Annotated in this window: 112 protein-coding genes and 2 tRNA genes (1 of these 114 only partly in view); 54 read left to right on the top strand and 60 right to left on the bottom strand. The window is 64.4% G+C overall.

What is annotated here, in order from left to right; genetic code table 11:
• Positions 1 to 58 precede the first annotated feature (58 nt).
• The 4 genes from K3152_RS10665 (at position 59) to K3152_RS10650 (ending at position 2494) form a co-directional block, all read left to right on the top strand.
• Positions 59 to 463, top strand: coding sequence for a MerC domain-containing protein (locus K3152_RS10665; RefSeq protein ID WP_221574091.1), 405 nt, complete (start codon positions 59 to 61; stop codon positions 461 to 463).
• Between the two features lie 10 nt (positions 464 to 473).
• Entirely contained in the window at positions 474 to 1445 is a 972-nt protein-coding gene (gene thiS, locus K3152_RS10660) for a sulfur carrier protein ThiS (RefSeq protein ID WP_221574090.1), read from the top strand.
• Positions 1446 to 1458: 13 nt separating this feature from the next.
• On the top strand, positions 1459 to 1752 hold the full coding sequence (locus tag K3152_RS10655; protein ID WP_345719799.1) for a GNAT family N-acetyltransferase: 294 nt from the start codon (positions 1459 to 1461) through the stop codon (positions 1750 to 1752).
• Positions 1753 to 1966: 214 nt separating this feature from the next.
• Positions 1967 to 2494 (top strand): hypothetical protein, encoded by a 528-nt coding sequence (locus tag K3152_RS10650; protein ID WP_221574088.1) that lies wholly within the window; start codon positions 1967 to 1969, stop codon positions 2492 to 2494.
• On the opposite strand, the gene K3152_RS10645 is transcribed toward K3152_RS10650, so the two are convergent.
• From K3152_RS10645 to K3152_RS10625, 5 genes are all read right to left on the bottom strand, one after another.
• Positions 2472 to 2984 (bottom strand): hypothetical protein, encoded by a 513-nt coding sequence (locus tag K3152_RS10645; protein ID WP_221574087.1) that lies wholly within the window; start codon positions 2982 to 2984, stop codon positions 2472 to 2474. The two genes, K3152_RS10650 and K3152_RS10645, sit on opposite strands and share 23 nt — an antisense overlap.
• 37 nt (positions 2985 to 3021) lie before the next feature.
• A complete protein-coding gene (locus K3152_RS10640) occupies positions 3022 to 3402 on the bottom strand; it encodes a cupin domain-containing protein (protein WP_221574086.1) in 381 nt (126 codons plus the stop codon).
• A gap of 2 nt (positions 3403 to 3404) precedes the next feature.
• Positions 3405 to 5207 (bottom strand): AMP-dependent synthetase/ligase, encoded by a 1803-nt coding sequence (locus K3152_RS10635; protein WP_425594677.1) that lies wholly within the window; start codon positions 5205 to 5207, stop codon positions 3405 to 3407.
• Between the two features lie 100 nt (positions 5208 to 5307).
• Positions 5308 to 7032 (bottom strand): gamma-glutamyltransferase, encoded by a 1725-nt coding sequence (gene ggt, locus K3152_RS10630; RefSeq protein WP_221574085.1) that lies wholly within the window; start codon positions 7030 to 7032, stop codon positions 5308 to 5310.
• Positions 7033 to 7043: 11 nt separating this feature from the next.
• The gene (locus K3152_RS10625; protein WP_221574084.1) at positions 7044 to 8072 is read right to left on the bottom strand and encodes a quinone-dependent dihydroorotate dehydrogenase; all 1029 of its coding nucleotides are present in this window, start codon (positions 8070 to 8072) and stop codon (positions 7044 to 7046) included.
• A gap of 339 nt (positions 8073 to 8411) precedes the next feature.
• Between K3152_RS10625 and K3152_RS10620 the strand changes: the two genes are divergently transcribed.
• From K3152_RS10620 to K3152_RS10575, 10 genes are all read left to right on the top strand, one after another.
• On the top strand, positions 8412 to 9326 hold the full coding sequence (locus K3152_RS10620; protein WP_221574083.1) for an AraC family transcriptional regulator: 915 nt from the start codon (positions 8412 to 8414) through the stop codon (positions 9324 to 9326).
• A 101-nt stretch (positions 9327 to 9427) separates the two neighbouring features.
• Complete coding sequence (locus tag K3152_RS10615) at positions 9428 to 9838, top strand: SUF system Fe-S cluster assembly regulator (RefSeq protein WP_221574082.1); 411 nt, start codon at positions 9428 to 9430, stop codon at positions 9836 to 9838.
• On the top strand, positions 9835 to 11316 hold the full coding sequence (sufB, locus tag K3152_RS10610; RefSeq protein WP_221574081.1) for a Fe-S cluster assembly protein SufB: 1482 nt from the start codon (positions 9835 to 9837) through the stop codon (positions 11314 to 11316). The genes K3152_RS10615 and sufB overlap by 4 nt, the downstream gene beginning before the upstream one ends.
• Positions 11316 to 11900 carry a hypothetical protein gene (locus tag K3152_RS10605; RefSeq protein WP_221574080.1) on the top strand — a complete coding sequence of 195 codons (585 nt, stop codon included), beginning with the start codon at positions 11316 to 11318 and terminating at the stop codon, positions 11898 to 11900. The genes sufB and K3152_RS10605 overlap by 1 nt, the downstream gene beginning before the upstream one ends.
• Positions 11897 to 12421 carry an endonuclease domain-containing protein gene (locus tag K3152_RS10600; protein ID WP_221574079.1) on the top strand — a complete coding sequence of 175 codons (525 nt, stop codon included), beginning with the start codon at positions 11897 to 11899 and terminating at the stop codon, positions 12419 to 12421. The genes K3152_RS10605 and K3152_RS10600 overlap by 4 nt, the downstream gene beginning before the upstream one ends.
• Entirely contained in the window at positions 12408 to 13160 is a 753-nt protein-coding gene (sufC, locus tag K3152_RS10595) for a Fe-S cluster assembly ATPase SufC (protein WP_221574078.1), read from the top strand. Before K3152_RS10600 ends, sufC begins: the two co-directional genes overlap by 14 nt.
• The gene (locus K3152_RS10590) at positions 13157 to 13909 is read left to right on the top strand and encodes a SufD family Fe-S cluster assembly protein (protein WP_221574077.1); all 753 of its coding nucleotides are present in this window, start codon (positions 13157 to 13159) and stop codon (positions 13907 to 13909) included. The genes sufC and K3152_RS10590 overlap by 4 nt, the downstream gene beginning before the upstream one ends.
• The gene (locus K3152_RS10585; protein ID WP_221574076.1) at positions 13906 to 15123 is read left to right on the top strand and encodes an aminotransferase class V-fold PLP-dependent enzyme; all 1218 of its coding nucleotides are present in this window, start codon (positions 13906 to 13908) and stop codon (positions 15121 to 15123) included. Before K3152_RS10590 ends, K3152_RS10585 begins: the two co-directional genes overlap by 4 nt.
• Positions 15120 to 15623, top strand: a complete 504-nt coding sequence (locus tag K3152_RS10580; RefSeq protein ID WP_247713346.1) for an SUF system Fe-S cluster assembly protein — start codon at positions 15120 to 15122, stop codon at positions 15621 to 15623. Before K3152_RS10585 ends, K3152_RS10580 begins: the two co-directional genes overlap by 4 nt.
• A 90-nt stretch (positions 15624 to 15713) precedes the next feature.
• Complete coding sequence (locus K3152_RS10575) at positions 15714 to 16073, top strand: HesB/IscA family protein (protein WP_221574075.1); 360 nt, start codon at positions 15714 to 15716, stop codon at positions 16071 to 16073.
• Positions 16074 to 16188: 115 nt separating this feature from the next.
• On the opposite strand, the gene K3152_RS10570 is transcribed toward K3152_RS10575, so the two are convergent.
• Positions 16189 to 16617: a hypothetical protein gene (locus tag K3152_RS10570; protein WP_040964504.1), complete on the bottom strand. Its 429-nt coding sequence runs from the start codon at positions 16615 to 16617 to the stop codon at positions 16189 to 16191.
• Positions 16610 to 17296: an EI24 domain-containing protein gene (locus K3152_RS10565; protein ID WP_221574074.1), complete on the bottom strand. Its 687-nt coding sequence runs from the start codon at positions 17294 to 17296 to the stop codon at positions 16610 to 16612. Before K3152_RS10565 ends, K3152_RS10570 begins: the two co-directional genes overlap by 8 nt.
• Positions 17297 to 17414: 118 nt before the next feature.
• On the opposite strand from K3152_RS10565, the gene K3152_RS10560 reads away from it, so the two are divergent.
• The 3 genes from K3152_RS10560 (at position 17415) to K3152_RS10550 (ending at position 21037) form a co-directional block, all read left to right on the top strand.
• Complete coding sequence (locus K3152_RS10560) at positions 17415 to 18410, top strand: adenosine kinase (protein ID WP_221574073.1); 996 nt, start codon at positions 17415 to 17417, stop codon at positions 18408 to 18410.
• Positions 18411 to 18676: 266 nt separating this feature from the next.
• A complete protein-coding gene (locus K3152_RS10555) occupies positions 18677 to 19876 on the top strand; it encodes an acyl-CoA dehydrogenase family protein (RefSeq protein ID WP_221574072.1) in 1200 nt (399 codons plus the stop codon).
• Positions 19877 to 19906: 30 nt separating this feature from the next.
• On the top strand, positions 19907 to 21037 hold the full coding sequence (locus K3152_RS10550; protein ID WP_221574071.1) for an acyl-CoA dehydrogenase family protein: 1131 nt from the start codon (positions 19907 to 19909) through the stop codon (positions 21035 to 21037).
• Positions 21038 to 21049: 12 nt separating this feature from the next.
• Here the strand turns inward: K3152_RS10550 and K3152_RS10545 are convergent, their stop codons facing one another.
• On the bottom strand, positions 21050 to 21970 hold the full coding sequence (locus tag K3152_RS10545; protein ID WP_221574070.1) for a M23 family metallopeptidase: 921 nt from the start codon (positions 21968 to 21970) through the stop codon (positions 21050 to 21052).
• A gap of 9 nt (positions 21971 to 21979) precedes the next feature.
• Positions 21980 to 23257, bottom strand: a complete 1278-nt coding sequence (purD, locus tag K3152_RS10540; RefSeq protein ID WP_221574069.1) for a phosphoribosylamine--glycine ligase — start codon at positions 23255 to 23257, stop codon at positions 21980 to 21982.
• Here purD and xseA point away from each other — a divergent pair.
• Genes xseA through K3152_RS10520 form a run of 4 tightly spaced genes read left to right on the top strand, consistent with a single transcriptional unit; the run spans position 23256 to position 26884 of the window.
• Positions 23256 to 24662, top strand: a complete 1407-nt coding sequence (gene xseA, locus K3152_RS10535; protein ID WP_221574068.1) for an exodeoxyribonuclease VII large subunit — start codon at positions 23256 to 23258, stop codon at positions 24660 to 24662. The two genes, purD and xseA, sit on opposite strands and share 2 nt — an antisense overlap.
• A gap of 24 nt (positions 24663 to 24686) precedes the next feature.
• Positions 24687 to 24896 (top strand): DUF2093 domain-containing protein, encoded by a 210-nt coding sequence (locus K3152_RS10530; protein WP_221574067.1) that lies wholly within the window; start codon positions 24687 to 24689, stop codon positions 24894 to 24896.
• Positions 24893 to 25846 (top strand): M23 family metallopeptidase, encoded by a 954-nt coding sequence (locus K3152_RS10525; RefSeq protein ID WP_345719798.1) that lies wholly within the window; start codon positions 24893 to 24895, stop codon positions 25844 to 25846. Before K3152_RS10530 ends, K3152_RS10525 begins: the two co-directional genes overlap by 4 nt.
• A 48-nt stretch (positions 25847 to 25894) precedes the next feature.
• The gene (locus K3152_RS10520; protein ID WP_221574066.1) at positions 25895 to 26884 is read left to right on the top strand and encodes an esterase-like activity of phytase family protein; all 990 of its coding nucleotides are present in this window, start codon (positions 25895 to 25897) and stop codon (positions 26882 to 26884) included.
• Positions 26885 to 26942: 58 nt separating this feature from the next.
• Here K3152_RS10520 and rpmB read toward each other — a convergent pair whose 3' ends face one another.
• Positions 26943 to 27230: a 50S ribosomal protein L28 gene (rpmB, locus tag K3152_RS10515; protein WP_221574065.1), complete on the bottom strand. Its 288-nt coding sequence runs from the start codon at positions 27228 to 27230 to the stop codon at positions 26943 to 26945.
• Positions 27231 to 27386: 156 nt separating this feature from the next.
• Here rpmB and K3152_RS10510 point away from each other — a divergent pair, with 156 nt between their 5' ends.
• Together K3152_RS10510 and K3152_RS10505 are read left to right on the top strand one after the other, a co-directional pair.
• On the top strand, positions 27387 to 27842 hold the full coding sequence (locus tag K3152_RS10510; RefSeq protein ID WP_221574064.1) for a nucleoside deaminase: 456 nt from the start codon (positions 27387 to 27389) through the stop codon (positions 27840 to 27842).
• Between the two features lie 89 nt (positions 27843 to 27931).
• Complete coding sequence (locus K3152_RS10505; RefSeq protein ID WP_221574063.1) at positions 27932 to 28861, top strand: hypothetical protein; 930 nt, start codon at positions 27932 to 27934, stop codon at positions 28859 to 28861.
• A 3-nt stretch (positions 28862 to 28864) separates the two neighbouring features.
• Here K3152_RS10505 and K3152_RS10500 read toward each other — a convergent pair whose 3' ends face one another.
• The 6 genes from K3152_RS10500 to K3152_RS10475 form a co-directional block, all read right to left on the bottom strand.
• Complete coding sequence (locus tag K3152_RS10500; RefSeq protein ID WP_221574062.1) at positions 28865 to 29584, bottom strand: ribonuclease T2 family protein; 720 nt, start codon at positions 29582 to 29584, stop codon at positions 28865 to 28867.
• Positions 29559 to 29981, bottom strand: coding sequence for a hypothetical protein (locus tag K3152_RS10495; RefSeq protein ID WP_221574061.1), 423 nt, complete (start codon positions 29979 to 29981; stop codon positions 29559 to 29561). The genes K3152_RS10500 and K3152_RS10495 overlap by 26 nt, the downstream gene beginning before the upstream one ends.
• Before the next feature lie 17 nt (positions 29982 to 29998).
• A complete protein-coding gene (locus K3152_RS10490; RefSeq protein WP_221574060.1) occupies positions 29999 to 30433 on the bottom strand; it encodes a hypothetical protein in 435 nt (144 codons plus the stop codon).
• A 49-nt stretch (positions 30434 to 30482) separates the two neighbouring features.
• The gene (gene nadC / locus K3152_RS10485; RefSeq protein ID WP_221574059.1) at positions 30483 to 31343 is read right to left on the bottom strand and encodes a carboxylating nicotinate-nucleotide diphosphorylase; all 861 of its coding nucleotides are present in this window, start codon (positions 31341 to 31343) and stop codon (positions 30483 to 30485) included.
• Between the two features lie 97 nt (positions 31344 to 31440).
• On the bottom strand, positions 31441 to 32238 hold the full coding sequence (locus K3152_RS10480; RefSeq protein WP_221574058.1) for a LytR/AlgR family response regulator transcription factor: 798 nt from the start codon (positions 32236 to 32238) through the stop codon (positions 31441 to 31443).
• The gene (locus K3152_RS10475; protein WP_221574057.1) at positions 32235 to 33452 is read right to left on the bottom strand and encodes a sensor histidine kinase; all 1218 of its coding nucleotides are present in this window, start codon (positions 33450 to 33452) and stop codon (positions 32235 to 32237) included. Before K3152_RS10475 ends, K3152_RS10480 begins: the two co-directional genes overlap by 4 nt.
• A 74-nt stretch (positions 33453 to 33526) precedes the next feature.
• Here K3152_RS10475 and K3152_RS10470 point away from each other — a divergent pair, with 74 nt between their 5' ends.
• Complete coding sequence (locus tag K3152_RS10470; protein ID WP_221574056.1) at positions 33527 to 34135, top strand: HD domain-containing protein; 609 nt, start codon at positions 33527 to 33529, stop codon at positions 34133 to 34135.
• Positions 34136 to 34138: 3 nt separating this feature from the next.
• Here K3152_RS10470 and K3152_RS10465 read toward each other — a convergent pair whose 3' ends face one another.
• From K3152_RS10465 to K3152_RS10420, 10 genes are all read right to left on the bottom strand, one after another.
• Positions 34139 to 35095, bottom strand: a complete 957-nt coding sequence (locus K3152_RS10465; RefSeq protein WP_221574055.1) for a M48 family metalloprotease — start codon at positions 35093 to 35095, stop codon at positions 34139 to 34141.
• 3 nt (positions 35096 to 35098) lie between these two features.
• Complete coding sequence (locus K3152_RS10460; protein WP_247713345.1) at positions 35099 to 35788, bottom strand: DsbA family protein; 690 nt, start codon at positions 35786 to 35788, stop codon at positions 35099 to 35101.
• 19 nt (positions 35789 to 35807) lie between these two features.
• Positions 35808 to 37193, bottom strand: a complete 1386-nt coding sequence (locus K3152_RS10455) for a M48 family metalloprotease (RefSeq protein WP_221574054.1) — start codon at positions 37191 to 37193, stop codon at positions 35808 to 35810.
• A gap of 11 nt (positions 37194 to 37204) precedes the next feature.
• Entirely contained in the window at positions 37205 to 38125 is a 921-nt protein-coding gene (locus tag K3152_RS10450) for an alpha/beta hydrolase (RefSeq protein ID WP_221574053.1), read from the bottom strand.
• On the bottom strand, positions 38122 to 39228 hold the full coding sequence (locus K3152_RS10445) for a phosphatase domain-containing protein (RefSeq protein ID WP_221574052.1): 1107 nt from the start codon (positions 39226 to 39228) through the stop codon (positions 38122 to 38124). Before K3152_RS10445 ends, K3152_RS10450 begins: the two co-directional genes overlap by 4 nt.
• Before the next feature lie 60 nt (positions 39229 to 39288).
• Positions 39289 to 41679 carry a hypothetical protein gene (locus K3152_RS10440; protein ID WP_221574051.1) on the bottom strand — a complete coding sequence of 797 codons (2391 nt, stop codon included), beginning with the start codon at positions 41677 to 41679 and terminating at the stop codon, positions 39289 to 39291.
• Between the two features lie 110 nt (positions 41680 to 41789).
• Entirely contained in the window at positions 41790 to 42236 is a 447-nt protein-coding gene (locus K3152_RS10435; protein WP_221574050.1) for a DUF2141 domain-containing protein, read from the bottom strand.
• Entirely contained in the window at positions 42233 to 42949 is a 717-nt protein-coding gene (locus tag K3152_RS10430) for a sterol desaturase family protein (RefSeq protein WP_221574049.1), read from the bottom strand. Before K3152_RS10430 ends, K3152_RS10435 begins: the two co-directional genes overlap by 4 nt.
• Positions 42950 to 43013: 64 nt before the next feature.
• A complete protein-coding gene (locus K3152_RS10425) occupies positions 43014 to 43499 on the bottom strand; it encodes an MmcB family DNA repair protein (RefSeq protein ID WP_221574048.1) in 486 nt (161 codons plus the stop codon).
• Positions 43500 to 43550: 51 nt separating this feature from the next.
• Entirely contained in the window at positions 43551 to 43949 is a 399-nt protein-coding gene (locus K3152_RS10420; protein WP_221574047.1) for a hypothetical protein, read from the bottom strand.
• Between the two features lie 109 nt (positions 43950 to 44058).
• Here K3152_RS10420 and K3152_RS10415 point away from each other — a divergent pair.
• The 3 genes from K3152_RS10415 to K3152_RS10405 all read left to right on the top strand — a co-directional run bounded on the left by K3152_RS10415 (position 44059) and on the right by K3152_RS10405 (position 46435).
• Positions 44059 to 44135 (top strand) — tRNA-Arg (locus K3152_RS10415).
• 369 nt (positions 44136 to 44504) lie between these two features.
• Complete coding sequence (locus K3152_RS10410; protein ID WP_221574046.1) at positions 44505 to 45542, top strand: diacylglycerol/lipid kinase family protein; 1038 nt, start codon at positions 44505 to 44507, stop codon at positions 45540 to 45542.
• On the top strand, positions 45539 to 46435 hold the full coding sequence (locus K3152_RS10405; RefSeq protein ID WP_221574045.1) for a hypothetical protein: 897 nt from the start codon (positions 45539 to 45541) through the stop codon (positions 46433 to 46435). Before K3152_RS10410 ends, K3152_RS10405 begins: the two co-directional genes overlap by 4 nt.
• 3 nt (positions 46436 to 46438) lie before the next feature.
• Here the strand turns inward: K3152_RS10405 and K3152_RS10400 are convergent, their stop codons facing one another.
• The 5 genes from K3152_RS10400 to K3152_RS10380 all read right to left on the bottom strand — a co-directional run bounded on the left by K3152_RS10400 (position 46439) and on the right by K3152_RS10380 (position 51106).
• Positions 46439 to 46936, bottom strand: coding sequence for a DUF2141 domain-containing protein (locus K3152_RS10400; RefSeq protein ID WP_221574044.1), 498 nt, complete (start codon positions 46934 to 46936; stop codon positions 46439 to 46441).
• Between the two features lie 122 nt (positions 46937 to 47058).
• Complete coding sequence (locus K3152_RS10395) at positions 47059 to 48720, bottom strand: ABC transporter ATP-binding protein (protein ID WP_221574043.1); 1662 nt, start codon at positions 48718 to 48720, stop codon at positions 47059 to 47061.
• 38 nt (positions 48721 to 48758) lie between these two features.
• Positions 48759 to 50648, bottom strand: a complete 1890-nt coding sequence (locus K3152_RS10390; protein ID WP_221574042.1) for an asparagine synthetase B family protein — start codon at positions 50646 to 50648, stop codon at positions 48759 to 48761.
• A 22-nt stretch (positions 50649 to 50670) separates the two neighbouring features.
• A complete protein-coding gene (locus K3152_RS10385) occupies positions 50671 to 50808 on the bottom strand; it encodes a hypothetical protein (protein WP_221574041.1) in 138 nt (45 codons plus the stop codon).
• 22 nt (positions 50809 to 50830) lie between these two features.
• A complete protein-coding gene (locus tag K3152_RS10380) occupies positions 50831 to 51106 on the bottom strand; it encodes a PqqD family protein (protein WP_221574040.1) in 276 nt (91 codons plus the stop codon).
• Between the two features lie 146 nt (positions 51107 to 51252).
• Between K3152_RS10380 and rpe the strand changes: the two genes are divergently transcribed.
• The 9 genes from rpe to K3152_RS10340 all read left to right on the top strand — a co-directional run bounded on the left by rpe (position 51253) and on the right by K3152_RS10340 (position 60277).
• On the top strand, positions 51253 to 51915 hold the full coding sequence (rpe, locus tag K3152_RS10375; RefSeq protein WP_221574039.1) for a ribulose-phosphate 3-epimerase: 663 nt from the start codon (positions 51253 to 51255) through the stop codon (positions 51913 to 51915).
• Positions 51912 to 53912 (top strand): heparinase II/III family protein, encoded by a 2001-nt coding sequence (locus K3152_RS10370; RefSeq protein ID WP_221574038.1) that lies wholly within the window; start codon positions 51912 to 51914, stop codon positions 53910 to 53912. The genes rpe and K3152_RS10370 overlap by 4 nt, the downstream gene beginning before the upstream one ends.
• A 6-nt stretch (positions 53913 to 53918) precedes the next feature.
• A complete protein-coding gene (gene purH, locus K3152_RS10365; protein WP_221574037.1) occupies positions 53919 to 55505 on the top strand; it encodes a bifunctional phosphoribosylaminoimidazolecarboxamide formyltransferase/IMP cyclohydrolase in 1587 nt (528 codons plus the stop codon).
• A 127-nt stretch (positions 55506 to 55632) separates the two neighbouring features.
• Positions 55633 to 55755, top strand: coding sequence for a hypothetical protein (locus K3152_RS14305; RefSeq protein ID WP_282098362.1), 123 nt, complete (start codon positions 55633 to 55635; stop codon positions 55753 to 55755).
• Positions 55752 to 56432 carry a peptide-methionine (S)-S-oxide reductase MsrA gene (gene msrA, locus K3152_RS10360; protein ID WP_221574036.1) on the top strand — a complete coding sequence of 227 codons (681 nt, stop codon included), beginning with the start codon at positions 55752 to 55754 and terminating at the stop codon, positions 56430 to 56432. Before K3152_RS14305 ends, msrA begins: the two co-directional genes overlap by 4 nt.
• 37 nt (positions 56433 to 56469) lie before the next feature.
• A complete protein-coding gene (locus K3152_RS10355; RefSeq protein WP_221574035.1) occupies positions 56470 to 56937 on the top strand; it encodes a Fur family transcriptional regulator in 468 nt (155 codons plus the stop codon).
• Between the two features lie 74 nt (positions 56938 to 57011).
• Complete coding sequence (gene dxs / locus K3152_RS10350; protein WP_221574034.1) at positions 57012 to 58934, top strand: 1-deoxy-D-xylulose-5-phosphate synthase; 1923 nt, start codon at positions 57012 to 57014, stop codon at positions 58932 to 58934.
• Between the two features lie 41 nt (positions 58935 to 58975).
• Entirely contained in the window at positions 58976 to 59362 is a 387-nt protein-coding gene (locus K3152_RS10345) for a hypothetical protein (protein WP_221574033.1), read from the top strand.
• Positions 59363 to 59479: 117 nt separating this feature from the next.
• The gene (locus K3152_RS10340; protein WP_221574032.1) at positions 59480 to 60277 is read left to right on the top strand and encodes a crotonase/enoyl-CoA hydratase family protein; all 798 of its coding nucleotides are present in this window, start codon (positions 59480 to 59482) and stop codon (positions 60275 to 60277) included.
• A gap of 49 nt (positions 60278 to 60326) precedes the next feature.
• On the opposite strand, the gene K3152_RS10335 is transcribed toward K3152_RS10340, so the two are convergent.
• The 3 genes from K3152_RS10335 to K3152_RS10325 all read right to left on the bottom strand — a co-directional run bounded on the left by K3152_RS10335 (position 60327) and on the right by K3152_RS10325 (position 63304).
• Positions 60327 to 60998, bottom strand: coding sequence for an NnrU family protein (locus K3152_RS10335; protein WP_221574031.1), 672 nt, complete (start codon positions 60996 to 60998; stop codon positions 60327 to 60329).
• A gap of 47 nt (positions 60999 to 61045) precedes the next feature.
• Positions 61046 to 61543: an FKBP-type peptidyl-prolyl cis-trans isomerase gene (locus tag K3152_RS10330; RefSeq protein ID WP_247713344.1), complete on the bottom strand. Its 498-nt coding sequence runs from the start codon at positions 61541 to 61543 to the stop codon at positions 61046 to 61048.
• A gap of 96 nt (positions 61544 to 61639) precedes the next feature.
• On the bottom strand, positions 61640 to 63304 hold the full coding sequence (locus K3152_RS10325; RefSeq protein WP_221574030.1) for a peptide MFS transporter: 1665 nt from the start codon (positions 63302 to 63304) through the stop codon (positions 61640 to 61642).
• Positions 63305 to 63491: 187 nt separating this feature from the next.
• Between K3152_RS10325 and K3152_RS10320 the strand changes: the two genes are divergently transcribed.
• The 8 genes from K3152_RS10320 (at position 63492) to K3152_RS10285 (ending at position 70555) form a co-directional block, all read left to right on the top strand.
• A complete protein-coding gene (locus tag K3152_RS10320) occupies positions 63492 to 63833 on the top strand; it encodes a GntR family transcriptional regulator (protein WP_221574029.1) in 342 nt (113 codons plus the stop codon).
• A 162-nt stretch (positions 63834 to 63995) separates the two neighbouring features.
• Positions 63996 to 64277 (top strand): integration host factor subunit beta, encoded by a 282-nt coding sequence (locus K3152_RS10315; protein WP_221574028.1) that lies wholly within the window; start codon positions 63996 to 63998, stop codon positions 64275 to 64277.
• Positions 64278 to 64352: 75 nt separating this feature from the next.
• Positions 64353 to 64434 (top strand) — tRNA-Leu (locus K3152_RS10310).
• Positions 64435 to 64604: 170 nt separating this feature from the next.
• Positions 64605 to 65252, top strand: coding sequence for a PilZ domain-containing protein (locus K3152_RS10305; protein ID WP_247713342.1), 648 nt, complete (start codon positions 64605 to 64607; stop codon positions 65250 to 65252).
• Between the two features lie 94 nt (positions 65253 to 65346).
• Complete coding sequence (locus K3152_RS10300) at positions 65347 to 66918, top strand: NAD(P)/FAD-dependent oxidoreductase (protein WP_221574027.1); 1572 nt, start codon at positions 65347 to 65349, stop codon at positions 66916 to 66918.
• A complete protein-coding gene (locus tag K3152_RS10295; protein ID WP_221574026.1) occupies positions 66918 to 68366 on the top strand; it encodes a sulfatase-like hydrolase/transferase in 1449 nt (482 codons plus the stop codon). Before K3152_RS10300 ends, K3152_RS10295 begins: the two co-directional genes overlap by 1 nt.
• Positions 68350 to 68793, top strand: a complete 444-nt coding sequence (locus K3152_RS10290) for a GtrA family protein (RefSeq protein WP_345719797.1) — start codon at positions 68350 to 68352, stop codon at positions 68791 to 68793. Before K3152_RS10295 ends, K3152_RS10290 begins: the two co-directional genes overlap by 17 nt.
• A gap of 1 nt (position 68794) precedes the next feature.
• The gene (locus K3152_RS10285) at positions 68795 to 70555 is read left to right on the top strand and encodes a hypothetical protein (RefSeq protein ID WP_221574025.1); all 1761 of its coding nucleotides are present in this window, start codon (positions 68795 to 68797) and stop codon (positions 70553 to 70555) included.
• Here K3152_RS10285 and msrB read toward each other — a convergent pair.
• The 4 genes from msrB to K3152_RS10265 form a co-directional block, all read right to left on the bottom strand.
• Positions 70552 to 71046 carry a peptide-methionine (R)-S-oxide reductase MsrB gene (gene msrB / locus K3152_RS10280; protein WP_221574024.1) on the bottom strand — a complete coding sequence of 165 codons (495 nt, stop codon included), beginning with the start codon at positions 71044 to 71046 and terminating at the stop codon, positions 70552 to 70554. The two genes, K3152_RS10285 and msrB, sit on opposite strands and share 4 nt — an antisense overlap.
• Before the next feature lie 56 nt (positions 71047 to 71102).
• Positions 71103 to 72443 carry a cytochrome P450 gene (locus K3152_RS10275; RefSeq protein ID WP_221574023.1) on the bottom strand — a complete coding sequence of 447 codons (1341 nt, stop codon included), beginning with the start codon at positions 72441 to 72443 and terminating at the stop codon, positions 71103 to 71105.
• A 116-nt stretch (positions 72444 to 72559) separates the two neighbouring features.
• Positions 72560 to 73795, bottom strand: coding sequence for an ABC transporter permease (locus K3152_RS10270; protein ID WP_221574022.1), 1236 nt, complete (start codon positions 73793 to 73795; stop codon positions 72560 to 72562).
• The gene (locus tag K3152_RS10265; protein WP_221574021.1) at positions 73792 to 74760 is read right to left on the bottom strand and encodes an ABC transporter ATP-binding protein; all 969 of its coding nucleotides are present in this window, start codon (positions 74758 to 74760) and stop codon (positions 73792 to 73794) included. Before K3152_RS10265 ends, K3152_RS10270 begins: the two co-directional genes overlap by 4 nt.
• Positions 74761 to 74829: 69 nt before the next feature.
• On the opposite strand from K3152_RS10265, the gene queG reads away from it, so the two are divergent.
• Complete coding sequence (queG, locus tag K3152_RS10260) at positions 74830 to 75891, top strand: tRNA epoxyqueuosine(34) reductase QueG (RefSeq protein ID WP_221574020.1); 1062 nt, start codon at positions 74830 to 74832, stop codon at positions 75889 to 75891.
• Here the strand turns inward: queG and K3152_RS10255 are convergent.
• From K3152_RS10255 to K3152_RS10210, 10 genes are all read right to left on the bottom strand, one after another.
• Entirely contained in the window at positions 75875 to 77101 is a 1227-nt protein-coding gene (locus K3152_RS10255) for an NAD(P)/FAD-dependent oxidoreductase (RefSeq protein ID WP_221574383.1), read from the bottom strand. The genes queG and K3152_RS10255 overlap by 17 nt on opposite strands.
• Positions 77102 to 77153: 52 nt before the next feature.
• Positions 77154 to 81848 (bottom strand): NAD-glutamate dehydrogenase, encoded by a 4695-nt coding sequence (locus K3152_RS10250; protein ID WP_221574019.1) that lies wholly within the window; start codon positions 81846 to 81848, stop codon positions 77154 to 77156.
• Positions 81849 to 82021: 173 nt separating this feature from the next.
• Complete coding sequence (locus K3152_RS10245; protein ID WP_221574018.1) at positions 82022 to 82996, bottom strand: LLM class flavin-dependent oxidoreductase; 975 nt, start codon at positions 82994 to 82996, stop codon at positions 82022 to 82024.
• Entirely contained in the window at positions 82993 to 83835 is an 843-nt protein-coding gene (locus tag K3152_RS10240; RefSeq protein WP_221574017.1) for a tetratricopeptide repeat protein, read from the bottom strand. The genes K3152_RS10245 and K3152_RS10240 overlap by 4 nt, the downstream gene beginning before the upstream one ends.
• Entirely contained in the window at positions 83832 to 84581 is a 750-nt protein-coding gene (locus tag K3152_RS10235; RefSeq protein WP_221574016.1) for an alpha/beta fold hydrolase, read from the bottom strand. Before K3152_RS10235 ends, K3152_RS10240 begins: the two co-directional genes overlap by 4 nt.
• A 39-nt stretch (positions 84582 to 84620) precedes the next feature.
• Entirely contained in the window at positions 84621 to 85691 is a 1071-nt protein-coding gene (locus tag K3152_RS10230; RefSeq protein WP_221574015.1) for a M48 family metallopeptidase, read from the bottom strand.
• A gap of 4 nt (positions 85692 to 85695) precedes the next feature.
• Entirely contained in the window at positions 85696 to 86757 is a 1062-nt protein-coding gene (locus tag K3152_RS10225; RefSeq protein ID WP_221574014.1) for a YjgN family protein, read from the bottom strand.
• Between the two features lie 98 nt (positions 86758 to 86855).
• Positions 86856 to 87047 (bottom strand): helix-turn-helix transcriptional regulator, encoded by a 192-nt coding sequence (locus K3152_RS10220; protein ID WP_221574013.1) that lies wholly within the window; start codon positions 87045 to 87047, stop codon positions 86856 to 86858.
• The gene (locus tag K3152_RS10215) at positions 87044 to 87649 is read right to left on the bottom strand and encodes a hypothetical protein (protein WP_221574012.1); all 606 of its coding nucleotides are present in this window, start codon (positions 87647 to 87649) and stop codon (positions 87044 to 87046) included. Before K3152_RS10215 ends, K3152_RS10220 begins: the two co-directional genes overlap by 4 nt.
• Positions 87646 to 87831 (bottom strand): hypothetical protein, encoded by a 186-nt coding sequence (locus tag K3152_RS10210; protein WP_221574011.1) that lies wholly within the window; start codon positions 87829 to 87831, stop codon positions 87646 to 87648. The genes K3152_RS10215 and K3152_RS10210 overlap by 4 nt, the downstream gene beginning before the upstream one ends.
• A 164-nt stretch (positions 87832 to 87995) precedes the next feature.
• On the opposite strand from K3152_RS10210, the gene K3152_RS10205 reads away from it, so the two are divergent.
• The 5 genes from K3152_RS10205 (at position 87996) to K3152_RS10185 (ending at position 94233) form a co-directional block, all read left to right on the top strand.
• The gene (locus tag K3152_RS10205; protein WP_221574010.1) at positions 87996 to 89663 is read left to right on the top strand and encodes an alkaline phosphatase D family protein; all 1668 of its coding nucleotides are present in this window, start codon (positions 87996 to 87998) and stop codon (positions 89661 to 89663) included.
• Positions 89664 to 89893: 230 nt separating this feature from the next.
• Entirely contained in the window at positions 89894 to 91909 is a 2016-nt protein-coding gene (gene thrS / locus K3152_RS10200) for a threonine--tRNA ligase (protein WP_221574382.1), read from the top strand.
• Positions 91910 to 91915: 6 nt separating this feature from the next.
• Positions 91916 to 92752 (top strand): metallophosphoesterase, encoded by an 837-nt coding sequence (locus tag K3152_RS10195; protein WP_345719796.1) that lies wholly within the window; start codon positions 91916 to 91918, stop codon positions 92750 to 92752.
• On the top strand, positions 92749 to 93492 hold the full coding sequence (locus tag K3152_RS10190) for a sulfite exporter TauE/SafE family protein (RefSeq protein ID WP_221574009.1): 744 nt from the start codon (positions 92749 to 92751) through the stop codon (positions 93490 to 93492). The genes K3152_RS10195 and K3152_RS10190 overlap by 4 nt, the downstream gene beginning before the upstream one ends.
• Positions 93493 to 94233, top strand: coding sequence for a sulfite exporter TauE/SafE family protein (locus K3152_RS10185; protein ID WP_221574008.1), 741 nt, complete (start codon positions 93493 to 93495; stop codon positions 94231 to 94233).
• Here the strand turns inward: K3152_RS10185 and K3152_RS14300 are convergent.
• The 10 genes from K3152_RS14300 to K3152_RS10140 all read right to left on the bottom strand — a co-directional run bounded on the left by K3152_RS14300 (position 94222) and on the right by K3152_RS10140 (position 105813).
• Positions 94222 to 94350 carry a hypothetical protein gene (locus K3152_RS14300; RefSeq protein ID WP_282098361.1) on the bottom strand — a complete coding sequence of 43 codons (129 nt, stop codon included), beginning with the start codon at positions 94348 to 94350 and terminating at the stop codon, positions 94222 to 94224. The two genes, K3152_RS10185 and K3152_RS14300, sit on opposite strands and share 12 nt — an antisense overlap.
• Positions 94351 to 94385: 35 nt before the next feature.
• Positions 94386 to 95390, bottom strand: coding sequence for an agmatine deiminase family protein (locus K3152_RS10180; RefSeq protein WP_221574007.1), 1005 nt, complete (start codon positions 95388 to 95390; stop codon positions 94386 to 94388).
• An 87-nt stretch (positions 95391 to 95477) separates the two neighbouring features.
• The gene (locus tag K3152_RS10175; RefSeq protein WP_221574006.1) at positions 95478 to 97217 is read right to left on the bottom strand and encodes a flotillin family protein; all 1740 of its coding nucleotides are present in this window, start codon (positions 97215 to 97217) and stop codon (positions 95478 to 95480) included.
• Between the two features lie 9 nt (positions 97218 to 97226).
• Positions 97227 to 97874: a YqiJ family protein gene (locus K3152_RS10170; protein ID WP_221574005.1), complete on the bottom strand. Its 648-nt coding sequence runs from the start codon at positions 97872 to 97874 to the stop codon at positions 97227 to 97229.
• A gap of 188 nt (positions 97875 to 98062) precedes the next feature.
• Positions 98063 to 99361: a cytochrome P450 gene (locus K3152_RS10165; RefSeq protein WP_221574004.1), complete on the bottom strand. Its 1299-nt coding sequence runs from the start codon at positions 99359 to 99361 to the stop codon at positions 98063 to 98065.
• On the bottom strand, positions 99361 to 100908 hold the full coding sequence (locus tag K3152_RS10160; protein WP_221574003.1) for an acyl-CoA synthetase: 1548 nt from the start codon (positions 100906 to 100908) through the stop codon (positions 99361 to 99363). Before K3152_RS10160 ends, K3152_RS10165 begins: the two co-directional genes overlap by 1 nt.
• A gap of 163 nt (positions 100909 to 101071) precedes the next feature.
• Positions 101072 to 101746, bottom strand: a complete 675-nt coding sequence (locus K3152_RS10155) for a M23 family metallopeptidase (protein ID WP_221574002.1) — start codon at positions 101744 to 101746, stop codon at positions 101072 to 101074.
• Positions 101747 to 101888: 142 nt separating this feature from the next.
• Positions 101889 to 102677: a ferritin-like domain-containing protein gene (locus K3152_RS10150; protein ID WP_221574001.1), complete on the bottom strand. Its 789-nt coding sequence runs from the start codon at positions 102675 to 102677 to the stop codon at positions 101889 to 101891.
• Positions 102674 to 103144 carry a peroxiredoxin gene (locus K3152_RS10145; protein WP_221574000.1) on the bottom strand — a complete coding sequence of 157 codons (471 nt, stop codon included), beginning with the start codon at positions 103142 to 103144 and terminating at the stop codon, positions 102674 to 102676. The genes K3152_RS10150 and K3152_RS10145 overlap by 4 nt, the downstream gene beginning before the upstream one ends.
• Complete coding sequence (locus K3152_RS10140) at positions 103144 to 105813, bottom strand: bifunctional [glutamine synthetase] adenylyltransferase/[glutamine synthetase]-adenylyl-L-tyrosine phosphorylase (protein ID WP_221573999.1); 2670 nt, start codon at positions 105811 to 105813, stop codon at positions 103144 to 103146. Before K3152_RS10140 ends, K3152_RS10145 begins: the two co-directional genes overlap by 1 nt.
• Before the next feature lie 106 nt (positions 105814 to 105919).
• On the opposite strand from K3152_RS10140, the gene K3152_RS10135 reads away from it, so the two are divergent.
• Entirely contained in the window at positions 105920 to 107623 is a 1704-nt protein-coding gene (locus K3152_RS10135) for a M28 family metallopeptidase (RefSeq protein WP_221573998.1), read from the top strand.
• A gap of 87 nt (positions 107624 to 107710) precedes the next feature.
• Here the strand turns inward: K3152_RS10135 and galU are convergent, their stop codons facing one another.
• Positions 107711 to 108598 (bottom strand): UTP--glucose-1-phosphate uridylyltransferase GalU, encoded by an 888-nt coding sequence (gene galU / locus K3152_RS10130; RefSeq protein ID WP_221573997.1) that lies wholly within the window; start codon positions 108596 to 108598, stop codon positions 107711 to 107713.
• 128 nt (positions 108599 to 108726) lie between these two features.
• Here galU and murA point away from each other — a divergent pair, with 128 nt between their 5' ends.
• Positions 108727 to 110010 (top strand): UDP-N-acetylglucosamine 1-carboxyvinyltransferase, encoded by a 1284-nt coding sequence (murA, locus tag K3152_RS10125; RefSeq protein ID WP_221573996.1) that lies wholly within the window; start codon positions 108727 to 108729, stop codon positions 110008 to 110010.
• Between the two features lie 72 nt (positions 110011 to 110082).
• Complete coding sequence (locus K3152_RS10120; protein WP_221573995.1) at positions 110083 to 110307, top strand: hypothetical protein; 225 nt, start codon at positions 110083 to 110085, stop codon at positions 110305 to 110307.
• A 12-nt stretch (positions 110308 to 110319) separates the two neighbouring features.
• Here K3152_RS10120 and K3152_RS10115 read toward each other — a convergent pair whose 3' ends face one another.
• Positions 110320 to 110604, bottom strand: coding sequence for a ribbon-helix-helix domain-containing protein (locus K3152_RS10115; protein ID WP_221573994.1), 285 nt, complete (start codon positions 110602 to 110604; stop codon positions 110320 to 110322).
• Positions 110605 to 110692: 88 nt separating this feature from the next.
• Between K3152_RS10115 and K3152_RS10110 the strand changes: the two genes are divergently transcribed.
• Positions 110693 to 111059 carry the 5' portion of a hypothetical protein gene (locus K3152_RS10110; RefSeq protein WP_221573993.1) on the top strand. 353 nt of this gene lie beyond the right edge of the window, so only the first 367 of its 720 coding nucleotides appear in the window; the start codon lies at positions 110693 to 110695; its stop codon lies beyond the right edge, outside the window.

Here is a 111059-nt window from a genome sequence, read left to right as displayed (position 1 = left end):
CGTCCTTTTTCGCAACCTGCCCTTGTAACAGGTGATACTATCACATATCTGTCATGACATGTTGCAACGCGCCATCAATCCGATTCGGCAGCGGCTCGACCGTATAGGTATCGGGCTCTCGGGCCTGTGCGCGCTGCATTGCCTGGCCAGCATCGTGCTGGTGTCGGGCCTCGGCATCGGGGGTGAGTTGTTCTTCTCGCCCGACATCCACCGCTGGGGTCTGGCGATTGCTACGCTGATCGCTGCCGTCGCCATCGGCTGGGGCGCGCTGCGTCACCGTATGGCCGCGCCCTTCGTGATTGCGATGACCGGCCTCACCTTCATGGGCGGCGCTCTGGCGGTCGAACATGGCTACAAGGAAGCCATCCTGACCATCATCGGCGTGGCGCTGGTATCGCTCGGGCACATCCTCAACCTCCGTCATTGTCATTCCGCCGCTTGCAAGGAGCGCTGCGGAGACTAAGTCGGGCCGCATGATCAGCCTGACCGTCAATGGCGAAACCCGCCGCACCGCCGCTTCCACCATCGCAGACCTCGTACGCGAGCTCGAACTCGACCCTGCCAAGGTCGCGGTCGAGCACAACGGCGTGATCGCGCCGCGCAGCGAGCTGGGCGAACAAAAAGTGGCCGAGGGCGACAGCCTCGAAATCGTGCATTTCGTCGGCGGTGGGCAGGACGACGACACTTGGACCGTCGCCGGACGCACCTTCAAGTCGCGCCTCATCGTTGGCACGGGCAAGTACAAGGATTTCGAGCAGAACGCTGCTGCGCTCGAAGCGAGCGGAGCCGAAATCGTCACCGTGGCGGTGCGCCGGGTCAATGTCAGCGACCCCAAGGCACCGATGCTGACCGACTATATCGACCCCAAGAAGACCACCTACCTCCCCAACACCGCCGGTTGCTTCACCGCCGACGATGCCATCCGCACCCTGCGCCTTGCGCGCGAGGCGGGCGGCTGGGACCTCGTGAAGCTCGAAGTGCTTGGCGAGGCCAAGACGCTCTACCCCGACATGCGCGAGACGCTGAAGGCGACCGAGGTGCTGGCGAAGGAGGGCTTCCTCCCCATGGTATATTGCGTCGACGACCCGATTGCCGCCAAGCAGCTCGAAGAGGCGGGCGCCGTGGCGGTGATGCCGCTTGGCGCGCCGATCGGTTCGGGTCTCGGCATCCAGAACCAGGTGACCATTCGCCTCATCGTCGAGGGCGCGAATGTGCCGGTGCTGGTCGATGCAGGCGTGGGAACGGCCTCCGATGCGGCAGTGGCGATGGAGCTGGGCTGCGACGGCGTGCTGATGAACACCGCCATCGCAGAGGCCAAGGACCCTATCCGTATGGCCCGCGCGATGAAGCTGAGCGTAGAAGCGGGCCGCGAAGCCTATCTCGCCGGACGCATGGGACGGCGCAAATATGCCGACCCGAGCAGCCCGCTGGCGGGGCTCATCTGAGGAAGGAATGACAGTGGCGGATTTGCAGGTCGAACTCGAGGAGACGGACAGCAAGGGCCGCTATGTCTATCGCGCCCCTGGGGGCGAGGAGGCTGAAATCACCTTCTCGCGAGTGAGCCCGACGCGGATCATCGTCGACCACACGGGCGTGCCCGAGAGCATGCGCGGACAGGGCATCGGCGAGGCGCTGGCGGCACAGGTAGTGGAAGATGCGAGGGGCAAGGGCATCGCCATCATTCCGCTCTGCCCCTTCTTCAAGGCGATGGCCCAGCGCCATGATGACTGGCAGGACGTCGTCGAACTCTAATCTCAGGACTAAACGGGCCGCAGGCCCGCAAGGCCGGAAGCGTAGTCGAAGACGCAGCTGACCGAAGGTCACCTGCATGGCCGCCGCGGCTCATGCCGCGAAGCCAAGTGACGCGGATGCGTCGCGCCCGGCGTCTGAGGGCGCCCATGAAAGTCCCACCACCAAAAATTAACCATATTGGCCGACATTCCGATTCGACGAAGGAGTCGAATCAATGGCTGTTACCAATGCTGCATCGCTGACCATCGCCGAAATGCGCGAGTTCGCCAGCTTCACCGCCGCCGAGCAGCGCTATATCCGCCGCAGCCTCGATATCGGGCTGGGCCGCTGCGATGCCTTCCGCATCTGGGGCCGCACGCAGGGTGAGACTGCCGCGATCCGCAGCCAGTATGTCGCCTACCAGGAACTGAAGGCCCTGCGCGGCGCGATTCCGCAAGAATCGGGCTTCGACGCCATCGAGAGCTTCATCGGCAAGATTACCCGCGTGGCCGCCTTCGACCTCGCGCAGGAGCGCATCGAGTGCTTCTCGGCCTTCCGTTTCCTCTACGAACGCCTGCTCGGAGCCGATGCGCGCCCGTGGCTGCCGAGCGCCTTCTGCGCCGCCGCCGCGCTCCCGCAAATCCGCCCCGAACGCCGCAAGATGCTCCTCCAGAGCCTGAGCGAAGCCGCCGCCACAGCCCCCGGCTGGAGCGACCGCGCACCGAGCTTCTATCCGGAGTTCATCGAGGAAATCGCTGCCTGAACCGTTTTCTCAGGGTCGCAATTGCCAAGATCAGTCCTCCGATTCCCCCGATTAAGTAACTCGCCGTGTGTGCCCATGCCGCGAAAGCGAAACGACTGTGGCGAGTGGCTAAGATTTCATTCTCCCAACTCCCAATTACGTTGAGTCCCGACGACTGAAGCAGCGCGCCCAGCAAACCGGCGGCCAAAGCCATCGTTGCGCTGATAAGCATCAAGAGGACGATTTTCGGTCGCAACGAACAGAACGCGATTTTCGAAGCAGCTCCGCATCGAGCGGAAAGGGTCAAGATAAGCCCCAATATCGCCCCGACCCACCAAGTCGCAATGATGCCCCAACCCACCGCAAGCCAAAATGGGGAGTTGGTCGCAAAGACGGGCGGATGAGCGACTGTAAAATACTCGACGCAGACATGCGCCGTGACCTGATCGTGCAATATGCCGTACACTACTGCGGCAAGCACCGAGAACACGATGATCTTCAGGGCTTCCATCGACAGCCTCCCAAGCCAGATGTTCGCCGCGACCGGCTTATAGCTCTTCCACAATCAGGTAGGTCACCGTGGTCTCGCCCACATTGACCACTTCGTGCCACTCCACCCCGTCGCTCGCATAGTCCGAACCCGTCGCCAGCGTCGCCGTGCGCGTGCCGCTTTCGCTGGTGAGTTGCATCGTGCCGCCGCTCAGTGCGTAGCCGTAATGCGGCGGGTGGTAATGCCGCTCATGGCCCACGCCGGGCGGGAAGGTGCAGCGCAGCACCCGGTGCGTGTCGGTCTGGTGCTGAAGCGTGCAGACTCGCTCGCCCTGCCAGCCCGCTTCTAGCGCTGAGGGCAGCGCATTGCTGACATGCTGGCGCGTGGTGCACCCGCCGAGCACCAGCGTGCCGGCAAGGATTATCGCTATATTCCGCATGTTTAGCTGCGATACAGGCCGTCGAGGCGATCGCCATAGCGGTCGCGGATCTTGTGGCGACGGATTTTCATCGAGGGGGTCATTTCCTCGTTCTCGATGGTGAAGCCTTCGTCCGCGAAGGTGAATTGGCGGACCTTCTCGATGACCGAGAGGTCCTTGTTCACGCGGTCGACGGCTTTCCGCACAGCGCTGCGGAATTCGGGATCGTCCTGCAGCGCCTTCATGTCGAATTTCTTGCCGTTCTCCTTGGCCCAGTCGACCGCCCATTCGGCGTCGGGAACCAGCAGGCCGACGATATAGGGCCGCTTGTCGCCCGCGACCATCGCTTGACCGATTTCGGGCTGCAGCGTGAGCATGCCCTCGACCTTTTGCGGGGCGATGTTGTCGCCCTTGTCGTTGACGATCATGTCCTTCTTGCGGTCGGTGATGACGATCCGGTTCTTTTCGTCGAGATGGCCGATATCGCCCGTATGCAGCCAGCCGTCCTTGATCGTGCGCTCGGTCTCGGCCTCGTTCTGCCAGTAACCGTGCATCACCAGTTCGCCGCGGCAGAGGATTTCGCCGTCCTCGGCAATCTTCACCTCGACCCCGCGCATGGCCGGGCCGACCGAATGCATGGCGATGCCTGCTGCCGGGCGGTTGCAGGCGACCACGGGGCCGGCCTCGGTCTGGCCATAGCCCTGCAGCATGGTCAGCCCCATGCTCTCGAAGAAGATGCCGACTTCCGGATTGAGCGGCGCGCCGCCCGAAACCATTGCCTTGATGCGCCCGCCGAAACGCTGGCGGATTTTCGGCTTGAGCAACCGGCCGACCACGAAATCCTTGGCTCCGTCGCCGAACTTGGGCTTGCCCTCGGCGCGGCGCTCGCCGACCTCGAGTGCGGTGTCCATCAGCTTTTCCGCAAGGCCGCCCTGCTTCTGGACCTGCTTCATGATGCGCGTGCGCAGCACTTCGAAGAGGCGCGGCACGACGACCATGATGGTAGGGCGGGTTTCCTCGATGTTGCTTGCCAGCTTCTCGAGGCCTTCGGAGTAGAAGATCTGCGCGCCCACGCTGATGGGAAGATACTGGCCGCCGGTGTGTTCGTAGGCGTGGCTGGCGGGCAGGAAGGAGAGGAAACGTTCCTCATCGTCAATGCCGAAGTCCTCGATGAGGATTTCCGCCGCGCCTGCGATATTGCACAGGATGGCGCCATGGTGCTGCATCACGCCGCGCGGTGCGCCGCCCGTGCCGCTGGTGTAGATGATGCAGGCGGTGTCGCCGCGCCCGATGCCCGCAATACGCTCTTCCACGGCCTTGCGCGCTGCAGCGGCATCACCGTCCACCAGCGTGTCCCACTGGTGGTAGGCGAAACTGCCCGATTGCTGGCGATGAAGGTCCTCGATGCCGATCACATGGTCGGCAATGCCGGTCGATGTGAGCGCGCCATGGAGCGGGCCGAGCAGCTTCTCGGTCGAGACGATGACCGCCTTGGCCCCCGAATTGTCGAGGATATGGACGTGGTCACGCTCGGTGTTGGTGACATAGGCTGGAACGGTGATGCAGCCCGCAGCCATGATGGCGAGGTCGGCGATGCACCACTCGGGGCGATTTTCGGATACCAGGCAGACACGGTCGCCCGGCTTCAGGCCCAGCTTGCGCAGGTTTTCGGCGAGCAGGCACATTTGCTCTGCCGCTTCGCTCCAGCTGATGGTCTGCCATTCGCCATCGCGCTTTGCGCCCAGGAAGGCGCGGTCGGGCCGTTCGTCGGCGCGCTTCAGGAACAGTTCGACAAGATTGTTGGCGGAATCGATATCCGACAGCACAGGCAGGCTCCTCGAAAATACTTATCTTTGTTGTGCGACCAACGAAGGGCAGGGGCTTAGGCTCCCGCTCCAGTTACGGCAAGGGGGCGGCGGCGCCACCTCAGGGCATGTCCAGATAGCCTTCGAGGCGCGGGTCGCGCGCGGTCTCCCACTGGTCGCCGACCCGCCGCAAGGCACCGCCCTTGATGGGGGCCTGGCGGATGATGAGCTCCTCATGGCCGAGTGCGCGGAATTGCTCTGCTTGCGCTTCCAGCCAGGTATTTTCCTCAAGCAGGACGCGGTTCCCGAAAGCCATCAGGAAGGGCAGTCGGAGCGATTCCTCGGCAGAGAGGCCGAAATCGATGGCGCCGATGATGGCGCGCGCGGTTGTGACGGGAATGGTGCTGCCGCCCGCCGCGCCGACGACGAAGAAGGGACGCCCTTGCGGATCGTAGACCACGGTTGGCGACATGGAGGAGCGCGGCCGCTTGCCGCCCTCCACCCGGTTGGCGACCATCCGGCCGTCGACTTCCGGCGAGCGGCTGAAATCGGTGAGCTCGTTGTTGAGGTAATAGCCGCCGACCATGAGGCCCGAACCGAAAGCGCTCTCGATGGTCGAGGTGTAGCTGACCATGGTGCCTAAGCTGTCGACCACGGCGAGGTGCGAGGTTCCGTGCTCGACCGGTTCGTCGCCATCGGCGAGTGCCATGGGCGCACCGCGCGGGCGACCAGCCGTGATCTCGGTCATGGACCTATCTTCGGAAATCAGCGCGCTACGCTCGGCAAGGTAGCTCTTTTCGAGCAGCCCTGCGACCGGGACGGTCACGTAATCGCTGTCGGCCACATAGAGCTCGCGGTCGGCATAGGCGAGGCGCTGGGCCTCGAGAAACAGGTGCCAGGTGACCGCATTCTCCGCACCCAGCGCGGTGAGGTCGAAGCGTTCGAGCTGGCCGAGGATCTGCTGCACTGCAATCCCGCCCGAAGTCGGCGGGCCCATCGAACAGATGCGGTATTCGCGATAGCTGCTGCACACCGCGCTGCGTTCCTTGGCCTCGTAACCGGCGATGTCGTCATAGGTCATCGCGCCCGGCTTGGGCGTGTCGGCAGCAACCGTGGTGGCGACAGCCAGTGCGTTCTCGCCGGTATAGAAGGCTTCAGCACCGCCCGCGGCGAAAGCCTCGAATGAGTTCGCCAGTTCCTCGTTGCGCACCAGCGTGCCGACCGGCAGCGGTTCGCCGTCCGCGCCGTAAAACAGCGCCTTGGCCATCTCGCTATGCCCGCCGGTCAGCCGCGAACGACCCAGCGCGTCATGCATGCGCGGATTGATCTGGAAGCCCTCGCGCGCAAGCTTGATGGCGGGGGCGAAGATATCCGCCCATGCCAGCCTGCCGTGCTCCCCATGCGCCTTGGCGGCGAGCGCGATATTGCCCGGCACGCCCACGCTCAGCCCGCTGCGGACCGACTCGCGGAACGGCGGCGTTTCGCCCTTTTCGTCGAGGAACCACGTCGGCGTGGCGCCCGAGGGTGCCGTCTCGCGTCCATCGTAAGTCGTGACATCGCCATCCGCCTCGCCGCGCACGAGGAAGCCGCCGCCGCCAATGCCCGAACTCTGCGGCTCGACTACGGTCAGTGCCAGCATGACAGCAATCGCAGCGTCGGTCGCACTGCCGCCCTTTCGCAAGATCTCTTCGCCCGCCGCCTGCGCGCGCGGGTCTGCGGCTGACACCGCACCTAGCGGAGGTAACGGAATGCCCGGCGTCATTCCGAAGTCCGGGGTGTTGCCGGTGGAAGTGGAGCAAGCCGAAAGGGCAAGCGCGGCGAGCGGGAGGACCGAGAAGCGTATCATCACGCGCGAGGCTATTCGCTTCCGACGGCGTCCGCAATCGAGGAAAACCCGTCGCGCTTCATCAGTCGCTCCAGTCCGCTGGTGATGCGGCGCGGCAGGCCGGGGCCTTCATAGACCATCGCGCTATAGAGCTGGACGAGGCTCGCGCCGGCCCGGATACGCGTCCACGCGTCCTCGGCGCTCGCTATGCCGCCAACGCCAACGAGCGGGATGGCTCCGCCGGTCGCCTTGCGAAAATCGCGCAGGCGTTCGAGTGCAAGCTCGCGCAAGGGTGCGCCCGACAAACCACCCGCCTCGCCCGCATGGTGCGAGCGCAGGTCCGGACGAGTGATGGTGGTGTTGGAGACGATCAGCGCGCCCAGTCCCTTGTCCGCCGCAATGCGCGCAATCGCGTCGACATCGGCGGGTTCGAGATCGGGTGCGACCTTGAGGAAAACCGGCGGTCCGGTCTCTCCGCGCGCCTCGAATACTGCGTCGAGCAAAGCCACCAGCGCGCCTTCGTCCTGCAGCGCGCGCAGGCCCGGCGTGTTGGGGCTGGAGATATTGACGGCAAGATAGGTTGCCAGCGGCGCCATGATGCGGGTCATTTCCGCATAATCGGCGATGCGGTCCTCGCTGTCCTTGTTCGCGCCGATGTTGATGCCGAGCACGCCCGGCCGTCCCTTGCGCGCTGCGAGTCGCCGTGCAGCCGCCTCGGCGCCGCCATTGTTGAACCCCATCCGGTTGATGACCGCGCGGTCTTCGACCAGCCGGAACAGCCTGGGCTTGGGATTTCCCGCCTGCGGGCGCGGGGTGATCGAGCCGACCTCGGCAAAGCCGAAGCCAAGCCCGAGCAGCTTGTCGGGCACTTCGCCATCCTTGTCGAAGCCTGCCGCCATCCCGAGCGGATTGGGAAAGTCGATCCCCGCCACATTCGTGGCCAAAACGCCTGTTTTCGGAGGGGAACCGGCAGGGGCGGCCTTCAGCGCGGCAACGGTAAGGCGGTGTGCACGTTCGGGATCGAGGGCAAAAAGTGCCGGGCGGGCAAGGTCGAAAAGCATGCCGGGCCTATGGCCGATGCACCCCATGCTGTCGAGCAGGCGAGCGTCCCAAGAAGGGGCAAATTGTAAATTATCGGCAAAATGATGCGGGCCAAGATCTTGTGTCGCGTGCATACAATCAAAGAATCGAAAGACTCGCTAATACCTTCCCTGCGACCCGAAGGGCTCGAGGCAGCAATGCAACGAGTTCTCACCTACACAGGGCGGCTCCCAGTGGGCCGCCTTTTTTTTGTTTCATTTGAATATTTTGTAAGAAACCGACAAAGTCGAATGGACTTTCATGTGATGCGGGCGCAGGATGTCACCCGTTCAAGGGGCGAAAACAGGGGCGCACACGGAATGGCCGAGACGGCGCACGCCGATAGCAGCTACAGGTTCGAGTGGGTTGCTGCGCCCAAGGCGCTGACGCCCTACCTCAATTCGCTGTATATCCTGCGGACGGGCGAGACAGGCGTGGCTGATATGATGCCGGCCTATTCGGGGCAATTGGTAGTGACGCTGAAGGGCGGCGGCACGATGCATTTCGCCAAGGGCGGGGCATCGCGTACCACGCCGGCCTTCCTCCAGTGCCCGCTGTTGCAGGCGCAGGAATTCGCCATCGATCCGCATACGGTCATGCTGGGCGTATCGCTCAACTTTCGCGGCTGGGCGGCGCTGACGGGCCTGCCGGTCGACGAATACAGCGACCGCTCCGTGCCTGTGGCCGATGTCTTCCCGGAAGAGATCGCCTCCCCCATGCTGGCGCTGGTCCGGCAGGCCGAAAGCGGCGAACTGGGTGAGCGCGAGGCGCTCGATCGACTGGCCCAGATTGTCGCGAGCGGGATCTCGCCCTTGTCCGAACGCCACCTGCAGGTGATCGACCGCACGCTCGAATGGCTGTCGTCCTCGCTCAAACCGGACATTGCCGATTTGCAAGACCGGCTGCCCTATTCCGAACGGCAGGTGCAACGGCTGGTGACGCGGTTCTTCGGCCAGCCGCCGGTGCGCCTGATCCGCCGTTACCGGGCGATCCGGGCCGCCACCATGCTGGCCATGCCCGACCTCACCCCCAAGCTGGAGGCCGAACTCCGCGAGGCGTTCTATGACCAGGCGCACATGATCAAGGAAATTCGCCACTTCACCGGCCGTACGCCGCGCCGCCTGCAGCCGAAGGTGGATTCGGTGGTCAAGGAAACGCTGGGCGAACCCGGCTACGGCTCGGTCGATCTGTTCGGCGGCAACCAGGACGAGGAATTGGCAAAGAGGGGCGACTGACCCCTAGTTGCTAACGACTCGCAATTGGCGGTTTTCCGTTGAAAATCGCGTCTTCCGCTCATAGCTGGCTAATCGGAACGATATTGTCCGATTAAGAAGCCATGCGCCTTTCGAACCTTGCAGACTACGCTGTCGTCACGATGAGCCAGGCAGCCCGCCATTGCGGCGGGGGCAGGGTGAGTGCGTCCGAACTGGCGTCGGAAACCGGCCTTCCTGCGCCCACGGTGCAGAAGCTGGTGAGCAAGCTGGTCGGCGCGGGCCTCCTGCGCTCGGTGCGCGGGGCAGGCGGCGGCTTGCAGCTGGCGCGGCCGGCTGCGGCGATCACGCTGGCGGACATTGTCGAGGCGGTCGAAGGGCCGATTGCGCTGACGGCCTGCGTGGAAGGCACGGATTGCTCGGTCGACCATGATTGCCGCGTGCGGCCGCACTGGCCGCTGGTGAATGAAACGCTGCGCAGCGCGCTGGCTGGTGTCAGCCTCGTGCAACTGGCGCAGGAAAAGGAACTCGCGTGAACGAGCAAGTGGACATCCAGGACCGTGAGGCCAAGGAAGCTGCCGCCAAGGTGGCCGAATACGAGCACGGCTGGTCTTCGGACATCGAAACCGAATTCGCCGAGAAGGGCCTGACCGAAGACACGGTCCGCTTCATCTCGGCCAAGAAGAACGAGCCCGAATGGATGCTCGACTGGCGCCTCAAGGCCTTCCGCATGTGGCAGGAAATGGAAGAGCCGGACTGGGCGAAGCTTGGCTATCCGGCGATCGACTACCAGGACGCCTATTACTACGCCGCGCCGAAGAAGAAGCCGGAGCTGGAATCGCTCGACGAGCTCGATCCGGCGATCCGCGAGACCTACGAGAAGCTGGGCATCCCCATCGCAGAGCAGGAAGTGCTCGCCGGGGTGAAGGGCGCGCGCAAGGTCGCGGTGGACGCGGTGTTCGACAGCGTCAGCGTCGCCACCACCTTCCGCGAGGAGCTGAAGAAGGCGGGCGTCATTTTCCTCTCGATCAGCGAGGCGATCCGCGAATATCCCGAGCTGGTGAAGAAATGGCTCGGCAAGGTGGTGCCGCAGAAGGACAATTTCTTCGCGACATTGAATTGTGCGGTCTTTTCGGACGGCACCTTCGTCTATGTGCCCGAAGGCGTGCGCTGCCCGATGGAGCTCAGCACTTATTTCCGCATCAACGCCGAGAATACCGGCCAGTTCGAACGCACGCTGATCGTCGCCGAAAAGGGCTCTTACGTCAGCTATCTCGAAGGCTGCACCGCGCCGATGCGCGACGAGAACCAGCTCCACGCCGCCGTGGTCGAACTGGTCGCGCTGGAAGATGCCGAGATCAAATATTCGACCGTCCAGAACTGGTATCCGGGCGACGAGAACGGCAAGGGCGGGATCTACAATTTCGTCACCAAGCGCGCTCTGTGCCAGGGCGCGCGCAGCAAGGTCAGCTGGACGCAGGTCGAAACCGGCAGCGCGGTGACGTGGAAATACCCCAGCTGCGTGCTCAACGGCGAAGACAGCGTGGGCGAGTTCTACTCGGTTGCGGTTACAAATAACTACCAGCAGGCCGATACGGGAACCAAAATGGTTCATAACGGCAAGGGCAGCCGCTCGACCATCATCTCCAAGGGCATTTCGGCGGGCAAGTCGAACAACACCTATCGCGGCCTCGTGCGCGTTGCGGCCAACGCCGACGGAGTGCGCAACCGCACCGAATGCGACAGCCTACTGATCGGCGACGAGTGCGGCGCGCACACCGTGCCCTATATCGAGGTGAAGAATCCGAGCGCCCAGATCGAGCACGAGGCGACCACCAGCAAGATTAGCGACGACCAACTCTTCTACGCCATGCAGCGCGGCTTGGATGACGAGGAAGCCATCGCGCTGATCGTCAACGGCTTTGCCAAAGAAGTGCTGAAAGAATTGCCGATGGAGTTCGCCGTCGAAGCGCAGAAGCTGCTGGCGATTTCGCTAGAGGGGAGTGTGGGGTGATGGAATTTCTCGACTATCTATTTCCGCTGCTAGTGGTCGGCATAGTTGGCTATGTCTTGTACAAGGCGAACCGGAACACGCGGGTCAATCGGCGATCGAAATCAGACCTCGCCAATGAGCTGTTTGCCAATACTAGAATTTCAAACACCGGATCATCCGGCGGTCATGTCGAAACCAAGCCGACAGCTCGGTTCACGCCAGCGCCCCATCATTTCCCAGTGTCCTCCTATGGCGGCAGTGAACTTCGCGCTCCGCACGGCTTTGACATCGCAGAGCCCGAGAGGCGTACGATCCCTGATAGGTTCCAAGGTGATTGGCTCTGGGAAGGTGCAACGGAGGATGCGGCTGAGCATCGCATTGCTCTTCGCGCCCAAAGTGTAACCTATATCCATGCACTTGGGGCCGAACCTGTCGTCGGGGCCTACACCCTGACGCCGGGCGATCCTGATGAAATCGCTGTGGTCACACAGCAGATGGACAATGGGGAATGGGCGTTCGCCACATATCTCTTCAAACTTCTCGAAGGCGATACCAAGTTGACGAATATTGAGAGCATGGACATGCGATGGGATCGTTTGTCGTGACTGACCGCAAAACCCTCCAGCTTCGCGATCCATCGGAAACCGCCGACGCCGCACCCGCGCTCAAGAAGAAGGGCCGCGGGTGGGAGATTTCGGAGAAGCGCCTCGACGCTCTGCACGAGCAGGCGCGCGATATGCGGCGTCACTCGACCGAAGCGCACAAGGCGCTCGCCGAGAAGTTTGCCAAGGCCGACATGGGCCCATTCACCTTCAAGCGCCACGCCGTGGTCGGCAGCGCGATCGTCGATTTTAACTGCCACAAGCTCGGCATGGCGATAATGATCGACGAGGAAGGGCAAGACGATGCCCTCGCCAAGCGCCGCGACAAGAGCCTCGAGGCGGTCGGCATCCGCGTAATGCGCATTGCCGCCAAGGACATTCTCGAAGACATGGACGCCGTCCTCCAACGTATCACTCTCGGCATGCGCAGCCGCATTGCCGACAAGAAGCAGGCGCGCCACGACCACCAGCGCAACTCCGCGCCGCGCCCCCGCTATTCCAGGGAAGACAATGCTGAAGATTGACAACCTCACCGCCGAAATCGGCGGCAAGCAGATCTTGAACGGCCTCACGCTCGAAGTGCCGGCGGGCGAGGTCCATGCGATCATGGGCCCCAATGGCGCGGGCAAATCGACGCTGTCCTATGTCCTCGGCGGCCGGCCGGGTTACGAAGTGACCGGCGGATCGGTGACGTTCAATGGCGAGGACCTGCTCGATATGGAGCCGCACGAGCGCGCGGCGGCAGGCCTGTTCCTCGGCTTCCAGTACCCGGTCGAAATTCCCGGCGTGTCGAACGTCCAGTTCCTTCGCGAGGCTTTGAATTCGCAGCGAAAACAGCGCGGGGAAGAACCGCTCTCGGGCGGCGAATTCCTCAAGCTCGCCAAGGAAAAGGCCGGGCTGCTCAAGCTCGACATGGACATGCTCAAGCGCAATGTGAACGTCGGTTTCTCCGGCGGCGAGAAGAAGCGCGCCGAAATGGTCCAGATGGGCATCCTCGATCCCTCCTTCGCCGTGCTCGACGAGACCGACAGCGGCCTCGACATCGATGCGCTGCGCGTTGTGGGCGAGGGCATCAACGCCATCATGCGCAAGGCGGACAAGGCCGTGCTGCTGATCACGCACTACCAGCGCCTGCTCGAAGTGGTGAAGCCCGACAAGGTCTCCATCCTCAGCAAGGGTACAATCGTGAAGACCGGCGGCCCCGAGCTTGCGGAGCGCCTCGAAAACGAAGGCTATGACGCGGTGATGGCGGAGCCGGCATGAGCGAAGCGGCAACCCTCCCCACCCGGCGCGACGAGGCGTGGCGCTATGCCGCGGTCGACCGGCTGCGCGACAGCGACCTTGCATGGCGCCAGATAGACGTGGTGGCGGGCGAGAGCGCGCGTGAAGTCCTGCTCATAACCGACGAAAATTCCGGCGAAACCGAAGTGACTCGCCTGCGCGTCACGGTCGGTGAAGGCGCGCGGTTCGAACTGTTTGGCGTCATTGCCTCGGCCGACTACGCCCGTATCGAAGTCGAGGTCACTCTCGGCAAGGGCGCGCATTTCGAGATGGGCGGCATCACCGTCGGCGGCCGCGACACGGTGCGCGAATTCGTCACCCGCACCACCCATGCCGAGCCCGACGGCACCAGCAACCAGACTGTCCGCGCGGTCCATTGGGGCAAGGGTACAGGCAATTTCCTCGGATCGATCGACGTTGTCCGCCACGCGCAGAAGACCGACGCGGCGCAGGACTTCAAGGGCCTGCTCCTCGAAAAGGGCGCGAGCGTGAACGCCGTGCCGCAGCTCGAAATCTTTGCCGACGATGTCAAATGCGCCCACGGCGCCACCGTCGGCCAATTGGACGAGAGCGCGCGTTTCTACATGGCGGCACGCGGCCTGGCGCCCGAGCTCTCGCGCCGCCTTCTGGTGCAGGCCTTTATCGGCGATGCGCTGGTATCGCTCGACGACGAGGACGCGCAGGAGCGCCTGCTCCAGGCCGCGCTCGACAAGCTGGACAAGCACCTGTGAGCGAGGCCGCAACCCTCACCCGAAAGGCGGACTTCCCCGGCCTCGTGACGCCGGAAGGCGAGGTCTGGCACTATCTCGACACCGCCGCCTCGGCGCAGAAGCCGCAGGCCGTGATCGATGCGATGAGCCGCGCGCTGGGCAAGGACTACGCCACCGTCCACCGCGGGGTCTATGGCCGCTCGGCGCAGATGACGCTGGGCTACGAAGCCGCCCGCCGCCGCGCGGCAGACTTCATCGGCGCAAAGTCCGAGAACGAGGTGGTCTTCGTGCGCGGGGCGACCGAGGCCATCAACCTCGTTGCCGCCACATGGGGCATGACCCGCATTGGCGAGGGCGACCGAATCATCCTCTCCACGCTCGAACATCACTCGAATATCGTGCCCTGGCAAATGCTTGCCGAGCGAACCGGAGCTGAAATCGAGGTTTGCCCCTTGACGCCAGACGGTCAGATTGACCTCGGCGCGCTCGAGGCAATGCTCACCCCGCGAACCAAACTGGTTTCTCTGGCGCATGTTTCGAATGTTCTTGGTTCGATACTCGATGCCCGGAAGGCGGCCGACCTCGCCCATTCGGTCGGCGCGAAGATTTTGCTCGACGGCTGCCAGGCCGCACCGCGCATGACGCTCGACATGGAAGCGCTCGATTGCGATTTCTATGCCTTCTCAGGCCACAAGCTTTACGGCCCCACGGGCATCGGCGTGCTGTGGGCGCGCAGCGAACTGCTCGAGCATATGCCTCCCTATCAGGGCGGCGGTGCAATGATCGACAAGGTCGCCTTCGACGGCACAACCTATGCCCCGCCCCCGCAGCGCTTCGAGGCGGGCACGCCGATGATTACCGAGGCAATCGCGCTGCACGCCGCCATCGACTATGTCGACGCGCTCGGCCCCGACCGCCTGTTCGAACACGAAAACAGGCTTGCCGCCACCTTGCGCACGGAACTGCGCAAGCTGAACGCCGTCACGCTGTTTGGCCCCGAAGAAAGCGCCGGAATCGTCTCTTTCGCGCTGGAAGGGGTGCATCCGCACGACCTCGGCACCATACTGGACGAAGAAAACGTCGCCATTCGCGCCGGACACCACTGCGCGCAGCCGCTGATGGAGCACCTTGGCGTACCCGCCACTGCGCGCGCCAGCTTCGGCCTCTACAGCGACGAAAGCGATATCGACGCGCTCATGCGCGGAATTGAAAGGACCCGGAGGATTTTCGGATGAACAAGCCTTCCGACGAACAGGATTTCATCGCCGCTCCCTCGCCGGCTGACACCGTGGTCGGCAAGCCGCCCCGCGCTCGTGTGGAAGATGCGGTCGACCCCGAAGAAACCGCGGGCGAAAAGCTCGAACGCAAGCGCGACTATCTCGAAGGCTTCCTTGCGAAAAAGCCCGAGGCGGACAGCGCCACCGGTGCGGGCGGCAAGCTGCAACAGGCGGTCATCGATGCGCTGAAGGAAATCTACGATCCGGAAATCCCGGTCAACATCTACGACCTCGGCCTGATTTACGGTGTCGAGGTCGATGACGAGTGCGACGTCACCGTCATTATGACGCTGACCACTCCGCATTGCCCGGTCGCCGAAAGCATGCCGGGCGAAGTCGAGCTGCGCGCCGCCAGCGTGCCCGGTGTCCGCGATGCCGAGGTCAATCTCGTCTGGGACCCGCCTTGGGGCCCGGAAAAGATGACCGACGAGGCGCGCCTCGAACTGGGGATGCTGTGAGAGATATTGGCCGTTCGTGTCGAGCGAAGTCGAGACACGTTCGCGCGACGGTTCTCGACTTCGCTCGAACCGAACGGATAGGTTGCGAATATGACTGAAACCACCACCCGTCCCGCCCCCAAGGCCGCAGTCATCCTCACCCCGCGTGCGGAAGAGCGCATTGCCGAACTCATGTCGAAGGCTCCCGAGGATGCCATCGGCGTAAAGCTCTCGACCCCGCGCCGCGGTTGCTCAGGCCTCGCCTATTCGGTCGATTACGTAAGCGAGGAAGCCAAGTTCGACGAGAAAATCGAAACCCCGGGGGGTGTCTTCTACATCGACGGCGCATCGGTGCTCTATCTCGTCGGCAGCACGATGGACTGGGTCGAGGACGATTTCTCTGCCGGTTTCGTGTTCGAAAACCCGAATGCCAAAGGCGCCTGCGGCTGCGGCGAAAGCTTCATGGTCTAGATTGCGCGAGGGAGGGCTGCGAACGGCCCCCCCTGCGCTTCCGGTGCTCACGGACTTCAAGTCCGCTGCGCGCCGGTTCTCGTGGAGCACCATTCTCGCTCCACCCTCACACAATCTACCGTCTGAGTGCCCTCACACAGGCAGCGCGGTCGACATCCTCGCCGTCGCTGGCGCGTCTCGCCTCCACATGCGTCGCGCTGGGCCTCGCGCCCGGCTGCAGCGGGTAGAGATAGATGTCGAGCACACAGGGGCTGCCGCTGAACTGCAGCTTCATCGCATCGCCCTCTTTGACCTCCAGTCGGGGCGCGCCGAAGATATTCGCAAGCGCGGTCGCATCGCGGCCGATGATGCCCTCTAGGCCCGGCAGGTTCATCACCTTCGGCGCGATAAAGGTCGCGGTGGACGGTGCCGCCTGTACCGGGCGCTGCGGCGGCGGACGGGTCGAGGTGACCGGTCGCTGCTCGGCAGGCGTGTAGCTCTTCGGCGTGCTCATACAGGCGGACAGGCTGCCCGCGAGCATCAGCAATGTGGCAATCTTACGCATGGGGCGACCTCGAGCGATGGACCATATGGGTGGCACTGGCCGCTCCGAGCACGGGGGCCAGCAAGTTGAGGAACGGCACAAGCAGCAGGCCTGCCACTGCCCCGCCGAGCATGAACCGCTTTCCCTGCCCGAGCGGGGCAAGCTCGCTCTCGTCCACACGGTGCCTCAGCCACACCATGTCCTGCAACTCGCGGCCCAAGAGGAAACCATTGACCGCCCAGAACAGGAGCGCGGTGCCGATACCGGTGACCAGCAGCATCACGGCGAAGGGCAGGGCAAGGAGGTTGGCCAATAAAGCGCGCAGCGTGGCGCGAATGCCGTTCTTCAGCTCCTCGCCGAAGGAAAGCGACCGCGCGGCGCTGGCCGCATCGGGATAGTGCTTCGCCTCGACCGCACGCACCACGTCCTCGGCAAAGAACTGCAGGACGAACAGCGCGACGAAGCGGAACAGCAGCCATGCACCGATAATCGTTGCGAGGACGGCCAACAGCGTACTCGCGCCACCGCCGTCCTCAAGCCCGGCCCATTCGAGCGCCGCCTCGAAGCCGAAGCTCAGCCCCCAGCCGACAACCAGGAATATTCCCAGCGTTATCAGCAGGCTCTTGAAAATGATCTGCAGGATGGCCGGGTCGCCCAATTGGCTGAAGGACAGGGCGAGGGCGCGGGGAAGCGAGTTCATTATGCCACTGGAATCGCGTGAGAGAGCGCCCAAGTCAACGCCGCCCTTGGCCTCGCTGCGATGAACGGCTAACCGCGCCCGACGAGTTACCCCAATTACCCAATTTCCCGGAGTTACCATGACCGACCCCCGCTACGACGTCGTCGCCATCGGCAATGCCATCGTCGATGTGATGGCCCCCTGCGAGGACGAGCTCATCGAAGAGCTTGAGCTTGCCAAGGGCGGGATGACGCTGGTCGATACCGAGCGCGCCAAGGAACTTTACGACGCCATGGGCCGCGCGACCGAAATTTCGGGCGGTTCGGCGGCCAACACGCTCGCCGGCATGGCCGCGCTGGGTGCGCAGTGCGCTTTCGTCGGGCAGGTCGCCAAGGACCAGCTCGGCGACATCTTCGCGCACGACATCCGCGCGGTGGGCATCGATTTCGATACCGCGCCCCGCGAAGGCGACCCGCCGACCGCTCGCTGCCTCATCTTCGTCACCCCCGATGGCGAGCGCACGATGAACACCTTCCTCGGCGCCTCGCAGTTCCTGCCGCCCGCCGCGCTCGACGAAGAGCTGATTGCGAGCGCCGGCGTGCTTTACCTCGAAGGCTACCTCTGGGATCCGGAAGAACCCCGCAGCGCCATGCGCCGGGCCATCGAAGTGGCTCGCAATGCAGGCCGCAAGGTGGCCTTCACCGCCTCGGAAAGCTTCGTCATCGACCGCCACGGCGACGATTTCCGCGCGCTGATCGAAGAGGGCAAGATCGACATCCTCTTCGTCAACGAGCACGAGCTCGCCACGCTGACCGGCGAACAGGACTTCGACGCGGGACTCGACATGCTGAAGGACAAGGTCCCCACGCTCGTCGCCACCCGAAGCGCAAAGGGCGCCGTAGCCATCCAGGGCGGGACGCGTGCCGAAGTCGCCGCCGAGCCGATCGACAAGGTCGTCGACACCACCGGCGCGGGCGACCTTTTCGCCGCCGGCTTCCTCACCGGCCACACGCGCGGCGAAGGCCTCGAGACCTGCCTCCGCATTGGCGCCATCTGTGCCGGCGAAATCATCAGCCACATCGGCGCACGCAGCGAGAAAGACCTGAAGGCGCTCGTCGCGGAAAAGCTCGGCTGAACCCGATTCGTCGATAAACTACCGGAAATCAGGAAAGCCCCGCTCCAGCAGCGGGGCTTTTTTGTGGGTGCCACATCCTTGATCCCGGAAGGCTGACTCGGGGCGATACCGTAGCGGCAGCGCTGGATGCAGGCTTCTCGCACCGTGTTGGCGCCCGAGACAATTTCACATTGCAACCTTGCGCCGCCGCTTCCGTTGGTGAAGTAAATCCGGAAATGCAGCCCGCAAATCCGGGCGCGAGAGGATGACCAGCGGAGCGTGACCCCATGAATCTCGAATTCACCCCCGAAGAACAGGCTTTCCGCGACGAGGTTCGCGCCTTCATCGAAGCGAACTATCCCAAGCACCTCGGCGATGTCGGCCTGCGCGAAGACCTCTCGCGCGAAGATTTCCTCGCCTGGCACAAGATCCTCGGCGAAAAGGGCTGGTCGGTCCCCGCATGGCCCGAACAATATGGCGGCACCGGCTGGACCCCGACGCAGCGCTATATCTGGTCGGAAGAGAACGCCCGGGTGAACGCGGTCATGCCGCTGCCCTTCGGCGTCTCGATGGTCGGCCCCGTCATCTACACTTTCGGCAGCGAGGAACAGAAGGCCAAGCACCTCCCCGGCATCCGCAGCGGCGACGTGTGGTGGTGCCAGGGTTACTCCGAGCCGGGCGCCGGCTCGGACCTCGCCTCGCTCAAGACGACCGCGGTTCGCGACGGCGACCACTACGTCATCAATGGCCAGAAGACCTGGACCACGCTGGCGCAATATGCCGACTGGGGCTTCTTCCTCTGCCGCACCGACACCGATGCCGCCAAGCCGCAGGAAGGCATCAGCTTCATCCTGGTCGACATGAAAACGCCCGGCGTGGAGGTGAAGCCAATCAAGCTTCTCGACGGCGGTTACGAGGTCAACGAAACATGGCTCACCGATGTCCGCGTTCCGGTCGAAAACCTCGTCGGCGAAGAGAACAAGGGCTGGACCTACGCCAAGTTCCTGCTCGCCCATGAACGCAGCGGCATCGCCGGTGTCGCCCGCTCCAAGCGCGGCGTCGAAAAGCTGCGCGAAATTGCTGCCAACGAGATGGTCGATGGCGAACCGCTGATCGAGGACTTCGAATTCGCGCGCAAGGTGAGCCAGCTCGAGATCGACCTCGCCGCGCTCGAAATCACCGAACTGCGCACGCTGGCAGGCGAGCAGGCGGGCAAGGGCCCGGGCCCGGAAAGCTCGATCCTCAAGATCAAGGGGACCGAAATCCAGCAGCGCCTCACCGAACTCACGCTGGAGGCCGTCGGAAGCTATGCTGCGCCCTATTATCACAGCATCGCGAACGACGATGGCAGCAATGAATATCCGGTCGGACCCGATTATTCGGCGCATGCGGCGGAAACCTATTTCAACATGCGCAAGACTTCGATCTACGGCGGATCGAACGAGATCCAGCGCAACATCATCACGAAAATGATCCTCGGCCTCTAAGGCCTGAGAGAACGAGCGGAGAGAGACCCCGTGGATTTCAACTTCACCGAAGAACAGGACATGGTTCGCGACGGCTTGTCGCGCCTCGTCCGCGAGCAATATGACTGGGAAACCCGCCGCGCGGCCATCGAGAGCGATGCCGGATGGCGGCCCGAAATCTGGGCGCAGCTGGCCGAACTCGGCATCCTCGGCATGCCGTTTAGCGAAGAAGTCGGCGGTTTCGGCGGCGGCGCGGTCGATGCGATGATCGTGATGGAGGAATTCGGCAAGGGCCTCGTAGTCGAGCCTTTCGTCCCCACCGTGGTCTGCGCAGGCGGCTTCCTCAAGCATGCGGGCAGCGAGGCGCAGCGCGAGGAGCACCTCTCGGCCATCATCGACGGCAGCCGCGTCTTCTCCTTCGCCTACGCCGAACCGCGCGGGCGCTACAATTATGCCGACCTCGAAACCACGGCGAAAAAGGACGGCGACGGCTATGTCCTCAATGGCCACAAGGCCGTCGTCATCGGCGCGCCCTGGGCGAGCCACCTCGTCGTCACCGCGCGCACCGGCGGCGACCGGCGTGACAGCGAAGGCGTGAGCGTCTTCATCGTCGACAAGTCGGCTGATGGCATCACCACGCGCGACTACGAGACGGTCGATGGCCGCCGCGCCTCGGAAGTCTATTTCGAGAATGTCTCGGTCCCCGCCGATGCGCTCATCGGCGAGGAAGGCGCTGCCCTGCCGCTGATAGAGCAAGTCACCGACGAAGCGATCGCCGCCCAGTGCGCCGAAGCCTGCGGAGCGATGAAGGTCGCCCACGCCATGACGCTCGAATATTCCAAGCAGCGCAAGCAGTTCGGCGTGCCGATCGGCAAGTTCCAGGTGCTGCAGCACCGCATGGTCGACATGTACACCGCTTACGAGACCGCCGTCTCGCTGACCTATCTCGCCACGCTCAAGCTCGACGCAGGCGAAAAGGAGCGCAAACGCGCCGCCTCGTCAGCCAAGGTCGGCGTCGGCCAGTCGGCCCGCTTCATCGGGCAGGAAGCGGTGCAGATCCACGGCGGCAACGGCGTGACCGACGAATACGCTATTGGTCACTACTTCAAGCGGTTGACGATCTTCGAAAGCGAATTCGGCAGCGTGGACCATCATTTGAAGCGACATGTGTCGCTCGCTTAGCGGCACCCTCGCTTAGAGGCAGTCGCCTCTCGCCAGATAGCGACCATCGAACCGCATGGGGACGGCGGTCAACGTGCCGTCTCCCTCCTGCCTCTGTGCGTTGATGTGGAGGTGCGGCTCCTCGGTGTTTCCGGAATTGCCCGCGAGACCGAGTGGCTGACCCCGTGTCACTTCGCCGCCCACATCAACGGCGAGCGTGCCGGGCTGGAAATGTGCCAGCAGGACATCGGCGGCCTTGCATTGCAGCAAGACATAATTCGAGCCGTCCAGCGACCGGTTGGCATGACCCGGGGCGACATCGGGTTTGCCGTCAACGGCCTCGCTGACCACGCCGTCGCATGGTGCCACGACCTTGCTGCCATAGACGGCGTAATCGCCGAGCGCGGCAGGTTTGGGCGATAGCGAGCGGTCCGCCAGGGTGCGAAATCCGAAGCGGTTAAGGCGGATGAAGTCTACCGAATGCTTTTCGTAACTGGCGGCGGTCTTGTCGCTCTCGACATAATGCAGGTTGAGTGCGAGCGATGAGCCACCCGATAGGACACAGTGACCGGCAACCTCTGCAAAGGGCGACGACAGTTCGATTGCTTCCTCTGCCGGGGCGATGCGACCCGCAACGCCCTGCCATATGAGGATTAGGCCGGGTATCGCGGTGAGAGCGGCGAGTATTATCTGGAGGCTTCGCAACCTCGCCGGGTTCTTGACGGGCATTCGCCACCAACGCAGGCAGGCGAGCAGGAACAGGACCAGATAGACCGCCGCGCCCCATATCGGCGGATAGACCCAAACGCCGCTCAGCACGATGCCGAACACGAGCGCTCCTGCGCTGGCGGTGTAGAGCAGGCGCCAAAGCCGTGTCGGGCGACCCGCAAGGAACAAGCTCGCGACGAGCGCAAGCAGGACCATGTTCTGGAAGATCAATCCTGTAAGCAGCATGTGCTTGGGCTAGCCATGCCGCTCCCGGCGCACTTCCCTTTGCCCGATGTCGCGGCGGCAGAAGCCGTCCGTGAAGTCTATCGCATCAACCGCAGCATAGGCGTTGCGTTGCGCTTCGGTGGCGCTTGAGCCCTTGGCGGTGACGTTGAGTACGCGGCCGCCGCTCGAGACGAGCTGGTCGCCCTCGCGGCTGGTTCCGGCGTGGAAGACCTTGGCGCCGTTTGCCTCGGCATTACCCAGATCGATGCTGCCGCCCTTCTTCGGCGTGCCGGGATAACCCTCTGCCGCCATCACCACGGTCAGAGCGAAGTCGTCGCTCATCTTCGGCGCTTCGATTTCGCCCAGACGCTGCTCGGCACACGCCACCATGAGTTCGACGAGATCGCTTTCCAGCCGCATCATCAGCACCTGGCATTCGGGGTCGCCGAAGCGGACATTGTATTCGATCAGCTGCGGGCCGGTCTTGGTCAGCATCAGTCCGGCGTAGAGCACGCCGACATAGGGCATGCCTTCCTCGCGCATGGTGCGCACGGTCGGCTCGATGATTTCCTTCATCGCCTGCTCGCGCAGCGCGTCGGTCAGCACCGGTGCAGGCGAATAGGCGCCCATGCCGCCGGTGTTGGGGCCCTCGTCGCCATCGCCCACGCGCTTGTGGTCCTGCGCGCTGGCGAGCGGGACGATGGTCTCGCCGTCGGTCAGCGCGAAGAAGCTGGCTTCCTCGCCGGTCAGGAATTCCTCGATGACGACTTCGGCCCCGGCGCTGCCGAACTTGCCGTCGAACATTTCGGAGAGCGCGTGCTGCGCGTCCTCGCGGGTTTCGGCGATGACCACGCCCTTGCCCGCCGCGAGGCCATCGGCCTTGAGGACGAAAGGCGCATCGAAGCGCTTCAACTTGCCCCATGCCTCTTCGAGCGAAGCGGTGCGGTAGTATTTGGCCGTGGGAATGCTCGCGCGCTCGCACAAATCCTTGGTGAAGCCCTTGCTGCCTTCCAATTGCGCGGCGGCTTTCGAGGGGCCGAAGGCGAGGACGCCTGCATCCTTCAATGTGTCGGCCAGTCCTTCGACCAGCGGGCCTTCGGGGCCGATGACCACGAGGCCGATGCTGTTTTCTTCGCAGAACTTGACCACGGCGACGTGGTCGCTGCTATCGAGCGCCACGCATTGCGCGCATTCTTCCATGCCGGGGTTGCCGGGGCTCGCCCACAGCTTGTCGCATTGGGGCGATTGCGCCAGTTTCCACGCCAGCGCATGTTCGCGCCCGCCGCTGCCCAGCAAAAGGATATTCATGGCTGCCGATTTTCCCACCGATGATGACACTGACGGCTTGGTAGCGAGGTCCCGCCCCGGCGACAACGCCGAGCCGCTGTCGGTGAGCGAAATCTCGAATATATTGAAGCGCACGGTGGAGGACCGTTTCGGCTTCGTGCGGCTGCGCGGCGAATTGTCGGGGGTGAAGCGCGCGGCTTCGGGGCATCTCTACGCTGCGCTCAAGGACGAGAAGGCGGTCATCGATGCGGTCATGTGGCGGGGCAATACGCAGCGCCTGCCCTTCAATCCGGAGGACGGGCTGGAGGTGGTCGCCTCCGGCAAGCTGACGACTTATCCGGGCCGCTCAAAATACCAGATCGTCGTCGAGCGGATGGAGCTGGCAGGTGAAGGCGCGCTGCTGGCGCTGCTCGAGAAGACCCGCGCAAGGCTGGCCGCAGAGGGGCTGTTCGACGAGCGCCGCAAACGCGCGCTCCCCTTCCTGCCGCGCACCATCGGCGTGGTGACCTCGCCCACCGGCGCGGTGATTCGTGACATCCTCCACCGCCTCGCCGACCGTTTCCCGAGCCGGGTGGTGGTGTGGCCGGTGCTGGTTCAGGGGCAGGGCGCGGCGGGCCAGGTCGCCAATGCCGTGCGCGGTTTCTCGAAACTGCCTGTGGGCCATCCCGACCGCCCCGACCTCGTCATCGTCGCGCGCGGGGGCGGGTCCATCGAGGATTTGTGGAGCTTCAACGAGGAAGAGGTGGTGCGCGCCATCGCCGAATGCTCGATCCCCACCATCAGCGCGGTGGGGCACGAGACCGACACCACGCTTGCCGATTTCGCCGCCGATCGCCGTGCGCCCACACCCACTGCGGCCGCGGAGATTGCCGTGCCGGTGCGCGCCGAACTCGCCGCGACGCTGGCCGATTTCGGCGCGCGCAAGAAGCGGGCGATTCTGCGGCCCGTGCAATTGGGACGCGAGCGGCTGGAGCACCGCGCCGACCGCCTGCCAACGCCCGAAGCGCTGCTGCAACCGCAGGCGCAGCGGCTGGATGACCTCTCGACTCGCCTCGGGCACGGCCTGCGCGAACGGGCGGCGCGGGCGCGCGAACGGCTCCAGTCCGACCGCGCGCGCCTGAATGCCCCGCTGTTGAAGAGCCGCGTGGCGCAGGCGCAGGAGCGGCTGTCGGCAGTGGCGAGGCTGATGGTCTCGCTCGACCCCGACAATGTGCTGAAGCGCGGCTATGTGCGCGTAGTCGGGCCGCAGGGGACCGTCACCGACAAGGCTGAGGCCGCAAAGCACGCCGCGCTGACTCTCAAATTCCGCGATGGAGAGCTCGCTGTTTCGACCGGCGATGCGCCGCCTTCCGCTCCCAAGCCTTCGCCCAAGCGCAAAGCGGCGCCCAAGGGAACGCCGCCCGCGCAGGATGATTTGTTCGGATAGGCGCACCCTGCTAGGGAAGACCCCATGCTGATGAACAAGAATTCCGGCCCCGCTTCGGGCGAGGCCAAGCTGCAATATGGCCCCAACGGTTTCCGCGTGCTGCGCACCGGCAACCACGTTTTCTGCGCCGCCAGCGGCGTGCCGATTGCGCTGGAAGAACTGCGCTACTGGTCGGTCGAGTACCAGGAGGCCTATGCCACGCCGCAGCTTGCCACCGAGCGGCTGAAACCGTGACATTGCGAAGGGCCGCGCCGCTCTTCCTCCTGCTCCTGGCCAGCGCCTGCACGGTCGCCACGCCCAATTCCGACATAGTCACCAATTCCGAAGCCGTTGCGGCGGAGCAGGCTGCTGCGCCTAAGCCCGTCCCAACGGCGGAACCCGAAGTGGTGGAGGCTGCTCCTGCGCCGCCGCCCATCCAGCGGCTCGACCTTGGTATCGCCATCAAGGAAGCGGAACTGACGCAAGGCGGCTGGGTCCGCGGCAAGCTCCCCCAAGGCACGCAGGAGGCCATGCTCGGCGACGAGGTGGTCGATTTCGACGAGGATGGCAATTTCTTCGCCGCCTTCGACCGCGATGCGCCCGAATCGCTGCTTCTCACCGCCTACCACCGCATTGGCCGGAGCATTTCGCTCCCGCTCGCCATTTCCCCGCGCGAATGGGATATCGAGCGGGTCAATGTGCCCTTGCGCCCCAGCGGCACCAGCGAGGAGTGGTGGGAACGGCGCGAACCCGAATGGCTCGCCATCAAGGAAGCGCGCGACAAGGAAACCGGCGCGCAAGGCTGGCGGCAGCAGTTCGTCTGGCCGGTAACCGGGCGCATCTCGGGCCGGTTCGGCCGCCAGCGCATCTACCAGGGCGAGCCGGGCAGCTATCACTCAGGGCTGGACATCGCGCCGGGCAATGGCGTGCCCTTCGTCTCGCCCGCCGACGGCGTGGTGGTGCTCGCGCGGACCGGTTTCAGTCTCGAGGGAGGCATCGTCATCGTCGACCATGGCGCAGGCCTCAACAGCGCATTCATCCACCTCTCGCGCCTGTCGGTGGCCGAGGGTGACGTGGTGAAGCAGGGCCAGCAGCTCGGCAATGTCGGCTCCTCGGGCCGCGCGACGGGGCCGCACCTCCACTGGAGCCTCGTGTGGAAGGACAGCCGCCTCGACCCGCTGCTGTTTCTCCCGCCCATGCCCTGACGCCGCCGCTAAGCTAAGCGAAAGACTGGCTGGTCCATGGGCGCGCCAATGAAGCGGAAAATCCTCGCCTGCCTGATCGCACTTGGCCTTGCGCCGGGGACATTCGTGCGCAGCGAACCCGCGCCGCCCGATTACACCTCGCCCGTTACCGTGACCGAGCTGGAGGTCGAAGAAGCGTCCTCCGGTCCGCTGACGCTCGAAGGCGCGTGGTTGCTCGAGAGCGAGAACGACCATTTCGGCGGCTATTCCGCGCTCATCGCCTGGCACGAGGACGAGTTCCTTGCCGCAAACGATGCCGGGCGGCTGATGCATTTGCCGAGGCCCGACTGGCGCGATGCGCCACCCGCACTGGGCGCCTTCCTCAACTTTGCGCGAGTGGACAAGATGAATGTCGACATCGAGTCGCTCACTTTCGATCCCGAAACGGGCGAGGTCTGGGCAGGGCTCGAATGGGCGCAGCAAATCATCCGTTTTTCCCCACGCCTGCAGAAGCGCGCTTCAATAAACCCGCCCGAAATGAAGGATTGGGGAGGCAATTCGGGCCCCGAAGCCCTCGCCCGGCTGCAGGATGGCAGTTTCATTGTCATCGAGGAGCGCGCGCTGGCCGATGGCTTGCACGAGGCGCTGCTTTTCGATGGCGATCCGACTGACGGGATGGAGCCCTTGCGCTTCACCTTCGAAGGTCGTGAGGGCTATCGTCCCTCGGATGCGACTGTACTTCCCGACGGGCGGCTGCTGGTCCTGCTGCGCGGCCTGCGGCTTGGCCTGCCGCCGCGTTTCACCACCATGCTGGTGATGGCCGAGCCCGAGAAGATCGAGGAAAACACCGTCCTGCCAAGCCGTGTCCTCGCCCGTATCGACCCGGCCTTCCCTTCCGAAAACTACGAAGGCCTCGCAGTGACCGATGATGGCGGCGGCCGCCTAAGCCTGTGGCTCATTTCGGACGACAATTTCGCCAGCTACCAGCGCACCATCCTGCTCAAACTCGGCTGGGATGTATCGGGCCGCAGGCAGGCACGACAAAAGGCGCGCAGGTAGGCCCTGCGCGCCTTTTGAAAATTCTCGTAAAGGAACAGCGCCAAAGCGCCGCAATCGCTTAGGAAGCGGCTGCGGCCTTCTTCAGCTCGCGCTTCACCTTCAGCGCGTTGGCCGAAAGCTTCTCGTCCTTGGTCTTCATCAGCCAGTTGTCGAGGCCGCCATTGTGCTCGACCGAACGCAGGCCCTGCGTCGAGACGCGGAACTTGAAGCTGCGGTCCAGCTTCTCGCTCATCAGCGTGACGTTCTGCAGGTTGGGCAGGAAGACGCGCTTGGTCTTGTTGTTGGCGTGGCTCACATTGTTGCCGACCTGGCGGCCCTTGCCGGTGAGTTCGCAAATACGCGACATGATAAGTCTCTTCGTTCGAATGGGCGGGCGAGTTCCCTTGGCCGCGTCAAGCGGTGCGGGTCTCATTATTCCCGGAAAGCGGCGCGCATAGCGGTGAGGGTGCGAATCGTCAAGCGCGTTGCGCGCTGGCCCGCCGGGGGCTAGCGAGGCGCTGCTATGACAGGCTGGACCCTCCCGCAACCCATGAAACGCGCGCTCGAGCTGGCCGAGGCGAGCGCAGCCGCGGGCGAGGTGCCGGTGGGCGCGGTCATCACCCGCGGCGGCGAAGTGATTGCCGAGGCGCACAACACCCCGCGCGATACCTGCGACCCCACCGCCCATGCCGAAATCCTCGCGATTCGCCGCGCGGCCGAGGCGCTGGGGCAGGAACGCCTCACCGACTGCGAACTTTGGGTCACGCTGGAGCCCTGCGCCATGTGCGCCGGCGCCATCGTCCACGCGCGGCTGGCAAAGGTCTATTACGGCGCGAGCGACCCCAAGGGCGGCGCGGTGGAACACGGCGCACGGGTGTTCGAGCAGGAGCAATGCCTGCACAAGCCGGAGGTCTATGCAGGGCTGGGCGAGGCGCGCGCGGCCGAGATGCTGCGGGAGTTCTTCAGGGAGCGGCGCTAGGAGCAGCCTGCCAGACTCCGGCAGATTTGCGTGAGTCCGAGAGACATGCTCTTGTGGCGCACCTGACCGGGTTGCTGGAGGGGACTGACATGAAGCTTTTCGCTATCGCTGCCGTACTCGCAGTTTCACTGGCCGGGTGCTCGCCCGAAGAGGCCCGGACTGAAACGCCCGGCACCAATATCCTCGAACTCGAGGTGCAGGGCCTGGCCTTTGTCGGGCCGGACACGGTCAAGTCGGGCTGGACGACCATTCGTGTCGTGAACAAAGGCGGGATGACCCACCATGCGCTCGTCTATCGGCTGCCTGACGGCATCACCGCGCAAATGGTGGATGAGCAAGTCGTGGTTCCGATCCAGAAGAGCCTGACCGCCGCCATTGCCGGAGACACGCAAAAGGCTGCCGAGATTGCAGCGACCATGCCGGCGTGGGTTGGCGATCTCACTTGGCTCGGCGGACCCGGGATGATGTCCGACGGGGTGACCGGTGAGGCGACGATGTATCTGGAACCGGGAAACTACATCGTCGAGTGTTATGTGAAGACCAACGGTGTCCAGCACAATTACAACCCCGAGCCGGGCGAACTGGGTATGGTTTTCCCGCTGACGGTCCTTGCCGAGGATGGCGGCATGGCCGAACCCGATGCCAATGTAACGCTCACGCTTTCCAACAATGGCTACGAGATTACCGACGGGGCTTTCGTGGCGGGCGAGAATTCGGTGCGAGCCGTGTTTGCCGAGCAGAGACTCTATAATGATTTCGTCGGGCACGACGCGCATGTGTTCCGCATCGCGGAGGATACCGATATCGATGCAGCTGCGAGCTGGCCGGATTTCTTCCCCGTCGATGGCCAGCAGACTCCCGCACCCGCCAGTTTCGTGGGCGGCATCCACGATATGCCGCAGGGCGCCACGGGATATTTCAAACTGACTCTGGAGCCGGGTGATTACGGCATCACGGCTGAAATTCCCGATGCCAGGCAGAGCGGATTCTTCAAGCGGTTCGGTGTCGGCGCGAATTGACGGCTACAACCCCCGCCAAATCTTCGCTGCCTCATCATCGCTCACCCCGAACCGCGCCTTCTCGCAAGTCTTGGGCATGAAGCGCTTGTCGTAGCAGAGGCGCAGTTCTTCAAGCCATCCCTTGCGGTCGAGGTGGACGCCGATGGCTTCGGGAAACCAGCCTGGGTTCGCGTCGGCGAGGCGGGTGCGGATGGTGCCGGCGGTGAGGCCATCCTCGCGGCTGATGCGGACGAAGTCGGGCCAGCGCAGTCCATTATAGAGGATACGCGTGACCTTGAGGTAGGTTGCGGGCGCATTTGCCATGCAGGTGCCGTGTTTTTCCCATTGGCGAGTAACCAGACGCGCATCGGGGCTGATGCAGAGGTTCTTGCGTAGCTCGGCAGCGCGCATGTCGCTGCCGCCGCACCATTGCGGCCAGCTGCGCCCGCTTTCGGGCCACAGGCCGTGGACGGTGAAGCCGAAGCGCCCTTCGCGGCCCGAGCACTGGCGGGCGTGGCGCTTGTCGTCTTCGCGGAAACGGCAGAATTCGGGCGCCCAGCTCAGCGCCAGCGTGTAGCCGGTGACGGGGAGGCGGCGCAGGCGCTCGGTGTCGACCTCGGGCACGCTGACCTCGCGCGGAAGCGAGCACTGGAAGGCCTGCGCACGGGCGAGGGCGGGCGCAGCAAGCGCGGCCCCGGCCAGCAGGCAGGCGAATGTCCTAACTATTGTCCGTCGTCGCCACATCGGTGCCCGCGAACCAGCGGTTCGAAGCGGGCAGGAAGGTGAAAACCACCGCCACCGCCTGCAGGGCTACCGATGCAACGCCGACAATGACGCTGCTTCCCTGCTCCTCAGCCAGGACCTGTGACAGCTCCCACCCCTGCCACAGCACTGCGGCCGCAAGGAGGTAGCGCACGAAGCCGATGCGCAGCCTTGCGACCATGAACATGAGCAACAGCATCATGCCCACGACGAACAGGATGGTGGTCACGAGCAGCGTGTCGGGGTCTAGTCCGCGGCGCGTCAGGTCTCCGCCTGCTGCCAGCTTCAGCGCCTCGTAATCGCGCACCGAATTGGCGAGGTAGAGGCCGATGGCCCCGAAATAGAGCAATTCGAACGTGCGAATGGCCTTGGGGCGCATCCTCAGTCTCCCGCGCCCTATTCAGCGCCCTTCTTGGCGGCGAACCACTCCTGCGAATCGGGCTTGAACAGCATCCAGACAGACAGCAGTGACAGGATGGTGGCAATGACGCCCGGAATATGCGCCATTCCGAAGCCGCCGACCTCTTCATAGCCCGTGACCATGGTCACGAGCCCGTATGCGATCAGGGCGATGTAGATCCATTTGACGAATTCGATGCGCATGAGCGAAATCAGCGCCCAGATGGCCACGTTGATGCCGATCCCGATGATGAAGCTGATGACGATGATGCCCGCCATGGTGCCTTCGCCCATCATGCCGTCGAGCTCGGCCATTTCGGCAGCCATCACTTCCTGCATGTCCGCCCAGCCGAGCACCAGGCCGACCACGCTCAGCGCAATCGATGCCCAGAAGAGCATGTCGAACTTCTTCATTGAATCAGGTTTTTGCATGTGACCCCTACTCCCGTTTAAATCCCTCGGGAGGATGTCTGCGCGAAAATCAGAGCGGGGTAAAGTCCAGACCGACGTCTGCGGCAGGCGCGCTCTGGGTAAGTCTTCCGACCGACACGAAATCGACACCGGTCGCCGCCTTGGCTTGGATAGTTTCGAGGTTGATGCCGCCGCTGGCTTCGGTCGGAACGCGGCCTGCCACCAGCGCGACGGCTTCACGCAAGGTGTCTGGCTCCATGTTGTCGAGCAGCAGGCGGGTGGCACCTGCCTCCAGTGCGGGCTCGATCTGGTCGATGCGGTCGACTTCGCAGATGATGTCCTTCACCCCCGCCTCGACCGCGCGGCGCACGGCCTCGCCCACGCTGCCTGCAACGAGGACGTGGTTGTCCTTGATCATCGCGGCATCCCACAGGCCCATGCGATGGTTCGCCCCGCCGCCCATGCGCACGGCGTATTTCTCGAGATGGCGCAGGCCGGGGATGGTCTTGCGCGTGTCGAGCAACGTGCAATCGGGATTGTCCATCGCAGCGACGTATTCGGCGACCATGGTGGCGATGCCCGAGAGGTGCTGCACAGTGTTGAGCGCCGCGCGTTCGGCGGTGAGCATGGCACGCGCATTGCCTTCGAGCCGCATCAGGTCGGTACCTGCGGGCACCTTGGCGCCTTCATCGACGAGGATGTTGATCGTCATGTTCGGGTCGAGTGCGCGAAAGAACGCCTCGGCCACGGGAAGCCCCGCGACGTGGATCGCGTCACGCGTGTCCATCACACCCGAAAAGCGAGCGTCCGCCGGAATGACGCTCTCGCTGGTCACATCGCGCCCGCCCCCTGGGAGGCCCTCACCAAGGTCCTCCGCCAGCGTCTCGCGGACGAATTGGTCGAGGTCGAAGCCGGTCAATTGGAAACTCATGGAACTCCGTTCGTGTCGAGCGAAGTCGAGACACACCAGATCGCGCTATCTCGACTACGCGCTTCGCGCTCCGCTCGATACGAACGGAGGATGGGGCTTAGTGTACGAACCTTGCGACCACGTCCCTGTAGCTGCGTGACACCTTCACCTCGGCACCGCTGTCGAGCACGAGGAAGCATTCGCCATTGGTATGCGGTTTCACCTGCCGCACCTGGTCGAGGTTGACGATGGTCGAGCGATGCACGCGCTGGAAGGTACGCGGGTCGAGACGGCGCTCGAGGTCCTTCATCGTCTCGCGCAAGATGAGCGAATTGTCGCCCGTGTAGATGCACATGTAATCGCCCGCGGCCTCGATATGCTCGATCGTGTCGACCTCGACGCGGAAGATCTGGCCGCGGTCCTTCACATTGATGAGCTTTTCATAGCGTCCGGCGGCTTCGGCATCCTCGCCCTCGATGTCCTGCGCCGCTTCGGGAGCGACTTCGGACAAGACGCCGCGCAGGCGGTCGGCCTCTTCGCTGCTCTTCTTTTCGGCAAGGCGCTGGCGAACGCGCTCGATCGTGTCGGCGAGCTTGTCCTCGTCGACCGGTTTCATCAGGTAATTGACCGCATTCGCTTCGAAGGCGCGGATCGCATGCTCCTGGAAGGCGGTGACGAAGACGAACAGCGGCGGTTCGATTTCCATCACGCCCTGCACCACAGAAAAGCCGTCGAAGCCGGGCATCTGGATGTCGAGGAAGACGAGGTCGGGCTTCAGCGTCTTGATCGCGCGGATGGCCTCGCGCCCGTTCTGGCAGGTTTCGATCACCTCGACGTCCTCGAACGGTTCCAGCCTCAGCTGGAGGCCCTGGATGGCGAGTTTCTCGTCGTCGACGAGGATCGTTCGGATAGTCATTTCGCAGTACTTACCTTTGCGGGGGGATTCGGGGTATCAACGGTCGAGGGGCTGGAGGGTTTCGGCAGGGCTGTCGCCTTGTCTGCGGCAGACGGCTCCACCTCATCGGCGAATTCGTGCGGAAGCTCGATAATCACCGTAAAACCGCCGCTTTCGGGGCTGCGGATTTCGAAACGGTGATCATCGCCGTAAGCCTGCGCCAGCCGGTCGCGGATATTGGCGAGGCCGACCCCGGTCGAATCGCGGCGCTTGTGCGTGGCCATGACCGCGGGAAGATCGTCCGCCACCCCGCCCACATCGACACCCGGACCCGTATCGGAGACGGTGACGCGCAGCCGCGGCCCGACGATTTGCGCCAGCAGCGAGATTTCGGCGCCCTCTTCCTGCGGGCTGACGCCGTATTTGATCGCGTTCTCGATCAGCGGCTGGAGCAGCATGGAAGGAATTTGCGCCTTGGCCGCGCGGTCCTCGATGCGGAAGTTGGTCTGCAAGCGCTCCTCGAAGCGCATGCGCTCGATCTCGAGGTAGAGTTTCAGCGTTTCGACTTCCTGCGCAACGGTGACCTTGCCCCCCGGCTGGGTGACAAGCGTGTGCCTGAGGAAGCTCGACAGCCGCGTAAGCATGGCATTGGCGGGCTTGGTCTGGTTGAGGAGCACGAGCGTCGAAATCGAATTCAGCGTGTTGAAGAGGAAATGCGGGTTGAGCTGGTAACGCAGCATCGCGAGCTGCGCGCTGGTCGCCTGTGCCTCCAAGCGCTCAAGCCGGTCAGCCTGCTGTTCGACTTGGAGGAAGAAATTGATCGCGTAATACAGCGCCGACCATGCACCCAGCAGCGTCAAATCGAAAAAGTAAATGCCGATGAAAATGCGGACGAAGCCGGTTTCCGACGAGGGCCGCGTGAGGCCTAGCACCCAGCTATCGATGAAGGAGAAGATGCCCACTGCCAGCGCCAGCGCGATCGCCGTGCCGCCCCATGTCACAAGCGGTCTCTGCTTTATGAGAAATGCGTAGACCACCGAGAGGATCAGGCTGATGGAAAAGCCGGTAATCGTCGCGATCAGGATGACGAAAAAGAACTCTAGCGGCTGGCCGTTGGCGAAGGCCGACATGGCGCGCAGCAGCGCGCTGCCGCCCCAGCCGATGAGCTGGAGATTCCAGAACGCCTGGTTCTTGTTGTCGAAGAACGGCGTCGGTTTGAGGGGCAACACGGCCATCTGCGGGGCCTCCTAGCCCAATTGCGTGATGCTTTGCCAGCAGCTACTCTCCTCCACGTAGTTGGAGAGAGCCGATGAACAAGCCCGAAAACCTAGCCCATTCGCTCGCCGAGCGCGCAAAGTTTCGCGAAATGAAGGAAGGCACGAAGGAAGACTGGGCCATCATCGGCGCGGAATACCGCGAATTCGCGAAGGATTTGCCCGATCGCGTGCTCGAACACCTGAAACTGCTCGACGGAGATTTCGGCGGATTCCCCGTGTGCAGGCTCGAGCATTCGCTGCAGACCGCGACTCGCGCGCATCGCGACGGGCGGGGCGAGCAATATGTCGTGATGGCGCTGCTCCACGACATCGGCGATACGCTGGGAAGCTACAACCACCCCGAGGTCGCCGCGGCCATCATCAAGCCCTTCGTTACCGAGGAAGTTCACTGGATTTGCCAGAACCACGGCGCGTTCCAGGGCTATTACTATTTCCACCATCTCGGCATGGACAAGGATATTCGCGAGAAATTCCGCGACAATCCGCACTTCGAGGCCTGCGCGGAATTCTGCGAGAAATACGACCAGGCCGCTTTCGACCCCGATTACGAGAGCGAACCACTCGAATTCTTCGAGCCGATGGTGCGCCGCGTGATGGCGAAGCCGCTTGCCTCGATGTACGCCAAGGCGGTCGAGGAATAGCCGTTATTCGGCCGGTGCGGCGGGAAAGCGCTGCGACCAGTCGGCTTCGCCCGGTTTCCAGTCATTGGCGGCGACCAGCCGTTTGAGCGCAGCCGTCTCGGCGACGATCATCGCCAGCCTTTCGTCCCAGCCGTCATGCGTGCGCTTGCGCAAGAGGCCGCCCGAGTGTTTTGGGCCCCAGGCGCGCATCCAGTCGGCGGCAGCTTCGGGCTTGTAGCCTGCGTTGAAGAGCAGCCATGGCATCATCCGGTCGGCCTCGCGCTCGCTGTTACGCGTCTTGCGCCAGCCCCAGCGCTCGCTTTCCTTGCGCCGCGCATGGCCCTGGATGACATGGGCCAGTTCATGCGCGACGGCGGCGGCGAAGACTTCGCGCGGGAGCCCGAAGCCCATGAAACCTTCGCCGAAAAACACCGTGTCAGCGCTTGCATAGGCTTCGTCGTCGCCCGTCAGGCGGAACTTGGCGGCGCAGGTTTCGACGCCGTCGATGACAGTCTCGCCGCCACGATCGGTGAACGACAGGCCGACGCGGCCATCTTCGAGGCTGTGCGCAATCGCCTCCTCGATCTGGAGGGTGCGTTTGACCGTGGGGCGCGTCGGTTTCCAGCGCTGATCGACCTGCGCCAAGTCGACGGCGAACAGCGTGCGATTGACCTTCACGCCCGCACGCTCGGCAGGCGAGCCGCTCGCCACCGCCTGCACGCCGATATCGCCTGCGAGCGACAGCGCGGCACGCACCTCGTCGGCACGCGCGTAATTGGCGGCGTCATGGATCATCAGCCCGATGGAGGGTGCGGTGGACGGGCAGAAGGCCCTGTTTGCGCGGGCGAGTTGCCAGCCGATGTCGAAAAGCCGGCCTTCGCGCTGCTGGAACTGCGCAAACGGGTTGGGATGCTCCTCGGCCTTGGCTGCTGCCGGTGCAGCAACGAGCGCCAGCATTATCGGGAGCGCGACCGCACGCATGGGTCAGCCTTCGGCGTCTTCGATATATTGCGCGAGGCGGTCATAGCCGACGGCGCCTTCGAAGACCTGGTCACCAACCACCCAACTGGGCGTGCCGGTGAAGCCGAGCTGGCGGGCCATCGCATCGTTTCGGGCAAGCTCGGCGGTCACCTCGTCGGATTCGCCATAGGTGCGTGCCACGTCCATATCGACGCCTGCCGTGCGCGCCGCCGCCGCGACGTTTTCTGCTGTCGGTGTGCCCAGCGCAAACAGCGCGTGGTAAAATGCATCGTACTTGCCCTGCTTGGCAGCGGCGAGGCCCATGCGAGCCGAGACTTCGCTGCCGTTGAAGATGGGCCATTCGCGCACGACCACGCGAAGGTCGGGGTCGGCTGCGATGAGGCGGTCGACATCGGCCACCGTCGCGCGGCAGTATCCGCATGCATAATCGGTGAATTTCACCAGAGTCTTCGAACCATTCGGGTTGCCCAGCACTGCCCCCTCGAAGGGTCGCGAAACATTGCCCTTAATCGAGGCAAGCTGCTGGCGCGCTTCCTGCGTCTGGTAGGCGTTCGCCATTTCCGGAAGGATGTCCGGATTGGAAACGAGGTACTCGCGCGTATTCGCGTCCCCCAGCCCGCTGTAAGTGAAGGCTGCAGCCCCGGCAAAACCGGCGACCAGCGCAACCAGGACTGTCGTCAAATATCTCATCATTGCCCCGTCCTTGAATATCCTAGCGCCGCCTGCGCCCCTCGCAGGCGCGCTTGTCGGCCTCGCAGGCTTGCTCCATCAGCGCGCGCGCCTCATGCGCGATATCGGTCGCGCGAATCCAGTCCGGCGAACCATAGGGAAGCCCCGCCTCTGCCGCCTGTGCGCTGCGTAGCGCGAGCGGGTACTGGCGGTTCATCACCTGCTGTTCGGCGCTGGCCAGCCGTGCGCGCGGCATGTCGCCCCGCGCGGCGTAGACTACGCCAAGCTGGTACCATGCGAAGGGGTTGTAGCGGTCGCGTCCCACCGCGGCACGCAACACGCGCTCGGCCTCTTCGTAGTGGCTCTCGTCTTCGGTGGCGATGAGCGCGTGGCCCAGCATGGACGCAATCAGCGGCTGGGCGCGGGTCAGTTCGACTGCCTTGCGCAAGGGCACGATTGCCTCTTCCGGACGTCCTGACTCGAGCAGCACCTGCCCCTTCAGTTCGAGGAAATAGGGGTCCTCCGGCGAACGCTCGATAAGCGCGTCGGCCGCCTCAAGCGCGCGGTCGATGCGCGCTTCCTTGTGGTAGGCATAGGCGCGCGCAACGAGCGCCGGGGTCGAGCTGTCGGTCTCGGGATAGTCGCGCAGCGTGAACTCGGGATTGGCGACATAGCCCTGCAGCTTGGCTTTCACGCGCTGGAAGCGCGTCTCCCATGCTTCGTCGAGCGGTGCGTCCCATGCCGGGTCGACCTCGTAGACCTCCTTCAGCTTGGAGATACGGTCGCCCGAGAGCGGGTGGGTACGGTAGAAACCGGCCTCGTCGTCCTGGCGTATGCCGCGACGTGTTTCCTGGTTCAGGAGCTTGCCGAAGAATGCGAGCGAGCCCTTGCCGGTAATGCCAGCTTCGGAAAGATACTCGGCACCTGCCGCGTCTGCGCTGGCTTCCTGCGTGCGGGTGAAGGCGAGGAACTTGCTCATGGCAGCCTGCTGGCCGAGCGCCATGATGCCCATCCCTGCCTCGCCAGCGCCGGCAAGAACCGCGCCGAGGCCAGCCAGCATCGACAGGATCGAGATGCGGCCCGCTGTCTGGAAGCCCTCGCCGTAGCGGATGATATGGCCGCCAGTGATGTGGCCGAGTTCGTGCGCGATCACGCCCTGGACCTCGTTCGCGGTGTCGGCGGCGTCGATCAGGCCCGAGTGGATATAGACCACCTGCCCGCCCGCGACGAAGGCGTTGATCGACGGATCGTTGATGAGCACGACGTCGACATTCGATGGCTCGAGCCCGGCCGCTTCGATGAGCGGGGCGGAAATCTCGTCGAGGAAGGCTTCTGTTTCCGCATCGCGCAGGATCGATTGCGCGGCAGCGGGCTGCGCTGTGAGAACGGCGAGCGCGAGCAGGCCGAGGAAATGGGAAAGAAGGCGCATCACCGGAGAGCCTAAGGGGTTTGCGGCTGAACCGGAACTGAAACCTGCGCTGCCATGAAATTCGTCACGCGTTCGAATACCTGCGGATTGCGGCGCCACGGGCTGGTAAGCGCCAGCAGCGGATCGTTGTGGGTTTTGCCCGGCAGGTAGAGCGTTTCGACCATCGCACCAGTTGCACGAAGCGCTTTTTCGAGCGCGCGCGAGTTGCGAATGCGCACGGTCGTGTCCGCCTCGCCGTGCACCAGCAGCATCGGCGGTGCGGCGGCAGTGGCGTGATTGACCGGCTGGCTTTCTTCGCCCGCGCCGACGCTTTCGAAAGCAGCGCGGCTGCGGTCGGTATCGAAGGGATAGAAATCGTACGGGCCCGCGAGGCCGACCACGCCGCGGATGATATCGTCCGGCACGCCGGCCTCTTCCAGCCACTGCCCGTCGAGCGCCACCTGCGCGACATTGTAGGCGCCGGCCGAATGGCCAGACAGGAAGATACGGCCCGGATCGCCGCCATGATCGGCGATATTCTCGTGGACCCAGCCGATAACCGAGGCGGTGTCGCGCAGCATGGCCGGATAGCGCCCGGACCCGTTCAGCCGGTAGCCTCCGAGCACCACGACATAGCCTTGCGGAGCGATATTGCGGGCGATGAAGCCGTAGTCCTGCGGGTTGCCATGCGCCCATGCGCCGCCGTGGAAGAAGATGAAGACCGGGAGCGGACCACTCGCCCCCTCTTCGCGATAGACGATGAGCTGTTGCAGCGGGTCTTCGCCAAAGCGTTCCTCATGCACGCGGCTGACATCGTGCGAAGGCCCGGCAATGCTGTCGATAGTGTCGAGGACTGCGGGCGCATTGCGTTGGAGGCCGATCCACAGCGCGAGACCCGCCAGCGCCAGCAGCGCGAGGATAATGCCGAGTGTCCACATGACGCGCCGCTTCATTCCGCCGCCTCGGTTTCGCCCTTGCCGACCGAGTCGACGATTTTCTCCGCCTCCCCGTCATCGAGCAGGCCGATGGAGGCGAGGAAGTCGTGCCCCTTGTCATATCCCTCGCCCAGCCAGAGCGGGATGTCTGCTGCTTCCAGCGCGGCCTTGGCGGCGAGTTCTTCGGGGCTCATCGCCTCGCCCACCTTCCGGATGAACACCGCCCGCACGCGGTCGGGATTGCTCACCGCGATGTCCGAAAACGCGGTGAGGTCGCCTTGTGAATCGTCACCGATGAGCGCGAATTTGAGTTCGGGATAGGTGGCGATAATGCCCTCGATGGCCGCGCGCTTGTGCGCCCCGTGGCTGGAAGAGCCGAAGGTCTCGCGGTTCAGCCCCCAGTCGCGCAGCATGATTGGCCCGAGCGGAAGCCCGCGCCCCTTCATATAGGTGACGAGGTAGGAGAAGAGGTTCCACGGGCTCGAAGAGACGTAGAAGAACGGGCGGCGCGAGGCATATTGGTGGTCGCCCGCGTGGCCCTCGCCCTCGGGCAGGCCGGGATTGCCGCCCAGTGCATTGTAGAACATGTCTGCGCCCGGCACGAGGATGCGCTCTTCGGGCATCTGCATCAGCACGCGGCGCCAGTTGCGCATGACCGCGCGGAAATTGCCGGTGATGCCGGTTTCGATAATCGTGTCGTCGATGTCGGAAATCATCGCGAGGCCGGTCGCGGTGCCGGGGGCGAGGACATGGCCGTCGACGCATTGCTCGCCTTCGGAATTCTTCCAGTGGAAGGTCACCGTCTCCCATTGTGGGTGCTCTTCGTAATCCCATTCGCCTTCGAGGCGGATGTCGAAATGGACGAAGCCTTCCTTGTCGGTAACCCCCTGGTGGCGGCGCGTCTCACCCGAGGGTGAGGCCAGCTCCAGCTCGACCGGGAAATCCTCCACCTCGTGGCTGGCGAATTGCGACATCATGGTACGCATCGCGCGCCACTTGCCGCGCTTGCCGAATTCGCTCTTGCGCGAGCGAAGCGCCCGGACGGTGATGAACAGCCGCTCGCGGTTGCGATAACCGAAATAGGGCTGGATGCGGGCGGGCGCGGTCGCAATAAATGGCATGGGGGCCACCGCTAGCGTGCGGCAGCCCTCATTCTCAAGGCCTTATTGTATTTGGCCGATTTACTGGCTGGCGAGCTTGCGCTGCGCGCTCTCCATCAGGATGGAGTCGTGCGGCACTTCGCCGAGCACTTCGGTCTCGCCATTGGCGTGGCGGCGGACCATGACCAGCGCCATGTCCGGACCCTGGCGCGCGACGGCGTCGAGCGGGAAGTGCTCGATGACATCCTGCGGCGCGCGGGCGTGATGCTCCGAAGCGATGACCGCCTTGATCGAGACATCGAAAGCACGGCCGACGGCTTCGTAGAGAGCACGGCGGCTGAGATCGTTGGTGTTGCGCGCCGCTTCCGACAGGTCGCGCACGGCGGCGAGCAGGCCGGTCAGGCTTTCCGGCTCGGCAGTATCGGCAACGGCGATGTCCTGCGCAGGCTCGACGGTTTCGACCGCTTCGACGACCTCGACCGTTTCGACGGTCTCGGCGCTCTCGAGGACTTCTTCCTCCTCGATGGCTTCGGCAGGAACATATTCTTCCGCTTCCACCGGCTCCGGCTGGACCTCGGCTTCGACTTCCTCGACCTCGGACACTTCGAATTCCGCGCCCAGTTCGAGCGGCTCTTCGGCAGCCTCGACGGGTTCGTCTTCGGCTACCGGTTCCACGGGGGCGGGCGAGTAATCGTAAGTCGCTTCGCTGACCGGCTCATATTCGGGCGGAGCTTCCGCGACCGGCTCGTCTGCGACCGTAGCTTCGAGGTACTCTTCGGCTTCAATCTCGTCGACCGGTGCCTCTTCGCTCAGTACGAGCGGAGCGTAGGCCTCTTCGTCGACTTCCGATTCAGCCGCGACATCTGCCAGTTCGAGCGGCTGCGTTTCTTCGGCTTCGTAAGTCTCGGCTTCCGCAGCGACTTCGACCGGCTCGACTTCTTCGTAAGCCGGTTCTTCGCTGATTTCAGGCGCGTAGTCATACGCAGCTTCGCTCACTGGCTCGTAGCTATTGTCGGCTTCGGCAACCGGCTCGACTTCGGCCGGCTGCTCGTAGCTGGCAGGCTCGTAGCTGTCCTCGTCGCAAGCCTCTGCCTCGTCTTCCTCGCTGTAGGGCTCGGGCGAGAGCAGCGAATCGACCGACGGGGCCTTGGGGCGGAACAGTTTACTGGCGTCGGCTTCCTCGGCCTCTTCCGGCTCGGGCGTGTCCGACAGCGTCGCGAGGTCCACCGTCTTCTTGCCGCGCGTTCCGGCATTCACCAGCGAGAGCAGGCGCGAGTTGAGGTCGATATTGGCGAGCGGGTTCACCAAATCGTCGACGTCTTCCTCTTCGGGCTCGTCCTCGTCCCATTCGGGCAGGCCATAGTCGGCTGCGGTGGTGATGCCGCCGGGCGCGGGCGCCTCGTCTTCTTCGGCTGCGGGCGCGCCGCCGATGGGATTGCCGAGCGCGTCGGTCAGGCGCTGGCGCTTGGGCGCGGCGTCCTGCGGGGCTGCCTCATAGGGCGTCGAGTTGTAGTCTTCGGTCACGGCTTCCTCCGGCTGGGAGTGGACAGCTTCGTAAATGGCGGGATCGTTGGCTTCGAACTCGTCTTCGGCTGCGGCGTCCTCGTTGGCTTCGTCATCGCTTTGGCCGAAGCTCGGGGTCGGCAAGTCGCCGAAGGCGCCTGCTTCGTTGAGCGCCGAGCCGCGCAGTTCGAGGATGTTGTCGTCGCTTTCCCAATGGTCGCCGGCCTCGTCGAACGCGGCCTCGTCGGCCACTTCCTCGACTTCCTCGGGCTGCGCGTAGCTTTCGAAATGGACGATATCGGCAGTGGGGGCAGGCTCGGCCTCGACTTCGGGTTCGATGGCGGTCATGGAGTAATCCATCGCGCGGTCGATTTCCTCGAGCAGCGCGTCGGCAGTCTGCGCGTCGGCGACTTCCTTCCAGTTCACCACGGCATAGACGAAGTCGATGGTGTCGTGGTCGCTCGAATAGGGCAGCAGCACGCCGCGGTAGGCCACGGTCTGGCCGCGCGCATTGGGCGATTCGGCTTCGAAAGTGACGGGCCCCTGCGCCTGCACGACGCGGAGGTAGTTTTCGGCAATCTTCGACAGCAGCGAGCCTTCGGGGATCTCCTGCAGGGTCTCGATGGGTTCGGCCTCGCGGCATTCCTTGGCAAGCTCGTCACCGATGAACTGCAGCGTGGGCGTTCCGCTGCCGGTCGAGAAGTCGAACAGCACCGAATAGGGGCCGAAATCGCCGAGAAACTCGGGCTCGAGGTCCTCGATATGGGGCAAGTCCTGCTCGCCGAGCAGGCTCGACCAGTGGTTGTAGGCGCGCACCTGCATGCGGCGCTCGTCCTGGCCTACCGGCGAGGGCGGCGGGTTGGAGTGAGCGCCCGTATCGGTGTTGGCGTCGTAGGCGGAATCGTCCGATGCGTCGTCGAATTCCTGCCCCGCGCCGAAAGCGCCGAAATCTCCGCCAAGCCTGTCCATTGCAGCAATCGCCCCTTGAAAAGAGTGTTCTTCAAGGCTGGGCTATGCGCCCGACGTGCTGAAAAAATGGTTAAAGAGACCTCAACCCTGCAGCTTTCGGCAGGCCAGCGTCAGAGCATGTAGCGCATCTTGATGGTCATGGCCCGGTCTTCGTCTGCCATGTCGAAGACGGCATCCTTGAAGCTGGGCGGACCCATGCGCACCGGCGCATCGCGCGAGAAGCCGAAGCCTTCCTTCGGCATCATGCCCAGCGCGCGGTCGGCCTTGCCGTTGGCGTTCTCGTCATGGAGCAGCGCAATGGCGTAGCGGCCGGGCTTTACATCGGTGAAGGTGACCGTAAGCGTGCCTTCATGGGCGGCGACCTTGGCCGATTTCGCGCCTTCGACGCCCCGGCACTTGGGGAAGCTCTTGTCGCTCGTGGTCATGCAGGCGAGCACGACCCCATCGGCGTTGCGCAAGTTCGTCACCGTCACCGTGATGGTCGAACCGGCCTCGGGAGCAGGCGCGCCCGCGCCCAGCGCCAGCGCGGCCACCGGCAGGAGGGCGGCGCGAATCATATTCTTGCGCTCAAACCCTTGTCGGTTCCGCAGAGCCGGTCCCAGAACCGGAAATAGAGGCCGTAATTGCATTTGTACTCTTCATGGTGACGTTGGTGATGGCTGGCGGTTATCAGCCATCCCCCTAACCTTGAGTGAACCAGCGCGCGCGGAAACATCTCCCAGCCCATGTGGTTGGTGACGCCCATCACCGTCATCACCATCAGCACCAGGCCGAGCATGGCGACATGGATGGGGACGAGGAAGACCAGGAGCGGGATGACAATCGCGCCGGTAATCGCCTCCCACGGGTGGAAGCTCATCGCCGCCCAAGCGGTCGGCGGGCGGCTGGCGTGGTGGACGGCGTGCATGGCGCGGAACCACTTGGGTCGGTGCATCAGCCGGTGCGTCCAGTAGAACCACGTGTCGTGAAGGAAGAGATAGAGCAGCGGGGCAAGAGGCAAATACCACAGCGGCATCGCGTCCCATTCGGTATAGATGCGCGTCCAGCCATGCTCCTGCCAGCCCCAGGCGACCACGCCTGCCGGAACGCCGTAGATGGCCGCCGAGGCGAGCGACCAGCCGATTTCCCGGCGTATCTGCGGCCCCAGTTTTGCGTGATAGCCGGGCAGACGCCGGTTGGTGACCAGCGCGAAAATCCCGCTTGAGGCAAGATAGCGCACCGCCACGATGGCGGTCATGGCAAGCGCGGAGAGGATGATGGCGGTCCACATAAGCAGCGCACCCTATGCCGCAAACCGGGGCGCGATAACAGGCGCTTCTATTCGCTGTTCCCGGTCACTCGCTATTGCCCCAGGGCGCGCAGTGCGGGTCCGCCCCGACCGCGGCACGGCGCAGCGAGGCGCGGGCAATCCGCTCGACCTCGGTCTTGCGGCGCGCGGCAGCGAGAGGCTGCAGCGGGGCGGGCCGTACGATTTCGCCATCGTAACCATCGGCCACCACGATGCCGCAGCAATCGGGGCGGTAGTCCTCGCCGTCGAGCACGGCGCGGTCGAGATGCGGCGGCAGGCCCCAGTAGAAGCGGTCGCAGAAATCGAGATAGTCGGGCCACTTGCCGTCGCCGAGCAAATCTCCGCGCTGCACCTTCACCTCGACAATGATGATGCGCCCCTTGGGGTCTAGCCCCATCAGATCGGCGCGGCGGCCATTGCGCAAAGGCATTTCGGGCAGCAGCCACACGTCGTTGCGCGCAAACAGCCGCTGGATGCCGCGGCAGACGCTGCCGGCGTCAGGCAGGGTGTCGAGTACAGGGGAATCGCTCATGGCGATTAACTGGAACAGAATGGGAACGCGGTCAAGCCGCGAGCGGTGAGATTATTCTGCCGGAGCAAGCGCGAGGATGGCCTCGCGCGCATTGTGGAACTCGCGCCACAATGTCAGCGCCGCGCTGGTCGTGTCCTGCCCCTGCGCGGTAAGCGAAAGCAGCGCGCGAAGGCCCGGCTGCATCACGGCGGCAAGGTCGTCGACCCCGCGCACGACCATTCCCAGCTTGGCCCCGCCGATGGCGACAGCGCGTTCGGGAAGCCCGCGGATTTCCGCATCGACCGGCTCTTCACCAAGCTGTGCAAGGATGCCCACGGCAGCGGCCGCCTCATGAACTGCGTCCCACTGGACCGAGAGTGCGGCTGGCTCATTGATGCGCAGATCCTGCTCGCCTGCGGGCGGCAGCATCGTCGCAAGCGACAGATCGAATTCGTGGGACATTGCGCTCATGAAGGGCAAGCTACGCCGCCCCGCTTGCCAAATTCCTAACGCGCGATTCACTTAAGCGATTTTTCTAGCCCGACCTCGCCAGCCTTGCTAAGCGCCCCCGCCTAGACAAGCACCCGTAGCTCAGCTGGATAGAGCGCTGCCCTCCGAAGGCAGAGGTCACAGGTTCGAATCCTGTCGGGTGCGCCAAGGGCAGGGTTCGCGAAAGCGGGCCCTGCCCTTGGCGCATCATGACGAGACGAACCTAGTTCGGAGTCATAGCGAAGCGAAGACGGGGCGGCGCAAGGCGCCGGCCCAATCCTGTCGGGATTGTTCCATTTTCGCGCTACCGCTCCGCTGCTTGAGCGCGCCCAACGCATTCAAATTCACTTCACGCCCATTCAGCCCACGTTAGCCCGCTACCCCCTAAGACAAACCCACTGTTGCTGCAGTGCAACAAAACTCTCTCGCGCAGAACTGGCAATTCCAGCCGGATGCGTTACATAACGATGACAGAATGTGACTCTTCGGAGAAACAGGTGGGCTGGCCCGCCCCCTTGGGGCAGGGATAACGGGATCATGGAACGAACGATCTACAACTTCGAGCAGTTCGACCGCCTCGCGGACGATTATGCGCATGCGCCGCTGGAGGTACAGCCTTCGGGTAGCCGCGGACAGGCTGTTCGCGTGGGCGTCATCCTCAACCGCCGCAGCCACCAAAATGCCGTCGAGACGCGCGAATGCGAAGACCGCAGCAACGTCACCATCGCCTGCCCCGACACACGGCTGGGCATTGCGCATGAACTCGCGCGCATGGCCGAGAAGGGCATCGACCTGCTCGTCATCAGCGGCGGCGACGGCACGGTGCGCGACGTACTGACCATGGGTCAGCCCATATTTGGCGAGAACTGGCCGAAGATCGCAGTCCTGCCCAAGGGCAAGACCAATGCGCTGAATGTCGATCTCGGCTCGCCTTCCGACTGGACGCTGGCGCAGGCCATCGACGCCTACAGCAAGGGGCGCACGGTCAAGCGCCGTCCGCTCGCGGTGCGGGCTGCGGGCACGAGCAATCCTGCCATGCTCGGTTTCATCTTCGGAGCAGGCTCCTTCACGCTAGGCGTCGATGCCGGGCAGGATGCGCACCGCATCGGCTTCTTCAACTCGATTGCCGTCGGCGTGGCGAGCGCCTGGGGCGTGCTGCAGGCCTTGTTCGGCAGCGATGCCAACCGCTGGCGCCGCGGCGCGGAGATGGAGCTTAGCTACCTTCCTTCTGGCGAGGCCATGCCGCATTCGCGCCATGGCGACCCTGCGAGGCGCAACGTCATGCTGGCCTCGACGCTCCAGACGATGCCGCTCGACATCAAGCTGTTCGGCAAGGGGCAGGAGGATATCCGCCTGCTCGTGCTCGACCATCCGCGCCGCCGCGTGATGTTCTCCGTTCCGGCAATCCTTGCCGGCTGGCATCCGCGCTGGCTTTCGCGCGCCGGCCTGCATCACCTTTCTGCCGAAGGTTTCGCGATCACGCTCGATTCGCCGTTCATTCTCGATGGCGAGCATTTCGAGGGCGGCAGCTACACGGTCGAGCTGGGGCCCGAACTGACCTTCGTCGCCGGGTGAGCGCAAACCTCCAGGACAGGATTGCCGCATCGCTTTCGCGTGAACCGCGTGGCGAGGTCGCAGCCTATGCCCGCATGTTGGGCGAGGAAGCGGGTGCCAGCGCGGTGCTCTTCTACGGCTCGAACCTGCGCACAGGCTCGCTCGAAGGCGTGCTCGATTTCTATGTCCTGCTGCCAGGCCCCCAGGCCGAGCGTATCTGGCCCAAGGTCAGCTATCGCGAGTGGGAGCATGAAGGCGAGGTGCTGCGCGCAAAGATCGCCACTATGAGCCTTGCAAAATTCGCCGAGGCTGCGCGCGGGGATAGCCGCGACACCACCATCTGGACGCGTTTCGTGCAGCCGAGCGCGCTCATCTGGGCGAGCGATGAGGATGCGCGTAGCGCGGTTGCGAAAGCGATCGGGGATGCGGCCTGCACCGCTTCGCGCTTCGCGGCCGTGCTTGGCCCGCGCAAGGGCGCGCCCGAAGACTTCTGGCGCGCGCTCTTCCAGGCAACTTATCGCGCCGAATTCCGGGTCGAGAAACCGGGGCGCGAGGATTCCATCCTCTCGGTCAATGCCGAGCATTTCGAAGGCTTGCTGGCGCAGGCTTGGGAAGCGGCGGGCATCACCTACCATCGCGAGGAAGGGCAACTCGTCCCGCGTATTTCAGCCGAACAGCGCGATAAGGTTCTGGCGCAGTGGAAGCGGCGCGAGCGGCTCGGAAAACCGCTCAACATCCTGCGGCTCGCCAAGGCGACCACCACCTTCGAGGGCGCCGCGCGCTACGGCGCGTGGAAGCTGGAGCGGCACACCGGCATTGCGCTGGAAGTTACGCCGTTTCGCGAGAAGCACCCGCTCCTCGCCATGCCCGGTGCCGCGGTGGAATTGTGGCGCGAGAAACGCCGTCGCCGCTAGCGATCAGCGGTAGCGCATGCGGATGGAGATGTTCTCCACCCCGCTGCCGACATCGAAGCCCACCTTCTTATAGCTCGGCTTGCCGAGGTTGAAGATGTTGATGCTCGGGTCGTTCGACATCGCGCCGCCATCACCGAAGATATCGGTCTTGCCGTCGCCATCGAGATCGTGGCGCACCGCGATGCCGTAATGGCCCGGTGCGGGAAGCGGCATGCAAAAGCGCATGGTGCCAGCCTTGGCGGGCGCTTCCATGCGGTAGATCCAGCGGCCCTTCTCGAGCCAGTCCTGCTTCGTCGCGCGATAGGACTGGATGCGGATGGTGCCCTTGCTTTCCTTCACATCGGTGATGGAAACCATGACGGCAGGTCCCTTGCCTGCCGAACACTTGCCTGGATCGTGCGCGATCTTCTCGCGATATTGCGCCTCTGCGGGCGCGCTCATTGCAAGACCCGTGAGGGCGAGCGCGGCGGTTCCGGTGATGGCTGCGAGTTTGCTGGTCATATGAATGGCCCCGTCAAATCGTGTTCGGGCGCGCAAATCAAGGCGCGCCGAGTGCGGCAAATCCTGCCTTTTCTTGGCTCCCATATGCCGCAGCCTCAGTGAATTGCGCCTGAATTCCACGTTCAGTCGCCCGCGAGCCGGCCCTTGTCGAGGCGGATGACGCGGTCGGCGATGTCGGGGAGCAGACCCCTGTGCGCGATCGCGATCACCGTGCGCGTCTCGGTCATGGTGTGGAGCGCGGCGGCGATGGCCTGCTCGCTGGCAGCGTCGATCGCGCTGGTCGCTTCGTCGAGGATGATGAGGTCGGGGTCGAGCATCAGCGCGCGGGCGAGGGCGATGCGCTGGCGCTCGCCACCCGAAAGCGCGCGGCCACCCTCGCCGAGGTCGCAATCGATGCCTTCGGGAAGCGAATGGACGAAATTGGCCGAGGCCTCGTCCAGCGCGCGCCGCATCTGGTCTTCGCTCGCATCGCGAGCGGCCCACAGCAAATTGTCGCGCACGCTGCCAGAAAACAGCACCGGCTCCTGCTGGACATAGGCCACCCGCGCGCGCCAGGCGCGGCGATTTGCGTGCGTGATTTCGATATCGTCGACGTTGAGGCTGCCCTCATCGGGCGCGATCAGCCCGGCTGCGATGTCGGCCAGCGTGCTCTTGCCGGCACCAGAGGGCCCCGTGAACACGGTCAGTTGCCGCGCCTCGATGGTGAGGTCGAGCGGTCCGAGCGCGGGACGCTCCCCCCGGTGGCGCAGCGAAACGCCGTCAAGCCTGATTGCGCGCGACAGTGACACGGCAGGCCCTCGCGCCTCATCCTCGCGGTGCTCGTTCGCGCTGCGGATCGTGGCGAGCGCCTCTTCCAGCGCCGGTAACTCGTGGCTCCAGCCCTGCCAGCTTGCCTGGATTTCGGACAGCAGCGGCAGCGCGCGCACGAAGATGGCGGCGAGCGGCAGGAGGATCGGTAACGGCATGGCGAGGCCGCCGAGCGCTAGCCACGCAAAGCCCGCCGCGACCATCGCGCCGCCCATGTGCAGGACGGCGAGGCCCAGCGCGCTGTCGCGGACATAGGCACGCTCGGTCCTGCGCAGGCTGGCCAGCTCGCGCTCGACTTCGTCCGCGGTCCGGTCCTCGCGTCCGTAACTCTTGATCACGCGCAGGGCCCCGAGCGTTTCGCCCAGCTGCGCGTGGAGCCTCTCGTGCCTGCGCGACAGCGCCTCGCCGAGCTTGCGCGCGCGCCTCCTCAGGGGGGTGAAAAAGAGCAGGACCAGCGCGCCTGCTGCCGCGCCCGTGAGCGCTGCGGCAGGGGAAATCGCCAGTGCCGCCAGCCCGAGCGCGAGCAATCCGAGGCTCAGCCGCACGAGCCGCGCGACCAGTTCGACGCCATAGCCCGCACGGTCGATATTGGTGATCAGCAGCGCTTCGCTTTCCCCCTGGCGCATGCCCGACAGCCAGCGCCAGCGCGCGTGCAGCAATCCGTCGACAGCCTGCATCCGAAGGCCGTCGACCACCGCGACCTGCAAGTCCTGCGCGGCGAGGCGGCGGGCCACTTCGGCCACCGAGCGCAGCATGACGAGGCCGACGAACAGGATGAGCAGCGCGCCCAGTGGCAATTGCGGCAGGGTGAGGCCAAAGGGCAGGGCGTTTCCCGTCCCACCGGCCTGCGCCAGGAAGGGAACCAGCAGGACGAAGCCAACTCCCTCGCTTGCCGCAGCGACGAGCGAGAGCAGCGCCAGCCGGACGAACCGCGCCCGCGTTCCGATGCTTACGATATCGCCAAGCGGAAGCCTCATCCTGCTGCTATGGCGCAGGATGCACGGACAGCATAGCCCTAGAGGTCGTTGCGCTGCTCGACATGGCCGACGAAGCGTGCCGCAAGGATGGCGCGGGGCAGGGCAAGACGGCGTGCCCAGTCCTGTTCCCAGCTGAAATCGGGTTCTTCGGGCCAGTCGTCGATGAGCGCCTGCAAGCGGTCGATATCGAGCGCTTGGCCGAGGAACGGGTGGCCGCGCGCGGTCTCCAGCACTTCGCGCATGGCCTCGCGCTCGGGCGTCATGCGTGCGTGCCAGTCGACATTGTGCTGGCCGTGCAGCCGGTTGGTGCGAATGGCCTCGGGCACGCGGCCACGCCCCATCAGGCGCGCAAACCGTCGCTCCTCACCGTCCCATGCGAAGGCGCGGGTCGGCAGGCTCATGCAGAACTCGACCAGCGGGCGGTACATGAGGACGTCGCGCTTGCGGATGCCGTAAAGCTGCTCGAAGGCGAGGTCGACATCGCGGCCCGGACCGTCGGCATCGCGCCACTCGCGCTGCACCGTATCTGCGCGGGAGCGGTCGTGGGTGAGGTCGGCCCAGGCCGAGGCAGTCCCGCGCGCCGCGGCCCGTTCGGCCTGCTCGCGCCGTGCCGCAGGCGAAAGCGCGGTGATCAGCGCGGTCATGTCGGCGCGTTCGGGATGGACCAGCCTGCGGGCAAGCGAGCGCAACGCGCGCGGGAGTTGCGGCAGGACGGTATTGGCCAGCAGCTTACGCCACAGAGGACGAGCATCGCCGGGGCGGTTTCGCAGCAGGCGGACCAGCTGCCTCCATTCGCCGGACCGTGCATATTCGACATAGGCCGAACGTCCCGACTCGCTGATTGTGCTGTTGCCGAAATCGGCGGTCAGCAGGCTGTCGCAACCGAGCCCGCGCGCGGCTTCGTAGACGTTGTGGTACATGCCGACATTGGCGAGCCCGGGTGCAAAAACCTCGCTCGCGGCAAAAACCTCGCGCGCGCGGCGGTCGGGTGGGCCGACATCGGCGCTCGCCAAATGCCAGTCGAGGCGCGGATTGGCCTTGGCCATGAGCTTCGCGAACCGCCGCTCGTCGCCCATGGTGCCGGGCTCTTCCTTCCCCTGCCAGCGATGGTCGGGGACAAAGGTTATGGCCTGCAGGCGCTGGGGCTCGGGCAAAGCGCCGAGCAGCGCATCGGCGACCAGCGTCGAATCGAGCCCGCCCGACATGGCGAGGGCGGGTTTGTCTGCCCAGCGCAGTGCCGCCACTGCGGCCTCGTCGAGCAACTCCAGCGCGCGGCTTACCGCGGCTTGCTCGTCATACTCTTCGGCCGGCATCGGAGGCGGTGGTTCGTACCAGCGCAGGACGCGGCGCTCTCCGCCGTCGATGCGTACGGCGGCCCCAAGCGGGACCATCCAGATGTCCTCATGCCACGCCCGCTCGTCGCCCGAGCGCCAGTCATAGGCAAGTTCGTCGACCACCCTCTCCCAGTCGGGCTCGCGCGGGGCGCCGGCCGCGAAGAGCACGCGCAGCAGTGGTGAGGCGACGGTCCGTCGGGCGTCGCTGTGGTAATAGAGCGGCGGCGCATCCCATGGTGACCGGGCAAGGTGGAGAGTCCCGTCCGCAAGCTGTGCAATGGCGGCGTAACTGCCGACCATGTGACGGTCGGCATCCTCGCCCCAGCGCTCGAGGGAGGCGGCATAGATGCGGGCCGGGTCGTCCGACGCCAACCCGAGCTTTCGCGCAAGCCCTGCTGCATTGTCGAGCCAGCCCGTCAGCGCGACATGGATGTCTCCCACCGAGGCCAGGTAATCGCGGTCCGAAGCCATCGCAGCGAAAGGCCCTGCTTCGATGGGCGTGGCGCGCCGCTCTCCGTAAAGCGCCAGGCTGCGCAGCATCGCGTCGACAGGAGGGCAGACGCCTCGCGCCCTGCCATGCCAGGCGGCAATCATAGCGGCGCTTCTTCCTGCGCGGTCAGGAACGCTTGTTGTTGTTGGCCTGGTCGTTGGGTGTCCAGCCCTGGGCGATATCCCGCATCGTCCCGAGCTTCACCAGTTCCGGCGTTTCCCAGCGCGGCTTGCTGCCGGCCTCGTCCTGTTCGTGCTTTGTCATGCCAAGTTCCTTCCCCGCCTGCTTAGCAAGGCGCGGTGCGCTCTACCAGCGCGGCGCTTTCGAATTGCCCGACGAGGGCCTTCACATCTGCCGCGATGACAGCCGGATCGCCCCGGTGGCGTTCGGCCATCAGCGCTGCAATTGCGTCTGCGTTGCGCGTACCGTCGATCGCGTCCCACACGGCCTTCGCCGTGCCGGAAAGCGAGAACAGCTCCCCGCCGTCGAGGTCGACGATGAGCAGTTCACCATCGACTTCGGTGGCGATGAAATTGTCGGTCAGCTTGCGGATTGCACCCATGCGCGCGACTCCTAGCGTTGCTGCCGGTGCAATCAAGGCTGCTCGTTCGTGGATAAGCCTGAGGACAATCTTGTGGAAGCATGGTGGAGACGGGTATTTCGGCTGCCATCAGGCTAACCCCAGACAAGCGAAAGCCGACCGGCCCCATGACCGTCCCGCTGATTTCACCCAGTATCCTCTCCGCCGATTTCGCCCGGCTGGGCGAGGAAGTCCGCGCTGTCGACGAGGCGGGGGCCGACTGGATCCATATCGACGTGATGGACGGGCATTACGTGCCCAACATCACCATCGGCCCGGCAGTCGTGAAGGCACTGCGCCCACACACCACCAAGACATTCGACGTGCATCTGATGATTGCGCCGGTCGACCCCTATCTGGAGGCATTCGCCGAGGCCGGAGCGGACATCATCACCGTCCACCCCGAGGCGGGGCCGCACATCCACCGCACGCTTCAGGCGATCAAAAACCTCGGCAAGAAGGCAGGTGTGGTGCTCAACCCCGGCACGCCTGCGAAGATGCTCGATTACCTCATCGAGGAAGTGGACCTCGTGCTCGTGATGAGCGTCAATCCCGGTTTCGGCGGGCAGAGCTTCATCCATTCGCAACTGCGCAAGGTCGAAGCCATCCGCAAGATGATCGACAAGAGCGGCAAGGACATCCGCCTGGAAGTCGACGGCGGGGTCGACCCGACCACCGCGCCGCTGTGCGTTGACGCTGGCGCGGATGTGCTGGTGGCCGGCTCTGCCACCTTCCGCGGTGGGCCTGATAAATACGCCTCGAATATCGCTGCCTTGAAGGGGCAGGGATGAGCGAGGGTCACTCCGGCCTGCTCAGCGCCTCGCACGAAGATGCGGGTCACGAGGTGCAGGTCGCGCTTCCCCTGTTCGACGAGCCGGAGCCGCTGGTCGAGGAGGAAGAAAACTCCGACCAGATCGATATCGAAGAGGCTATCGAGGCTGCAAAGACTGAGCCCGAGGCTGCTGCCGAGCCGGAAGTCGCGGAAAAGTCGGAGCCGCATGTCGTTGCCGCCCCGCTCCCTCCCGAGCCCCAGCCTGAACCCGAAATAGACCCCGAGCCGCTCGAGCCTGCCCGCGCGCTCGTGCCGGCCGATTTCGCCCTGCCTCATGGCGGTGCGCTCGATGCGCTTATCCGCTGGGGCTACAAGCTCGGCGTGCCCGGCTCGGTGCTCGCCGCTCCGCTGCGCAAGCCTGCCAAGCTGCGCTTCATGGCGATGGTCGAGACCCCGCTTGCGGGTGACCGGATTGCTGGAATGTCGCTGCGTGCGGGGCAATTGCAGGTTGCAGGCCTCAAGGCGCCGACCGCCAAGCTCGACTATGGCTCGCCTTCGAAACTGACCGAGCCATTCGCGCGCGCCGTCCATGGATTTACCTGGATGCGCGACCTCTCGTCCTGCGCCCCGCGCGGACAATGTGCCGACACCTCGGGTGCCATCTTCTCGGCATGGCTCGCCAAGAACCCTGCGCCGGGCAAGGGGCCTGCGTGGGATGTCGAACTTGCAGGCCTGCGCCTCCTCAACTGGCTGGTGCACACGCCGGTCCTCCTGTCGGGGGAGGGCGAGAAGCTGAAACAGCCGCTGCTCGACGCCATCGACACCACCGCGCGCTGGCTCGACCGGCAGGTGGCGAGCGGCGAGGACCGCATGGCGCAGGTCACCGGCTGGGCCGCTATCGTTGCCGCCGGACTGCTGCTGCCCGACGGCAAGCCGCGCCGCCTGCATGGCGAGGCCGGGCTGCTGCGCACTCTGGGCGAGCTGGTCAGCGACGATGGCGGCGTGCTTTCGCGTAGCCCCACCGCGCAGGCGCAGGCCATTGCGCTGCTGGTCGACTTGCGCGCCTGTTACGAGGCGGTGAAGCGCGAGCCGCCCGCCGCGCTCGATGCGCTACTCAACCTGCTCGTGCCCGCGCTGCTTTCGCTGCGCATGGGCGACAAGGGGCTGGGCAGCTGGCAGGGCAGCGCTGCGATGAGCGAACCTGCGCTGGATGCGCTCGTTACTGCCAGCGGCGTGCGCGCACGACCGATGGTAGATGCCCGCCACTGGGGCTACCAGCGGGTGCGCGCGAAAGATGGCGTGCTGGTGATGGACGGCGCTCCACCGCCCAAGCCGCGCCATGCGCGCCATGGCTGCGCCTCGACGCTGGCGTTCGAATTCTCGCACGGGTCCCAGCGCATCGTCGTCAATTGCGGCGGTTCGGAACTGGCCGGCGCGCTCGTTCCTGCGCGTATCGAGCAGGGCCTGCGTGGCACCTCGGCGCATTCGACTTTGGTGCTCGACGAGGCCAATTCCACTGCCGTCCTCATCGGCGGGCAAATCGGCAAGGGTGTCGAGGAAGTCGACTTCAAGCGCGAAACCATCCAGCAGGATGCGCGCAAGGCGACCAGGTTCGAGGCCGTGCACAATGGCTATGTCGCGCGCCACGGCCTGCTCCACCGCCGTATCCTCATCCTGTCGGACGAGGGCACCGAATTGCGCGGCGAGGATGTGCTCGAGCCCTCCACCCGCAAGGGCAAGCGCGGCAAGATCGGTTTCGCCGTCCGCTTCCACCTCGGACGCGGGGTCGATGCGAAGCTGACCGAGGATGGTATGGGCGTGCATTTGGCGCTGGCCGACGCAAGCTACTGGCAATTCCGCCTCGCAGGCTCTAGCGGCGAGGCGCACTGCACGCTGGAGGACAGTCTCTGGGTCGATGGCCAGGGCCGTCCGCATGGCACGCAGCAAATCGTGGTCGAAGGCATGGCCGCTCGCAGCGGGGAACGCTTCCCCTGGCTGCTCAAACGAATGGGGTAAGATTTCGTGGGTGATGTGAGCATCAAACGGGCACTTCTCTCGGTGTCCGACAAGAGCGGTTTGGTTGATCTGGGCAAGGCGCTGGCCGCCAAGGGTGTCGAGCTGGTTTCCACCGGCGGCACCGCGAAGGCGCTGCGCGAGGCAGGTCTCGAGGTGAAGGACGTGTCCGACCTCACCGGCTTTCCCGAGATGATGGATGGCCGCGTGAAGACGCTGCACCCCATGGTCCACGGCGGCCTTCTCGCCGTGCGCGACAATCCTGAACATGCCGCCGCGATGGAAGAACACGCGATTGGCGCTATCGACCTCGTAGTGGTCAATCTCTATCCCTTCGAAGCGACCGTCGCCAAGGGCGCGGAGCGCGACGAGATCATCGAGAATATCGATATCGGCGGACCGAGCATGGTGCGCAGCGCGGCGAAGAACCACCAGTATGTCACCATCGTCACCGACCCGGCCGATTACGGCACGCTGGTGGGGGAACTGGAAGCCAACGGCGCGACCAGCCTCGACTTCCGCCGCAAATGCGCGGCCAAGGCCTTCGCGGCCACCGCAGCCTATGACAGCATGATCAGCCAGTGGTTCGGTTTCGCCGACCAGCAGCAGACCTTCCCCGATTTCCTCGCCGTCAACGGCAAGGCGCCGGTGGAACTGCGCTACGGTGAGAACCCGCACCAGAAGGCGGCGCTCTACACCCCGGTCGGCCCGCACGGCAAAGGCATCGCGCAGGCCGAGCAGCTGCAGGGCAAGGAACTCAGCTACAACAATTACAACGATGCCGATGCCGCGCTCGAACTCTGTGCCGAATTCGCAGGCGGCGAGCCGGCGGTGGTCATCGTCAAGCACGCCAATCCCTGCGGCGTGGCGCAGTCCTCCAGCCTCATCGAGGCGTGGAACGAGGCGCTCGCCTGCGACAGCGTCTCGGCCTTCGGCGGCATCGTCGCGGTGAATACCGAGCTTGACGGCGAGACCGCCCGTGCCATCTGCGAGATTTTCACCGAAGTCGTCATCGCGCCCTCGGTCAGCGACGAAGCGCGCGAGGCTTTTGCCAAGAAGAAGAACCTGCGCCTGCTCGTCACCGGCGACCTGCCGGACCCGCGCCGCGGCGGACTGCTGGTCAAGCCCATTACTGGCGGACTGCTCGTGCAGACGCGCGACAATGGGGCGATTTCGGAGGCCGATCTCAAGGTCGTCACCAAGCGCGAACCGACCGAGCAGGAACTGAAGGACTGCCTCTTCGCCTGGACGGTCGCTCGCCACGTGAAGTCGAATGCCATCGTCTACGCCAAGGATGGCGCGACAGCGGGCATCGGCGCAGGCCAGATGAACCGCCGCGATTCCTCGCGCATCGCTGCCATCAAGGCTGCCGAGGCGGCGGAGAAATACGGCTGGGACCAGAGCCGCGCCGTCGGCAGCGCCGTGGCCTCCGACGCCTTCTTCCCCTTCGCCGACGGCCTGCTCGCCGCAGCCGAGGCGGGGGCGACTGCGATCATCCAGCCTGGCGGTTCGATCCGCGACGAGGAAGTCATCGCGGCAGCCGACGAAAAGGGCCTCGCCATGGTGTTTACCGGAATGAGACATTTCCGGCACTAAGGGGCCCTCGCAGGGCGGTCGGTACGAAGGTATCTGGCTGTCCTGAACGCTGCACAACCAAGCCATTCAGCGCCTTTAAATCGCGCAATCTGTAACCACGTGGGATAAGTCCACGGAAGAATACGACATGAACCTCTTCAGCCCCGACCTCTATCGCAATTTCGGCCTCGGCTTCCTTGCCGGGACTTTCGTTGTCGCCTTTGCCAACGGAGGCGAAATCGTCTCCGCCATCGCGGCCGTTATCCAGTGAAGCGTTTCGCCCCCCTGATTGCGGCGGGCGCACTCTTCGCCACTGCAGCCTGCCAGCAGCCAGCACTCGCCGCCGAGAAGGTGGTCGAGGCGCCTGCCGCCGCGGTGAAATCGAAGGAAGGCAACGGCCTCAAGACCGCCATTTTCGCAGGCGGCTGTTTCTGGGGCGTGGAAGCGGTGTTCAGCCATACGAAGGGCGTCACCAGCGCCGTCTCGGGCTATCATGGCGGCACGAAGCGCCAGGCCGATTACAAGCTCGTCTCCTCGGGCGTGACCGACCATGTCGAGGCGGTGAAGGTCACTTACGACCCCAGCGTCGTGCGCTATGACGAGCTGCTGCGCATCTATTTCTCGGTCATCATCGACCCGACGCTGAAAAACCGCCAGGGCCCCGACCGCGGTGCGCATTACAACGCCGAGCTGGTTCCCGTCAGCGCAGAGCAGCGCAAGGTCGCCGCGGCCTATCTCGCGCAGCTGAAGAAAACGAAGCTGTGGGACCGCCCCATCGTCACCAGCATCAGCCCTGCGCGCAAATTCTACGCCGCCGAAGCCTACCACCAGGATTTCGCTGCCAAGAACCCGCGCCATGGCTATATCTTGCGCTGGGATGCCCCCAAGGTGGCTGCATTGAAGCGGCTCTACCCCTCGCTCTACCGCGCCGAGTTCCGCCGCAACTGACTTGCGCGCGGGGCACGCCGCTCCTAACTCTTGGCGCATGGCAGGACATTCGCACGCGCATAAGGAACATTCGGGCGACGCTCTCATCGATGCGGCCCGTCTCACCCTCACCGATTCCGGCGAACAATGGACCGGCATGCGCCAGTCCGTGTTCGAGGAACTCGCGCGGCACGAGAAGCCTGCCAGCGCCTACGACATTGCCGACAACCTCTCGGCAGCGCGCGGCAAGCGCGTCGCACCCAACAGCGTCTACCGCATCCTCGACCTGTTCGTACGCACCAATCTCGCGAACCGGATCGAGAGCGCGAATGCCTACCTCGTCAACACGCATCCGGGCTGCCGCCACGATTGCATCTTCCTAATTTGCGACGACTGCGGAAAGGCGACGCATATCGATGATGAGCGCGTGACCGGTGCTCTGCGCGAAGCTGGCAAGGACGCGGGCTTCACCGACGTGCGGCCGGTGGTCGAACTCAGGGGTCTGTGCGACGACTGCGCGGCCTAAGTTGCGCCAGACTGTGCATTTTTGTCGATAAGCCGTTCATCGACAGTTCGGAAAAGTCGGTGTAGGGCATTCGTATGAGTGAACGCCCCCATACCCCCTTGCTCGACACGGTCGACACCCCCGCCGACCTTCGCAAACTGAAGCAGGAACAGCTCCGCCAGCTGTCCGACGAACTGCGCGCAGAAATGATTGACGCGGTCGGCACCACCGGCGGACACCTCGGCTCCGGGCTGGGCGTGGTCGAGCTGACCACCGCCATCCACTATGTCTTCGACACGCCGACCGACAAGCTGGTGTGGGACGTCGGCCATCAGTGCTATCCGCACAAGATCCTCACCGGTCGCCGCGACCGCATCCGGACGCTGCGCCAGGGCGGCGGCCTGTCAGGCTTCACCAAGCGTGCCGAGAGCGAATACGACCCCTTCGGCGCAGCGCATAGCTCGACCTCGATTTCGGCAGCGCTCGGCTTTGCCGTCGCAAACAAGATGCAGCAGCGTCCGGGCCGCGGCATTGCAGTCATCGGCGACGGCGCGATGAGCGCGGGCATGGCCTATGAGGCGATGAACAATGCCGAACAGGCGGGCAATCGCCTCGTGGTCATATTGAACGACAACGATATGTCGATTGCGCCGCCGGTGGGCGGGCTCTCGGCCTATCTCGCGCGCATGGTGTCCTCGAGCGAATATCTTGGCCTGAGGTCGATGGCCTCGAAGATCGCCCGCAAGATGGGCCGCCGCGTGTGGGGCGGGCTCGAAAAGGCGGAAGAATTCGCGCGCGGCATGGTGACCGGCGGGACCATGTTCGAAGAGCTTGGCTTCTATTACGTCGGCCCGATCGACGGGCACAATCTCGACCATCTCATCCCGGTGCTCGAGAATGTGCGCGACAGCGAGCAGGGTCCGGTGCTCATCCATGTCGTCACGCAAAAGGGCAAGGGCTACGCGCCTGCCGAGAACAGCGCCGACAAGTACCACGGCGTCGCCAAGTTCGACGTCGTCACCGGCGAGCAGAAGAAATCGAAGGGCGGCCCTCCGGCCTATCAGAATGTCTTCGGCGAAACGCTGGCGAAGCTCGCCAATGACGACCCCAAAATCTGTGCCATCACCGCCGCTATGCCGAGCGGCACGGGCGTCGACAAATTCGCCAAGGCGCATCCCGACAAGGCCTTCGACGTCGGCATTGCAGAACAGCACGGGGTGACCTTCGCTGCGGGCCTCGCGGCGGAAGGCATGCGCCCATTTGCCGCCATCTATTCGACCTTCCTCCAGCGCGCCTATGACCAGGTGGTGCACGATGTCGCCATCCAGAACCTGCCCGTCCGCTTCGCCATCGACCGCGCCGGACTGGTGGGCGCCGACGGCTGCACGCATGCAGGCAGCTTCGACATCACCTATCTCGCGACGCTGCCCAACATGGTGGTGATGGCCGCCGCCGACGAGGCGGAGCTGGCGCACATGACCTATACTGCGGCGAAATACGACGATGGCCCCATCGCCTTCCGCTATCCGCGCGGCGCTGGCACTGGCGTGGAAATCCCCGAGCAGCTCGAACAGCTCGAGATTGGCAAGGGCCGCGTGGTCCGCGAAGGTAGCAAGGTCGCCATCCTGTCGCTGGGCGCGCGTCTGGAGGAGGCCAAGAAGGCCGCCGACCAGCTCGAGGCCAAGGGCCTCTCGACGACGGTCGCCGACATGCGCTTCGCCAAGCCTCTCGACACCGCGCTGATCGAAAAGCTGATGCGCAGCCACGAGGTGGTGGTGACGGTTGAGGAAGGCGCCATCGGTGGCCTTGGGGCGCATGTGCTGACCTTTGCTTCAGATGAGGGCCTGACCGACAGCGGTCTCAAGGTCCGCACCATGCGCCTGCCCGACATCTTCCAAGATCAGGACGACCCGACCAAGCAGTATGACGAAGCCGGCCTCAACGCGCCGCATATCGTCGACACGGTGCTGAATGCGCTGCGGCACAACAGCACGGGCGTGGAAGAGGCGCGGGCGTAACGCGAAGACCGATGCCGACACCGCCCACGAAAGCTGAGCGGATGGAAATCCGCATAAAGATCGGCAATCGGGCGGTCGGAGGGTTCGAGTCGTCGATAAGTGTGAGCAATGCGGAGTATCGCATCGCTCACGCATGTTTTGCGTGCCGCAAGTCCTGGAAACTCTCTGAAGATAGTGCGGCGATTTGCCCGCAGTGCGCTGGCGAGGCTCACCATATGGGCCGGTCCTTCAAGGCTCCCAAGCGCACCGATGAAGAGCAATGGAAAAAAGTAGAGAAGCTATGGCGGGCAGGATTCCGCTTCCCGACCAATACGGGCTGGTATGAAGTAGCGCCCTATCCCGAGCGACTTCGCGAGGTTGATGAGTTCATCTCGCAAAATCCCGATCACCCATTCCGGGTGAAGAATCAGCCGTCACCCCGGACTTGATCCGGGGTCCCGCTTTCTGCGGCGATGCGCTCGAAGGCAGCGGGACCCCGGCTCGGTGGCCGGGGTGACGGCAGAGACACGTAGTGGCATGGGGGCAGGCGAAAGGACTTTTTGCCGATGAGCCTCCTCCATATCGACACCGCCGACCACGTCACCACATTGACGCTCAACCGGCCCGACAGCATGAACCCGCTCGGCGCCGCAGGGGACGGGGACGCCTTTGTCGAGGCCTGCGATGCCATTAATGCCGACATGGATGTGCGCTGTGTCATCTTGACCGGCGCGGGCCGCGCTTTCTCGGCCGGTGGCGACATCAAGGCGATGAAGGAGAGGACCGGCAATTTCGGCGGCACGGCTCCCGAAATTGCCGATGGCTACAGGGGCAACATCCACAAGATCCTGCGCGCGCTCTATTCGCTGCGCGTGCCGCTTATCGCGGCGGTCAACGGACCGGCCATCGGGCTGGGCTGCGACCTTACCTGCCTGGCCGACATGCGCATCGCGAGCGAGAAAGCGAAGTTCGGCGTCACCTTCCTCAAGCTCGGCATCATTCCGGGTGACGGCGGCACGTGGATCTTGCCCCGCATCATCGGTGAGGCGCGCGCGGCGGAGCTGTTCTACACCGGCGATGTGATCGACGCCTCAACCGCGCTCGACTGGGGGCTGGTCAGCCGCGTGGTCGAACATGAGGCGCTGCTGGATGAGGCCAAAGCGCTCGCCGCCAAGGTCGCCGCCATGCCTCCCCATGCGCTCCGGCAGGCGAAGAACCTCATGCGGCAGGGGCGCTCGACCACCTATGACGCGGCGCTCGAGATGGCGGCCAACGCGCAGGCGCTGATGCACTCGACGCAAGACCACTTGGAAGGTGTCGACGCGCTCCTCGAAAAGCGCGCGCCCAAGTTCACGGGACAATAAAGTCAGAGCGAATATTTGTTTGTCCTACCGCTTCGCTGCTTGAGGACGGTCAGACCCAGCGCCAGATGCCGGCCGGGATACCGCCTGCCCCGATGTGCCACCATGTGATGCCGAGCCATGCCGCTATGGCTACCAGCCACAGGATCACGCCCGCGCGCGCAAGCCTGCTCCAGCGAGGCCAATAGCTGGTTTTCGCTTCCCACTCTTTCCACGCCTCGCCCATCAGCGCCTCTTTCTTGCGGTCCTGCAGCCTTGCCCCGACCAGTGCGAGGATGAGGATGGCGAGCGCCACGACCAGCGTGCGCCAACTCCACCACAGGACGATGTGCGAGATTGCCCACAGCGCGAAGCCCCACATCATCGGGTGCCGCGTCACCGCGAACACACCAGCAGGCTCGCGCCGCGCGAGTTTCTCCGCGCCGGGTGCGGGGAGAGCCGGATTACCCTTGAGCGAGCCAAGGAACAGCAACAGTGCGGGCAGCGACAGGACGGTCGCGATAATCCAGCCGATCTCGCCACTGCCGCCGAGCATGGTGTCGTCCGCAGCGACGAAGGCGAAATAGATCCACGCCATCGAGGCGGCCGCCACGAGGCTGTAGAGGATCGAAAAGCCGGTTGCGCCCAGCGCGGCGACAAGCGGGGCGCGCAGCGGATGCGAGAGCGCGAAATGCGTGCCGACGAATGCCAGCGAGGCAGCGATAAGCGAAGTCAGCGGGTCCATGATGTCCTCCCTTGGGGCGGGAGATTATCACAGGCGCGGGCGCGGACCTATTCCTCGATGGCGATGAGCTTGACCGTGAACAGCAGCGTCGCGCCGCCGGGGATGGGACCCTTGCCCTTCGGCCCATAGGCGAGGTCGGCGGGTGCGACGATCTCGATCGTGTCGCCTACGCCCATCTCGGGGATAGCCATCTGCCATGCCTTGATGAGACGGCCGAGCGGGAAGGTCGCCGGTTCGCCGCGCTCAAAGCTGGAATCGAAAGTCTCGCCGTCGATGAAGGTGCCCGCGTAATGGACGGTGACCTTGTCCTCGACCGTGGGCTTTACGTTGGAACCTGCGTATTCGATGTAACGCCAGCGTAGGCCGCCATCCATCGTGTACCAGCCGTCTTCGGCCTTGAGACCTGCCGGGTAGGCCTGCTGGGCGCTCATCCACGCAATGTCCTGCGTGCGGTCGGGCGCAGACTCCTGCGCCGTCACCGCCTGGAAACCGACCACCGCCACGGCAGCGCCAACCGCCGCGAGCATCATGCGCATATCTTTCATCACGACCCGTTCTTCCTCGTTTGGATAGGCATGCAGCGCAGACACGAAAAAGGGCGCGGTTTCAAGCCGCGCCCTCTTCCATTTTATAGCTACCGATCAGGCGTTCGGCTTGGTTGTCGGGTGCACCCCGCCTTCCATCGATTCCAGACCGGCACCGGCCTGGCCTTCGAGGTCGTCGCCGACATTGTCGTCACGCAGCGTGTCGAGGTGCATAAGGCGCTTGATGAGCGGGCTCACCACCATCACCACGACACCGATGCCGACGGCATACCAGCCGACCGTCGAGTAGACGTCGAGCACGACCTGCTTGCCGGCTTCCTCGCCGACACCTTCGCCGCCCGTTGCAGCAGCGATGAGGCCGGCTGCGAAGTTACCGGTGGCCGAGGCGAAGAACCAGGTACCCATGATGAGCGAGGCCATGTGGCCAGGGCTCAGGCGATTCATTGCCGAGAGGCCGACAGGCGAGAGGCAAAGCTCGCCGGTGGTGTGCAGCAGGTAAATGAGGAAGATGAAGATGACCGGCGTCGGCACGTTGATGCCGGCGCTTTCCGCACCCCAGACGAGGACGAGGAAGCCGAGACCCACCTGGATGACGGCGAGGCCGAACTTCATCGGCGTGCTGGGTTCCGCGCCCTTGCGAGCCAGACCCTGCCACAGCATCGCGAAGAGCGGTGCGAGCAGCACGATGTAGATCGCGTTGATCGACTGGAACATCGACGCGTTCACGCCCTGCGTATCGACATGGCGATCGGTGAAGACGTTGAGCGACGAACCCGCCTGCTCGAACAGCGCCCAGAAGACGATCGACACGAGGATCAGGAACATCGCGGCAAAGATGCGGTCGCGTTCCTGCGGAGCGAGCTTGGTGACTGCGGTGAACAGCACGTAGGCCACGAGGCCGCCGCCGAAGACACCGAGCACGGTTCCGACCAGTTCCTGGAACTGGATGGCGGCCCAGCACAGAGCGACCATGGCAAGGCCGGCGCCGTAGATGGCCCATTCCTTGCCGCCTGCAATCTTCGCCGGATCCTTCGGTTCGCCCTTGCCGAGCAGCAGGGGCTTGCCGATCACGAAGAAGATGAGGCCGATCAGCATGCCGATACCGGCAAGACCGAAGCCGTATTCCCAGCCATAGGTCTGGCCGAGGTAGCCGCAGATGATCGATGCAGTCGCGGCGCCGACGTTAATACCCATGTAGAAGATGGTGTAGGCGGGGTCGCGGCGGACGTCGGTGCGCGAATAGAGCTGGCCGACGATGACCGAGATATTGGCCTTCAGGAAGCCCGAGCCCACGATGATGAGGGCAAGCGCCAGCCAGAAGATGTTAATGAAGGGATCGGCCTGGCCGCCAGAACCTTCGAAGGCCATGAAGAAGTGGCCGAAGGTCAGGAGGACCGCACCGAACAGCACGGCCTTGCGCTGGCCGATGTACTGGTCGGCCAGATAGCCGCCGACGACCGGAGCGATGTAGACCAGCGCGGTGTAGGCGCCGTAGATCACGTAGGCCTTGTCTTCGGCGAACATCCAGTGCTGGATGAGGTAGAAGATGAGCAGTGCGCGCATGCCGTAGTAGGAGAAGCGCTCCCACATTTCGGCCATGAACAGCAGGAACAGCCCCTTGGGGTGCCCGATGACCTCTTCCTGCGGGCGGGTGATGAGCACCACGCCGCCGATGAGAAATGCTGCCAGTGCGACCACGGCAACCCTGAAAGTCCACATTTCGAACGCTGAGTCGAATGTGAAGAACATGCCTTCGACCATAAGAAACCGGTCCCTTTGATTGTTATCGTCGGAGCCGCGCTGGCGCAGCCCCTCCCCTCGAAGCCGCGCACCCTAGCGTTTCCGGCGGCCATGTGAAGCATTAGTTACACTCGCGACCAGATGTCGGGAACCTTGCGCGCCGCGCTGTATTATGGCACTGATGCACTATTGCTGCCGGGGAATTGAAATGAGCAACCAGTCCAAGCCCGTCTACCTGAAGCTGCGCGACATGATCGCGGCTGCCATCATCGATGGTCGCTATCGCGAAGGCGAAATGCTTCCCTCGGTGCGCGCGCTGGCTGCCGAGCAGGGGGCGAACCCGCTCACCGTGGCGAAAGCCTACCAGCAGTTCCAGAACGATGGGCTGGTCGAGGTCCAGCGCGGGGTCGGGATGTATGTCGCCAAGGGTGCCGCCGGTGTATTGCGCCAGCGCGAGCGGGAGGAATTCCTGAAAGAGGAATGGCCCGAAATTCGCGAGCGGATGCAACGACTTGGCATTTCGCCCGCCGAGCTCATGTCCGATGCATGAAACAGATTAACGCTCTGGTCGCCGGGTTTAACTTAAGATAACTTGCGGGAATCGCGCAGTTCTGCCAAATATCGGGCAAAGGGGTGCGTCTTGGCGCTGCCTGGCAGGGCCGCATGAATGAATTTTAGATGGTTGCCTTCACGGTAACCCGGAGACCGCACGATGATCCGTTCCGAACTCCTCACCGCGATTGCCGAAGACAATCCCGAACTGCGCGCCGAAGAGGTGGAGCAGGTGGTCGACATCTTCTTCGAGGAAATCGCGCAGCGCCTGTCCGAAGGCGGCCGTGTCGAGCTGCGCGGTTTCGGCGCCTTCTCAACCCGCGAACGCCAGGCGCGTCAGGGCCGCAATCCGCGCACCGGCGAAATGGTCGACGTGCCGGCGAAAAAAGTGCCCTATTTCAAGCCGGGCAAGGAAATCCGCGAGCGTCTCAACGAGAACTGAGCGCCCCGGGCGACTCGCCCAACTTGGCGATTGCAGCAAATCTCCCGATTCTCTAACCACCGCCGGTGCCGGATAGCGGGTGTGGCGGAATGGTAGACGCCGGGGACTTAAAATCCCCTGTCCTTTGGGCGTGTGGGTTCGAGTCCCACCACCCGCACCGGCCTCGGCTTTCCAGCGACTTGCCGTCCCGGTGTCGGAAGCGCTGACAGACACTCCATCGGCTTTATCCTCGTATTAACCCCTAGGCCGATATCAAAGGCACCTACAGGGGCTCTGGTCCAAGACCATCGCAAGGGGGTGATGCCCCCAGGCAATCTTGGGGAATGAATGACGATGGATTACTCGAGCGGCTTCGGGGCAGACAGCAAGCCGGTACACGATCCGACCGAACAGCGCGGCGCACCGCGCTATACCTCGCTGATTCGCTCGGCCAAGCTGGTATGCGGTCAGGGCGAGTTCCTGTGCGTCATTCGCGATGTCTCTGCGACCGGCGTGTCGCTGCGCACTTTCCACGCGCTGCCGGAAGAACGGACCATCGCGCTCGAGCTGCAGAACGGCGAAACCTACGAAATCAAGGAAATCCGCCGCAGCGGCCTCGAGGCAAGCTACCAGTTCGACCGCCCCGTCACGGTCGAGCGGCTCATTCACGAAACCTGGAATTTCCCCAAGCGCCAGCTGCGCCTCAACATCGCCATCCCGCTCGAATTGTCCTCGCTCAGCGACCACGGCGAAGCGGAAACGGTGAACCTCTCGCAGCAAGGCGCGCGGGTCGCCTGCGATGCCAGCTTCGCGATCGACCAGACCATTCGCGTGACGGGGCCGAACTTCCCCGAGACGCGCGCAAAGGTCCGCTGGCGTAAGGATGGCCATTACGGCCTCGTGTTCGAGAACACTTTCTCGCTGCGTGAATTCTCGCTGATGGCCGCGGCGGTCCAATGCCCAGCCATGCTCGAGGAAGCATCGAACGCAGCCTGAAAGCGGCGATTTCCCGGCAAATTAAGCTTCGCGTTAACCTCCTCCTAACCATTTTCCTTCACTTCCAGTGAGGCAAAGGAATTCGGGGGTATCCATGGGCGAGAACGCCACAACGCTGAAAGTCGACGTAGCCATCATCGGTGCAGGTCCTGCAGGCCTTACCGCGGGCTACCTGCTCACCAAGCAGGGCAAGTCGGTCGCGATCATCGAAAAGGACGAGACCTATGTCGGCGGCATCAGCCGCACGGTCGAGCACGAGGGGTATCGCTTCGACATCGGCGGCCACCGGTTCTTCTCGAAATCTCAGCAGGTTGTCGACCTGTGGAACGAGATCCTCGGCGAGGACGATTTCATCCAGCGCCCGCGCATGAGCCGCATCTATTACGAGGGCAAGTTCTACAGCTACCCGCTGCGCGCCTTCGAAGCGCTCTGGAACTTGGGCATCCTGCGCTCGACCGTCTGCATGGCGAGCTACCTCCAGTACAAGCTCTTCCCCAAGAAGGACGTGAAGAGCTTCGAGGACTGGACCACGAACCAGTTCGGCCACAAGCTCTATTCCATCTTCTTCAAGACCTACACCGAGAAGGTGTGGGGCATGCCCTGCAACGAGATGAGCGCCGACTGGGCCGCCCAGCGCATCAAGGGCCTCTCGCTCTGGGGTGCGGTGGTCGATGGCCTCAAGCGCAGCCTCGGCCTCAACAAGAAGCCGAATGACGGGCAGGCGGTGAAGACGTTGCTCGAAACCTTCCGCTACCCGCGGCTTGGCCCGGGCATGATGTGGGAAGCTGCGCGCGACAAGATTCTCGCCACCGGCAAGGGCCATGTCATCATGGGCCATGGCCTCAAGCAGCTTTCCAGCGACGGCAAGGGCGGCTGGCGCATGAGTGCAGAGGGCAAGGACGGCGAAGTGGTGGTCGAGGCCGCGCATGCCATTTCGAGCGCGCCGATGCGTGAACTGTCCAAGCGCCTCCACCCGCTGCCGCAGTCGACGCTGCAGGCGAATGACCTCAAGTATCGCGACTTCCTCACCGTTGCCCTGATGGTCGAGGGCGAGGACCTCTTCCCCGACAACTGGATCTACATCCACGACAGCAAGGTGAAGGTCGGCCGCGTGCAGAACTTCCGCAGCTGGTCGCCGGAAATGATCCCCGATGAGGACATGGCCTGCGTCGGCCTCGAATATTTCTGCTTCGAAGGCGACGGCCTCTGGTCGATGGAAGACGACGACCTCGTCAAGCTCGCCACCGACGAGATGGAGATCCTTGGCCTCGTCGATCGCAAGAAGGTCAAGTCGGGCGCCGTGGTCCGCCAGGAAAAAGCCTATCCGGTCTATGACGAGGATTACGCCGCCAATGTCGATGCCATGCGCATCGAATTGGAGGAAAAGCATCCGACGCTGCACCTCGTGGGCCGCAACGGCATGCATCGCTACAACAACCAGGACCACGCGATGATGACCGCCATGCTGACGGTCGAGAACATCATCGCGGGCGAGCGCCTCTACGACACGTGGTGCGTCAACGAGGATGCCGAATATCACGAGGCTGGCGACGAGGGCGCCGAACGCAGCCTTCCGAGCCGCCAGCCGAGCGAAGACCAGGCCGCCGCGCTCAATTCGGTTCGCGAGGTTCCGACCCGCGTTGCAGGTGACAAGGAAGCCGCCTGATGGCCACGCTGCCGTTCGATACGGCGCCTTCAGGCAAGGGCAGTCGCAAGGGCCCCTTCGCCTCGGTCGAGCGGCACGAATGGCGCCAGTTCGCCAACTGGGCACTGGTCTGGCTGGTGCTGGCGAACCTCGCGTTTGCCATGATGTGGTTCGTCGGCGCGCCGCCGCGCGGCGGTGAAATCATGGCGGCGGGCGCGCTTGGCCTGCTCGTCCGCAACACGCCCATAGCGGTGCGCGGCCTCTGTTTCCTTGCCGTGATGACCTATTCGGTGGTCAGCTTCATCGCCGGCCTGTTCAACCTCTCGGTGTTCTCGCTGCTGCATTCGATCAGGTTCTTTGCCGAGATCAAGCCGACCCAGTCGCTCGACTATATCGCGGGCGCCTGCCTGCTGCTTGCCATCATCATTCTGGCCCTGTGGGCCCTGCGCCGGCCGCAGGGTTTCACCAACATCCGGCTCGTGCTTCTCGCAATCCTTGCCACTGTCGCACTCGGCCAGGTCGACAAGGCCATGGGTCACGGCATGCGCGGCCATTATGCGCGCGCCGCCGATGCCTCCACGCCCTTCTCCTCGGCGACCAGGAATGCCGGCGTCGTGCCCGCCGCGCTCGACGGGGAACGCCACCTGATGGTCATCATGGTCGAATCACTCGGCACGCCGGTCGGCAACGAGGACATGTCGAACCTCCTTTTTGCCCGCTACAACGACGCGCGCGTTACCAATCGGTTCGCGCTGAGCCGCGGCCAGACGACCTATTTCAACTCGACCACCGCTGGCGAGGTCCGCGAGTTGTGCGGTCGCTGGGGCGATTATCACGAAGTGCTCGACAAGGCGGACGACAGCTGCCTGCCCGCACGGCTTGCCCGCGCCGGTTACGAAACGCGGGCCTACCACAGTTTCACCGGCGCCTTTTTCGACCGTACGCAGTGGTATCCCAACATCGGATTCCAGCACCAACAGTTCGCCGAGGAACTGGCCGGGCGCGGCGCACGCGAATGCGGCGGGGTCTTTCCCGGCGTGTGCGACCGCGACGTGCCTGCATTGCTCGCCAGGGATTTGAAGGCCGCCGACAAGCCGCAATTCGTCTACTGGCTGACGGTCAATTCGCACCTTCCCGTGCCCCCGGGCATGAATCTCGACGTCGACCGCTGCGAACGCATCTCGCCCGCGCTGGCCGAGGATTACCCGATGATCTGCCGCCAGTTCGCGCTGTGGGACCAGATGGATCGCGCCATCATCGCCGAAATCACCGCCGCGGATTTCCCGGCCACCGACATCCTCATCGTGGGCGACCACATGCCGCCCTATTACGACCGCCACCACCGCAGCCAGTTCGCGCCCGACCGGGTTCCCTGGCTGCTCCTCAAGTGGAAAGACAAAGAGGGAGGCGAACATGACGCTTCCGCCGTCGTCAGGAAAAAGGACGCCCGCAATGGCGCTGCAGGATAATCCCGCGATGCAATGGCCCGCCGCCCTCATCCGCCGTTTCGACCTCGCAAGGCTGGTGCGCTACGGCTTTGCCAGTGCCGCCGCGCTCGCTGTCGACATGGGGACATTCCTCGTCCTGCTTTCGATGCAGGTCGTCGCGGCGCCCGCCTCGGCGCTCGCCTACAGCTTCGGCATCGTGACGCACTGGCTGCTGTCGAGCCGTGCGGTTTTCACCGACACAGTGGCGACGCGCGGACCGCAGCGCACGCGCCAGAAGGCGCTGTTCGTCGGCTCTGCGCTTATCGGCCTCGGCCTCACCACGCTGATCGTGGGCGGCGGCGATATGGCCGGTCTCGACCCGCGGCTGGCCAAGCTGGCCGCGATCGCGGTGAGCTTCACTGCGACCTGGCTCTTGCGCAGCAAGGTGGTTTTCCGCCACGTAGACTGAGATGACTGCGGACCGCCGCCTGCGTGACGGGGAATTCCCCCTAAAAGGGCTGTTGCTCGCCTGGGCCGCCGTCTGCCTGATCCTTCTTGTCACCGGCATCGGGCGCGTCCTCGCGGGACGCTTTCCCGACCCAGACGACGTGCTGCGCCTCGTGCAGGTACGCGATCTGCTGGCGGGGCAGGGCTGGTTCGATGCCACCCAATACCGCATAGATCCGCCGCAGGGCACCGTGATGCACTGGTCGCGGCTGGTCGATATCCCGCTGCTGCTGGTGATTGGCGCGCTAACGCCCCTTGCTGGGCAGGCAGCTGCCGAAACCGTCGCACTGGTTCTGGTGCCCTTCCTGACCTTTGCAATTGCCGCAGCCGCGCTCGGACGGCTGGCGTGGCGCCTGCTCGGCAATCGCGCGGCCATTTTCGCGGTGCTTGCCTGCGGTTTCCTGCCTTCGCTGCTGTTCCAGTTCCAGCCCATGCGTATCGACCATCATGGCTGGCAGGTCGCCAGCGTCGCCGTCGCGCTCTGGGCCATCAGCCGCAGGCAAGCGACCTTCAGCGGCTGGGTTGCCGGTATCGCCATGGCCTTCGGGACATCGATTTCGCTCGAAGTCCTGCCGCTGGCCGCCGCCTTTGCCGCCGTGCTGTGGGTGCGCTGGTGGTTCGACTACAAGCAGCGCGACTGGCTGGTCGCCTATATGCTCGGGCTCTCGCTCGGCATGCTCGGCTTCTACCTCGTCACGCGCGGCGCTTCGACGATCGCGTATTGCGACGCGATTTCGCCCGCGCATATCGCTTTCTTCCTTGTCGCGGCGGCAGGCACATGGATCATCGCCAATGCGACGAAGCTGCGCGGTTTCGGGTTGGTTATGCTGTTTGCGCTGGTAGGAGCGCTTGCGGTTGGCGCTTTCGCGCTCATTTCCCCAACCTGCCTCGGCACGCCCTTCGCCGCGCTCGATCCGCTGGTCGACCGTTACTGGTATCGCCTCGTGCTCGAAGGGCAGCCCCTGTGGAAGCAGCCGCCCGCGACATGGGTGCCGGCGTTGGTGCAATTGCTCGCGGCGATTGGCGCAGTCATCGCGCTTCATCTGCGCTCGATGGAATGGATGCGCGGCTGGTGGGGTGAATATCTCTTCCTTCTGCTGGCTGCGACTGCACTAGGCTTGCTGGTCGCTCGCTCGCTCGCCTTTGCCTCGATTATCGCGGCCATCCCGCTTGGCTGGCTCGCCTCGAGGCTGCTCTTACGCATTCGCCAGCAGAAAGCGCCGCTCGCCTCGCTCGGCCTTGCGGCAATAATCATCGTGCTGCTCGCGCCGATGTCGCTGGTCATGGCAGCGCGTGCGCTCATGCCGGCTGAGGAGACCGAAGTTCAGAATGTCGCGAGCGGAGCCTGCGATATCTATGGCAACGCACCGCTGCTGGCGAAGCTGGAGACGGGGACGGTTATCGCCCCGCTCGACCTGGGGCCTGCCATCCTGCTCGACACGGAACATAGCGTTGTTGCCACCGGCCACCACCGCGCAGCCGAGGCGATGGGCGACGTCATCCGCACTTTCACCTCGCCTGCCGGCAAGGCCCGCGAAATCGCGAAGGCGCATAATGCCGATTACCTCGCGCTGTGCACCGACATGACCGAGGCTGCGCTTTACGCTCACGAAGCCCCCGATGGGCTCGCAGCAACGCTGACAGGGGGTGAGGTGCCCGACTGGCTCGAACGCGAGGACCTCGGCGGACCGGAAGAATTCGCGGTCTATCGCGTCGCCGATTAGGCCGCGACGAAGTCCATCGCCACGCCGTTGATGCAATGGCGCTTGCCGGTCGGACGCGGGCCATCGTTGAAAATGTGTCCCAAGTGCCCGCCGCAATCGGCACAGTGTACTTCAGTGCGCGGGTAGCCGATCTTGTAGTCGGTGCTGGTCCCGACTGCGCCGGGAAGCGCCTTCCAGAAACTCGGCCAGCCGGTGCCCGAATCATACTTGGTTTTCGAGGAATAGAGCTTGTTGCCGCAACCGGCGCAGGCGAAGATCCCGGCGCGCTTTTCGTCGTTCAGTTTGGACGAATAGGGCCGCTCGGTGCCCGCTTCGCGCAAGATGTAGAATTCGCTCTTCGTCAGCTTCTTGCGCCATTGCGCCTCGCTCAACGAGACGGGGAAGTCCCTGGCCTGCACCTCGCGCGAGCCGCAGGCGACCAGCGTGGTCGCGGCAACGCCCGAGCCGAGCAGGCCGAGGAAGGAACGGCGGTTTGCAGCAGTGTTTCGCATGTCGTCATCCATAGGCTGTCCCCCATGAATACGCGCGGAACGCGGCAAAGGTTACGTCAGAACTCGGTGACCTCGACTTCGAGCTTGCGGAAGCCGTGGACGAAGTTGGCGCGCACGCGCTCGACATCGCCGGCAAGGTGCACGCGCATGCGGCGCTTGTGCATTTCTTCGAGCAGCACGCGCAATTGCAGCTCGGCAAGCCGCGCGCCGACGCAGCGGTGAATGCCATAGCCGAAGGCGATGTGGCGGCGCGCATTCTCGCGCTCGATATCGAGCTTGTCGGGGTTCTCGAACACCTCCTCGTCGCGATTGGCGGAAAGGTACCAGAGCACGACCTTGTCGCCCTTCTTGATCTGCTGGCCAAAGACCTCGGTATCCTCGGTGCAGGTCCGCCGCATATGCGCGAGCGGGGTCTGCATGCGCAGGATTTCCTGCACCGCATTGGGAATGAGCTCGGGGTTCTGCTCGAACTTTTTGCGCTGGTCGGGGTTCTTGTCGAGCTGGTAGATGATCCCGCTCATCGAATTGCGCGTGGTATCGTTGCCGCCGACGATGAGCAGCACGAGATTGCCCATGAATTCTTCCGGGCGCATCTGGTTCATCGCCTCGGAGTGGATCATCATCGAGATGAGGTCGTCGCCCGGCTCCTTGTCGTGCGTGCGCTCGACCCAGAGCGACTGGAAATAGGCCGCCATCTCGTGAAGGAAGCCCCAGCGCATCTCGTCGAGCGCGCGGACGGTGGCAAGCTCGGTATCGCCCGACCAGTCGGACCAGAAGGTCAACAGGCGGCGGTCTTCCCAGGGAAAGCCGAACAGGATGGCGAGCATGCCGGTGGTCAGCTCGATGGAGACCTTGTCGACCCAGTCGAACACTTCGCCGCGCGGCAGTGAATCGAGGAGTTCACCCGTGCGTTGGCGGATTTCGCCTTCCATCTCGGCCATGCCTGAAGGCGTGAACTTGGGCGCGACGGTGCGCCGTTGGCCCGTGTGCTGCGGGCGGTCCATCGCAATGAACATCGGCAGTTCGCGGCCGCCGGGAATGTTGCTTTCGGCCATTTCCTCTTCGCTCAAGCGGTTGAGAATGGTGATCCCGCCATATTCCCAACTGGAAGAGAAAATCTCCGGCAAGGCTTCGATATGCTGGATCGCCTTGTGACCGACGACTGCCCAATAGGGGCCGAAGGGGCTGTCCGGAATGTAGTGCAGCGGCCCAGCCTCGCGCATCTCGCGGAAGATCGGATGCCAGGTGTTCTCGGCATAGATGTCGCTGCGGCTGACATCCCATTTGTGCGTGTGATTGAGCCGCTCCTCGGGATGCTCGGCAAAATGCTGCTTGAGCGCCTCGTAGGCGGTGGGCGACGTCCGGCATTCCGGGCGCTGCGGGGCGACTGTAGCCATCGCGGGTTCTCCTCTCTCTCACCGCACATCCTGCCCTAACTGACAGGCGTGTCAATAGTGCGTTTCAAAAGCGAACCTAATTCGCTTCGCTCGCGAGGGATTGCACCGAGGCGACGTTATTGCGGTTCGATGGGGATGGGGGAGACCAGGCGCCCCTTCTTCCCGCGCCCGCCCTTGCCCGATTTCATCACCCGGCGGCGGAACAGTGTCGCGCCCGCCTTGATGAAGATGGCAACGCAGAGCGCCTGCCACGCCAGCGCGAGGAAATGCGGCCAAAGCTCGCCCGACTGCGCCGCACGTGCCAGCATGGCGAAGGGCGAGGAGAGCGGGAAGATGGCTGCGAAGAGTTCCAGCGGCGAGCCGGGATTGGTCATCGCGAAGGCGGCGAGGAAGAAGACCAGGAGCTGCGCCATGGTCACCGGCATCGACAGCGTCTGCACCTCGCGCACAGTGGTCGCCATGCCGCCGATGGTGAGGAAGAGCGAGCCGAGCAGCAAGTAGCCCATCGAGAAATAGGCCACGCCCAGCAGGATGAAGAGCGGCCAGCCCAGCGCCGGCTCGGGCAGTTCGGGCAGGGCCTCACCCGCCAGCGCGCCGATGATGCCGCCGAAGCCTGCCCACACGGCAATCCCGACAAAGCTCACGCCGAGCATGGCGAAAAGCTTGCCGAAGAAAACCGAATCCATCGGGATGGCTGCGGCGAGAACCTCGATGACCTTGTTCGCCTTCTCCTCGACGAGGTTCGACAGCACCATGCCTGCAAGCAGCATCATCAGCAGGAACAGCAGCAGCTGGCCCGCCTGCGCAGTGCGGATGCGGTCGGACTTCGCCGCCGCTGCCGTCGTAGCGAGCGCGTTTCTGGTGACCGTGGGATAGTTCGATGGCGCATTGCCTGCGGCCATGGCTGCCAGCAGCGTCACCGGCCCGTCGAGCCGGTTCATCTGCGCCTCGGTGCCGGTGAGCACGGGCGCTTCGGGTGTGCCCGACACCACGACGGCATAATCATTGGCGGCAAGCAGGCTACGCGCATCGATGGGCTCGTCATTATCGACACGCGACAGTGTCACCATGATCGGGAAGCCGCCGATGCCCTCTTGCGCTGTCTTGCGCGCCTCCAGCATCGCCGCATTGTCCTCCTCGGACATGACGACGGCGATAGTGTTAGACACCGCCTCACGCTGGACTTGCCCGCCGATACCGCCTGCCAGCGCGCCGACGATGACGGGGAAGAGCGGGCCGAGCAGGAAAAAGAAGAAAGCGCGGCTGAAGAGGATGGCCTTGAAGTCGCGGCGCGCTACGACCCATGCGGCCTGGAAGAAAGACAGGCGCGAGGCTTCCTGTGCATGGTTCATCGGTCTTCCTCCGCTTCGAGCGCGCGTGCGGCAGCGGCGCCTGCAATCTCGACAAAGGCATCATGCAGGCCCGCGCGCTCGATGGAGAGCGAGAGGATACCCGCTTCGCCGTCGATGAGCCGCTTCAACAGTGCTTCGATGCCGCCGTCGGGAATTGGGAAATACCAGAAGTGTCCGCCGCCCTCCTTGGCATCGTGGCGTGCATCGGCGGGCAAAGCGCTGCGCCATTCGCCGTCGGCATTACGCGTTTCCAGCCGCACCTGCGCCGGAATCCGGTCGCGCGCGGCATCGACCGAGCCTGCATAGGGCACCTTGCCGCCCGCGATGATGGCGACATCGTTGCACAATCGCTCGGCGTGATGGATGACATGGGTCGAGAAGATGACCGTCGTGCCCTCTTTCGCCAGCTCGCGTATCATGACTTCCAGCTTGCCCTGGTTGATGGCGTCGAGCCCGCTGAAAGGTTCGTCGAGCACCACCAGCTTCGGCCGGTGCACCAGCGTGCCGAGCAATTGCACCGTTTGCGCCATGCCTTTCGACAGCTGGCGGATCTGCCGGTCGATGGCGTGGCCCATGCCGTGCCCTTCGAGCAGTTCGCGCCCGCGCCTCCGGCCCTCTTCCAGCGGAAGCCCGCGAAGCGCGCCCATGAAGGCAATCGCGTCGTCGCATTTCATCGCCGGATAAAGCCCGCGTTCTTCGGGGAGGTAGCCAATCCACTTGGCAATTTCGTGCGGGCGGTCGTGGCCGAACACCCGGCGCACCCCTTCGTCAGGGTCGATGATGCCCAGCAGCATCCGCAGCGTGGTCGTCTTGCCCGCACTATTGGGGCCGAGGATGCCGTAAATCGCGCCTTCGGGGACCGAGATATCGACCCCATCTACCGCCAGCGTATCGTCGAACCGCTTGACCAGCCCGCGTGCCTCGATGGCAAGGCCGCTGTTGTAATGATGCTCGTTTCGCGACATCGCGTGTACCGGCTCCCCCATTGAGCCGAGCGAGTTAACCCTTCGAAGTGAACGGGAGCAACAGCAAGTTTGGTTAAATCCGTGTCACCCGGTGAATTGCAGGCCGCGCTGAGGGAAAAGGCGCGCGAGCTGGGATTCGTCGCCTGCGGATTTACCGGGGCGGGCGGCGACCCCTTGCGTGCCGAACGGTTCGAGGAATGGCTGGGCGAGGGGCGCCACGGCTCGATGGAATGGATGGAGAGCCGCAAGGCCCAGCGCGCTTCCCCGCAAGGGCTGTGGCCCGAGGCAAAGAGCGTTATTGCGCTCGGCATGAGCTACGCGCCCGATGTCGACCCTCTGGCGCTGGAGGGCGACGACGCGAAGGCGCGCATCTCGGTCTATGCGCAGGGCCGAGACTATCACGATGTGGTGAAGAAGGCGCTCAAAGCCCTCGCGCGCTGGCTCATCGAGCGTGCGCCGGAAAGCGAGCTCAAGGTCTTCGTCGACACCGCGCCGGTGATGGAAAAGCCGCTGGGGCAGGCCGCGGGTATCGGCTGGCAGGGCAAGCATACCAATCTCGTCAGCCGCGAGCATGGCAGCTGGCTGTTCCTCGGCGCGATTTACTCGACCATCCCGTTCGAGCCCGACGCACCGCACCGCGACATGTGTGGCAGTTGCCGCGCGTGCCAGGATGCCTGCCCGACCGATGCTTTCCCCGCGCCCTACAAGCTTGATGCGAGGAGGTGCATTTCCTACCTCACCATCGAGCACAAGGAAGCCATTCCCGAAGAGTTTCGCGAAGCGCTCGGAAACCGCATCTACGGATGCGACGATTGCCTCGCCGTGTGCCCGTGGAACAAGTTCGCCGATGCCGCGCATCGCCACATCAAGCTCGCCCCGCGCGAAGACCTGACCGCGCCGCGGCTGGCAGAGTTCCTTGCTTTCGACGATGCGGGCTTCCGCCAGTTCTTCTCCGGCTCGCCCATCAAGCGCGTCGGGCGCAATCGGTTCGTGCGCAATTGCCTTTATGCGGCGGGCAATAGCGGGAATGCGGAATTGCTCGCCGCGGTCGAGGCGCTGCGAGGTGACGAAGACCCGGTCGTGGCCGAAGCTGCCGACTGGGCCGCGCGCAAACTCAGCCCATTTCCTTGAGCGGAACCTCGGTGTCGGCCAGCAGCTCGGGGTCTATCTCCGCCCGGTTCATCACCAGCTTGCGCCCCTGCGCATAGTCGCGCGTGTTGTTGACGCAGTCGAGCGCGATCACCTCGCCTTCGCGCAGGTAGATGAGGCTGAACTTGCGGGTTTCCGGATCGCCGCGCAGCACGGTCTGGTCGTAGCCGAGCGAGAGGCCAACGGTCTGCAGCCGCAAGTCGTACTGGTTCGACCAGAACCACGGCACGGCGTCGTAATCCTGCTTGTCGCCCATGATGGCCTTGGCCGCCACGCTCGCCATGTCGTTCGCGTTCTGCACCGATTCCAGCCGCACCACGGCATTACCCGCATAGGGGTTCGCATGCGCTGCGCAGTCGCCGATGGCGTAGATATCGTCGAGCGAGGTGCGCCCGAATGTATCGACATCCACCCCGTTGCTGCCCGCTGCGCCCGCCGCAATCAGCGGTCCGACAGAAGGCACGATGCCGATGCCGACGATGACGATCTCGCAGGCGATGGTCTCGCCGGTCGACAGCGTGACGCCGGTGACCTTCTCGCCATCGCCCTCGATGCGTTCGACACCGGTTTCGAGCCGCAGGTCGACACCCTGTTCGCGGTGTTCCTTGGCAAAGAATTCGGAGATTTCCGGCCCGGCCACACGCGCCAGCACGCGGTCCTGCATTTCGACGACCGTCACTTCGCAGCCCAGTTTGCGCAGGACAGCGGCGGCTTCGAGGCCGATGTAGCCCGCGCCGACCACGACCGCGCGCTTTGCGCCCGCTTCCAGTTCGGACTTGAGCGCATCGGTATCGCGCCGATTGCGGATGGTGTGGATGCCCGCCAACTCCGCACCCGGGCAGCCGAGCCTTCGTGCATCGCCGCCGCCTGCCCAGATGAGCTTGCGATAGCTGACCGAGGTATCGTCCGACAGCGCCAAGACGTGCTTCATCCAGTCGACTTCATTGACGTTCGCCCCCAGGCGCAGCGCCACGTTCCGCTCCGCCCAGAAGGCCTCGGGACGGATGAGGATTTTCTCGAAGGGCTTGTCCCCGGCGAGATATTCCTTCGACAGCGGCGGGCGCTCGTAGGGCGGGTTGCGGTCGCGGCTGACCATGAGGATGCTGTCCTCGTGGCCTGCCTGGCGCAAGGCTATCGCAGCCTGTGCGCCGCCGTGCCCCGACCCGACGATGACGACGTCATAATGCTCCATGGCGCGAATGGCTGGCGTCAAACTGCCGCGCGGTCAAGCGTTGAGAGACGTTTCACCGCCCCAGCAGGTTGCGCGCCATGCTGGCAATCTGCGCGAGCATGGCGGGCGCAACCGGCGTCTGGCCCTGTGCACGCTCGACCATCGTCTTGAACTGGCGCACCGCGACTTCGTGGTCGCTGAGCCAGTTCTCGACCACGCCCGGCATGTCCTTCTTTGCATCCTTGCGGCGCGAGAGGCGGCGCAGCAGTTCGAGCCGCATCTGCTGGAAATCGCGCGCGAGGCCGGAGACCAGCAGCCGCTCCCAGACGTCCGAGGGGATCATGGTTGCCGCCACGCTCTGCGCCCAGTCGATGCCGAGCTTGGCGCCGATATCGGTGAAGCCCTCGGTAATCATCCGCGCGCCGATTTCGGTGTCGCTCGCCAGTTGGGCGAGGCCGACCGAACCGTCGAGGTCGAACATGTGCGTGACGCGCGAAGCCATGGCATCGCTGGCACCGGCAGTGGTGAACTTCTCGTGCAGCTTGGAGGACTGCGCCTTCAACTCGCTGCCGAGCAGCTGGTCGGTATCCTTGACCAGCATCTCCACGCCCTTGCCCAGTTCCGCGACCATTTCGGCAGGCTTCACCCGGCCCGCGCCGGTGCGCAGCACGTCGGACATGAGGTTTGCGGTTGCCGCTGCCAGACGGTCGAACATGAGCAGGCGCGCGCCTTCCTCCATCTTCGCCGTATCGAGCTCGGCCCAGAGGCTGCGCAGGTCGAACAGGTGCGCGACAGCCACGAAGCTTGCCGCGACCTGGCTTAGTTCAACGCCTTCTTCCTCGACCAGTTCGAACGGGTGGATGATGCCGAGGCGGTTGACCATGGCGTTGGCGAGCTTGGTCGCGATGATTTCGCGGCGCAGGCGGTGGTTTGCGATCTGCTCCTTGAACTTCTTACGCATGGGCTGCGGGAAGCTGCGCAGGAGCAGGTCTTCGAGGATGGGGTCGTCGGGCAGGTCGCTGTTCTCGATAGCGTCCTGCAGCACCAGCTTGGTCGAGGACAGCAGCACGGCGAGCTCGGGCCGGGTGAGGCCCATGCCATCCGCCGCGCGCCGCTGGAGCGTCTGGTTGTCCGCCAGCCCCTCGGTCCGCCGGTCGAGATTGCCGCCCGCCTCGAGCGTTTCGATGAGGTGTAGCTGCGAATTCATCGCGCGGTCGCCGCCGATTTCGGCGATGGAGAGCGCGAGCGCCTGCAGGCGGTTGTCCTCCAGCACGATCTCGGCGACCTCGTCGGTCATCTCTTCCAAGAGCTTGACGCGCTTGGGCTCGGTCAGCTTGCCGCTGCGCTTGGCCGCGGCGAGCGCAATCTTGATGTTGACCTCGTTGTCCGAGCAATCGACGCCGGCCGAATTGTCGATGAAGTCGGTGTTGCAGCGCCCGCCATTGAGCGAGAATTCGATACGTCCGGCCTGCGTCGCGCCGAGGTTGGCGCCTTCGCCGATGACCCGTGCGCGCACATCCTTCGCATCGACGCGCAGCACGTCGTTGGCCGGGTCACCCACCTGCACGTTGTTCTCGGCCGAGGCCTTGATGTAAGTGCCGATGCCGCCGAACCAGATGAGGTCGACCGGGGCCTTGAGTATGCCCGAAATCAGCGCTTCCGGCTCGATTTCCGACACGTCGAGGCCAAGCACCTTCTGCATTGCCTTGGAAAGCTTGATGGTCTTGGCATCGCGCGGATAGACGCCGCCACCGCGTGAGATGAGGTCGGCGTTGTAATCTTCCCAGCTCGAGCGCGGCAGGTCGAACATGCGCGCACGTTCCTTCCAGCTTTTTGCCGGATCGGGATCGGGGTCGAGGAAAATGTGGCGATGGTCGAAGGCTGCCACCAGCTTGATGGCTTTCGACAGCAGCATGCCGTTGCCGAACACGTCGCCCGACATGTCGCCGCAGCCGACCACCTGGATGGGATCGGACTGAACGTCGATACCCATTTCGAGGAAGTGGCGCTGGACGCTGACCCACGCGCCCTTGGCGGTGATGCCCATGGCCTTGTGGTCGTAACCCTTAGAGCCGCCGGACGCGAAAGCGTCGTCGAGCCAGAAGTCCTTCGATTCGGCGATGGCATTGGCCACGTCGGAGAAGCGCGCCGTGCCCTTGTCGGCGGCGACCACGAAATAGGGGTCCTCGCCATCGGTGATGACTACGCCTTCGGGATGCACGACCTTGTCGTCGACGATATTGTCGGTGACCGACAGCAGCGTGCGGATGAAGACCTCGTAGCTCGCCTGTCCCTCGGCGGCCCAACCGTCACGGTCGAGCGCGGGATCGGGCAGCTGCTTGGGATAGAAACCGCCCTTCGCACCCGTCGGCACGATCACCGCGTTCTTGACGCGCTGCGCCTTCATCAGGCCAAGGATTTCGGTGCGGAAGTCGTCGCGCCGGTCGGACCAGCGAAGCCCGCCGCGCGCCACCGGGCCGGAGCGCAAGTGGATGCCCTCGACACGGCGCGAATAGACGAAGATTTCGCGCCACGGCAGCGGCTTGGGCAGGTTCGGCACCAGCGCGCTGTCGATCTTGAACGCCAGCGCCTCGTTCGCCGCAGGGGCGAAGCTGTTGGTGCGCAGGATGGCGTCAATCAGCGCGTTGTAGAGCCGCAGCAGGCGGTCGTCGTTGATGGCCTTCACCTTGGACAGCCCGCGCTTGATGGCGCCGCGTGCATCCTCGATGGCGTCTTCGCGGCTACCCTCGAACTCGGGGTCGTGGCGCGCGGTGAACAGGTCGATGAGCGCCGCAGTGATGTCGCTATTCTTCGCCAGGGCGTCGACCACCGTGTAGATGGTGAAGCCCATGCCGGTCTGGCGCAGGTAGCGATAAAAGGCGCGCAGCCAGTCGGCCTGCGCCGCGCCAAGGCCTGCTTCGGCGACAAGGCGGTTGAAGACATCGTTTTCGGCATGGCCGTTGAGGACGGCGGCAACCGCATTCTCGATGACCTCGGAACGCGCGATGAGGTCTTCGGCACCGACACCGGGAGCGAGTTGCAGCGCGAAATCATGGACGGTGCCGAGGTCGCCGTCTTTCAGCACGGTCGGCATTTCCGACTGCACGTGGAATCCGAAATTTTCGAGCACGGGGACCGCGTCGGACAGCGGCAGGCTGCCCTCTGCCTGGTAGAGCTTGAGGCGCAGGCAGGCGGGATCGTCGCGCTCGCACAGGTAAAGGCGCGCGCCGCGATGGGGTGCATCGTCGGCCTCGTCCTCATCGGCATGGATGCCGAGGTCGCGCAGGCGGGCGATATCTTCAGCCGCTTCGCGCGGGCCGAAACGGGCGCGGTAGGCGGTCGGGAAATGCTCGGCGAAGCGCATGGCAAGCGCGGCCGCGCGGCCTTCGGGCACCAGATTGGCGAGTTCGTTTTCGACTGCCTCGCTCCAGCCGCGCAAAAGGGTCTGCAGCTGATCTTCGAGCAGCGCCTCGTCGGGTGCCTTCGCGCCGTCGCGAATGTCGAGCACGAAGCGCAGCATAGCGAGGTTGCCGCCTTCGACCTCGAGGCTCCAGTCGAGCAGGCGCGCGGCCGCGTTCTCTTCGAGCAGCGACTTGATTTGCAGGCGGACCTGCGTCGCCAGCATGTCGCGCGGCAGCCAGACGAAGGCGAAGAGGTGGCGGGCGAGCGGGGCCTCGACCAGCGCGAGGCGCGGGCGCGGACGATCGACCAGCGCCATCATGGTGGTGGCGACACGCTCGGTCGCTTCCTCGCTAAAGCCGATGAGGAGGTCGTGCGGCAGCGCGGTCATCGCGTGGACCAGCGCCTTTCCGGCATGGCCGCTCTCGTCGAAGTTCAGCTTGTCGCGAATGGCGTCGAGCCGCTCGCGCAGGATCGGCACGGCGCGCGGCGGCGCGGCCAGCGCGGCGCTGGTCCAGACACCGGCATGGACCGACAGCGCGACCAGTTTCTTACCCTCGTGACGCGGCACGATGAAAAGGTCGAGCGGCACATTGCGGTGCACGCGCGCGATGTGGTTGGCCTTGATGATGAGCGGGGTGCGCTTGGCGCCCTTGCCCTCGAACCATTTGAACGCGCGTTCGTAGCTTGCATCGACCAGCAATTCGGGCTCGCCCGCGCGGCAGATGCCGAGTTCGCCCTGCTGGGAGCCGTCGCGCAGGCGCACGACATGGCCAAGCTGGGTGAGCATGCCCGAATCGAGCCATTCGAGCAGCGCACGGCCTTCCGCGTCCTCGATGCTCTCGGCGTCGGCCTGCATCTGCTCCTGCAGCTTCGGCCAGTCGTCGACCGCTGCCCGGACATCGGCCAGCGTAACCTGCAGCGACTCTTCGAGAGCACGACGCTGCTTGGCGTCGATGCGCGTGGTCTCGATGTAGACCATCGATTCCCAATAGGCATCTTCCGGCTCGCCTTCGAGGACGCGGCTGAGCGTGCAGTCCGACGTGCGCTCGACGGGGACCACGGGGTGGACCAGCCGGTCGATGGAAATGCCGAGCGCGGCAATCGCATTGGCAGTCGAATCGACGAGGAAGGGCATGTCGTCATTGATGATGGCGATGCGCGTGTAGCGGTGGCCTTCCGAAACCGTCTCGATGGCCATGGCCACTTCGCCGAACTTGCGCTGCTGTGCTGTCCTCGTGACGAATTCGGCCGCTTCGCGCATGCGCTCGTCGTCGAACGGTGTGTCGCCCGGCAGCATCGAATCGCGCATGTGCTGGAGCAGCGCCTTGGTCTGTGCGGCAGGCGTAGTGGCGGACTTGGAACCCATCTGGGACCTCTCGCTTGGGGCGCGCGAAAATTGCCGCGCCGTGAAATATCCGAGTCATTGCTCAGTCTGGTCAGGCGCGGCGATTAGGCCTGTTGAAGGGCAAGGGCAAGGCGGCGCGCAGCAATTTTTGCAAACCTATGCAAAGGCGGTGGCCGTAGCGTCAGGCCGGAGAATCAGGAGAGCTGGTCCATGGCCTTGCGAAGGCTGTCGATACGCGCCTTGGGATCGAAGGTGGGGCCTGCGAAGATTATCTCGTCGGCCTGCGTCCGCTCCACGAATTGCTGCACTGCGTCGCTGCATTGCTGCGGCGTGCCGATGGCGCTGGCCTGGCCGATATGCGCAAGCATGGCCTGTGCAGGCGCAGGCAGCTGGCCGCGATAGTTCTCGATGGGCGGCTTGAGTTTCGATGGCTTACCGGTGCGCAGCGCCACGAAGGCCTGCATCTGCGAGGTGGCGAGCGTTTCGGCCTCCTCTTCGCTGTCTGCACAAAAGAGGTTCATGGCGGCCATGACGTGCGGCTTTTCGCACATCTCGCTCGGCTCGAAATTGCGGCGATAAAGTTCAAGCGCGGCGTCGAGATGGTCGGGCGCGAAATGGCTGGCAAAAGCATAGGGAATGCCGAGCCTCGCCGCGAGGCTGGCACCGAACAGGCTCGAGCCGAGCATCCAGAACTCGGGCCTCGCTCCGAGGCCGGGAGTGGGCGAAATCTCGCTGGTCCCGTCCATATGCGCCATCAGTTCCACGACATCCTGTGGGAACATCTCGGCGGCGCGGTGAAGGTCTTTCCTGAGCGCGCGCTGGAGTTCGGGACCTGCACCGGGAGCGCGGCCAAGCCCGAGGTCGACACGGCCCGGGAACAGCGCGTCGAGCGTGCCGAACTGCTCGGCAATCTGGAACGGCGTGTGGTTGGGCAGCATGATGCCGCCCGAGCCGATGCGGATGGTGCGGGTGGCATTGCCGACATGTGCGAGCACGACCGAAGTCGCGCCGCCCGCGATGCCCTCCATCGCGTGGTGTTCGGCAACCCAGTAGCGTTTGCAACCAGCATTCTCGGCGGCCTTGGCGAGCGCGGTGGCAGCCTCGAAGGCTTCTCCCAATGTCCCGCCTTCGCGAACCGGGACGAGGTCGAGGATGGAGTATGCGGTCATTCGGTCTCCGCCGTGTCGAGTTGGGTGAGATAACCCTGCGCACGCTCTGCCTGCGGGCTTCCGGGAGCCACGGCGAGCACCGACCGGAAGCTCGCGCGCGCATCCTCCGCGCGGCCGGCCATGGCGGCAATCACGCCCGCCTCCAGCCCGATTTGCGGATTGCGCGGGTCGAGCAGCGCGGCGCGCTCTATCTGAGCCTGCGCCTCGCCCAGCCGTTCGAGGCGGCGTGAAAGCGTGGCCGAGAGCAGCCACGCCTCGACATCGAGAGCATCGGCCTCGCGGGCTTCGGCGAGGGCGGAGGCGGCATCTTCGGGGCGGTCGAGCCGAACCAGCACGCGGGCTAGATCGACACGCAGGTCGGCGGCCAGCTCGTTCTCCTCGGCGGCAAGCGCCATTCCGCCTGCGCGGTCGAGCAGCGGGAGAGCAGCCTCGACATCATTTTCTGCCATGGCGGCATTCCCTGCCATCGCGGCGAGCCGCGCGGCATAGGCGAGGTTGTCCTGCGGCGCTTCACCGCTCGCCAATTCGAAGGCCTGTCGTGCCTCGCCATATCGTCCGAGCTGGACCAGCGCCAGCCCGGCGCAATGCGCGCTCTGGGCGAATTCGAGGTCGGTGGACGCACGCTCGCGCCACTCTTGTGCGAAATCGAGTGCCTGCTGCGGGTAGCTCGATGTCTGCTTGAGGCAGGTCCACAGGTCGGCGGGCGGTCCGGACACACCCCGTTCGATCCGCGGCGGGCGGTCGCGCAGATCGTCGGGTATGTCGGGCATGGTGTTCGAGCCGGGAAAGGCCCCGGACTGGAGGACGGCGAGAGCGGCGCTGGCGAGGAGAAGGGTCAAGTGTGCTCCAGATCATGGATGAGGCCATCCACTGTGCGCAGCAGCAGGGCGATGTCCTGCGGCCGCGAAAGGCGGTGGTCGCCATCCTTGACGAAGGTCACTTGAACCGCGTCCGAACGCAGCACGCCTGCAATCTGCAGGCTCAGCTGCCAGGGCACGTCTTCGTCACGGTGGCCGTGGAGCAGGCGGGCCGGCGCATCGATGGGGACGATGCCGCCCATTTGGCGCTGCGCCTGTCCGTCGGCGAAGAAGCCGGCATGTGTGGGCGTGGGTTCGGGGCCGTAGGGATTGTCCTCGAACACCGTTTCGCCTGCAGCCATCTGCGCCTTCTGCTCGTCGGAATAGCCCCATTCGGTAAAGTCAGGTGCGGCAGCGATGCCTACCATTCCGGCCAGCCGGTCGCCCAGCGCTGCGCCGACCAGCAGCATCAGCCAACCGCCCATGGAGGAGCCGATGACCACGACCTCGCCCTCGACCTTCGCCTCGATGAGCGCGAGAACTTCGTCGCGCCATTTCGACAGCGTGCCGTCGGCGAACTCGCCCTCGCTCTTCCCGCAGCCCGAATAGTCGAGCAGCAGGCAGGCGCGCCCCTGTTCGCGCGCCCAGTCGAACAGCGCGGTCGCCTTGCCGCCGTCCATGTCGGACATGTAGCCGGGCAGGAAAACGAGAGTCGGACCGCTCCCGCGGATATGGCGATAGGCGATGCGCCTGCCGTCTGGCATTTCGTGGTATTTGACGTCGAACATGGGGCTCGATGTCGGCGCGAGCCGCGGCGAATGCAAGCCCTACACGATCGACTGCATGACCTCGACGTCCTCGTCTTCCTCGCACATCGTCTTCAGCGCCCCGAACTCCTGCTCCGTCAGCACGGGGGTGAATGTCCTGCCCTCGGCAGCCTCGCGATAGGCCTCGGCGCGCTCTCCCGGTCCCGGGTGGCTGGCCGCCCAGCCGAGCAGCGAGTCCTCGTCATAGTCGATGCGTGCGCTCAGCCGTTCGAAGAATTCGGCGGCGCCCGTCGGGGAGATGCCGCTCTCGAGCATTCGCGCGCGCGAATATTCGTCCGCCTCGCGTTCGGCATCGCGCGAATAATCCATCGCGGCGAGGCCGAACAGCGTGTCGCCGATGCCGGTATTCATGCCCGAAAGCAGGACGGTGAGACCGAACTGCCGCAGCAGCGCGGTCATCACATGGCGTTCGCGTACATGGCCGACCTCGTGGCCGAGCACGCCGGCGAGTTCCTCGGGCGTTTCGGCTTCCTGCACCAGACCGTCGAAGATGAGAATTTGCCCGCCGGGCAGCGCGACCGCGTTGACGTCGGTCGAATTGGCGATGCCCGCACGCACCTTTTCCTCGGCCGGGTCGACCTTGGCGAGCAACTTGGCGAGCGCGGCATCGCCTTCGGGCGTATGACAGATGCGATTGCCGAAATCGCCGACCAGTGCGTCGCCCATGCTGCGCTCCCAGCTGGTGGGAATGCGTGGGCCGAGCCAGTCCGGTGCAGTAAAGAACAGCGCCAGCAGGCCGGCGCTGACGCCTGCGAAGAGGACGGTCGCCTTGCCCAGACCAAGTCCGTCGACCCATGCACCGTATTTGCGGCGCGAGGGCAGTGCAGCTGCAAGCCCCGCCGGCAGGTCTGCGGGCAGGATGAGCCGGAAATCGTCATCGCCGCTCCAGCGATATACCCGTTGCCCGCCGCGTTCCTCGGCAAATACGAGTTCGCCCAAGGCTATATCGAGATTGCTGCTCGTACTGCGCAGGGCGAGCTGACGCGCCCCGTCCCATAGCGCATCGCCTTCGTGGCGCACGGCACTGTGGCCGTCATACCATTGGGCCGGAGTGCGGAAGCTCTCTTCCATGGCGCTAGATGGCTCCCATGTCGAAGGCGTCCAGCAGGCCCTCGCCGTGACGCGCGGTGGCGGTCTGCGACTGGGTCATCGCATCGAGATCGATTTCGCCTTCCGCGTGCATATGCTCGACGTAGAATTTCCAGTGGCGATAGGGAATGAAGATATAGGCGAGGCCAAAGGTCGCCGAGATCAGCAGGAAGTCGACGAGGTAGAGGACAATCCAGTCGCTCGTCCGCGCACGGAAGCTGAATTCCACATCGCCCCAGCGCATGGTGTGGACCGCCTCGCGGAAGAACTTGGCGTAAAAGGCTACCGATAGGAGCGGCATGCCGAAATAGATGAACAGCACCAGCACGATTGCGCTGATGGCCACCACTGCTCCCGCCCCGCCTTCGAGGTCTGCACTCTGAAACGCGATGCCCATGGGAATGAGCAGCAGCAGCGGCACGTAAAAGAGCAGGAAGCGCTTGTAGATTGGCGCGGGTTCGGCGTCGGACTCGACTTGGTAGGGGCCGAAGCTCATCTCCCGCCAGCGCTCGTTCCACAGGCTCGTCATGGTCCAGGGAATAAGGAGGCCGACGGGCAGGATCCCTACCAACCAGCGCCAGAAATAGGACCAGCCATAGACGAAGCCGGGATTGTCGCTGCCGCCGCGGATGCCGCGCCAGCGGGTGCGCGAGAGGCGGTACCGCATGGCGCGAAACCGCGCGACGCCCGACAGGTACCAGGAGGCGAGGAACAGGATGATACCCATCACCAGCACATAATCCTGCATCCCGCGAAAAATCATTCCGCTCGCGATGAACTGGAGGATGACGAAGGGGATGCCGAGGATGATTGCCACGATGAGGAAGCCGAAGAACAGCTCGCGCCCCTCGCCGGTCCACTCCAGCCGCTCGTCGACGAAGCTGGTGTGCGACCAAAGGTACTGGCGCTCGCGCGTGGTCGCCCAGAACCGGTAAATGCCCAGCGTGACGATGGTCAGCAGCAGGTTCGGAAAGGCAATCTTGGCAAAATCCTGCCAATTGCCATCGAAACGGAAGGCGTTGTTCGCCTTCTCCTTGATATCAGCCATGGAAAGTAAACGACCCCGCAACCCGAATAAAAACGTGAAATCCCGTTCACATGTAAGCATTCTAGGTGCGGGGCCGCCAAGTCAAGCGAGGGGCAATTTTAGTCGCGCTGGAAAATGTCCTCGATGGCCATTTCGAACACGTCGGCAATCTTGAAGGCGAGCGGCAGCGACGGGTCGTAGCGGCCCTTCTCGATGGCATTGACGCTCTGGCGACTGACTTCGAGCCGGTCGGCAAGGTCCTGCTGGCTCCAGTCGCGTTCCGCGCGGAGCACCTTCAGGCGGTTGTTCACAGCGACCCCCAGGTGCCATGGGTGATGCGGTTGGAAACCGCGCCGATGAACTGTCCGCCGAAGAAGGCCACCGCGAACCAGTAGGCCGGGATATGCGGCACGACCTCGCCCGCTTCGAGGAAACCCCAGATGGTTGCGAAGCCCAAGGCAAAGCCGGTCGCAATCAGCGTCTGGCGCACGATGAGCATGCGGATGAATTCGTCCTTCTCGTCGAGGATGAGGCGGCCAATGGCCCAGAACACGCCGCAGATGGCGAGCCCCGGCATGACCGAGAGGCCGGCGCGCACGGCGAGCGCGGGATCGTTGTCCCTGAGCATGCTCACCTGCAGCGCGATGACCACAAGGTAGAGCGAGGAGAAAATGGCGACCCGCTTGATATAGAGCCGCTGCGCCTCGCCCCGTCCGTTGCACTTGCCCTTGCGGTTGGCCGCGCGGATGGTCTGGAAGAACAGCGCGGCCGGGATGACCATCAGGATGAGCGTGGTCGAGGCGTTGATGGCGTCGGTGAGCGCGAGCGCCATGACCATGCCGAAGGTGGCGAAGGTCAGCCCTGCCCAGACGGGGACCGAAGTGCGCAGCCCCGAAGTTTCAGCCGCGCTCATGCCGCTTTCCGCTTCAGTAGATTGCAGGAACGCTCACTACGCAGCCATGCGTGGGGGAACAGGGCGAGAAGGAGAAAGGGCGAATATTGTGCCACCTCTTCGGGCACGTATTCGAAGACCGAAAGGAGCGCGATGCCGATCATGGCAAATGCGAGGAGGAGGGGTGCGCGATATTGCTTCATGGGAAGTGTCCTTTGCTTGATGTAAAGCTTGTTTGTCATTTGGTTCGGCGTTTGTCAAGCGTGCTTTCCAAAACGGAGCGAGTGCTTGTCAGGCATGAGATTGGAGCTTGTCATTTGCCTGCCATCCGGCGCAGGCAGGAAGCCGCGAAGAGGAGAGCGCATTTATGTCCCTGACCGAACCGCCCGCATCGCCGAAGCTGCCCGCGCTCGACCGCCGGAGCCTGCTCAAGGGCGGGGTGCTGGGCGGAGGACTTCTGGCAGCACCGCTCGCCGCGCAGCAGGGTCCGGGCGCCTCGGGATTCACGCATGGGGTCGCGAGCGGGGAGCCGGGGCACAATCGCGTGCTCTTATGGACGCGCTATGTGCACTCGCAGGACGCGAGGCTGACGTGGCAGATGCTCACGCCTGATGCGAATATGCGCGTGGTGGCGGAAGGGCAGGTGACGGCCTCGCCCGAGAATGACTTCTGCGCCAAGGCATGGGCGGAGGGCCTGGAGCCGGGCCAATGGTATTATTTCCGCTTCATTGCGCCCGACGGTTCGATGTCGGACCTGGGGCGCACACGCACGCTTCCCGATGGGCCGACCGCAAGCTGGAAGATGGCGGTCTTCTCCTGCTCGAACATCGGCTTCGGCTGGTTCAACGCTTACCGGCATGCTGCCGAAGCCGACGAGTTCGACTGTGCGCTGCACCTCGGTGATTATTTCTACGAATATCCCGCCGGCACCTATCCTTCAGCGCGCGAGACAATCGCGGGACGCGATGTACTGCCGGACAGCGAATCAGTCTCGCTTGCGCAATACCGCAACCGCTTTGCGCTCTACCGCGAGGACCGCGACCTCCAGCGCCTCCACCAGCTCTACCCGATGATTTCCGGCTGGGACGACCACGAGAGCACCAACGACAGCTGGGAAGGCGGCGCGCAGAACCACCAGCCGGAAAGCGAAGGCGAATGGTCGGTTCGCAAGGCTGCGGCAATGAAAGCCTATCGTGAATGGATGCCCGTTTCGGACGAGCCCTGGGCCGAATACAGGGTCGGCAATCTCGCAACATTGTTCCGCCTGGAGACGCGCCTGTCGCACCGGGCAAAACAGTTCGATTACAACGCTTTGCTGCGCAGCATTTCTTCTCCCGAAGAGGCTGTTGCGAGGCTCGCAGCGTTCCGTGACGGCGACTATCTCGACCCCTCGCGTGAGGTGCTCGGGAGCTCGCAGCAAGGCTGGCTTGCCAATGGTCTCACGTCTTCACGAAAGGACGGGACCGTGTGGCAGGTGCTTGTGCAGCAAGTGCTGATGGGGAGAACGGCGTCTGCCACGCAGCTTACCGACACATTGCCCGACAACCTCCCCGACTACATCCTCGAACGCGTCCGCGCAGGCGCTCTCGCGAGCCGCGCCGAACTGCCCTTGAACATGGATGCGTGGGATGGCTATCCCGCTGCCCGGCAGCGGCTCTACGAAGCGGCGCTGGCAGCCGACGCGAACCTCGTCAGCCTTGCGGGCGACACGCACAACGCATGGGCCTTCGACCTGTCGCATGGCGGCGAAAAGGTCGGCGTTGAGTTCGGCGGCCATTCGGTGACCTCGCCCGGCTTCGAAGGCTACTTGCCTCAACTTCCTCCCGCAGCCGTCGCCAAGGCCATGGTCGAGCGCAATTCCGAACTCAAATGGATGGACGCCTCGCAGCGCGGCTACATGGCGGTCGAACTGACCCCGACCCGCGCGACGAGCGAATATCGCTTTCTTTCGAGCGTCCGCGACAAGGGGGCGGGCATAGTCTCGACCAAGCGCATCTCGACACTCGCTGGCGCGCGCGTGCTCGACATGGGTTGAGGAATCGGGGGCCGCGCGCTATCTCGCTTGCCATGACGCTGCTCAGCATCACGACCACTACTACCACCACCCCGGTGCTCCGGGGGCGGATGCGCGCGAGCTAAGCGACGCACCGCCACCCGGTTTCGGGTGGCAGGCGTTTCCTCCCGAAATCGCGATTTTCTCTTAAACGCCGCTTCAAGCGCGTGGCCATCTGTGTCATGGCGCGCGCCAAGGAAACGGACGAGACGATGACGGAACTTCTCAAGATCAGCCTGCCCGATGGTTCGGTGCGCGAAATGGAACCGGGCAGCACGCCAGCCGATGTCGCCGCCGCAATCGGCCCCGGCCTCGCCAAGGCCGCGATTGCCGCGCGCGTCGACGGTGAATTGCGTGACATCAACCGCCCCTTCGAAGGCGATGCCGAGCTTGCGCTGGTAACGAGCCGCGACGAGGAAGACGCGCTCGAACTCGCGCGCCACGATTTCGCGCATGTTCTAGCCGAGGCCGTGCAGTCGCTCTTCCCAGGCACGCAGATTACCTTCGGCCCGGCGACCGACGACGGCTTCTATTACGATGTGAAAGCGCCCGACACGCGCGAGCCGTTCTCGATGGACGACCTCCCCGCGATCGAGGAGGAAATGCGCCGCATCATCAAGGCCGACAAGCCATTGAAGCGCGAAGTCTGGAGCCGCCAGCAGCTGATCGACAAGTGGGAAGCCGAGGGCGAGGTCTTCAAGGCCGAATGGGCCAGGGAACTGCCCGAGGACGAGGAACTCACGGTCTACTGGTCGGGCGAAGACTGGCTCGACATGTGCCGCGGCCCGCATCTTGCCTCCACCGGCAAGCTCGACCCGCAGGCCTTCAAGCTGATGCGCGTCGCCGGTGCCTATTGGCGCGGCGACCAGAAGAACGCGCAGCTCACGCGCATCTACGGCACGGGCTGGCTCAACAAGAAGCAATTGAACGCGCACCTGACGCGGCTGGAAGAAGCCGCCAAGCGCGACCACCGCAAGCTGGGCCGCGAGATGGACCTCTTCCACTTGCAGGAAGAGGCGCATGGCAGCGTTTTCTGGCACCCCAATGGCTACCGCATCTGGCGCGAACTCGAAGCCTATATGCGCCGCAAGATGGACGGCGCAGGCTATCGCGAGATCAAGACGCCGCAGCTGATGGACGTGCGCCAGTGGACCGCTTCGGGCCATTGGGGCAAATATGCCGAGAACATGTTCGCCGTCCCCGACATCGTGCCAGATGTGGACGATAGCGGCGCCGCCTCGGCCCATCCCAAGGTGGCGGACGATGCCGACTGGATGGCCATCAAGCCGATGAATTGCCCGGCCCACGTGCTGGTCTTCAAGCAGGGCATCACTTCCTATCGCGACCTCCCCATCCGCCTTGGCGAAATGGGCTGCTGCCACCGCAACGAACCGCATGGCGCGCTCCATGGCCTCATGCGCGTGCGCCAGTTCACGCAGGACGATGCGCATATCTTCTGCACCGAAAGCCAGGTGGTCGAAGAGGTCCGCGCCTTCTGCAAGCTGGCGGAAAGCGTCTACAAGGACTTCGGCTTCACCTTCGCCATCAAGCTCGCGCTGCGCCCCGAAAAGCGCCTCGGCTCGGATGCCGACTGGGACAAGGCCGAGCAGGAACTGCGCGATGCCGTCGAAGAGGCGGGCATGATGAACGAGGAATTCGGCTGGGAAGAATTGCCCGGCGAAGGCGCCTTCTATGCCCCCAAGCTCGAATGGCACCTCACCGATGCCATCGGCCGTACCTGGCAGGTCGGCACGATCCAGGGCGACCGCGTGCTGCCCGAACGCCTCGACGCAAGCTATGTCGGCGAAGATGGCGAGAAGCACCGTCCGGTCATGCTGCACCGCGCGATCTTCGGCTCTTACGAACGCTTTATCGGCATCCTCATCGAGCATTACGCCGGCCGCATGCCCGTGTGGCTCGCCCCGACGCAGGCGGTGGTCGCAACCATCGTTTCCGACGCGGACGACTATGCGAAGGAAGCGGTCGCCAAGCTGGAAGCAGCGGGTATCCGCGTATCGAGCGACCTTCGGAACGAGAAGATCAACTACAAGGTGCGCGAGCACAGCCACGCCAAGGTCCCGCACCTGCTGGTGGTCGGCAATCGCGAGGCCGAGGAAGGCACCGTCGCCGTCCGTACGCTGGGCCAGCAGCACCAGAAGGTGATGAGCCTCGAGGAAGCGATTGCGATGCTGAAGGCCGAAGCGACCCCGCCGGACCTGCGGGACTAATCTTCCGTGCTCCGGCGATTGGGACTTGCGGCGCTGGTCGCCGTGCTGGCCGGCCTGCTCGTCCTTGCGCTCGGCTATTCCAACGCCCGCGCGGACCCGATTGTGCGCGAGGCTTATGTACCGGTAACCGGCTGGCCGCAGGGCGAGGCGCCGATCAAGGTGCTCGCCCTGTCGGATGTCCATGTCGCAGGTCCCGACATGCCGCCTTCTCGGGTAGAGCGCATCGCGGGGCAATTGAACGCGCTTTCGCCCGACCTCATCCTCCTTTCGGGCGATCTCATCAGTGAAAAACGCACCGCAACGAAGCTCTATAACGAGGAGGAAGTCGCGGCACCCTTCGCCACTTTCCAAGCGCGCTTCGGTATGGTGGTTGCTCCCGGTAATCACGACCATTGGGTCGATCTAGGCGCGATGGTCACCGCGCTCGAGGGCCACGGCATCACGGTCCTGAGAAACGAGGCGGTGAAGCGAGGACCGCTGCTCATCGGCGCGGTCGATGACGACTACACCGGCCACGACGATGTGCCCGCAACCTTTGCCGCGCTCGGTGAGCTGGGCGAGGGACCGGCGGTGGTGGTCAGCCACACTCCCGACATCGTGCCCGACCTCCCGCGAGCGGTCGCGGCGGTCTTCGCCGGGCACACGCATTGCGGGCAGATCAGCCTTCCCGTCATCGGCCCGATTTCGACGCTCTCGCGCTATGGCGACCGCTTCGCCTGCGGCATGATACGCGATAGCGGGCAGACGGTTTTCGTGGGTGCGGGACTCGGAACCAGCATTCTGCCGCTGCGCTTTGGCGCGCCGCCTGATGTGTGGCTGGTGACGCTGGGGCCGCCCCGATGATGGGTCTGGAATATTCGATTCTGCAGGTCGCCGCCGCACTGCTCGCCGCCTTCGGCTCGGCCTTCGTGCGCGGGCTTACGGGCTTCGGCATGGCCATCCTCATCGTGCCGGTGCTGGCGCTTGCCCTGTCGCCCGTCGATGCAGTGCTGCTGACGAACTTCCTCTCGGTCTTCATCGGCCTGTCCGAGATTCGTCGCCTGCTGCGTGGAGCCGAGAAGTCGGCCTGGGCCATCATCGCTCTGGTGGCGGTGACGACGCCTGTCGGGCTCTACCTGCTCAGCATCACCTCGCCCTCGATTGCGCGCGTCGTGATAGCCCTCATCGCCCTCTCGGCCTTCCTCGCGATCCTCCTGCCGCGCCGCAAGGCGCTCGAGCATCATCCGGCCACCACCGGCGGGGTCGGCGTGCTTTCGGGCCTGATGACGGGATATGCCGGAATGCCCGGCCCGCCGGTCGTGCCCTATTACGTCGGGCGTGACATCCCGCGCGAGACGGCCAAGGCCTCGATGCTGCTCATCTTCACCTGCGCCTCGACCACGGGCCTTGTCAGCGGCACTGCGTTGGGCGTGCTCGACTGGAAACTCGCGCTGCTGGCGCTCCTGCTCTTCCCCGCCGTGCTCTTCGGTAACTGGCTCGGCAACAAGGCCTCGGGCAGCATCGAGGACCGCACATGGCGCATCTGCGTCGGGCTGGTGCTGGCCGGGGCCGCGCTGGCGGCGCTGTGGAAGGCCTTCGCCTAGATGCTTGGCCTGCCTCCCGAAGCGATCGGCATCGCCCTGTTGACCGCGCTCGCGGCGGGCTTCGTGCGCGGGCTTGCGGGGTTCGGCCTGTCGGTGGTCATCGTGCCAGTGCTCGCGCTGACCATCGCGCCCAAAGAGGCAGTGCTGGTCGGCAATGTCTCGCTCTTCCTCATCGGACTAACCGACATCGGCCGCATCAGGCGCGAGGCGGACCGATCGGCCATCCCGATTACCTTGCTGGCTCTGGCCTCTATGCCGCTCGGCCTGTGGGCGCTGGTGACGCTGAGCGCGGACTGGGCTCGGTTGCTGATAGCCTGTGTATCGCTCGGCGCCTTCGTGCTGGTGGTCGTGCCGCTGGGCAAGGTCGCCATGCCGAGGAAGCCCGCGATGGGCCTTTCGGGAATCTTCACCGGCTTCTTCGGAGGCTTTGCCGGAATGCCCGGCCCGGGAATGGCGCCCTTCTATTTGCGCGGACGGCTCGAACCACGCGTGGCACGCGCTTCGATGATGGCGATCTTCCTCGTGCTGACGCCGCTCTCTTCTGCGCTCTTCATCGCGCTTGGCGTAGGAGGGATGCGTGAAGTGCTGCTGGCCCTCCTGCTCTTCCCTGCGGTGCTGGTGGGAGACCTCATCGGTCATGCCGCTTTCGGGCGCGTCTCGGCGCGCCAATGGCAGGTCAGCGTCGCGCTCGTACTGGGCGGCGCGGCGGCAGGAGCCGTGTGGAAGCTGTTAGAGGGGTAGCGCGGGGCCGGCGAGGACCAGCGCGAAACCGCAGCCGCTCACCAATGCAACGCGCACCATCTCGCCCAGCGGGAGCGCCGGTACGTGGGTGCGTGCGAGAGCGATTGCCTTGGCCATCTCGCGGATTGTCCCCCCAAATTCCTAACGAAGCGTTAAGCCTGACCTCGTGATGACGGCATTTGCTGGCTCGCGCAATGAAAACCCCCTCCGCCTGCCAGAACAGAGTCGCCACGCAGGCCGATAGTTGCGCGGTCGGGGAAAAGCTCGGCAATGGCCGCAACTCCGCCCTCGTCATGCGGGCTGCCGAAGGTCGGTACCACGACGAGGTGGCTGGTGACGGCGAAATTGGCGTAGCTAGCCGGCTCGATATGGTCGCCGCTGGTGACGAGGCCGGGCGAGGGGATTTCCTTCACCGTCACGCCCATCGCCTCGGCGCGGGCTTTGGCGTCGGCGTAGATGGCGGCGTTGGGGTCGTCCTTGCCGGTAGCGCGCGGCAGGGCCAGCGTGTTGGGGGCCACGAAGCGCGCGAGATTGTCGACATGGCCGTCGGTGTGGTCGTTGATGAGACCGTCGCCCAGCCACAGCACGCGGGTGAACCCGAGGTCGCGCTTGAGGCGCTCCTCGATGTCCTCGCGTGATAAACGTGGGTTGCGGTTGGGATTGAGCAGGCATTGCTCGGTGGTTGCGACGAGGCCGGTGCCGTCGCCGTCGATGGCCCCGCCCTCGAGAATCCAGTCGGAGACTTCGAGCGGGAGGTCCGCATCCTCCGCCAGTTCGGCGCCCACGGTCTGGTCGCCTTCCATCAGGTATTTGCCGCCCCAGCCATTGAAGCCGAAGCGGCGCGCGGCGCGATTGCCCGCGCCATCGGTGAGCACCAGTGGCCCCGTATCGCGCAGCCAGACATCGCCATATTCGCGCCGCTCGAGCTTTACCGCACCGCCGACGAGGTCGCGCGCGCGTTGCTCGTTATTGGCATCGCGCACCAGCAGGCGGACCTCCTGCCCGCTCTCGGCCACGGCATTGGCGAAAGCGGCAATCTGCTCCTGCGCTGCGGGAAGCACTTCGGGCCATTCGTCGGCATCGTGCGGGAAGCCGATCCACAACCAGTCCTGCGGGGCCCATTCAGGGGGCATGGTCCATTTCGGTGTAGCGTTCATGGCGGAGCGGTTAGGCCCGCCGGTCGGGCCTAGGCAACAAAAAAGGGGACACCGAAGTGCCCCCTTCCTGTTTGCATTTCGCCCTTATCAGGCGTCGGCACTTTCGCCTTCATCCTTGGACTTGCGGTTTGCCGGAAGCGCCTTGGGCTCTTCACCGGCGTCATCCGCATCGTCGTCCGAGGCGAGGCCTGCGGTCTGCTCGGCCGGACCCTTTACGAGGCTGTTGAGGCTCGAGCCGTCGAGGCCCAGTTCCTTCATCAGCCCGTCGAGCACTGGTGCCTGCGCGCGGTAGGCCAGCGCGGCGCTGACCGCGTCGGTGGCAAGGTTGCCCGAGCCTCCGCCCGAACCGGCTGCACCCGAGGGCGCGCCTTTTCCGCCGCCATTCGTGAGCCCGTCGACCTGGACGATCTTGATGCTCTCGATGGCTTCCATGGGCTTGGCGCTTTCGCGCACCAGGTCCGGCAAGACCTTGAGCAGCGCCAGCTTGGTCTGCAGGCTGACCTGGCCCGAGGACAGGATGTTCGCCGCCTCGTTGATGGCCTTCTGACCGGCTGCCTCGACTTCGAAGCGGACGCGTGCAGCTTCGGCCCGCAGCTTCTCGGCCTCGGCCTCACCCTGCGCTTCGAGGCGCAGTGCTTCGGCGCGGTTGGTGGCAGCGTCCTTCTCGGCCTCGGCTTCCACGCGGACGCTGATGGCGTCGCGTTCTGCCTGTTTCGAAGCCTCGATGAGCTCGATGCGCTTCATACGCTCGGCAATCTCGGTTTCGCGGCTGGTCGAGACCTGCTCCTCGGCGGCAACCGCCTTGGCGCGGGCTTCATCGGCTTCCGCCTTGGCCTGGCTTTCCTCGCGGCTCTTGTTCTGGACCGCGATCTGCTGCTCCTGGCGGGCGATTTCGAGTGCACGCTGCTGGTCGATCCGCGCCTCTTCGACGAGACGGTCGGCTTCGATCTGCTGGGCGTCGACCTGCTTCTTCGCCTCGATCCGGGCAGCGTCGGCCTCGCGGCTGCGCTCTGCCTGTTCACGGGCGATTTCCGAGGACTGCGCGGCGCGGCGGATCTCCACCTCGCGCTCCTGCTGGAGGCGGGCGTATTCCTTGTCGCGCCCGATTTCGAAGCTCTTGGCGTCCGCCTCGAGGTTCTTCGTCTCCATCTGAACGCGCGTGTCCTGCTCGATGTCGTTGCGCAGTTTCTTGCGCGCCTCGATCTGCTCGGTCAGCTTGGTGAGACCTTCGGCGTCGAAGGCGTTGTTGGCGTTGAAGTGCTCGATGCTGGTCTGGTCGAGACCGGTCAGCGAGACCGATTCCAGTTCCAGGCCGTTCATGGCGAGGTCGTTCGACGACACCTGCTGCACCTTCTGGACGAAGTCGGCACGCTGCTCGTGCAGCTCGTTCATCGTCATGCCGGCTGCGACGGAGCGCAGTGCGTCGACGAACTTGCCTTCGACGAGGTCCTTCAGGGCTTCGGGCTGCATCGTGCGCTGGCCCAGCGTCTGTGCCGCCATGGCGATGGCTTCGCTGTCGGGCTTCACACGCACGTAGAACTCGGCCTTCACATCGATGCGCAGGCGATCGAGTGTAATCAGCGCCTCGCCATCCCTGCGGACAACACTGAGCACCAGCGTGTTCATGTTGACCGGCATGGTTTCGTGCAGGACCGGATAGACGATAGCGCCGCCGTTCATGACGACTTTCTCGCCACCCACGCCGGTGCGGACGAAGGCTACTTCCTTCGATGCGCGGCGATAGAGTTTCGCCAGTGTGAAGCCGATGATGAGAAGGAGGAGTAAGCCTCCGCCTCCATATACGGCGATGTTGGTAAGATTATCCATTGCTCCTCCTTATTGGTTGACTTGTGTTGGCGACAGGCGGCGCTCGGCGAGCGCGGTCGCATAGAATGTGTTGCCCTCGCGGCGGACGAGGAGGACCTCGTCGCCCGCGTGGATTTCGGATGCTTCCTCATGCGGCTCGACCATCACGAAGTGCGACTGGCCATGCACATCTTTCACCTTGGCGCGGGCGGGCGAACCAGCGCGCGCCACGCCGTCGGTAATCCGTGCGCGGCGGCCGACCAGGCTTGCAGTGCTCACCGCAGTGGTGTGGTCGTTCGGCATGATCGCGCCTAGCGGCCGGGCAAGTATTCCGGTGACCGGCAGTGCGGCCCCTCCGGCAATGAGCGCGGCGAGCCACACGTAAAGCGGCGAGCCCGTCATGCTTTGCGCCAGCCCCTGCACGCCGATACCGATGCCTGCGAACAGGAACATGTAGAGCGCCAGCCAGATGGTCAGCGGAACGCGCCCGATGCCGAGCAGCGTGAACAGCCCGTCGAGCGCGCTTCCCTCGATGGCAGCGTCGCCATCGACATCGGCGTCCACATCGACTTCGGCGTCGAACATGTCCGTCAGCCCAACCATCTGGGCGATTGCCAGCACGAGCATGAAGACCAGCGCGGCCGCAAACGGCATGTTGTGCGGCTCCAGCAGAGTCATGGTGTCCCCCTTTCCTATGCGCAGGAAATAGCTGCCCTCAGCCGTGGCTGAAAGCGTATCGTCCTACTGTTGTATCCATGTCATTCACCTAGCAGAAATGTGCGGTGAACCGTAGGAATATGCGACGAACCGAGTTCGATTTTCCCCGCTATTCTACGGGTTTGACTTCGCTAGGGTGCTTTTCGACTTCAGGCGGGCGTGATGCGCAGCGGCAGCGTCTTCAGGCCGCCGACAAAGGTCGATTTGGAACGTGCCGGTTCGCCTGCCAGTTCGACGCTTTCGATGCGGTCGAGCAGGACTTCGAACAGGATGCGCATCTCCAGTCTCGCCAGATGCAGGCCGAGGCATTGGTGCGCGCCGGCCCCGAAGGCGAGGTGGCGGTTGGGGCTGCGGCTGGCGTCGAATTTTCGCGGGGATTCGAACTGCGCGGGGTCGTGATTAGCCGCGACATAGTTCAGCATCAGCCAGTCGCCTTTCGCGATTTTCTGCCCGCCGACTTCGGTGTCCTCGGCCGCGGTGCGCATGAAGTGCTGCACGGGGCTCGTCCAGCGGATGGCTTCCTCGACGATGCCGGGGAGCAGCGAGCGGTCCTCGCGCACGCGCGCCCATTGCTCGGGGTCCTGCGCCAGCGCCAGCATCGCGCCCGCTGTGCTCGCGCTGGTGGTGTCGTGCCCTGCCGCTGCCACGATAATGTAATAGCCCATCATGTCGCGGTCGTTGAGCGGTTCGCCGTCGACGGTGGCATTGGCGATGGTGCTCGCGACATCCTCGGTCGGATTGGCGCGCTTTTCCGCCGTAAGCTTGGCGAAGTAAGCCTCGAAATCTTTCACCGCGCCCGCGACCAGCTGGGTGATGGCCTCGGGCGGCAAATCCTTCATGCCCGACTGGTTCAAATCCTCGTCCTGTCCGCCGAACATTTGCTGCGTGAGCATCAGCATGCGCGGTTCGTCCTCTTCGGGCACGCCGAGAATTTGCATCACGACGTGGAGCGGATAGGGCTGCGAGACCAGTTTGCAGAAGTCGGCTTCCGGTCCCGCCTGAACCAGCCGGTCCACAGTTTTCACCGCCAGTTCGCGCACTTCGCCTTCTATCTGGCGCAGGTTCTTGGGCATGAACCATTCCTGCGTCAGCTTGCGGTATTTCATGTGGATGGGCGCGTCGAAGGTGACGAGGCTGGCGACCATATGCGGGCTGCCACCGGTCAGGTTCTTCGCAAACTGGATGGCTTCGTTGAGCGCGAAGACGACCGTCTGCGGATTGTTGAGGAAGGTCGCATTGTCCTTCGAAATCCGCATCACATCGTCATAGCGCGTGACCAGCCAGAAGGGCGGATGGCGACCCTCGGCGTCCTCGACCCAGGCGACCGGGTTCTCCTCACGCAAGCGGTCGAAAGTGTCGAGCAGAGGATCCCACTTGGCGTAGCTCTCCGGCGAAATCACTTCGTATCCGGTCGCTGCATCGAGCCGGGGTTTCGCCGCGCTTGCCATTATGCGCTCTCCGTCTCTGCTTCCGCCTTCGCCAGGTATTCGTCGCGCAGCTCGCGCTTGTAGAGCTTGCCGTTGGCCTCGCGCGGCAATTCGGGGCGGAAGTCGAACAGCTTGGGCATCTTTATTTTGGAGAGGTTGGGCGCGAGGAAATCGCGCAGCTCCGCCTCCAGCTCCTCGCCAGCCTCGCCCATGTCCATCGGCTGGACCACCGCGACGACCTTTTCGCCGAAATCGGGACAGGGCGCGCCGATGACTGCGGCATCCATCACCTTGTCATGCGTCACCAGCAGGTTCTCGATTTCCTGAGGGTAGATGTTGACCCCGCCGGAAATGATCATGTGGCTCTTGCGATCGGTGAGGTAGAGATAGCCGTCCTCGTCGACATGGCCGATATCGCCCAGCGTCATCCAGCCCTTGGGGTGCATGGCATCGGCGGTCTTTTCCGGGTCGTTGTGATAGGTCGGGATGAGGTCGTTCTCGAAGAACAGTAGACCGTCCTGCCCCGCCTCGAGTTCCTCTCCCTCGGGACCGCAGACGTGGATGGTGCCGTGGATGGCCTTGCCGACGCTGCCGGGATGGGTGAGCCAGTCCTCGGCCTTGATGAGCGTCATGCCGATGCCTTCCGATCCGGCGTAATATTCGTTGATGATGGGGCCCCACCATTCGATCATCGCGCGCTTGATGGGCACGGGGCAGGGCGCGGCGGCGTGAAGCGCGCGCTGGTGGCTGGAAAGATCGTGGCCCTCGCGCTCTTCGGGCTCCAGCTTGAGCATGCGGACGAAATGCGTCGGCACCCACTGGCTGTCGGTGACGCGGTAGCGCTCGATGGTCTCCAGCGCGTCGATGGGGTCGAATTTTTCCATCACCACCACCGTTCCGCCGAGCCGGTGCGCGGTCGTGCACCAGCCGAGCGGCGCAGCATGATAGAGCGGCGCGGGCGAGAGATAGACCATGCTGCCATCGGCGGGCATGCCTGCGCCCATCACGGCAAGGCCCACCAGCGGGTTCACCGCAAGGATGTCGTCATCGGGCGGCGGGGCGGGCCGCACGCCCTTGGGCGCGCCGGTCGTGCCCGAGGAATAGAGCATGTACTGTCCCGGTGCCTGGTCTTCGATCGGCTCCGAGGATTGTGCGGCGAGCAGGGTCTCGAAATTCTCCTCGCCCTCGCCGCCGAGCACAAGGATGTCGATGCCGCCGCAATTTGCGCGAATATCCTCGATACGGTCGTCGAATTTGGTGCTGGTGATGAGCAGCTTCACGCCCGCATCCTTGAGGATGTAGCAAATCTCCGGCGCGGTCAGGCGGGTGGCGACGGGCACCATCATCGTGCCTGCCCGCTGCGAGCCCCACACGATGGGCAGGTAATGGATGTTGTTTTCCATCAGCACCGCGAAATGGTCGCCGCGCTTCAGCCCTTTCGAGCGCAACAAATGGGCCATGTGGTTCGCGTAGACGTCCATCTGGCCATAGGTCATCACCTCGCCGCTGCCGGCCATGATGATGGCGGGGTGGTCTGGTCGCGCGCTCGCATGCGTAATCGGGTGCATCGGCCGTCCTCTCTCCTTAGCTGGCGGTCCGCTTTGGCGCAGACTCGTCCAGTTGCATCGAGAAACGTAACCGGCTGAGGAGCAAGGGCAAGAAAAAAGGCGGCCGGGTAAAACCCGCCGCCTCTTTCCGCAGTCCCGAAGGGCCCGAGAGCCCCTCTCCCTTTTATTCCTCGTCGTGACCGCCCTGGCCACCTTCACCCATGGCGAGGGCGAATGCTGCCTGTGCCTGCGATTCGACCATGTAGGGAACCGGGTTCACGGCCTGGCCGTCGATGCGGACTTCATAGTGAAGGTGCGGGCCGGTCGAACGGCCGGTCGAACCGACGTAGCCGATAAGCTCGCCCTTCTTGACCCAGGTGCCGTCGGCAACCGCGATGCGCGACATGTGGGCATAACGCGTCTGGATGCGGGCACCGTGCTCGATGGAAACATAATTGCCGTAGCTCGAAAAACGCTCGGCCTTGGAAACATAACCATCGGCGGTGGCGTAGATCGGCGTGCCGGTGGGGGCGGCGAGGTCGACGCCCTTGTGGCCCATGCGGCGCTTGAGCACCGGATGCGTACGGTCACCATAATCGCTGGTCATGCGCGCATCTTCGAGCGGCATGCGCGAAGGCACCGAAACAACCGGGCGCGTGTTGACGACCGGCTGGCTGGGGTCTTCCCACTTGGCGAAGAGCTCGGTGAACTGGGCGTCGCCTTCTTTGGTAGCGGCGGCGGAAACCTTCGACAGGTCGATAGCGCCCACGGCAGTGTCGTTCGCCTGCGCCGGCGAAGCGGCGATGGTGAAAACTGCTGCAGTCATGGTGAAAGCAAGCGAAGTGCGCTTGGTGTTCATGCTAAACCCGTCCGTCCAGCGCTTCCAGGAAGCGCCCCTTGTCCCTGACCGTTTCGGGCGTCCCGGCCCGTTCGGTCCTTAATTCGTCACTGCCGGAACCCCCCGGCGTCTCGTGAGTATGGTTTTTGCCAGAAAAGGTTAATCAGGCAATACCAGCGTAGAAGTCCCGCGACAAACCGGCTGCCGAACGCGCCGAGTCGTTGAACGGTGGCTTCAGCCCCCCTGAAAAATGCGTTTTGACCAAATTCTGCCATGATTCCGGCGGGTTCTCGCCGCGAGCGCTACAAATATCGCGAAAATGCTTGGAGCCGTAGGCGACGTGGCGGATTTCGTCGTCAAGGATTCGTTTGAGAATTTTCGCACCGTTTTCATCACCTTGCGCGCGCACTCTTTCGAGCGTGGCGGGAGTAACATCCAATCCGCGCGCCTCCAGAACCATGGGAACGATCGCAAGGCGAGCTGCGACGTCGTGAGCGGTGTCTTGCGCCGCGCTCCACAGCCCGTCGTGCGCAGGCAACGCTCCGTAGTAGGAGCCCAGCGAATCGAGTTTCCGCTCCAGCAGCGCGAAGTGCATCGCCTCGTCCGCAGCGACAGAAAGGAAATCGGAAACAAAGACTTGGCCCATCGATTCCCCGAATCGCCCGGCCATATCGAGCGCGAGGTCGATGGCGACGAATTCGATATGCGCAAGCGCATGCCACAGCGCGATGCGGCCCTTCTCGCTGCCGCCCTTGCCGCGCCGCGGCATGTCGCGGGGGAGTCGCAAGTCGAGGTTCTCCGGCCATTCGGGGCGCTCGGGCATGGGGCAGTCGAAGGTGAAGTCGAGCTTCCCCTGCCGCCAGTCGCGCACCAGCTTGCGGGTGACGAAGACCTTGCCCCTCTTGTCGCCTGTCAAAAGGCAGTCGCGAATGGCACAGGAGAGAGAAGTCATGCGTTGCGGGCGGCTTCGAGCACTTCCTCGGCGTGGCCCTTCACGCGGACCTTGGGCCAGATGCGAAGAATCTTGCCGTCCTCATCCAGCAAATAGGTTGAGCGGATCATGCCCATATAGGTCCGGCCGTAATTCTTCTTCTCGCCCCAGACGCCGAGCGTGTCGGAAAGGCCGCCCTCCTCCGCATCGGTGGCGAGGTCGACCGTGAGGTCGTGCTTGGCAATGAAGTTCTGGTGCTTCTTCGCCGAATCCTTGCTCACGCCGAGGAGGTAGGTGCCCGCCTTCTCGAACTCGGGTTTCAGCGCGGTGAAATCCTTCGCCTCGGTGGTGCAGCCGGGTGTGTTGTCCTTGGGGTAGAAGAAGATGACTGCCTTCTTGCCGGAAAGGTCCGCCTTGGTGACGGTGCCGCCGTCGGGGGTTTCCATGGTGAAATCGGGGAAGGCGTCGCCTTCTGCGTAAGTCGTCATCAATCCAGCTCCAAAGTCTCGCCAAAAATGTCCTGCCATCTGGCCGCCACTTGCTGCCGCGCTTCGGTGAAGCGGGCGGTGAGGGCCGCGAAATCCTCCGCCTCGCACAGCCGCGCGAGGATGGCCTGCGGTGCCTCGCCGGGAATGGCGAGATCGGGTGCGAGGAGGCGCGTACCCACCAGCAGCCGTGTCATCAAGGCATGGGCGGTCTGCAGGTCCTCCAGTTGCGGGAGAGCGGCCAGCGCCTCTTCCAGATTGGCGCTCAGTCCCTCGCGGTCGCGCAGCTGGAGGAAGTGGACGAGGAATTCCAAGTCCACCAGCCCGCCGCGCAGCAGCTTGGCGTCGAGCGGACCCTTGGCGGGTTTGTGCTCCGCCATCTCGCCGCGCATCTTGAGGAGGTCGGTCTTGAGCTTGGCCTCGTCCCTCTCGCGGCAAAGCACATCGGACAGGATGGCCTCGACCTTGGCCCGCGCTTCCTCGCTGCCAGTGAGCGCGCGGGCGCGGGTCAGCGCCATGTGCTCCCAGGTCCAGGCGTCTTCCTTCTGGTAGCGCTCGAAACTGTCGAGACTGACCGCCAGCGGCCCCTGCGCGCCCTGTGGCCTCAACCTCGTGTCGACCTCGTAAAGCGCGCCTTCGGCGGTCGGGACCGACAGTGCGGCGCTCACCCGCTGGGCGAGGCGGTTGAAGTAGAGCGTTGCGCCCAAGGGCCTGTCGCCATCGCTCTCCGTCTCGTGACTGCCTGTGAAGAGATAGACGATGTCGAGGTCCGAGGCATAGGTCAGCAGCCCTCCGCCGAGCCGCCCCAGCCCGAGCACCAGCAGTTCGCCGTTTGCAATGCGGCCATGCTTGTTGGCAAATTCCTTCTCGGCGGCTTCCTGCGCACTTTCCATCGCGGCTTCGGCGACGCGGCACAGTGCAGCCGCGATGTCGAGCGGGTCGTGCGCCGCTTCGATCAATTGGACGCCCAATGCGAAGCGCGTTTCGCCGGTGACGATGCGGATGCGGTCGAGGCGGTCTTCGTAAGTGTCGCCGCGTTCGGACCGGCGCATCGCCTCGGCAAGCTCCTCGCGGCTGCCCGGCAGGTCCAGCGCGCTGCGGTCTATCAGCGCATCGACCAGCGCCGGATTGCGCGCAATCGCATCGGCCAGCGGCGGTGCAAGCGTCAGGCAATCGGCGAGCAATTGCATGAGACCCGGCCGCGCTTCCAGCAGGCGGAAGAGGTTGATGGCGGTCGGCAGGCGCGAGAGCAGCGTCTCCCACCGCGCCACCGCCCGCTCCGGCTCGGGCGAGGCGGCGAGCGATTCGAGCAAGGTGGGGCGAATGGCCTCGAAGGCGGAATTCGCCGCCGGACTGCGCAGCGGGGCATAGCGGCCATCGGTCCATTCGCCGACCCGCGCCTTCAATTCGGGCGAGAGTTGTGCGGATCGGGCTGGGGCCTCGACATGGGGGCTGTCGGCAGGGACTGAGACTTCGTCCTCGGCGAGCAGCGCGTCATAGCGCTCGGCCACCGGCGCGGTGAGGCTGGTGATGTGTTCGAGCCATGCGGCTCCATCATCGAAGCCGTCGAGCCGCGCGACATTGTCGAGCGCCTCGCCTGTAGGAATGCTGTGCGTCTGTTGGTCGGTAACCATCTGCAACCGGTGCTCGATGCGCCGCAAACCGTCATAGCTTGCCCCCAAAGCCGCCGCATCATCCGCACCAATCCGCCCCGTTGCCGCCAGCGCATCGAGCGCGGCGCGGGTGTGCTTGTGCCTGAGCGTCGGGTCGCGCCCGCCGTGGATGAGCTGGTGCGTCTGCGCGAAGAACTCGACTTCGCGGATGCCGCCGCGGCCCAGTTTGACGTTGTAACCGGGCTCCGGCGCAATCGGGCCGGACTGCTTGTCGCGGATGCGGTGGGTCAGGCGCCGCACTTCGTCGATGGCACCGAAATCGAGGCTGCGGCGCCAGACGAAGGGGCGGATGTGGTCGAGAAAGGCCTCGCCTGCCGCGATGTCCCCCGCGCAGGCGCGCGCGCGGATGAAGGCCGCGCGCTCCCACGCCAGCGCGCTGCTTTCGTAATGGGTGATGGCCGCGTCGAGCGGGATGGCGAGCGGGCTGACCTCGCTCGCCGGACGCAGCCGCAAATCGACGCGGAAGACGTAGCCTTCGCTGGTGACGTCGCTGAGCAGGCGCACCACTTCGCGGGCATAGCGCTGTGCCGCCTCGCCCGGCTCGTCACGCTCGCGGCGGGGCAGGGTTTGCGGGTCGTAGAGCAGGATGGGGTCGATGTCGGAGGAGTAATTGAGCTCGCCCGCCCCGTGCTTGCCCAGCGCGAGGCCAATCATCCCGTCCGCCTCCGCGCCCTCGACCCGCCGCGCAATCGCCGCCTCGATGGCGCGGTGCAGCGCGCGGTCGGCGAAGAGCGAGAGTTCGCGCATCACCTTCGCAAGGTCGAACCCGCCTGCAAGGTCGCCGATGGCGAGCACCAGCCCCAGCGCGCGTTTCTCGCGCCTGAGAGCGAGTCCCGTGTCCTCGATACTTTCGCCCGCTGCCTTGGCCCGGGTCAGCGCGCGATCGCCATCCCCATTGCCCAGCAATGCCGCCAGCTCGGCGTGCTTCTCCAGCCCGCGCGCGAGGAAAGGCGCGTGCGCGCGGGCTCTCTCTATCGCTCCGGACCAGTCGGCACTCATGAATGCGGCTCTGCCCAAGCGCAGGCCGCCGCGCAAGCTTGCGCCTTCGCCGCGCCGGTGCAACAAGCGCCTCCACGAACATTCGCAAACGAGAGGTTGCCCCCCAATGCTTCGCACCACACTCGTTGCAGCGTCCGCGCTCTTGCTGGCCGCTTGCAACAACACCGCCGAAACCGACGGCACGGCCTCGACCGGCCTCGACATTCCCGATGTCGCCAGCGGCGATATCTCCGAAGAGACGATGAAGTCGGTCACCGAGCGGCTGTCCTCCGACGAATTCGAAGGCCGGATGCCCGGCACCAAGGGCGAGGAACTGACCGTTGCCCTTCTTACCGAACGCTTCGAGGCCGCCGGTCTCGAGCCGGGCAACAATGGCAGCTGGACCCAGCGCGTGCCGCTGGTCGAGATTACGGGCAGGGATTTCGCCCCGCTCACCATTTCTGGCGGCGACGAGGACATGAGTTTCGCCTATGCCAGCGACTGGGTCGGCGTGACCTATCGCGAAGATGCGAAGACCAGCCTCGAGGACAGCGAGCTCGTGTTCGTCGGTTACGGGATCAACGCGCCCGAGCGGGAATGGAACGATTACGAAGGCGTGGACATGACCGGCAAGACCGCCGTCATCCTCGTGAACGATGCCGATTTCGGTACGTCCGGACTCGAAGGCCCGTTTGGCGGCAAGGCGATGACCTATTACGGCCGCTGGACCTACAAGTACGAAGAGGCCGCGCGGCAAGGTGCTGCAGGCGCTCTCATCATCCACGACACCGAGCCCGCTTCCTATGGCTGGAACGTCGTCGAAAGCAGCTGGTCGGGCCCGCAGGCCTATGCCCAGCGAGGTCCGGACGCAGCGCCGCTCACGGTGATGAACGGCTGGGTCCAGAACGAAGTCGGCAAGCAGATCATCGAGGCTGCGGGCCAAGACTTCTCCCAGCTCACGCGGGCTGCAAAGAAGCGCGGGTTCAAGCCCGTTCCGCTCGGCCTGACGGCATCGACGAGCTTCTCGAACGACATCCGCACCTTCGAATCGCAGAACGTAATCGGCGTGTTGCGCGGCACCGAGGCGGCGGATGAGTATGTCATCCACACGGCGCATTGGGATCACCTCGGCCGCTGCACGCCCGCCGACGATGGGGACGACATCTGCAACGGCGCGGTGGACAACGCCACCGGCACCGCCGCGCTTGTCGCGCTCGCCGAGGCGCATGCCAAGGCCGGCCCCACGCGCCGCAGCCAGGTTTTCCTCGCCGTGACGGCAGAGGAATCGGGCCTGCTCGGCGCGGATTACTATGCGGCGAACCCGGTCTTCCCGCTCAGCCAGACGGTCGGCGGCATCAATATGGACGCCTTCCTGATTGCGGGCCCGAGCAAGGACGTGACCGTGGTCGGTCCGGGCAAGTCCGAGCTCGACCAGTTCCTCGACGCAGCGCTGAAGGCCGATGGCCGTGTGCCGACGCCGAACCCGAACCCCGAAGCAGGCTATTACTACCGCTCGGACCACTTCGCCTTCGCCAAGCGCGGCGTGCCGATGCTCTATGTCGACGGCGGTGAAGACCTTGTCGAAGGCGGCACCGAAGCAGGCGCCGCAGTCGCGCTCGACTACCGCGAAAACCGCTATCACGGGCCGAAGGACGAATACGATCCGAACTGGGACTGGTCGGGCGTGATGGCCGACTTGCAGCTCTTCTACCGCCTCGGCCGCATGCTGGGCATGAGCACGAGCTGGCCCAACTGGAACGAGGGCGACGAGTTCAAGGGAACGCGTGACGAGACCTGCGCCGGGGAAGGCGCGGCTTGCGGCGCGACCTGATCCTCGCGCCAATCGCATAAGAAAAGGGCCGCTTCACCAGTTGGATGAAGCGGCCCTTTTTATAAGGCTTGGGGTAAATTATCGTTCTTATTTCGCAAGCAGCCTCTCGGCCATGCTCCGAACTTCTGCGCCCATGTCCTCGCGTTCGAGCGCGAGCGCAAGGGTGGCTTCGACGAAACCGGTCTTGCTTCCACAGTCGTAGCGATTGCCCTGGAAGGTCACCGCGTGGAATGCCTGGTTGCCGATCATGCGCGCCATGGCGTCGGTCAGCTGGATTTCGCCGCCCGCGCCCTTGCCCTGGTTTTCCAGCGTCCGCATGACTTCGGGCTGGAGGATGTAGCGGCCCGAGATGATCTTGTTCGACGGCGCTTCGGCGACCGGCGGCTTCTCGACCAGCCCGGTGACTTCGGTGAGCGTATCCGAGACCTGCGCGCCCGGCGCGATGACGCCGTAGCTCGAGACCTCGTCTTCGGGCACTTCGAGCACCGAGATAAGGTTTCCGCCGACCTCGTTATAGGCTTCGACCATCTGCTTCATGCAGCCGGTGCCGCCTTTGTTGGCGACCATCAGTTCGTCGGGCAGCAGGATGGCGAAAGGCTCGTCGCCGACAATGGCGCGCGCGCACCAGATGGCGTGGCCGAGGCCCATGGGGACTTGCTGGCGCACGGTGATGATGTCGCCCGGCGTGGCGCGGGTCGGGTCGAGCACGCTCATGTCCTTGCCGCGCTCTTCCATCGTGGTCTCGAGCTCGAAGGCCATGTCGAAATGTTCGACGATGGCGGTCTTGCCGCGGCCGGTGACGAAAATGATCTGTTCGATTCCCGCCTCGCGCGCCTCGTCCACCGCATATTGGATGAGCGGACGGTCGACGATGGGGAGCAGCTCCTTCGGGATCGCCTTGGTGGCGGGAAGGAAGCGGGTGCCGAGCCCGGCGACGGGAAAAACGGCTTTTTTGATAGGTTTGTGCTGGCTCATGGCGGGGTGGGTTAGGACCGGGGGGGGAACAGGTCAATCGCTTGGCGGTTGAGGCAGGCAATGGAGGGGGATGATGACAGGCGCATGACGCTTGCCACAGCCCCCGCGAAGACTAAGAGCAGGGGCCCATGGACAAACTCATCGTACGCGGCGGCAATCGCCTTTCCGGAACCATTCCCATTTCTGGCGCGAAGAATGCGGCTCTGACGCTCATTCCCTGCGCGCTGCTGACCGAAGAGGCGGTGACGCTGCGCAACCTGCCGCGCCTCGCCGATATCGATGGCTTCCAGCATTTGATGACGCAGTTCGGGGTCAGCCACACGATCCCCGGCAAGCGCCCGGAAGAGTTCGGCCGCAACGTGACGCTCGAAGCCATGCGCATCACCAGCTCGGTCGCGCCCTACGATCTCGTGCGCAAGATGCGCGCTTCCATTCTCGTGCTCGGCCCGCTGCTCGCGCGTACCGGCGAGGCAACCGTGTCGCTGCCCGGCGGCTGCGCCATCGGTAACCGTCCCATCGACCTCCACCTGAAGGCGCTCGAGGCTTTCGGCGCGCATATCGAGCTGGCGCAAGGCTATGTGAAGGCCAGCGCGCCCGACGGCGGCCTGCCCGGCGGCGAGTATGATTTCCCCGTGGTCTCGGTCGGCGCGACGGAGAATGCGGTGATGGCCGCGACGCTGTGCAACGGCACCAGCACGCTCATCAACGCTGCGCGCGAACCCGAGATCGTCGATTTGTGCAATTTGCTCGTTGCCATGGGAGCCGAGATCGAAGGCATCGGGACCTCGGAGATCACCATTCACGGTGTGAAGAAGCTCCACGGAGCGACCTATCGCGTCATGCCCGACCGGATCGAGGCCGGCTCCTATGCCTGCGCCGCTGCGATCACCGGCGGCGAAGTGCGGCTGGAGGGTGCCGATGCGCACGACATGGGTTCGACCCTGCACGCGCTGCGCAACATCGGGGTCGAGGTCGAGACAGACAAGCATGGCGTGAACATCGCGGCCAGGGGCCCGCTCAAGGCGCACAACCTCACCACCGCGCCCTTCCCCGGCCTTGCCACCGACATGCAGGCACAGCTGATGAGCCTGTTGTGCAAGGCGGAAGGGACCAGCGTCCTCAAGGAAACCATTTTCGAGAACCGCTTCATGCACGTGCCCGAACTGGCGCGTATGGGTGCGGATATCGAGACCACCGGTCGCACCGCCATCGTGCGCGGACCGGTCGAACTGACCGGCGCCGAAGTCATGGCGACCGATTTGCGCGCTTCGATGAGCCTCGTCATCGCCGGCCTCGCCGCCAAGGGCGAGACCACGGTGCGCCGTCTCTACCACCTCGACCGCGGTTACGAGCGGCTGGAAGAGAAGCTGCAGCTTGTCGGCGCGGATATCGAACGGGTCGGCGACGATTAAGGACTGCTTGAGGACCTTTCGCGAGCACCAGCCGTTGGTTGGTGTAAGTCATTTATTCGAAAGGGAAGTATCATGATCCTCAAGCTCGCAGCACTCGGTGCCCTCGGCTATGCCGGCTATCGCTATTACGAGAAGAACAAGGTCGACCAGAATGGTGTGGCCTTTGCTGGCGGCGAACCGGAAGGCAGCTTCCGCAACGCAGGCTCGGAATCGACCGCTTCGCATGACACGATGAGCTCGACCGACGAAGCGCTGGACGAAACCTATCCGGCCAGCGACGCGACAGCGAAATACTAAGCGCGCGTCAAATCACGAATTCCAAGGGGCGGGGGTAGAAATACCGCCGCCTTTTTCGTGCGGCGATTGCAGCTCGTGCGTGACCAGCCATACGCGGATGGCGCCTGCCAGCCCCGGCGGTGTCTCGCTGCGGATGCGCTCGGCATCGATCGTGGCGACGAGGGTATTCACGGCCACCCCCCGCCGCGCCGCTGCAGCCTGCAGCAGGTCCCAGAACACCGGCTCGAGACTGATCGACGTGCGGTGCCCCTCGATTCGCACCGAATATTTCACCGGAGGATGGTAAGGTGTCGTCATGGGAGACTTCTGTCATGGACGGCGCCCCGATGAAACATTAGGCAGCCGAAGCGTTGGGAAAACTCTAGCGGGAAATTCGTAGGCGAGCGTGAAGAAGACCGGTGCCAGTGATGCGAAGATGCGAGGGGCGGCCAACGATGGCGCCCCCTCGGATGCGCTGCCGCCACGTCCCGGAAGCTATACGGCAGAGGAATTGGCCGAGCTGGAGCGCCGCGACCGGCTGAGCGGGTGGCTGTTGCTGTTCTTTACCGGAGCTGCGCTCGCCACGGCCGCGCTCGCCTTCTATCTCTTCTCCGAGGACTTCGAGCAGAAGGACGAGTATGTCCGTATCGAGCGCGAAGAAACGGGCGAAATGGACGATACACCCTTCAACTGGGGGCAAGCGCCTGATGAGTCGGCCGCCGAGCCGACCGAAGGGACCACCGGTGGCGAGAGGGCGGTTGCCGGAGCGAGGC

The organism is Qipengyuania polymorpha (assembly GCF_019711435.1).
Classification (GTDB): Bacteria; Pseudomonadota; Alphaproteobacteria; order Sphingomonadales; family Sphingomonadaceae; genus Qipengyuania; species Qipengyuania polymorpha.
This window is presented reverse-complemented; position numbering and strand designations above follow the sequence as displayed.

Bases quoted from the DNA above. Each gene is read 5' to 3' on its own strand.
- K3152_RS10665 (WP_221574091.1), top strand. From the start codon at position 59: ATGTTGCAACGCGCCATCAATCCGATTCGGCAGCGGCTCGACCGTATA.
- thiS (WP_221574090.1), top strand. From the start codon at position 474: ATGATCAGCCTGACCGTCAATGGCGAAACCCGCCGCACCGCCGCTTCC.
- K3152_RS10650 (WP_221574088.1), top strand. From the start codon at position 1,967: ATGGCTGTTACCAATGCTGCATCGCTGACCATCGCCGAAATGCGCGAG.
- K3152_RS10645 (WP_221574087.1), bottom strand. From the start codon at position 2,984: ATGGAAGCCCTGAAGATCATCGTGTTCTCGGTGCTTGCCGCAGTAGTG.
- K3152_RS10640 (WP_221574086.1), bottom strand. From the start codon at position 3,402: ATGCGGAATATAGCGATAATCCTTGCCGGCACGCTGGTGCTCGGCGGG.
- ggt (WP_221574085.1), bottom strand. From the start codon at position 7,032: ATGATACGCTTCTCGGTCCTCCCGCTCGCCGCGCTTGCCCTTTCGGCT.
- K3152_RS10625 (WP_221574084.1), bottom strand. From the start codon at position 8,072: ATGCTTTTCGACCTTGCCCGCCCGGCACTTTTTGCCCTCGATCCCGAA.
- K3152_RS10620 (WP_221574083.1), top strand. From the start codon at position 8,412: ATGGCCGAGACGGCGCACGCCGATAGCAGCTACAGGTTCGAGTGGGTT.
- K3152_RS10615 (WP_221574082.1), top strand. From the start codon at position 9,428: ATGCGCCTTTCGAACCTTGCAGACTACGCTGTCGTCACGATGAGCCAG.
- K3152_RS10605 (WP_221574080.1), top strand. From the start codon at position 11,316: ATGGAATTTCTCGACTATCTATTTCCGCTGCTAGTGGTCGGCATAGTT.
- sufC (WP_221574078.1), top strand. From the start codon at position 12,408: ATGCTGAAGATTGACAACCTCACCGCCGAAATCGGCGGCAAGCAGATC.
- K3152_RS10590 (WP_221574077.1), top strand. From the start codon at position 13,157: ATGAGCGAAGCGGCAACCCTCCCCACCCGGCGCGACGAGGCGTGGCGC.
- K3152_RS10580 (WP_247713346.1), top strand. From the start codon at position 15,120: ATGAACAAGCCTTCCGACGAACAGGATTTCATCGCCGCTCCCTCGCCG.
- K3152_RS10575 (WP_221574075.1), top strand. From the start codon at position 15,714: ATGACTGAAACCACCACCCGTCCCGCCCCCAAGGCCGCAGTCATCCTC.
- K3152_RS10570 (WP_040964504.1), bottom strand. From the start codon at position 16,617: ATGCGTAAGATTGCCACATTGCTGATGCTCGCGGGCAGCCTGTCCGCC.
- K3152_RS10565 (WP_221574074.1), bottom strand. From the start codon at position 17,296: ATGAACTCGCTTCCCCGCGCCCTCGCCCTGTCCTTCAGCCAATTGGGC.
- K3152_RS10560 (WP_221574073.1), top strand. From the start codon at position 17,415: ATGACCGACCCCCGCTACGACGTCGTCGCCATCGGCAATGCCATCGTC.
- K3152_RS10555 (WP_221574072.1), top strand. From the start codon at position 18,677: ATGAATCTCGAATTCACCCCCGAAGAACAGGCTTTCCGCGACGAGGTT.
- K3152_RS10545 (WP_221574070.1), bottom strand. From the start codon at position 21,970: ATGCTGCTTACAGGATTGATCTTCCAGAACATGGTCCTGCTTGCGCTC.
- xseA (WP_221574068.1), top strand. From the start codon at position 23,256: ATGGCTGCCGATTTTCCCACCGATGATGACACTGACGGCTTGGTAGCG.
- purD (WP_221574069.1), bottom strand. From the start codon at position 23,257: ATGAATATCCTTTTGCTGGGCAGCGGCGGGCGCGAACATGCGCTGGCG.
- K3152_RS10530 (WP_221574067.1), top strand. From the start codon at position 24,687: ATGCTGATGAACAAGAATTCCGGCCCCGCTTCGGGCGAGGCCAAGCTG.
- K3152_RS10520 (WP_221574066.1), top strand. From the start codon at position 25,895: ATGAAGCGGAAAATCCTCGCCTGCCTGATCGCACTTGGCCTTGCGCCG.
- rpmB (WP_221574065.1), bottom strand. From the start codon at position 27,230: ATGTCGCGTATTTGCGAACTCACCGGCAAGGGCCGCCAGGTCGGCAAC.
- K3152_RS10510 (WP_221574064.1), top strand. From the start codon at position 27,387: ATGACAGGCTGGACCCTCCCGCAACCCATGAAACGCGCGCTCGAGCTG.
- K3152_RS10505 (WP_221574063.1), top strand. From the start codon at position 27,932: ATGAAGCTTTTCGCTATCGCTGCCGTACTCGCAGTTTCACTGGCCGGG.
- K3152_RS10500 (WP_221574062.1), bottom strand. From the start codon at position 29,584: ATGTGGCGACGACGGACAATAGTTAGGACATTCGCCTGCCTGCTGGCC.
- K3152_RS10495 (WP_221574061.1), bottom strand. From the start codon at position 29,981: ATGCGCCCCAAGGCCATTCGCACGTTCGAATTGCTCTATTTCGGGGCC.
- K3152_RS10490 (WP_221574060.1), bottom strand. From the start codon at position 30,433: ATGCAAAAACCTGATTCAATGAAGAAGTTCGACATGCTCTTCTGGGCA.
- nadC (WP_221574059.1), bottom strand. From the start codon at position 31,343: ATGAGTTTCCAATTGACCGGCTTCGACCTCGACCAATTCGTCCGCGAG.
- K3152_RS10480 (WP_221574058.1), bottom strand. From the start codon at position 32,238: ATGACTATCCGAACGATCCTCGTCGACGACGAGAAACTCGCCATCCAG.
- K3152_RS10475 (WP_221574057.1), bottom strand. From the start codon at position 33,452: ATGGCCGTGTTGCCCCTCAAACCGACGCCGTTCTTCGACAACAAGAAC.
- K3152_RS10470 (WP_221574056.1), top strand. From the start codon at position 33,527: ATGAACAAGCCCGAAAACCTAGCCCATTCGCTCGCCGAGCGCGCAAAG.
- K3152_RS10465 (WP_221574055.1), bottom strand. From the start codon at position 35,095: ATGCGTGCGGTCGCGCTCCCGATAATGCTGGCGCTCGTTGCTGCACCG.
- K3152_RS10460 (WP_247713345.1), bottom strand. From the start codon at position 35,788: ATGATGAGATATTTGACGACAGTCCTGGTTGCGCTGGTCGCCGGTTTT.
- K3152_RS10455 (WP_221574054.1), bottom strand. From the start codon at position 37,193: ATGCGCCTTCTTTCCCATTTCCTCGGCCTGCTCGCGCTCGCCGTTCTC.
- K3152_RS10450 (WP_221574053.1), bottom strand. From the start codon at position 38,125: ATGAAGCGGCGCGTCATGTGGACACTCGGCATTATCCTCGCGCTGCTG.
- K3152_RS10445 (WP_221574052.1), bottom strand. From the start codon at position 39,228: ATGCCATTTATTGCGACCGCGCCCGCCCGCATCCAGCCCTATTTCGGT.
- K3152_RS10440 (WP_221574051.1), bottom strand. From the start codon at position 41,679: ATGGACAGGCTTGGCGGAGATTTCGGCGCTTTCGGCGCGGGGCAGGAA.
- K3152_RS10435 (WP_221574050.1), bottom strand. From the start codon at position 42,236: ATGATTCGCGCCGCCCTCCTGCCGGTGGCCGCGCTGGCGCTGGGCGCG.
- K3152_RS10430 (WP_221574049.1), bottom strand. From the start codon at position 42,949: ATGTGGACCGCCATCATCCTCTCCGCGCTTGCCATGACCGCCATCGTG.
- K3152_RS10425 (WP_221574048.1), bottom strand. From the start codon at position 43,499: ATGAGCGATTCCCCTGTACTCGACACCCTGCCTGACGCCGGCAGCGTC.
- K3152_RS10420 (WP_221574047.1), bottom strand. From the start codon at position 43,949: ATGAGCGCAATGTCCCACGAATTCGATCTGTCGCTTGCGACGATGCTG.
- K3152_RS10410 (WP_221574046.1), top strand. From the start codon at position 44,505: ATGGAACGAACGATCTACAACTTCGAGCAGTTCGACCGCCTCGCGGAC.
- K3152_RS10400 (WP_221574044.1), bottom strand. From the start codon at position 46,936: ATGACCAGCAAACTCGCAGCCATCACCGGAACCGCCGCGCTCGCCCTC.
- K3152_RS10395 (WP_221574043.1), bottom strand. From the start codon at position 48,720: ATGAGGCTTCCGCTTGGCGATATCGTAAGCATCGGAACGCGGGCGCGG.
- K3152_RS10390 (WP_221574042.1), bottom strand. From the start codon at position 50,648: ATGATTGCCGCCTGGCATGGCAGGGCGCGAGGCGTCTGCCCTCCTGTC.
- K3152_RS10385 (WP_221574041.1), bottom strand. From the start codon at position 50,808: ATGACAAAGCACGAACAGGACGAGGCCGGCAGCAAGCCGCGCTGGGAA.
- K3152_RS10380 (WP_221574040.1), bottom strand. From the start codon at position 51,106: ATGGGTGCAATCCGCAAGCTGACCGACAATTTCATCGCCACCGAAGTC.
- rpe (WP_221574039.1), top strand. From the start codon at position 51,253: ATGACCGTCCCGCTGATTTCACCCAGTATCCTCTCCGCCGATTTCGCC.
- K3152_RS10370 (WP_221574038.1), top strand. From the start codon at position 51,912: ATGAGCGAGGGTCACTCCGGCCTGCTCAGCGCCTCGCACGAAGATGCG.
- K3152_RS14305 (WP_282098362.1), top strand. From the start codon at position 55,633: ATGAACCTCTTCAGCCCCGACCTCTATCGCAATTTCGGCCTCGGCTTC.
- K3152_RS10355 (WP_221574035.1), top strand. From the start codon at position 56,470: ATGGCAGGACATTCGCACGCGCATAAGGAACATTCGGGCGACGCTCTC.
- dxs (WP_221574034.1), top strand. From the start codon at position 57,012: ATGAGTGAACGCCCCCATACCCCCTTGCTCGACACGGTCGACACCCCC.
- K3152_RS10345 (WP_221574033.1), top strand. From the start codon at position 58,976: ATGGAAATCCGCATAAAGATCGGCAATCGGGCGGTCGGAGGGTTCGAG.
- K3152_RS10340 (WP_221574032.1), top strand. From the start codon at position 59,480: ATGAGCCTCCTCCATATCGACACCGCCGACCACGTCACCACATTGACG.
- K3152_RS10335 (WP_221574031.1), bottom strand. From the start codon at position 60,998: ATGGACCCGCTGACTTCGCTTATCGCTGCCTCGCTGGCATTCGTCGGC.
- K3152_RS10330 (WP_247713344.1), bottom strand. From the start codon at position 61,543: ATGAAAGATATGCGCATGATGCTCGCGGCGGTTGGCGCTGCCGTGGCG.
- K3152_RS10325 (WP_221574030.1), bottom strand. From the start codon at position 63,304: ATGGTCGAAGGCATGTTCTTCACATTCGACTCAGCGTTCGAAATGTGG.
- K3152_RS10320 (WP_221574029.1), top strand. From the start codon at position 63,492: ATGAGCAACCAGTCCAAGCCCGTCTACCTGAAGCTGCGCGACATGATC.
- K3152_RS10315 (WP_221574028.1), top strand. From the start codon at position 63,996: ATGATCCGTTCCGAACTCCTCACCGCGATTGCCGAAGACAATCCCGAA.
- K3152_RS10305 (WP_247713342.1), top strand. From the start codon at position 64,605: ATGACGATGGATTACTCGAGCGGCTTCGGGGCAGACAGCAAGCCGGTA.
- K3152_RS10300 (WP_221574027.1), top strand. From the start codon at position 65,347: ATGGGCGAGAACGCCACAACGCTGAAAGTCGACGTAGCCATCATCGGT.
- K3152_RS10295 (WP_221574026.1), top strand. From the start codon at position 66,918: ATGGCCACGCTGCCGTTCGATACGGCGCCTTCAGGCAAGGGCAGTCGC.
- K3152_RS10290 (WP_345719797.1), top strand. From the start codon at position 68,350: ATGGCGCTGCAGGATAATCCCGCGATGCAATGGCCCGCCGCCCTCATC.
- K3152_RS10285 (WP_221574025.1), top strand. From the start codon at position 68,795: ATGACTGCGGACCGCCGCCTGCGTGACGGGGAATTCCCCCTAAAAGGG.
- msrB (WP_221574024.1), bottom strand. From the start codon at position 71,046: ATGCGAAACACTGCTGCAAACCGCCGTTCCTTCCTCGGCCTGCTCGGC.
- K3152_RS10275 (WP_221574023.1), bottom strand. From the start codon at position 72,443: ATGGCTACAGTCGCCCCGCAGCGCCCGGAATGCCGGACGTCGCCCACC.
- K3152_RS10270 (WP_221574022.1), bottom strand. From the start codon at position 73,795: ATGAACCATGCACAGGAAGCCTCGCGCCTGTCTTTCTTCCAGGCCGCA.
- K3152_RS10265 (WP_221574021.1), bottom strand. From the start codon at position 74,760: ATGTCGCGAAACGAGCATCATTACAACAGCGGCCTTGCCATCGAGGCA.
- K3152_RS10255 (WP_221574383.1), bottom strand. From the start codon at position 77,101: ATGGAGCATTATGACGTCGTCATCGTCGGGTCGGGGCACGGCGGCGCA.
- K3152_RS10250 (WP_221574019.1), bottom strand. From the start codon at position 81,848: ATGGGTTCCAAGTCCGCCACTACGCCTGCCGCACAGACCAAGGCGCTG.
- K3152_RS10245 (WP_221574018.1), bottom strand. From the start codon at position 82,996: ATGACCGCATACTCCATCCTCGACCTCGTCCCGGTTCGCGAAGGCGGG.
- K3152_RS10235 (WP_221574016.1), bottom strand. From the start codon at position 84,581: ATGTTCGACGTCAAATACCACGAAATGCCAGACGGCAGGCGCATCGCC.
- K3152_RS10230 (WP_221574015.1), bottom strand. From the start codon at position 85,691: ATGGAAGAGAGCTTCCGCACTCCGGCCCAATGGTATGACGGCCACAGT.
- K3152_RS10225 (WP_221574014.1), bottom strand. From the start codon at position 86,757: ATGGCTGATATCAAGGAGAAGGCGAACAACGCCTTCCGTTTCGATGGC.
- K3152_RS10215 (WP_221574012.1), bottom strand. From the start codon at position 87,649: ATGAGCGCGGCTGAAACTTCGGGGCTGCGCACTTCGGTCCCCGTCTGG.
- K3152_RS10210 (WP_221574011.1), bottom strand. From the start codon at position 87,831: ATGAAGCAATATCGCGCACCCCTCCTCCTCGCATTTGCCATGATCGGC.
- K3152_RS10205 (WP_221574010.1), top strand. From the start codon at position 87,996: ATGTCCCTGACCGAACCGCCCGCATCGCCGAAGCTGCCCGCGCTCGAC.
- thrS (WP_221574382.1), top strand. From the start codon at position 89,894: ATGACGGAACTTCTCAAGATCAGCCTGCCCGATGGTTCGGTGCGCGAA.
- K3152_RS10190 (WP_221574009.1), top strand. From the start codon at position 92,749: ATGATGGGTCTGGAATATTCGATTCTGCAGGTCGCCGCCGCACTGCTC.
- K3152_RS10185 (WP_221574008.1), top strand. From the start codon at position 93,493: ATGCTTGGCCTGCCTCCCGAAGCGATCGGCATCGCCCTGTTGACCGCG.
- K3152_RS14300 (WP_282098361.1), bottom strand. From the start codon at position 94,350: ATGGCCAAGGCAATCGCTCTCGCACGCACCCACGTACCGGCGCTCCCG.
- K3152_RS10180 (WP_221574007.1), bottom strand. From the start codon at position 95,390: ATGAACGCTACACCGAAATGGACCATGCCCCCTGAATGGGCCCCGCAG.
- K3152_RS10175 (WP_221574006.1), bottom strand. From the start codon at position 97,217: ATGGATAATCTTACCAACATCGCCGTATATGGAGGCGGAGGCTTACTC.
- K3152_RS10170 (WP_221574005.1), bottom strand. From the start codon at position 97,874: ATGACTCTGCTGGAGCCGCACAACATGCCGTTTGCGGCCGCGCTGGTC.
- K3152_RS10165 (WP_221574004.1), bottom strand. From the start codon at position 99,361: ATGGCAAGCGCGGCGAAACCCCGGCTCGATGCAGCGACCGGATACGAA.
- K3152_RS10160 (WP_221574003.1), bottom strand. From the start codon at position 100,908: ATGCACCCGATTACGCATGCGAGCGCGCGACCAGACCACCCCGCCATC.
- K3152_RS10155 (WP_221574002.1), bottom strand. From the start codon at position 101,746: ATGAACACCAAGCGCACTTCGCTTGCTTTCACCATGACTGCAGCAGTT.
- K3152_RS10150 (WP_221574001.1), bottom strand. From the start codon at position 102,677: ATGACTTCTCTCTCCTGTGCCATTCGCGACTGCCTTTTGACAGGCGAC.
- K3152_RS10145 (WP_221574000.1), bottom strand. From the start codon at position 103,144: ATGACGACTTACGCAGAAGGCGACGCCTTCCCCGATTTCACCATGGAA.
- K3152_RS10140 (WP_221573999.1), bottom strand. From the start codon at position 105,813: ATGAGTGCCGACTGGTCCGGAGCGATAGAGAGAGCCCGCGCGCACGCG.
- K3152_RS10135 (WP_221573998.1), top strand. From the start codon at position 105,920: ATGCTTCGCACCACACTCGTTGCAGCGTCCGCGCTCTTGCTGGCCGCT.
- galU (WP_221573997.1), bottom strand. From the start codon at position 108,598: ATGAGCCAGCACAAACCTATCAAAAAAGCCGTTTTTCCCGTCGCCGGG.
- murA (WP_221573996.1), top strand. From the start codon at position 108,727: ATGGACAAACTCATCGTACGCGGCGGCAATCGCCTTTCCGGAACCATT.
- K3152_RS10120 (WP_221573995.1), top strand. From the start codon at position 110,083: ATGATCCTCAAGCTCGCAGCACTCGGTGCCCTCGGCTATGCCGGCTAT.
- K3152_RS10115 (WP_221573994.1), bottom strand. From the start codon at position 110,604: ATGACGACACCTTACCATCCTCCGGTGAAATATTCGGTGCGAATCGAG.